This window comes from Bacillus sp. CBEL-1 (assembly GCF_004348885.1).
Classification (GTDB): domain Bacteria; phylum Bacillota; class Bacilli; order Bacillales; family Bacillaceae_H; genus Priestia; species Priestia aryabhattai_A.
Genome location: NZ_SBIM01000013.1, coordinates 228,046 through 343,388, shown reverse-complemented (window position 1 = coordinate 343,388; position 115,343 = coordinate 228,046). Strand labels below are relative to the sequence as shown.

Here is a 115,343-nt window from a genome sequence, read left to right as displayed (position 1 = left end):
TAACTAAGACTAATAGATGAAAAGGAGACATTTTGTTGAAGGTACTTTTATTTGAACAACAACAAGCAGCTCCAGTTACGCAATATGAATCTGAGCTGTCAAGTTATTTAAAGGTAGCTGCATTAGAAAATACTTCTATAGGGATAATGTACGTTGAACCAGATGGAGTTATAGGCCATCACGAAGCACCAAGTAAACAGCTGTTTCTGGTGATTGAAGGGGAAGGCTGGGTAACAGGTGATGATGAAGTAAGGAAACCAATCAAAAAAGGACAAGCAGCCTTTTGGGAAACAGGCGAATGGCACACGTCAGGAAGTGATGGAGGAATGACGGTGCTTATCATTCAATCAAATAGTATACATATAAACCCACTTCTTTAGCAAAGAAGTGGGTTTTATCTTGTAACAAGTAGCAAGGCTTTTTTATGAATAGGAGTTGGTAATGAGGAGAATCTAAGAATAGAAAAACCTTTGTATACATTAAAAAGGATGATGACTTTGAAAACATCAGAAAATAAATTACTAGTGGACAGCAAGCAGTTTCAACAGCAATTGGCTGAAGATTTAGGTGCGAATTCGGACTTAATTACTCGTGTTTTTACAATAGATGAAAAGTCAGAGTTAGTTATTGCCTATATTGAAAGTATTTGTGACATCCATGTTATTCAATCTGCAATTGTTAAGCCTATTAACGAACTATTTGAACATTCTTCAGTGGAAAATTTAAAACAACATCATGAACTGGTGCAACACTTAAGAAATTATTCTTTATCTGCGGCGAGAATACAAACAATAGACTCCTGGACAGGCGTTCTCGATGCTTTAGTATCAGGAAATACGGTTATATTTGTACCGAAAAGTCCGGAAGTAATTGTGGTTGGAACAAAGTCTATTGAATCAAGAAGCGTAACGGAACCAACGACTCAAGTGCTTGTTCGAGGTCCTAAAGATGGGTTTACTGAAATGCTTCAAACAAATATTGCGCTTATTCGTTCACGCATCCAGTCCTCCAAACTAAAGGTTGAGCTATCAAAATTAGGCACAACAACTCAAACTGATATAGCCGTTATGTATATTGATGGCGTAGCAGATCAATCAATTCTAGAGAGTGTAAAAAAAAAGCTAGCCGATATTAAAATAGATGGTGTGTTAGAGTCAAGATACTTAGAAAGCTTCTTAGAAGGAGAGGAGTATTCCCCATTTCCTTTAACGTGCACTACAGAGCGACCAGATGTAATTGTAGGAAACCTTCTTGAAGGGCGAATTGTTGTTTTAATCAACGGTACCCCTTTTGCCATCATATTACCAACATTATTTATGGATTTTTTTAAAACGGCTGAAGACTATTATGAAAAAGCCGATATCAGTTCAATGGTAAGGTTAATTCGAATCTTTGCTTTTGTGTTATCTCTTGTTACACCTGGTTTATATGTGGCTCTTGTTACCCATCATATTGGCATGATACCAACAGGTTTAGCTATTAGTATCGCTGCCCAGCGAGAAGGAGTACCGTTTCCGACAATTGTAGAAATCTTTTTGTTAGATATTACGTTTGAAATATTACGTGAAGCAGGCATACGAATTCCTCGGGCATCAGGGCAAGCTGCATCGATCGTTGGAGCGTTAATTATTGGACAAGGAGTCGTAGAAGCTGGGTTTGTATCCGCTATATCTACTATCATTGTAGCTTTGACAGCCATAAGTAGTTTTGCAGTTCCTCAATATGACATCGGTGGCTCAGCTCGAATGTTACGATTTGTCATGCTGGTGATGGGAGCTTTCATAGGGCTATATGGTATTATTCTCACTTTATTTGTTATTGTTTTTCATCTTGCAAAGCTCTCTTCCTTTGGTGTACCTTACTTTTCACCTATTTCTCCATTCAATGCAGCTGCTCAGCAAGATAACTTTATTCGTTTACCTTGGAAGATGATGAAAAGAAAGAGAAACGTCGTTAGGGATAAAAAGTAAGAAGAGGGTGATTGATGTGAAGCGTTATAGTCAAGCAATAAGCAAATGTGTACTAGTAGCTTTTGTTTTCACCTTATTGAGTGGATGCGCTGACTATCGTGAAATTAATGAGCTGAGCTTTGTTTTAGGCATTGCTTTAGATAAGGGAGAAAACAGTCCGTACAAAGCAACACTTCAAGTTGTTAACCCCTCAAATGTATCAACCGCTACTAGCTCAAGTGGAGGACCTAGCATTATTAATTTTGAAGGTGAAGGGAAAACGCCGGGAGAAGCTATTTGGCATAGTTTTAAAAAGACTTCCCGTTATGTTAGCTTTCCACATTTAGAGGTTTTAGTTATTAGTGAAGAGTTAGCGAAAGAGGGTATTTTGAACATATTGGAAGTATTTGAACGTGACTTTCAACTACGCTTATCTACCACGGTTTTGTTGAGTCATAATACATCAGCTGCTTCAATTTTAAAAGTGCTTACCCCCCTCAATAAAATAACGAGTGAAGCGTTAGTGACAAATGTGGAAAATATTCAAAAAGTTGTTGGGACTAATTCGAGATTAACCATTAGTAAAGTTATTCAATATACCAAAAATGCTGAAGAAGATATCACGATTTCAACAGTTACGTTAAAAAGGAAAAGTAAAAAAATGAGCGAGGTCGCGAATATCGAAAGGACTGATCCAATCAAGCCAGAAATTGACGGAACGGCTTTTTTTAAAGAAGATCGCTGGGTTGGATGGAAAGGTGGACAAAGTACCAGGGCTCTAGTAATTGCTTACAATGAAGGAGAAGTGATGTATATAACAGCTCCTTTTAACGAAGATGAATTTATCACGTTACGTCTTTTAGATATGAAATCTAAAAGATATGCAAAAATAAAAAATGGTAAGGCTCAATTAACAATGGATGTAAAAGGAAATGCTACAATTTCTGAAATTATCGGGCCTTACGAACTAGCTAATAACGAAGATTTAAAACCTTTAGAAAAAGTAATTGAGAAAAAACTTGAAGAAGAAATTCAACAAATGTTCAAGTTTTCACAGAAGCTGGGTGTAGATAGCTTTGGATACGGAGAACAATTAGCCATTCAACATCCTACACAATGGAGTAAGTTTAAAGATTCTTGGCGATCTATTTATAAGAATGCTGAAACAAATGTCCGAGTAGATATTTCAATTAAAACAGAGGGAGCTAGAAAAAATTCTATTAAGTTTTACGAAAGAGGAAGTGGTCATGATAACTAAAATAAGTAGTTTTCAATTCTTTTGCCTTATCGTACTATTTGAGCTGGGTAGTGCCCTTTTATTGGAGATAGGGAGCGCAGCAGGTAGACATGCATGGATTGCCATTCTAATGGGAGGGTTATTAGGCTGTGTACTTTACTTAGCTTATCTTAAGCTTTATCATTACTATCCAAACCTTACTCTTACTGAGTTAATTCAGTCAGTCTGGGGAAAATATGTTGGCTGGATAGTTGCGCTGATTTATGTACTTTATTTTATGTACATGGCAGCACGTATTCTTCGCGACTTTACAGACCTTTTAATCATCACTTCATATCGCAATACATCTTCAGTAGTAGTTGCTGCACTTATGGTTGCTGTTAGCATTTACGCAGTAAATCAAGGTATCCAGACAATTGGACGAGTTGCGCTTATGAGTATTGGGATGCTTGTTACTATTTTTTTTCTTTTGCACTTATTTGAAATTATTGGGGGGATTGAACAAATAGATAATATAAGGCCCATCTACCCGAGAGATTGGATGCCGATCTTCACAACCGTTTTTCCAAAGGTACTGACAATTCCGTTTGGAGAAATGATTACGTTTGTAATGCTGTTTCCTTTTGTTAGTAAACAAAGGAATCTCAAAAAGGTAGGAGTGTACGGAATTATTGTAAGTGCTAGTTATTTGGCCTTTTCATCCATAACGAATATCATGATTTTAGATGAAGAAACGGTTGCAGAATCGACCTTTCCTTTATTGTCAGCTATTTCTCTTATTAACATAGCCAACTTTATCACACGTTTAGAATCGTTAATTGTGATTACGTTGGTAACCCTTGGTTTATATAAGCTAATTATTTTTTTCTATTGTGCTGTTCGAGGAGCTACAGATCTTTTTAAAAAGAAAAAAATGAAGCATTTCATTTTGCCAATAGCCCTACTGATTTTAATTTTGTCTTTTGCTATTGCACCAAATCACATTGAACATTTGTATATAGGCCTAGAAATAGTTCCTTACTATGTACATTTGCCACTTCAGATTATTATTCCCATTCTCCTATTAGTGACTGCAATAATTAAAGCAAAGTACATAGTACATAAAAAGTAAAACAGCGTACGAGTTCAGTACGTACGCTGTTAGAATTATTGCGGCTCCTGATAATACATCAGCAAGAAAAAGCTTGCTTCTTTTTCCGTTCGGTTTATATAACTATGTGGTGAGGAGCCTGGAAACTGAAGTGCATCTCCAGATGTTAGCTCGTGTTCTTCTCCGTCTATTATAACAGACAGACCTCCGTCTTTTACCAGCAAGTATTCTTCTCCAAGGTGAGATTTTGCACCATGCGTACAGCCAGGAGCAAGCGTCACAATATATACTTCAAACTTTTTTTCAGGATGGTAAGGAAAGAATGGATAGACAACGTAGCTGCCTTCATTGTCTTTAATAGGTTTAAGGTCGCTTAGCTGAATTTTTTTCACCTCGGCCTTTTGGTCTTGAATAAACGATGAAAAAGATACTTGAAGGCCATTGGCAATCTTCCAGAGCGTCGTAACAGTTGGGCTGGATTTTCCGTTTTCAATTTGTGCGAGCATCGCTTTACTGACGCCTGTTAGCTCAGAAACTTGCGTGAGGGATAAATTTCTTTTTTTTCGAATGTTAATTAAGTTAGCCGCAATCGTTTGTTGAATATGGTCCATAGTAGATCTCCTTTAACATTTTTATACAAACAGTATAACATACGGTTGTTTGTTATAACAGTTAGTTGTATAATATAGTGAACGAAGGAGGGGTAATGTGATTACAGAAAGAGCATTTGTTCAAAGTGAAAGCGCAGTTCCAACTTTTTCACAAGGAATTAAAGATTGTATTCCCACGCTATTAGGATACATAAGTATTGGCATTGCTTGTGGAGTAGTAGGAGTAGCTTCAAAGCTTAGTGTTTTAGAAGTAGCACTATTGGCGATATTTGTTTATGCAGGAGCGGCTCAGTTTATTATTTGTGCGCTGCTTGTCGCTAATAGTCCAGTATCAGCCATTATCTTAACTATTTTCATTGTGAATTTAAGGCACCTTTTATTATGTGCAACGCTCGCTCCACACTTTACGCGCTATTCATTGATAAAGAATATAGGTATTGGAGCTCTTATTACAGACGAATCATTTGGAGTTGCCGCTAATAAAATCGCAAAGGGTGAACATGTAACGGATCGTTGGATGAATGGCTTAAACATCACGGCATACCTTTCGTGGATTTGTGCTTGTGTTGTGGGAGCGTTATTCGGAAACGTGATTGCAGACCCTGAAGATTTAGGACTTGATTTTGCTTTAATTGCTATGTTCGTTGCGCTTCTTGTTCTACAGCTGCAAAGTCTTGCTCCAAAAAAACTTAGACATTCTCTTACCCTAATCGCATACATGACTATTGCGATGATTACGCTATCGTTTTTTATGCCTTCGCACGTAGCCGTTATTGTGTCAACTATCATTGTTGCAACGATTGGAGTGATGACTGAAAAATGAGTCTGGATTTATCAACGCTACTGATTATTTTAGGATGTGCACTTGTAACGTTTATTCCACGGGTTGTACCATTTGCAATTGTTCGAAACATGACGTTGCCAGAACCGGTTCTTAAATGGCTTTCATATATTCCCGTTTGTATCTTAACCGCTTTGGTAGTAGAAAACTTCACCGTACAAACAGAAAATGCTCTTCAAATAAACTGGGAAGTTATCATTGTAATTATCCCAACAATTTTCATTGCGATTCGAAGCAAGAGCTTATCCGTTACGGTTTTAAGCGGAGTAGCCTTAATGGCCGCAGTTCGCTTCATTATGGGATAAATAAAAAACGACTAGCCAATTGGTTAGTCGTTTTTTAATTAATTTTGTTTTGAAAACGCAAGCTTAACTCCAAAGCCAATCAGTACTAAGCCAGTTGCCCTATCCATTGCGCGCTGCACCTTGGCCGATAACAGCCAGCTTCGCAAATAGTTAATGAAAAAGACATAAACAAAAAACCAAGAAATAGATAGAAACGTATATATAACACCCATCATTAGTAATTGCTGAATAGAGCTTGAACCTGGCGTGACGAATTGAGGTAAAAACGTCAGAAAAAACATCGCTACTTTTGGGTTTAATACGTTTGATAACAATCCCTGCTTAAATGCAGACTGACCAGGTTTTATTTGGTCTTTTAAATTCTCTTCTGTTTCTTGTTTTTTTCTTGTCATAAATGAAGAAACGCCGAGGTAAATCAAATAAATAGCTCCCACGTATTTTACAATTTCAAATGCTAAAGCAGACTGCATGAGAATGGCTGAAAGGCCAAATGCTGCGGCAAACGTATGGACTAATGAACCGGCAGTAATACCCATGGCCATTCGATAACCAGAGGTGCGCCCTTCACTAACGGTGCGTTTTGTAATAAGCGCAGTATCAACACCAGGACTCATGACAACAAAAGAAGATAGTAATAAAAACGTTAATAAGTCATTCAAAATGTTCACTCCTTTGTTAAAATAGAAGTTGTAAAATATAATTAAACTATATTAAATTAATATTAACATAAAGAATGAATTTTTATTTAATTTAATTAAATAAAATCAATTTATATTTAATAAGAGAGGTTTGTAAAGTGGAAGATATCAATATAGGTAAAAAAATTGAAAAAAGTAGAAAAGAAAAAGGTATGACAAGTCGTGAATTAGCCAAATTAGCAGCTATTACACCGTCCATGTTAAGTCAAATTGAACGTGGTACCGCTAATCCATCCATTCAAACGTTGAAGGTTCTGGCAAAGGTTTTAGGAGTGCCTACATTCAGCTTTTTATTAGAAGATACAAATACAAAAGATCTAGTTGTTAGGTCAAAAGAGCGGAAAAAAATGTTTATTGACAACTTATCATATGAGCTGCTTTCTCCAGGATTTACAGGAACGCTAGCTACCGCTATTATGATCGTGCCACCGCAGCAAAAATCGTCAGAAAAATTGTTAGATCATAAAGGGGAAGAAGTTGCATTCGTGTTGCAGGGGAAAATCATGCTATACCTGGAAGGAGAACGTTATGTTCTTGAAGAAGGAGACAGCGTTAAAATTCCTCCTTACATGAAGCATAAATGGGAAAACGACTTTAATGAAGACGCAAAGATCTTATTTTCTGTGACTCCTTCGATTTTTTAACAAAAAAGCAAATAGCTAGTGATACTATTTCTGAAATAACGGCAGTAGATAAGGTAGTATAATTTATAAAAAAAAGAGTCCAACTTATTGTAGGGCTCTTTTTTATGATTTTAACGATTTTGTAAACCGTCCGGCTCTGGGTGAATCATAATGTGAGCGTTCGGAAACTTTTCCAGAATTTTATTTTCAATGCGATCACATAAGTGGTGAATGCTTTTGATGCTATCTTCAGGCGATACGATAAGGTGAAAATCAATATGTTCGTGGGCACCAGCTCTTCTTGTTTTAAAAGACTGAATTTCAATATATTCACTTTGAAAAGTACGAATGGCCGCTAAAACCTCCTCTTCTTCGTTTTTGTTTAAACGAGCGTCAAGCAGTGGCGGGAATGCTTCTTTCATTAACTTCGTTGCTTCAATCATAATATAAAGCGCTAAAGCAATCCCAATAATAGGGTCTAGAAACGTCCAACCCGTTAAGGCAACTAAGATTAAGCTAAGTCCTACACCAAGCGATGTATACACATCTGTAAGAAGATGAAAGGCATTTGACTTCATTGCAACGGAGTTAATGCGAGTTGCTTCCTTATTGACAATTCTAGAAACTACAAAATTAATAAGAGCACCTAAAAGCATAACACCAATCGCTAGAAGCGGAAGTTTGATGGGTTCAGGTGAAATTAGTTTATGTACACATTCATAGATAATCCAAATACCTGCTACATAAATAAGCAACGTCTCAATTGTTCCTGAGATATTTTCGATTTTCCCATGACCGTAAGGATGGTCGTCATCTGCTGGCTTACCAGATACTTTAACAGAAACAAAAGCGATAAAAGAAGCTAATAAATCTAGAGCTGAATGAATAGCTTCGGACAACACAGCTACTGACCCCGTAAGGATGCCAACAATTACTTTCATAAGCACAACAAAGGAATTGCTAGCGACAGATAAAAAAGCAATGTTTGAAGATGAGCGCTTCATAGAAAAAACTCCTTTCCGTTAGATGACTTTCATCGTAACAGTGGACAACCAAGTGAATCTATAGCAACGTTTTCAGTAAGAAACACTGGTTTTCAAAGTCGATAAAAAAGTTGAATAAAGACAAATCTATTTTAGGGAAAACGACTGGTTTTTATTCCTTTTATAACAGTAGTTTGTGCACTTTAAAAACGCTTTACTTACAAAACTGTAAGCTAAATGTAAGATAGCGACATCGTTGCGGCTGAGAAAAGGTATTACAATTTAAAAGAAGGGAGGTTTTACCAATAGAAGTGAGAAAAAGCATCATTTTTTTTGACGGAGACTGTCATATGTGTAATCAAACTATTTTATTTATAATGAACCATGACCCAAAAGTTACGTTTTATTTTGCTTCTCTGCAATCATCTTTTGCTGAAAAGATGCGAACTAATCACAGAATTCCTCAAGAGTACAAGTCAATTGTCTTACTTCAAAGCGAGTTAATCTATACAAAGTCAACGGCAATATTACGTATTGTGAAAGAGCTGACAGGACCAATTAAATATGCATATGCCTTTATTCTTGTGCCTAGACGCCTTCGAGATAAAGTGTATGATTACGTAGCTAAACGCAGGTACAAACTGATGAAAAACAAAGCTTGCCGGCTGCCTACTGCAGAAGAAAAAAACCGATTTTTAACAGAAAAAGAGGTAAAGGAGTGGACAAATGAAAGATTCTAAATGGATTTCAATTTTTCGTCAATCAATTCCAGCAACGTTTCGGATTTTTTTAGGGATTGTGTTTCTTATTTACGGTTCTGTAAAGATTGTATTCGGTCAGTTTGGAGAGCCTACTCCTGAAGCACTTGCGCTAAATGGTGAAGGGTTTGTTATGGCATGGAGATTTTTTGGTTACTCCAAAGAATATGAAATTATAATTGGGATTGGAGAGGTAGTAGCTGCTATTCTCATTATGATTCCGCGTACTGCGTTATTTGGAGCAATCTGTTATTTCCCAATTGTTATAAATGTCATGATGATTAACTATTTCTTTGATATTGGCGTACAGGATTTAAGTACGGTACTAACACTAATGTGCCTAGCTCTTTTATTTTTTGAAAGAAAGAGGCTCATTCAAGCGCTATTTGTAAAGGAAGAAGGGAGAGTGTAAGATGACGCCGTTTATGATAAGAATGCTAGTGGGGATTTTTGTTGGAACTACTTTATACTACTGGTGGAAAGAAGTAAGAAAAAATGCAAAGCACAAGCAGAAGCATGAGTTTCCACTGAAGTAAGAATAATAAAAAACTGCAGCCATGCTTGGAAGAATTCCGCTCCAAGCATGGCTAGTATCAATATGTAATGATACTTACTAAAACGCATTAAAGAGATGCTTTATGCTTTTTATAAGTAATCGCACTGGCCAAAGTAAAAGCTGAGGAACCTCCAAGAGTAAATCAAAAAGAAAATCAAAAATATTATCTCGATTACCTAATTTTTTCTTTTTACGCATTTGTTTTCTTGGCATCAACTGAGCACCTACCATCTTTTGGTTATTTATTTTATTATATTGTTTTTTTGATGAAATGTATATTTTTTTCAAAGATAAGCAGATGTGGTAAAGTAGAAATAGAGGATAAAAAGGAGCATTGATAGTATGAACATCAGAAAAGCAAAAAAACAAGAAGCGGGCATTATAAGTGAACTTTTATATAGCATGCTTGGTCAAATTGCCAGAGACCATACTGCTAGTTCAACGGATGACGAAGCTCTTCGCGTGTTACAAACATATGTAGCGTCAGACTGCAGCCGATATAGCTATAAAAATATTACCGTTGCTGAGCTTAACGAGGTAATCGCGGGAGTAATGATTTGCTATGAGGGTGAACATATTGAAGCTTTTGATCAGCCGATGATTTCGTACGTTCGTGAAAAAACAGGAAACAGCACATGGCGTCCAGATAGGGAAACAGAAGCAGAAGACTTTTATCTTGATTCAATTGTTGTAAGTGAAAGTTATCAAGGTAAAGGCATTGGATCTAGGCTGCTGCAGAGTGCTTTTCAAGAAGCAGAAAGTAGAAAGCTTCCATTAACCCTAAATGTTGAATTTGAGAATGAAGGAGCTCGTGCCCTTTATGAAAAAATGGATTTTCATGTGACGGGTACACGCTATATTAGTGGAAAACCATTTTATTATATGAAGCGAAACGCATAGTGATGAAAACCTCTTTCTACACACGAAAGGGGTTTTCATATATATTGTATGTACTGAGACTTTAGGGTACAATTATATAAAATGGATATATAAGGAAGGGGTCTTTATGGATATAAAGCGTATTCCCTTTAATATGAATTATGGTTTTAGTCAGAAGCTCCGCGAAGTGCCTTTTAGTGAAGCGGATATCCGAAAAGGAATTGCTCATTTAAAAAAGAAAGCAATCTCAGAGGAAGATGAGAAAATAGCTGCGGGCATATACCGGATAATTGGTAAATATGAACGCATTGTAGGCGAATTAAAAAGCAGCGTAAGGCATTTGCAGCTATCCATTTATTTATATGAAAGGTATCAAGAGCACACGCAAGTATTTGAAAGCTCCATTTATTTAGGACAAACATTCCATTGGCAAAGCAATTGGTGTAAAGCAAATGAAATGTTTGAAACACTCCTCAATCAGCTTCACATAAATTCATCGCTACATACATACGCAGATTTTTTGTATCAACAGTACGGCAAGTGTTTATTAGATCAACAAAATCTTTCAAAAGCCCATCATTATTTTCAACAGTCGCTTGAAATTCGCTTGAAAACAGGAAATGATCAGCTTATCGAAGAGGCAAATGAATGCATAAAGCTTTGTTTAAGAAAGTTGAAAAACTCATAAATTTCAAAAGCTCCCATCTTTATTCTTACTAATACACTATGTATAATGAGATATAAAGAGGGGGTTATTTGTCATGGGGATTCCAAAACCACTTGTTCAATTCAATCAAGCTTTTATTGTCGTATGCGTAATATTATCATTTTTCACAACAACATGGATACTGCTTGCTCCATTTATTGTAGGAATCATTACTCTCTTAACAAAACAAAATCCCATTATGAAGATAGGAAAACACTTTCTTAGACAAGAAGCTTCATCCTATCCGTTAGAAGAGCGCGATCAGCAGCTTTTCAACCAATGGATTGCGACAATCTGTTTAGGATTATCACTGTTGTTTTTTATCACAAATCTACCGGTGATATCAGCAGCTTTTAGTATTATGGTGCTTATTGCAGCAGGAGTAGCTTTAATGGGATACTGCATCGGCTGTACGATACGCTATCGGTATATAATGTGGAAGTACAAGAGAAAGAAGCAAAAGCAAGCTGCATAAAGAAAAGGCGAAGCGCCTTTTCTTTTTTAATTGAGAAAAAGATTGACATAAATGTCTTAAATTCAGTAATATAAGGGTAGATAATCAATTGAGAATGATTATCGTAGAACAAATGTGAGGGTAATCATATGAGAGTGATATCATTTAAAAGCTACGAAGAATACCAGGAATTTATGTTTCAAAAGTTTATTCATAAAGCCAAGCGTAACGGAGCAAATTTTGAAAGCACAGAGTTTCAAGAGCGACTTGATGAACGCATGAAGCGAGTTGAAGAGTTTTGGAATGAGAGAGAATGTGAAAAGCAAATTGCTGATCGCGGAAGCGCGACGTTATCCGTACACCGAGGTATGTTTAAAGAAGACCAGCGGAAAGTTTCAAAGGATCTTGATAATGCAAAGCTTACTGAATCGATTCATGTACGTTTAGACGCCAATACATATGATAAACTTCTTACATTTTGTGAACAACACAACATGGATATTTCGCAAGCCGTGCGATTTTTAATTCAAAATAGCTAATACAAATCTATAGGTGAAAGGAACGATTAAAATGTCAGCATCCATTCGAGACGTAATAAGAGAAAGAAGAACCATTCGTACGTTTAACAATAATACAATTGAGAAAGAGACTATTATCCAACTTTTAGATGATGCATCATGGGCTCCAAACCATAAGCTACGTCAGCCGTGGCGACTTGTGATGTTCTACGGAAAAGGCAACAAATCACTAAGTGAGGGGATGAGAAACTTGTCCCAACAAGTTTCTGATGAAGGGGCAGCAAAAAAAATAGGAAAGATGGCAGAAAAGTTTTCTCAATCACAGGCCAATATTGTTGTTACAGTCCCTAAAGATGAAAATGAAATGAAGCAAGAAGAAGATTTCAGCGCTGTGTCTGCTTTTATCCAAAATTTTTTACTGTTAGCGTGGGAACAAGAAATTGGAGTTCTGTGGAAAACAGGAAAGCTTATTCATCAACCTGGATTTAGAAAAATAGTAGATGTAAAAGAAGATGAAGCCATTGTCGGTGTACTCATGTTAGGTAAATTTGATGACGTTCCGGCACCTAAGCCGCGTGAAGCAATTATGGAAAAGCTCACGCTGATTGAAGCGTAAGAAAAAGCTCTTGTTGTAAAACAAGGGCTTTTTTGTATACTTGTATAAAAGATTAGTGAAGTACATCCGCACAATTGCTTCAAAAGGAGAGGATTATTTGACAAATGTTCAAAAAGCATTTGGCTCAGCTTTTTTATATGCAATCATTACAGGGTTTGCACTCATGATTGTAAAAGTAGCGCTAAATTATGCAGGGGTCATTGACGTACTTGCTCACCGCTTTACGTTATCCTTTATAGTTGCTTCGCTGCTTCTGCTTGTAAACAAAAAGAAAATGAAGGTGAATAGGCACGATGTTCTTCGGATTTTGCCTTTAGGTCTTTTATTTCCAATATGTTATTTTGGCTTTCAAGCGCTTGGTCTTTTATATACCACATCCTCTGAAGCAAGCATTATTCAAGCGTCAGTTCCAATTTTTACTTTGCTCCTTGCTACTTATCTATTAAAAGAAACGTCAACACCTCGTCAAAAGTTTTCGATTCTATTATCCGTTTCTGGCATTGTATACATACTGGCAATGAAAGGCGTAAATTTCTCAGCCAGTGGAAGCTTAGGTGCTCTGTTTATTTTACTAGCAGCTTTATCAAATGCTTCTTACAACGTACTGGCTCGTAAACTGACACGTTCTTATTCTACCATTGAGCTTACATACGTTATGATGTTCGTTGGGTTTATTGGCTTTAACGGAGTGGCAGTTGTTCATCATAGCCTTAATGGCTCGCTGGCAACATTCTTTAAACCGCTGTTTCAACTGGGATTTTTGCTATCAGTAGCATATTTAGGTATATTTTCTTCTCTTATTACAGCTTTTTTATCCAACTATGCATTAAAAACTATTCAAGCAGCACAGATGAGCGTATTTACCAATTTAGCTACGCTAATTGGCGTAGTAGCAGGCGTAGCATTTTTACATGAGCACTTGTCTTATTTTCATTGGATTGGCGGTATAGCTATTATGATTGGTATTATTGGAACAACGTATCAAGAGCGCTCCCGAGTTCAAAAGTTAAGCAAAAAGCTAATTGACAAAAAGTTAGAAAACTCGTAAACTTTTGAAATTATGATTAGCATTATTTGCTAAGATACATACTTTGGAGGATTACGACATGAAAAGACAGATATGGAAAACAGCAATCATGATGGGAGTAGCGGTGTGCATGCTTACAGCTTGCTCTGGAAATCAAGCAAACAGCTCTGCAATTTCTAATTCCAATACGCTTACCTTTTTATCTAACTTTCCAACAGATACGCTAGACCCCCAGCTTAACTATACGCCGCTGCGAGCAGGCGTTGTGGAAACATTAGTAAAAACAACAGAAGATTCACACATTGAGCCTTGGTTAGCTGAAAGCTGGAAAGCGTTAGATAACGGAACAACTTGGGAGTTTATCATTCGAGATGGGGTTACGTTTCAAAATGGAAAAGCGTTGGACGCTAAAGCGGTAAAAGCATCGTTAGAACGTACGGTGAAGGTGAGTGAAGCAATGAAAGCTTCATTAAAAATAAAAGAAATGAAAGCAGATGGTCAAAAACTAATGATTTTAACACAAGAGCCTGTTGTTTCATTGCCGTCTGAACTTGTTCACCCAAATACTGCTATTATCGACGTAACAGAAAAGAATATTGAAGCACACCCAGTGGGAACGGGACCGTTTGAAGCGGTATCTTCTCAGCCAAACAGTAAACTAGAGCTAAAAAAGTATGATCAGTACTGGGACGGTGACCCCAAATTAGATCGCGTTACAATGTTATACAATGAAGATGCAAATGCACGGACAGCTGCTCTGCAATCTGGAGAAGCTGATATCGTGTATCGCCCTGAAATTGAAAGCTTAGAGCTACTAAAGAAAGATCCGTCACTTGTAGTCGACGTCGTTCCCAGTTTGCGCACGCAAATGCTTTTATACAACACGAACATCGAAGCGTTTAAAGACGTTAACGTGAGAAAAGCGTTTGATGTCCTTTTAAATCGTCAAGACGTTGTAGACTATACGCTTGCAGGACAAGGCGTAGCAGCAAACGGCCCATTTTTAAAGGAGTTTTCTTTTGCTTACGATGCTCCTAAAAAAGAATCTGGTCCAGATTCCGCTAAAGAATACTTAAAAAAAGCAGGCTACAAAGTTGAAAACAACCAAGCAGTCAAAGAAGGTAAGCAGCTATCGTTCACGATTTTAACATACCCATATCGCCCAGAACTGCCCTTAATGGCCCAGCTTATCCAATCGGAAGCGAAAAAAATTGGGGTCAAAGTTGACATACAGCAAGTTGAAAATATGGATGAATATATGACGACAAATTCTGATTGGGGGATAGCTACATACAGCTTAATTACAGCCCCACGCGGTGATTCTTCTTATTATTTAAATAGTGTTTATGGAAAAGATGGTTTTTATAACGTAGGTCATTATGATAATCAAGCGCTTAGTCGTTTAATTAAGCAGTTAAACGAAACTGTTGACGAGCAAAAGCGCGTGGGGTTAACAAGGCAAGCGGGTAAAATAATTAATGATGAAGCCTTACACTCCGCCATTGTCCATCCAAATAATTTTGTTGCATATAAGGAAAATGTGAAAGGGTGGCAAATGACGAAAAGTGAATACTATGTTATTACTAAAAATTTAGCCCTGGAAGAATAATAGAAAGAGGCTGGGGCATAAGTAATTCAGTCAACAAAAAACCTGAACGATTGAAAGTTCATAACTTTTAATCGTTCAGGTTTTTTGTTGGTGGGGAAAACAGTGTTTGAAACAGGGGGGGAATGGAGCATAGGGTACGGGACTCCTGCGGGAAAGAGAGGGAAAGCTGAGATCCCGCAGCGCAATGGAACGAACGTGTTCTGACAACGTAAGGGGATGAGAAAAGAGGTTATTCGTCTTTTTAAAAATCTGTTTTATTATGTCCATCCTCTTTTTTATAAAGTGATGGTAGAGAAGGTGACAAAAAATCATGTTATGTTTTCTTACATCTTTGCTGTTGGATTCATTTATTTAGTTTAATGTTAACATAACGTAACCAATTAAAGGATGATTATATGACAACACGGTGGATTACAAGCATTGGGCTTGATATTGGAACAAGTACCACAAAGCTGATTGTAAGTGAGCTTTTAGTCAATCAGGTCAACGGCGCCTTTTCGCTACCTAGCTGTGATATTGTGGATCGAAAGGTTACTTATCAAAGCGAGATTTACACAACGCCTTTAAAAACAGAGACTGAAATTGATGTTGAAGCACTCAGTGAATTGCTTCAGGTAGAGTATCAAAAAGTAAACGTAGCTCTTCAAGATGTGGAATCGGGTGCCGTCATAATTACAGGAGAAACGGCCAGAAAAGAAAATGCAGAAAAAATCTTACATTATTTAGCTAATCGAGCTGGAGATTTTGTCGTAGCAACAGCTGGTGCGGACTTAGAAGGGATGTTGGCAGCCAAAGGTTCCGGTGCGGTTGCGCTGTCCAAAGAAACAGAAGGAGTCATCGCTAATGTTGACGTCGGAGGAGGAACGGCTAACGTTGCTCTGTGTGAAGGTGGAAAGGTTATTGGCACATTTACATTTCACATCGGAGGACGGTTAGTCCGAATTCAAGAAAGTGGTCGTTTGGACTATATTTCACCGTTTTTAAATCCTTTTTTACAGGAACATCAATCTACTATGCAGGTTGGTAAAATGATAGATTTTAGACAAGCTGCGATGCTGAGTGACAGCTTAGCAGATGAACTTCTAAGTTTTCTAAGAGGGTGCGACCGGACATCTTCTGTGCTTCTTTTAGAACCTCTAAAGCAACCTTTACCAGCCGTTGAAAAAGTGCTTGTTTCAGGTGGAGTTGGAAAGATGATGAATGAACACTCGCCTACTACGCTGAAGGAAACTGCGACATTCGGTGACATTGGTCCACTTTTAGCAGCAAGCTTAAGAAAAAGAGGAGGAGAGGCAGCACCAGAAACAGCTCGAGCAACGGTCATTGGTGCAGGCATGCAAAATACGGAAGTAAGCGGAGCGACAGTATACATAGCAGAAGATTGTTTGCCTCTGAAAAACATTCCAATTGTTAAAGTAGACGTAGAGAAAAATGGAGTATGGAACGAACCGTCTTTTGTGAAAAGACTACAAAGTACGCTATCCCATGCGAACACCATATTTGATTGTGAAGGACAAGTAGCAGCTATTGCGCTGCAAGCTTTTACTACCTGCACGTACACTATGCTACAAGAGTTAGCAGAAGCTCTATACAAGAGCTATACGTACTTTTTCTCACAGGCACCTTGCCTCATCGTTTTATGTGAGCAAGATTTAGCAAAAGCGCTTGGACAAGCTATTCAAAAGCGTAACAAAGCATTGAAAGTTATAGTGCTTGATGGCATTGATTTTACGTATGGAGATTACATTGATATCGGCATGAAAACCGTTGGAGAAGCAGTCACTGTATCAGTAAAGACATTAGCTTTTTAAAAGGGGATGAAACGATGATTAAGTCGTGTACAGTATTAGGAGAACAGTTTGTATTTAGAAGCTTAAAGGAAATTATGGCAAAGGCAAACGAAGCGCGCTCGGGAGATGAATTAGCAAGAATTGCAGCAAGCTCGATGAAAGAGCGAATGGCAGCTAAGCAAGTATTAGCAAACTTGACACTAAAAGAAATTCGAGAATACCCAGTTTTAAGTCCTGAACAAGACGATGTATCAGCACTTATTGAAGAACAGGTACATGAAGGAATTTTTAAAGTCATTCAAAATTGGACGGTGGCGGATCTTCGCGAGTATGTACTAGAAGATCAGCATGAAGGGGGAGACTTACTTTATATCGCCAAAGGACTAACAAGTGAAATGATTGCAGCAGTCACTAAAATTATGTCGAACCTAGATTTAATTCAAGCCGTTTCTAAAATCGAAGTGAAGACAACTTGTCAGACAACTATTGGTATGAAAGGAGTACTCGCATCTCGAGCGCAGCCAAATCATCCCTCAGATAATTTGGCCGGAATGCGTGCGTCTTTATATGAAGCACTCAGCTATGGTATTGGCGATGCGGTTATCGGTATTAATCCTGTTATTGATACAACTGAAAATATTTATGCGCTATTAAATGAAACAAAGTCAATTATTCATGAATTTCAAATTCCTACCCAAAACTGCGTTCTTGCACATGTGACCACTCAAATGCGTGCGATTGAAAAAGGCGCTTCAGCAGATTTAATCTTTCAAAGCTTAGCGGGAACCCAAGCAGGAAACGAATCGTTTGGTATTTCGCTTTCGATGTTAAAAGAAGCAACTGCATTGATTAATGAAAAAGGTACCGCGGTAGGGCCAAATCGCTGGTATTTCGAAACTGGTCAAGGATCTGAGCTTTCTGCCGAAGCTCATTATGATATTGATCAAGTCACGCTTGAAGCAAGGTGTTACGGATTGGCGCGTCAGTTTAACCCTTTTTTAGTCAACACGGTTGTTGGGTTTATCGGTCCAGAGTATTTATACGACAGTAAGCAAGTAACAAGAGCAGGTATAGAAGATCATTTTATGGGAAAAATGCACGGCTTACCAATGGGAGTGGACGTGTGCTATACGAATCATATGAACGTTGACCAAAATGATATGGATAACTTAAGTATGCTGCTTGGCACAGCGGGCGTAAACTTTGTAATCGGTGTACCGATGGCTGATGACTGCATGCTAAACTATCAATCGCTAAGCTATCATGATATCGCGACGGTTCGACGGATTTTAAACCAGAGCCCGACCCCTATCTTTAAGCAGTGGTTAGAAGAGTATGGCATTATGGAAAACAATCGATTTACGTCCAAAGCGGGTGACCCAACCATTTTTATGAACGGTGTGTTAGGAGGGATGAAATGATGACAAATGAAAAAGAACAGCTGCTAGCTCGCTTAAAAGGTTTTACGCCAGCCCGAATCGGTGTAGGACGAACAGGGACAAGGCCACTAACTGCTGATGTATTAGCCTTTCGAACAGATCATGCAGCTGCTGTCGATGCGGTGTACAGTGAAGTGGATCATAAATTATTGGAATATTTAGAATTGTTTTCGGTTGATACAAAGAGTACGTCAAAAGAACATTATCTAAAATTCCCTGACCAAGGAAGGTTGCTGTCAGAGATCGCAAAAGAACAGTTAAAGTGTAACTGTCGAAAGCAGCCAGACGTTCAAATCGTTGTTTCTGACGGATTGAGCGCAAATGCAATCGAAGCAAATATTCGCGATGTTTATCCAGCTTTGGTTGATTCATTGGGTTCGTATGATCTCAGTGTTGGTACTTCTTTCTTTGTAAAAGGAGGGAGGGTTGCATGCATGGATGATATCGGTGATATTTTAGCTCCAAAAGCACTCGTTTTACTTATTGGAGAACGGCCTGGACTTGTCAGCGCAGAGTCGATGAGTGCATACATGTGCTATCAGCCACAAAAAGGGAAAAAAGAGTCCGACCGCATGGTGATTTCTAATATTCATCGCGGCGGTACTCCTCCGTTAGAAGCAGCTGCGCATATCGGTACAGTTATTCATCAAATGATTCAGCAGCAAACAAGCGGTGTTCACCTCGTTATTTAATCGTTTTTATCAGTCAACATAACACAGATAAAAGGAGGAGTTAGAATGGCGTTACAAAAACATCTAAAACCCATTCACCTTTGGGCTATTTCAGTAGGGATGGTTATTTCAGGACAATATTTTGGGTGGAACTATGGATTTGAAGCAGGGGGAATCTTAGGCCTTGCAGTTGCCACCTTAATCGTAACGATTTTCTATACAACTTTTATGTTTAGCTATGCCGAACTATCAACGTCAATTCCGCAAGCAGGTGGACCGTCAGCTTACGCAAGGAGAGCAATGGGCTCGTTTGGAGGATTTATAGCTGGAATTGCCTGTTTACTTGAATTTGTGTTTGCACCGCCCGCTATTGCCGTGTCAACAGGTGCGTATCTGAATTTTTTAATTCCATCGATTAATCCCGTATATGCAACCGTTGGTGTCTTTATCTTTTTTATTCTCGTTAATTTAATCGGTGTTAAGGAAGTGGCTTTAATCGAGCTAAGCGCTACGATTCTAGCACTTATTGGCTTAGCAATCTTCTATGTGAGCGGACTGCCGCATATCGAAACAAGCAATCTATTTAATGAACAATCGTTCTTAAACGGGCCTTCGGGTATTTTAGCTGCTATTCCCTTTGCTGTTTGGTTTTACTTGGCGATTGAAGGTGGAGCTATGGCGGCAGAAGAAGTTGAGAATCCACAAAAGAACATTCCTAAAGGGTTTATTGCTGCCATTATTACACTAGCAACGGCTACTATTTTCACGCTATTTGTGACAGCAGGATTAGGGGGAGGAAGCGGCACAGGAGCTTCGGCAGATTATCCACTTCCACAGGCATTAGCGCTTGTCTATGATGGTAATGCACTTTCTATTACAATTGCAATCATTGGATTATTCGGGCTCATTGCAAGCTTAAATGGAATTATTATGGGGTTCTCTCGTCAAACGTATGCGCTAGCGCGAGAAGGCTACTTTCCAAAATTTCTTGCAAAAACCAATAAGAAGGGTGTGCCAGTAGGAGGACTGCTTATTCCAGGGGCAGTCGGTGTGATTTGTGCAGGGTCCGCGACGTTTGCAAATGCACTTATCATTCTAGCCGTGTTTGGTGCAATGACGATGTACTGCATTAGCTTAGTGTCCCTCTTTGTTTTACGAAAGAAAGAGCCAAACTTAGTAAGACCGTTTAAGGTCAACTATCCTGCTGTTCCAATCATTGCACTTTCGTTAGGCGTACTATGTTTATTTAGCATCGTGAAATACAGCGTTCTGACAACAGATTTAATACTTTTTAAGCGTGCGATTCCGCTCATTTATATTATTGTAGGAATCTTTGCTGCTTCAATTGTTTATTATTTTGCATACCCAGCCAGGTTATTTAAAAAGGATCTGGGTGAAGTATATGGTGAAGAGGGAATTAAAGCAAAGTAATAAAAGAGAGATTAATTGCTAAAAAGATATCAATAGAAAAGCTGAGAATAGATATTCTCAGCTTTTTTTGCTGTAGTTTATTAGTATGTATACTGATAAAATAAGAAAGCGCTTTATTTACAGGTTGATAAACTCTTGTATTGATAAAATCAAAAAATGTGGAGGAAATTATGAATCAGGTTGTTCGAGACGTAGCCAGCTTAATTAAGGGTAAGAATGAAAAGATGATAATTGGAATCTCAGGTCACGGTGCATCTGGAAAAACAACATTTGCTCAAAGTCTCATAAATGTGCTTGGAAAAGAAAAAACCAACTATATTAATACGGATCCTTATATTGTTGACTCTGAACTTAGGAAAAACACTCTAATGAGCTATGAATATAATGGGAGATTACATGAGAGCAAGGTGACGGCTTGTCATCCTGCAGCTCATAATCGCTATGCTTTAGAAAGAGATATTCAAATGATAAAAAAATCTTTAGACTTTTATACAATCGGAACGAGCTATTCAAAGAGTATCCTAATTTCTTCGAAAAAACAGGTGAATATTATAGAAGGAATGAGCGTAGCTTTTACCGATTTGAGTTTGTACGATTTGAAAATTTATTTATATACTGATGGAGAAACTGAGCTAGTGAGGAGAAGTGAACGCGATGTGTTCGAAAGAGGAATGGATCTCAATTATTTAAGGAGGACCCATCAAGAACGTAGAATTCAATATAATGTATTTATGCATGAGCTTCATAAGGACTTTGATATTGTTATTAAAAATTCAAATGACAACTATATGCTTAAAAAAGGTAAATAAAAACGAAAGAAGCACTGGGTTATTCCAGTGCTTCTTTCAGCTTCTATTTAATACATTTCAATACCCCGAAAGCATGTTTGTCATCCATGTTTAAAACAATTCAATCTATATTTTTCGTTATTCCGTATGGTAAAGTCAGCATTTACTTTTGGTGGAGTTGAATTTCAAAGGTTGGCTCTTCTGGAACAAAGTCGTTTAACCTTGCATCGTATAGCTGAGCCTGCACAGCCTTCATGAACGTTTCATTTACGTCATATCATTTCATAATGGCTAATGGAACGATGGATCTTTTAGTCAAGCCAACTTGTAAAATGAGCTCTTTATTTTTACCTCTGTTTCAACATACCAGGAAAAACATAGATAAATTTTACAAAATAAGAAACTTTTTAAAGTTGTTATTCGTATTACTAAGTAAGGAAGAAAAAGATAAACAATGTGTGTTGAAAAGGGGAATAATGTAATGAAACCAAAACATACCAAAACAAAATTTCAAATCGAAGAGTTTGCTGAGTTTTTTTTAGCTGGTGAGTTTGCCGTTATTTATCATCAATTAAGCGAAGAATTTCAGTCAGAAATACCGTTTGCAGACTTTTTACATATGAGCGAAGAGTTCAATCAAGGAGTTGAGAAATATAGTTTAGAAACGCTTCTTTCCATCACGTCGTCTGTTCAACAATATATCTGGGTTGATGGTAAGAGACATAAAGGAATTAGCTTATTTGTTGAAAGTGATGGAACAATTGTTGGTTTAGAGCTTCAGCTACTTGAACAGCAAGAGAACATATGCAAAACATCGCGTACATATAGAATGCCTATTAACAAAGAGTGGTTTGTGCTATGGGGAGGTACGAACGCGCTGTTAAACTATCATTATCCAGTTCTCTCACAGCGCTATGCTTATGATTTAGTTATTCAGCGTGATGAAAGCACGTACAAAGAGTATGGTGATGAACTAGAAGACTATTATGCATTTAACCAAAAGGTAGTGGCGTCGGCTGAAGGAAAAGTCGTTGCCATAGTAGATGGATTAAAAGATAATCCAATCGGCGATGTGGATACCGAACACCCAGCAGGGAACTATGTGATAATTGATCATGGAAACGGCGAATATAGTTTATTAGCCCACTTTAAGCAAGGAAGCATTTTAGTAAAAGAAGGAGATTTTGTTTATGAAGGGAAGTGGATTGGAAGCTGTGGAAACTCAGGTAATTCAACAGAGCCTCATATTCACTTTCAGGTTATGAATGATCATCATCTCTTTACAAGTGAGTCGCTGCAAATTCAGTTTAAAAACGGTATAGAACCAATTCGTGGCGACTACGTCATTCCAACTTTCAGCTGAAAGTGAACAGAACAATCGAACGTGTTTATTTATAATAATTGTTTGGAAAAGCCGTTATGCTATAACGGCTTTTTTGTACAATTATTGAACCCGAACACGCCTTCAGCAAAGTCATCATGTACATTAAATTTAGCAGTTCTTTTGTTGAAAATACACAAATAAAAAACTGAAAATTCATTCTTTTTCTGATGAATTAACACTAAGCATCCTGTAAACTAAAAAAAACTAAATGTTATGTTTTATAACATGAAGAGTTAGGTTTAGGGGGATGAGTAACAAATGGAACAAAACGCTGATTTGCGTCCGATTGCGCATGAGAAATATCGAATTTTAGGTCCAAAAGCATATGTAGCAATGTGGTGGGGAGATGCCGTAATGGTTGGTTCATTTATGTTAGGGTCAAGTTTAATTCCACCTTTTGGAAAGTTGAATTTAACTCAAGCTTTTATCGCTTTAATTTTAGCGAATATTCTCGCTGCTTTGTTATTTGCGTTAAATGGACGCGTAGGATGGAAACATGGGATTCCTATGGTTGTTCAGCTGAGGTCTTCTTTTGGTCCGGTAGGCTCTCGAATTCCAGCTTTAATGCGAGCGGTTCCTGCGTTATTCTGGTATGGAGTCCAATCCTGGCTGGGAGCGCAAGCGCTGAATCAAGTGTTTATGGGACTGATCGGTTTTGATAACGTTTGGGTTTGGTTTTTTGCATTTCAAGCGCTCCAAATTTTTCTATCAGCAAAAGGCATTCAATCGATTAAGTGGATTGAAATTGTAGGGTCTGTCATTATTATGCTGGGCATTGTATACCTGATTTTTCTCTTTTTATCAACCTTTGGATTCGAAGTTGAGAAGGTTGCTAACACTGAAGGCTCCTGGGGAATTCCATTTTGGCTGGCGATGACAGTGTTAATTGGTCAATTTGCTGCATTGCTCATTAATATTTCAGATTACACTCGCTACTTTCCGCGTAAATCTACAGCGGGTACGTTTGTAGGAGCCCATGTTGTTGGAATCGTTCCACCTATGATTTTACTCCCGTTCGTTGGAATTTTAGGAGCAGCGGCCGTTGGCGTCTGGAATCCTGTTGATATTATCTCAAATCATATTTCGAATGTAGCAGCCAGTATAATTGTGTTAATCTTTATTGCTCTAGCTCAAGTCACTACAAACTTAGTAGCTAATATTATGCCTCCAGTACTTGTGGCAATGGATATATTTAAAATTTCATGGGAAAAAGCATGCGTGATTGTTGGAATACTAGGCGTAGTAACATGTCCATGGTTTATCATGACTGATTCATTATTCTTAACATTTATCGCAGTGGTTTCTGCTTTCTTAGGTCCGATTTTTGCGATTATGGTAGCGGATTTTTACTTGATTCATAAAGGTAATTACAATGTCGCTCCTCTATATGAAGGCAAGCTATTTGCAGCATTTAAAGGATGGAACCCTGCTGCCATCATCGCCACCATTGTTGGCACATCTCTTGCATTTATTAACGTAGATCTTTCGTGGTTTTTAGGATTAATCCCTGCAGCCCTTGTGTATGTTGTGTTAATGAAAACATGGATTATGAAACATGAGCAGTACGTAAAAGACGGGTTGAATCAAACATTCCGTCAATCAGCACCATTAAAACGTGAAGAAGCAAGCTAGAAATTAATGGAACAAATGAATGGGCGCAAGATTCCGCTAAAGGTGACGGTACCTACAAAATTAGTAATTCGAGATAGCAGTAGTTTAACAATGAATCGAATGGCTAGCGGTGCATAAACAGTATAATCGAAAGAAAAAAGCATAAAAAAGAGATTAAAAAACCTGGAGCGCATGCTTCCGTTGTACTGCAGATAATGTATTAAACACAGGTGGTCTAATTAGCAACTTGCCGCAAAAAGCGTGCGTAGAAGTCCTATGCATTGTTGATTGCAGCGCATTGTTCCAGGTTATACCTGAGATCTATCAGAGCAGTTAGCAGCTCTTAACAATTGAAGAGCACGGTGATTGGCTACCATAGCTTTCAAGAAAAGTGTATTATTCGATTTAATAATAAACGAGTAGGGAATTCCCTACTCGTTTTCTTCTTGTTCCAAACGTTTGTAGTGTGTTTTGCCCATCTGATAGACGAAAAATAAAAAGATAGGCAAGAGAATGATAAGGGAGGACATGCGAATCAACGTATCCACAATAGCTCCTTTAGTAATAATTAAGTTCACAATAAACATTAAAACAAAAATTACAACACCTACAGTTTTTAGCGTTTTTTTCAACTTTTCTACTTTCACTTTTATCACCTAATGTTAAAAGTAACGGATAAAGCGTTGAAAATCAACTCTTTCGGTGAAAAGAGAGCAAAGAGGTTTACAGGATAGAAAATGTGTTGTACGATAAAAAAAGTTTAATTCTTACTAAATCTATAAGATATGAGGTGTATATCGTGACATCAACAACTGTGCAAACTTCTAAGCATACTAATTCAGCTCGCACAACGGTTGTTACGGAGCTTAGTCCAATGCAAAAGCCGTTAGTTATTGTCGGAATTTTAATTTCGGTAATATTACTAACAGCGATTGTCAATACAACAAATTGGACGCAAGGTGTATTATTTATTATCGGTCTCGCTCTTGGCGCGACGTTACTATATGCACGATTCGGTTTTACTTCAGCGTTTAGACGATTAATGTCGGTCGGAAATGTACAAGGCCTACAGGCACATATGCTTATGCTAGCAGTAGCTTCAACGCTATTTGCTATCATTTTAAGCACTGGATTTAGCTTTACAGGTACAACACCAGCAGGTTATGTGTCACCAGTAGGCGTGAGTGTGGTTGTAGGAGCATTCTTATTCGGAATTGGAATGCAGTTAGGAAACGGATGTGCATCCGGTACCCTCTATAACCTCGGTGGCGGTTCGTCTTCTATGATCATTACACTCGTTTCATTTATTGCAGGTTCATTGCTTGCAGCGTATCACTTCACGTTTTGGATGGAGGACATGCCGTCATTCCAACCAATTTCGTTAGCTGAATCAACTAATCTTGGTTATTTCGGCGCGTGGGCTGTTCAAATGGTAGCATTTGCAGTTATTTACTGGATTACAGTTCAAATTGCTAAAAAGAAAAATCCGCCAATGATGAAACAGCTTCCGACAACAACAGGATGGAAAAAAGTTATTCGTGGTTCTTGGCCATTATTTGCGGCAGCAATCGTTTTAGCGCTTTTAAATGCTCTAACGCTAACAGTACGCGGTAATCCTTGGGGCATTACGTCAGCATTTGCTTTATGGGGTGGTAAAGCGTTAATGGCAACAGGGATTGATGTTTCGACTTGGGGTTATTTCCAAGGAGCAAATGGTCAAGCATTAACGCAAACGGTTCTTGCCGATTCAACAAGCGTAATGAACTTTGGCATTATTTTAGGTGCGTTTATCTCAGCAGCGGCTCAAGGAACGTTTAAGCCTGGTAAAATTAAGCCAGGAGTTGCAGGAGCAGCAGTTGTAGGTGGCCTATTAATGGGCTATGGTTCTCGCTTAGCATTTGGTTGCAACATTGGTGCTTATTTTGGCGGAATTGCATCGTTTAGCTTACACGGCTGGGTATGGATGGTTATGGCAATGCTAGGAACAACGCTAGCTCTGTTTATCCGACCATTGTTCGGATTAAAAAATCCAAAACCAAATGATTCGATTTGTTGAGAGGAAACCTGCTTGCTTATTTCAGCGAGTGGGTTTTTTCTTGTACTTATATGAGAAGTGCGATAGAATGATAAAATAGAAAAACTAAAAATGTTTTATGAGTTTATCACGAGGAGGACTGATAATGAAAGATCGAATTATGCAGGCATTTATCGAAGAAATTCATCATAAAGGAATGAAATTTACAATGGATGACTTAGCCAAAAGGCTGGGTATTAGTAAACGGACGCTGTACGAACATTTCTCGTCCAAAGTAGAGATTCTAGATACCATTATCACTCAAACGCTACAGGATTTTGATCAGAAAACCGAAGCGATTATGAATAATGAAAATCTATCTTTGGTAGACAAGATCAAGCGAGTGATTACCGTTATTCCAGAGTATAATGACTTCTATGACTTGCGTATCATTGAGCAAATGAAGCGCTACTACCCGGCACAGTGGGAACAGTTAAACATGGCTTTGAACCAGTGGGACTCACTGAGAGAGCTGATGAAGCAAGGGATAGAAGAAGGAATTATTGTGAATCGCAACCTTGATTTAATGATGAAAGTAATCATTGATGCTGTAAATTCGACCTTAGATCGAAGTTTCTTTTTAGAAAATCGACTAACCGTATCAGATGCGCTCGATACGATTGTTGATATGTTATTGCACGGCCTTTTAACAAGTAAGGTCAAATCAACATTTTAAATAGAGCGCATGTGACAGAGTCTGACAGACCTTTTATTTTGTGAAGTCAGTCTCTTTTATCGGCTGAAAAAACTAAAAAAACAAAAATAGTTTTCGTGTTTTATAGAGAACACAAGAGAAAGTTGGAGGGTTATTTATGTCATTACTGTTAAGAAATAAAGGGGCTATGCTACTCTTAATGCTTAACATCTTTTTGGTGTTTATGGGAATAGGTCTTGTGATTCCTATTATGCCAACCTATATGATTGAGCTACAAATTAGCGGAAGTATTGTCGGAATGCTTGTCGCTGCATTTTCGTTAACACAGCTTATCTTCTCACCTGTTGCAGGTAGATTATCCGATTCTTTTGGTCGTAAAAAAATGATTGTGATCGGCATGGTAATCTTTGCTGTGTCAGAGTGGCTATTTGGAATTGCAAATGCACCTGCACTATTGTTTGGCGCTCGTATGCTGGGGGGGATTAGCGCTGCATTAATTATGCCAGCTGTTATGGCGTATACAGCTGATATTACAACTCCAAAAGAGCGGGCAACAGGAATGGGATACATCAATGCAGCCATCACAACCGGCTTCATCATTGGCCCTGGAATCGGTGGATTCATTGCTGAATTTGGTATGCGAGTACCGTTTTATTCAGCGGCGGTGGCGGGGGCTTTCGCAGCTTTACTTACACTATTTGTTCTCCCTGAATCACCGATGGAAGAACGCGTAAAGGCTGATCCACTTCAAACGGAAAAACAGAGCTTATTTACACAGTTACGCAACTCTTATAAGGAACCGTACTTTTTAAGCTTAATTATTGTATTTGTTGCATCGTTTGGCTTAGCGAATTATGAGACGGTGTTTGGCTTGTTTGTAGATCAGAAATTTGGGTTTACGCCAAAAGATATAGCATTTATTATCACATTTGGCTCCATTGCAGGAGCAGTTGTTCAGCTCACTATCTTTGGTTGGATTATTAATAAATTTGGCGAGAAAAAGGTTATTTCAACCTGTCTGTTCGTAGCGGGCTTATTCGTACTTTTAACTTTGTTCACGCATGCATACTGGCTAATTGTTGTCGTAACGTTTACGCTGTTTTTAGCAATCGATATTTTGCGACCAGCTATTAGTACACAAATGTCAAAACTTGCTCAAGAACAGCAGGGCTACGTAGCCGGCTTAAATTCTGCTTACACCAGCTTAGGAAACATCGCGGGGCCTCTTGTTGCTGGGATTTTATTTGATATTGATATCAACTTTCCATATGCAGCAGCGGCTATCGTTTTATTCGTTTGTTTCGTCTTATCGTTAACGGTAGGAAAGCGAGTAGTCCAGCCAAATCCAGTTGTTGAGAAGTAAAAAGGGATGAAAAACGTTCTATTCCTGGTGGATAGGACGTTTTTCATTGACTTTTGACAGGTTGTTTCATACACTTTTAGTAAATTATTGTTGCTACTTACTAAAAGTAGAGAAGATACATAAGGAAGGAACGAATATATGAATGAAACCTCATCTGTAAAGTCGATGGGCTATTTAATTAGCCGTAAGCTTATTGCAGGGTTAATTATGATTGTTGCCATCAGTGTTTTAGCGTTTGTAACAGCGATCATGCCTGCGGATAAACCAGCTGACTTTACTATCCTTAATTTTATTCGAGAGTTTAAGAAAGAAGGTAGTTTTTTAGCACTTGGGTACTACTTTTTTATTGTAGGCTCAGCCGTTATTTTAACCTCTTTTGTGGTAGAGCTAATTGCGCAAACGATTACAAATCGTTGGGAAGGCAAGTACAAGTGGTGGATTACGGGTGTTTTACACTTTGTTTTATCACTTTTTTTCATTCCAATGCTGCTTTTTTTCTTTATCGTGGATCGCTTGTTAGCATTAAAAAAGACTCCATATCATTGGAAGCACGTACTTGGTTTTTTTGTAGCTCCAATTGTCGTGTTTAGTTTGTTTGTTGCTATCGTTTAAAACCTCTCTGTTTCAGAGAGGTTTTTTTATGGAAACGTTAGGGGGGATTTTGTTGAATAAGATGCCTTGGTACTTACAAAATAAATGTTTAATGATCATCTGTTTTATTACTCCGCCCATTGGATACATCATAATTGTAACGAACAAGAAAAAGTTGAGCCGGGAAAAATGGCTTGAGTACTTAACGGTTTCGACAGTTATGGCCAGCATCTGGATGCTGAAATTTTTACCGGACTTGCTCGGGCTATCAATTCTAGTCGGAATTTTTGTAGCCTATTTAGCTTATAAAGTGCTAAAAGGAAGAAAATAACGAATCTTATAAAAATAATGATATACTGAATTTATTAGTACTGTAGGGGGTTATTGTATGAAAGGGTATTTTAAGCCATTTGCGATTATAATAGGTGCGCTTTTAATTTTTCTAGGAGGGTATGTATTTGGAAAGTCGACGTCTGATCAAGTCACGCGGGAAATTTGGGTTGGTGAAGGGAAAAACGGAGAAGCAGAAGTCCAAAAGGTCATTACAGACTTAGAAAATCAGGCTGCTGTCGATAACTTATCAATGATTTACGCTCACAGAGAAAGCATTGATACCGCGAATGTAGATATAAATAATCCGGATCTTTACGTAGCATTTAATAGTCCGAAGCAATCAGCATTATTAGTTGAATCTCGCCTTTGGTTAAACCATAAGGGAGCTGTTATAGCGGAACGTACGGGTGAGACGTGGGATGAAGTTGACTATTCTACAATTCCTGTGGAAGATGCTTCTTATATTCAAAACTTGTTGAAGAACAGTAGTGAAGAATAAATTACTTTATTTTCCACGAAATGAACCTTTTTGAATGTTCGTTCGTAATAGAAATAAAGGGGAGGCGATATTCATTGAAAAATTACATAGTCTTTATTGCTAGCTTTGTCGTCTTAATGCTTGTATTTCAAGTAGGTAGTGGTATGTTGCTAACCATGCTGTACAATCCAGAGGTGGCAGAAAAAGTTGGAACGTTAGGAAGTACTGTTACCTTTGGTGATAGTGCCTACATGTTTCCGCTTGTAGTCGCAATGCTAGCAGCAACAATTTCCTTTTTTATTTCAAAACGACTTTCATAACGTAGCGGAAAACTAGGCATATACGGTGCTTAGTTTTTTCGTTATATTTTAATAACAGAACGTGTGTGTTTGTTTCGTCAATAGCATAATAGAGAAAATATACCATTTATGACGATTCGCTTTACTACAACTTATTTCCACTCTTTAGTATAATTAGTCATATTATTAAGGGAAAAGGAGCCGATCCAATGCCTATTTATAATAAGCTAGTCCGTGATTATATTCCGCAGATTATCGAACAAAGTGGAAAGAGATATACAACAAGCAACTTAACTATTGATGAATACAAAAAGGAATTAAAGAAAAAAGCTGAAGAAGAATGGGGCGAATATATAGAAGCGAAAACGGAGCACGAGGCTGTAGAAGAGCTTGCGGACTTACTAGAAGTTGTTTATGCGCTTGCTGCGTTAAATGGCGCAACTCCTGAGCAGTTGGAACATGTGCGTCAGCAAAAAGCGGATGAGAAAGGCGGCTTTAATAATAGAGTTTTTTTAGTAGAAGTGGAAGATCAATAACTCTTACTATACAAACCTTTTTAAGCACAACTAACCTCAAGTTGTGCTTTTTTATGGTACACTAAAACTAAGAAAAGAGATCTACATCAGGGGGCACAATTGTGATTACAGATTTACAGTTTGGTGAGGCTTTTGTACGAGGAAAGCGATATCGCCGCAAGCAAATTCATGATCTTTATAAAGGGCAGGAGCAAAGTGAAATTTCAACGCCAAAAGAGCACCCATATATCTTTATTTTTACAAAGATGAGTGGTGAAGAATACGGTACTTCTCATGGGTGGAACGATGATCAAACAACCTTTTTTTACACTGGAGAAGGACAGCGCGGTACGATGCAGCTAATTAAAGGAAATAAAGCCGTGATGGAACACGCAGCGAACGGCGAAACCATCTATTTATTTCAGTACGTAGAGCCTGGGATTGTCGAGTTTTTAGACGAGATGACGTATGCAAACCATCAGCTTGAGTTGATGTGGGATGCAGACGGAAGCTTTCGGGAAGCGATTATGTTTGAACTAAAACGCAACCATATATTAGAAGAGAAAGCGAACGCAGTTAACATTGACTCAACGGTAAAAGAAGAGTTATTAGAACGGTTCTATGAGGAAAAGAGCTTAACGAAAAAGATAGCACTCCTTAATCATTATGTGAAAGTGCGAGCGAACGGAAAGTGTGAATCATGCGGAGCACCAGCATCATTTAAAGATAAAAAAGGAATGCCGTATTTAGAGATTCACCACATCAACCACTTAACTGACAGCGGGTTAAACAAAGTGGATCAAGTTGCGGCACTTTGTCCCATTTGCCATAGTCACATTCACCACGGACAGGGTGGAGAAAATTACAATGCAAGGTTGGGTATACTAATTAAAGAAAAAGAATTAGAAGCAGTTCAGTAATGGAACGAATAGAAAGGCGTGAAAGTAATGGAACTACTAGGTCTGCATCACGTTTCAATTTTAACGGGAAAAGCCGAAAAAAATTATGACTTCTTTACCAATGTACTGGGGATGCGTCTTGTAAAAAAGACGGTTAATCAAGATAATCCGCAATCCTATCATCTTTTTTATGCAGATGCAGAAGGGACACCGGGAACGGAAGTCACTTATTTTGATATTCCTGGTCTTGGTAGAACCTATCCTGGAACAACAGATATTTCAACCGTATCCTTGCGTGTGCCCACGACGGAGTCGCTTTACTATTGGAAACAGCGCTTTGAAGAGCTACAAATCGATCACGATGAGCTGACAACTCAAGCAGGTCGCAACGCACTTGCGTTTCGTGATTACGAAGGCACACGCCTCATGCTTGTTGCAGATGACGGAGAAAAAGGTGTACGTGCCGGTGTTCCTTGGAAGCGAGAAGATATTGAGGAGAATCATGCGATTATTGGCTTAGGCCCTGTTACCTTAACAGTTGCAGAAGCGAAGCTAACAGCAGATATCTTAACAAACGTTATGGGCTTTCGTCATGTAAGATCTTATGATTCAATGGAAGTGTATGCAACAGGAGAAGGGGGAAGCGGAGCTGAAGTACATATTGTAGAAGAACCTGGTGTGCCAAAAGCAAGGCTAGGAAGAGGTGGCGTTCATCACGTTGCGTTTCGTGTTCCAAATGAGCAAGAATACCGCTACTGGCTTGAGCGCTTAAAGCAGGCTCGTATTCCTCATTCAGGCGAAGTCGAACGCTACTATTTTAAAGCGATTTACTTTAGAGAGCCAAACGGCATTTTGTTTGAACTTTCAACCGATACGCCTGGCTTTGCAACCGACGAACCAAAAGAAACGATGGGAGAGAAGCTCGCTCTACCACCATTTTTAGAACCGCGTCGAGCAGAAATTGAGGCGAATTTGCGTCCACTAGATATATAGAAAGCACAGCTGCTTTTATGGCTATGCTTTTTTGTATTTCGTTGTGTGTTTTTTAAGGTCGAAAATGCCCATAGTGACGCATGTTAGCCCTACAATTACGCCAAGAATCGTCCAAAACCAGTTGCTGCCCCAGTTCGAATAGGTAGTTACTAAGCTGCTGCATCCGATAGTTATTGTTCCGTATTTAGCACGCCATTTGTCTAACTTTGATTCTTTATTCGTAGATATCGTCCTTAACTCCTTCCATAAACAATATGAAAAAAAGGTTTAACGTTCATCGAGGCTCCATCTAATGATATGACCTGCATGAGTTAGTCCTCCTCCAAACCCATACAGAAGTACAAGATGATTTTTCTGCAACTTACCCTCTTTTAAGGCAAGCTGTAAAGCGAGAGGAATGGAAACAGCTGATGTATTGCCGTAATACTCGACGCTTGTTAATAGTTTTTCGCGGGGGAATTCAGCTTTTTCACAAATGGATTCAATCATACGCAAGTTTGCGCTGTGCGGGACGAACCAATCAATGTTTTCTTTTTGAAGATTGGTTTGTTGTAAAAGCGAATCAATACCTGCTGGAACGGTTCTGGTAGCCCATTTATACACTTCACGTCCATTTTGAACCATTTTCCCAGGGGTTTTAAGCTGTTCTCCGTTCATCGTTACAGATAAGTTTGTTCGATACACATGCTTACCACCGCTGCCCTTTGATCCCATATGAGTTGCTATAAAGCTTGGACTTTCAAAATCTTGTTCAACTAATACAGCTGCTGCTCCGTCGCCAAATAAGATGCAGGTAGAGCGGTCTTTATAATCCGTTACTTTTGATAGCGTCTCTGCTGTAACGACTAAGACTTTTTGGTGTAATCCAGATGTGATAAAGCTATTAGCGATATGTAATCCGTAAGTAAAGCCAGCGCACGTTGCGTTAAAATCGAATGTTCCTGCACTATTAATCTCAAAGTAATCTTGAATTTGACAAGCTACGCTCGGAAAGGCATAGTCAGGTGTCGTAGTGGCAACGATAATACAGTCGACGTCATGGATATTTTTGTGATAGCTTGCTACTAAGTTTTCAATTGCTTTAAACGCTAGATGAGAAGAGTACTCCTCACTGCTTGCAATTCTTCTTTCTTTCATACCTGTCCTTTGTACAATCCATTCATCGCTAGTATCAACAAGTTGTTCAAGTTGGTCATTAGTTAGTTTATTTTCAGGAACATAGGTCCCAATAGCGGTAATACGTGCTGAAGAATTCATTTTAAAACACCTTTCTCTATGACTAGGTTATATTATTAAATGTTAGTACTAGATTACAAAATTGTCAATCATTGTATATTTAATATTCTTATCATTAAAAAGCTTTTACATAAATTAAGGTAGGATTTTGTCGAAAAATAGATGTAGAAATTAATAGTTTTATTAGAAAAATAGTAGTATTATAGTCGTGAGTAAAAAGTAACCAAATGGGGTTTAGGGGGATTTTTGATGAGTAAGAAGAAGGTTGTTACAGCATTAACTGCAGGATTATTGGTTTCTTCGTTATCAATGGGGACAGGTTACGCACAAGAGAATAATTACGATGTATCAAAAAAAGCAATCGAAGAGCAAGCAGAAGCGAGCAAAAAACTAGAAAAAAACATTGTGAAGCCAGACGTGATGAACGCAGTAAAGTCAGATGTTTTGAAGTCGTTAAATATGCCAGTACCATTTTCGAATAGATCAGCAAAAAGCCTTCAGCGATCAAGTGCAAGTTTTGACAATGAAGAAATTGTTTTTGAATCAGAGCCAAATGATGATTTTCATACAGCAAATACAATGTCTTATGGTAACACATTAATCGGACAGCTTTTACCCCTTTACGATTTGGACATGTATAAAGTGAATGTTCCTACAGCTGGCGCATTTATTATAGCAGGGGGGGCTTCTTCACCTGCAATTGAATTAGGCTTTACGGTTACGGAAAAAGATTATAAAGATAATAATGTAAGCTACTTAGGAAGCGAGTTTGACGAAGAAATTGAAACGCAGGTTTATCAAGTAAGCAAAGCTGGTACTTATTATGTTCCAGTCATTGACTTTGATAATATTGATGACCTTGATGATAATACGGAAGAAGATATTTATATTTTGTCAGCCGCGTTTTTTGATAATGTTGCTCCAGCAAAGCCTGTAGTGAATCAAGTTACGAACAATGATAAAGTAATCACTGGAAAAGCAGAAGCAAACTCAACAGTAACGGTGAATGTTGGTAAAAATCGAATTGGCTATGCGAAAGCAAATGCGAGCGGAACGTTCTCCGTTGCAATTCCATCACAAAAAGTCGGAACAACGTTAAACGTAACGGCAAAAGACGCAGCTGGAAACGTGAGCAGTTTAGCATATGTAAAAGTAGCAAGCGTTGACGTGACCCCACCTGCGAAGCCAATCGTTAATCAAGTTGATGATAACGATAAGGTCATTACAGGAAAAGCAGAAGCAAACTCAACGGTAACGGTAAACGTTGGTAAAAATCGGATTGGCTATGTAAAAGCCAGCTCAAACGGATCATTTTCTGTTAGTATTCCTGTTCAAAAAGCAGGAACAACGCTAAACGTAACGGCAAAAGACGCAGCTGGAAACGTGAGCAGCTTATCCTATGTCAAAGTTGTAAAAGCTGATGTGACGCCACCCGCAAAACCAACGGTTAATAAAGTAAAAGAAACTGATAAAGTAGTGACGGGTAAAGCGGAAGCAAATTCAACGGTAACGGTGAATGTTGGTAAAAACAGATTGGGGTATGCAAAAGCGAACTCTAAAGGCGTGTATTCAGTAAAAATTGCGGAACAGAAAAAAGGAACTCTTCTAAACGTAACGGCAAAAGACGCAGCTGGAAATGTGAGTAAGCTTTCGTATGTAACGGTTGTAAAGCGCTAATAAACATAAAAAATGCACTTCAGAATTTTAGCTGAGGTGCATTTTCTATGAGAGCTCATTGTAAATAACAAGGGGTATCGGCTTTTGGGTGGTTAATCTCCTGAAAAAGATCCTGTTGAGTTCCTGTGTCACTAGGTGGCGTGTTCTCTAATTGCTGGGCTAAGTGAGGAAAATAAAGATTCATTAAGTTTTTAAATTCTCCTACCAGCTATCCTCAATAAAAAGATGCCTGCTAGGATTAAAATAAGCGATTGCCATATAAAATTCATCTTCACATCCTTTCCTATTTCTTCCTAAACTTTAGGTTGGTTAAAAAGGAGATTTTTTATGTATAAGTAAAAGATGAAAAATTTCATATGGTAAAATATACGCAGGATATAAACTTAAATAGTATCAATGGAGGAACCAATGAACGAGCTCATTAGAAGTTATTTCAAAAACTTAGACGCACCTGATAAGCGTATTCAATATGAAGCTTTTCAAAGTATTATAAACGCAACTTCTGAACAGGTAGATTGGGCCTATGAAGTGTGGGATGAGTTAGTAAGCTGGTTAGGAGATGCTGATAACCATAAAAGAGCAAGAGGTGCTCAAATTCTTGCAGGTCTTGCAAAAAGCGATCAAGAAAAACGAATACTGACTGATTTTGTTTCCTTGTGGAACGTAACCAAGGATGAAAAATTTGTCACGGCGCGTCACGCTCTACAGGCAATCTGGAAAGTAGGGTTAGCAGGAGACCAACAAAAGATGTTAGTTTTCCATCATTTAGTTAATCGCTTTCATACATGCAAAGACGAAAAAAATGCTACTCTTATTCGTTATGACGTCCTTCAAAGCTTACGAAATCTATATGATGAAACAAATGATGAGAAGTTAAAGCAACAAGCACTAACGCTAATAGAAGCAGAAACAGATCCAAAGTATCAAAAGAAATACCTTAAACTATGGAAGTGAGGACCCTTTTTGTTTTGAATGGACCTATGCGAGTAGTTAGGTTATTACTGCGCAGCTCTATAAGTGTATTTTGATACCAACTAGCTTAGGATATGGTAAAAGTTATAAAAATGAGTATATGGAGGAGGTTGTTACGTAGAGATGATTCAAATTTGTGGAGAAAAAACTGTACTAACTGAACTAAGCGATAGTGATTTAGACGAATATTATTATTGGAAATTCGAAGAAGAGCAAAAAGAAGCTAAAAAATGGAACGGACCGTATATTCCGGAACCTTGGAAGTCAAAAGAAGAGTTTAAACAGCTATGGGTTCAAGCAAATGAGCTGTTACCAGGCGTTCCGAGAGAGTTAGCTATTAAAGGTAAAGGAAGCAGTAAATTTATTGGAACGGTAGGTACCTATTGGGTTGACCGGAATACCAACTGGGCAGAAACGGGAATCGTTATTTATAATCCTGACTATTGGAGTGGTGGGTATGGAACGGATGCTTATCGACTTTGGATTGATTTTTTATTCGAGAATACAAATTTACACCGTTTAGGTATGTCAACTTGGTCTGGAAATCATCGAATGCTCAAGGTCGCCAATAAAATTGGAATGAAAGAAGAAGCGAGAATTCGAGATGCTAGAATGGTAGATGGAAAATATTATGATGCAGTGAAAATGGGCATTTTAAAAACCGAGTGGGACGCTTTTGCATAATTAAAAGTAGCTCTCAATGAAAGGAAACCAGCATATGCTTACAGGACCTACACTAACACCCGAGCTATCAGTTTCAAATATAGAGAAAAGCTTGGACTTTTACATCAACTTATTAACATTCAAGGTGAAATATGAACGAAAAGAGGACAAGTTTGCCATGTTAATCTTAGGTGGATGTGAAATTATGATTGAACAAGTAAACGGATATTGGAGCACAGGTGAGTTAGCTTATCCATATGGACGTGGTATTAATTTTCAAATTATGGTGGAGGATGTTGAGGTTATCTACAGGCGGTTAAAAGCTCACGCTTATCCTATTAAGTATGAACTTACAGAAAGCTGGTATCGGGTTGATGATAAACTTTATGGACAACAAGAATTTTTAGTTATGGATCCAGACGGTTATTTGCTACGGCTAGCTGAGGATATAGGAGAGAAAGCAGTATGAACACGCTAGAGTTACACTATCATATTTATCAAAATAATGTAAGCGTTGCTGATCATTACTTGCCATGGGCTTTTTCGATGATAGAGAGTGACTGTGAATCTGCATCTTTATATATTCTTGCGGCGCTTCAAGAACCTTATAATATTTTTGAAGCGGAACACTATTTTCGAAGAGCTGTGGAAGAGCTTGAACTAAAAGTACCAACTGAACAAGAATGCACTACATATGTCGTATATAAAAGGCTTGAAGAACTAATGAATCAGCCAGATGATCTTTTCAATAAGGTATATGATTTGTCTACCCTCATCATATATGAGTTAGATTCTCCAAAACAACTAGCATCATTTGTAGAGGTTAGTGATTTAATTGATGACTTTTTATACGGTGATAATTATTTAAAGTTGACAGAATGTACGTTAAAAAAAGAGGTGTTAACGCGAGTTGAAGAGGTGTTGCAAAGTTCGAAGAAAGCAGGGGAAGAAGGCGAATAGTTTCCAAATATACAATGGTGAAATTTTTACTAAAAAGATGCATTTAAAATGAATATTATATTCCAAAAAAAGGCACTCAATATGAGTGCTTTTACAGGAGGGGGTATTTAATTCTATTTATTTTATTGATGATTTTAAAAAACAAAAGCCGTTTGTTCTTTAAATATCCCAATCTTCTCTTATTTGATTAAATAAAAGCTTTGCACCTACGGGGCTTAAAATGAGACCTTCTGCATAACGCTTATTTTGTGGCGTTACTTCTCCGGTTACGAGACATCTATTATCCTGTTCAAACCTTTTTAATGTAATCTCTCCGTCTTTCACGAAAATTTCCAGAGGATCTTTTATATTAATTCCTAAAACTCTTCTCATTTCAACTGGAATGACAACGCGACCTAATTCATCTACTTTTCGTACAATTCCTAGATTTTTCATATATTCCTCCTCAAGGTGTTTCGAATGAACAGGATTGTTTTTAATCCTACACTTAAATTATGTGAAAAGGTAGTAATAAATGTTTAAATTTTAATGATATGAATAGTAATTAGTAAAAAAAATCACTTGTAAAAGAATGTAAAATAATTTTTGGGATTCACATGCATAGAATGAATAACTAAACGAAACCAATCCATAAATAAAGGAATTACTTCTTGAAATACCTATTTTGTATCGTAAACTATTGGAATAACTGTAATAACTAAACTTGGAGAGGGTGGGCGCTTGTAATTGTTTGTACTGAAGAAAAAGTAGTATTTTAAATGAATTTGTCGATTGTTCTGAATATCTGTTGCTAGATATGTATATTAGGATAGTTTTTTTACTGAAAGAATTTACACTATGCATGGAGATTGGTATAAAGGAGAGCTAATTGCAAGCTTTGCATTTTGAGGTTTTGTCGCAGTGGTAGCGAGTTATTTATAAAAAGCAAAAAGCTGTTAAGTTTAACAGCTTTTTGTTTTTACTGATTATTTTGCTCGTACAGGTATTGGTCTTGATGGAGAGCTTTCATTATGAGTACGATCTAGTGCTGTGATTACATATGTATACTCCTGTCCTTTGACAGCGGTTTTGTCAAGGTAAGTTTGATCGGAGTGCTCTAACCGTACGGTATCTAAGAGGTTATTAGAGTCATTAATGTCGCCGGCTTTTTTGCCATCAAAACGATAAATTGCATAATAAGATGCGTCATCGTGCTTAGATTCTTTTACTTTAAATTCAATGCCTTCTTGTTTTTGCTTTACATTAATTGCTTTTGGTGATGCTGGTGGCGTATCGTCAATCCATGGCATAGAGGGAACAATCGCTGGCTGTTTATAAAGTTCATTGGAAAGGCGATCTGCAATGCCAAGTGGATTTTTTCTTAAGTCTTTCGCACTAAAATGCATGCTTCCTTTAAAAGCTTCGTACGTACGATTAAGTTTAATTTGGTTTGGCATTTCTTCTGGATTAAACCAATTTTGAACACCATTTGATTCTGTATTAATTTTATAAGTAGCTTGTCCAATATAGAGCTGAACATCTTTGCCTTCTACTTCTTTTGACCACCAGTCTAAGAGCTTAGCATAATCCGCTACAGGAAGTCCGATGTTCCAGTATAATTGAGGAGCAATGTAGTCAATATCTCCATTGTTAATCCACGTTCGCGTATCTGCGTACAAATCATCATAATTTGTTTGTCCCGCAGCTGTATCTGAGCCTGTAGGATCTACGTTTTTATTTCTCCACACTCCAAATGGGCTAATACCGAACTTCACATAGGACTTTTCAGCTTTTATTGCTTCGTTGATATCTTTTACGAGATTGTTAACATTATCACGACGCCAGTCTGCTATATTACTAAATTGATTTTTTCCGTATTGTTCATAGGTGTTTTGATCAGGAAACTCTTTTCCAGCAATTTTGTATGGGTAAAAGTAGTCATCCATATGAACGGCATCGATGTCATAGTTTTTTACGACTTCCATGATTCCATCAATGACAAATTTCTGTACTTCTGGTACTCCAGGGTTAAAATATAGCTGCTGTCCATAAGGAACTACCCATTCAGGGTGCTGACGAGCAGGGTGGTTTTCAGGCAGTTTTTGAAGGTCTGAGAGGTTAGCTTCTTTTCCAAGAGACATTGTGATTCGATAAGGGTTAAACCATGCGTGAAATTCCATGTTTCGCTTGTGAGCTTCTTCAACCATAAATGCTAAAGGATCATATCCAGGGTCTTTCCCTTGCGTTCCTGTTAAATATTCGGACCATAATCCGTATTTAGAGGGGTAAAACGCATCGGCAGTCGGCTTTATTTGCATAACAACTGCATTCATCCCCATCTGTTTTTGTTCATCTAGGTATTGAATGAACTCAGCTTTTTGTTGAGGGATTGATAAACCAGGTTTTGATGGCCAATCAATATTTAATACGCTAGCCATCCATGCTGCTCTTAGTTCGTGTTTTACATATTTAGGTTGATTTGCCCCTTGAGATGGTATTGTATCTGCGTATCCAATCGTAGCAGATGGTAATAACACGGAGCTACCTATAACTGACGCGATTAATAAACTTCTAAATTTTTTCTTCTTAATCATCTTATAACCTCATTTCTATAAAGTTGTTAGCGTTTTCAATAGATATTATACTTTACAAGTTACTAGATTGATAGACTAATTAAAATTTATTTTTAAAAAATATAAAATACATTGATAATTAATTTTAAAAATGATATATTTTCAATTAAAGATAAAAGTTAGCAATATCTCTTTGAACTAGCGATGCCTGTTGCTACATCATTTGGTGGAGGTGAATGATAGGGGTTGATTCCACATTACAGCATAGAAAGCATCTAGTTAACGTTTTAAGATAAGCTGCGCTACAAAGAGTTAAGAAAGAGTAAAGTTATTGCTAGATTTATCATGAATATCTCAGGGTTTTAACAATTCTGATAAAAGTATTGGGGAGGAATTAAGAATGAAAGTATTGTTTGTATGTGCAGGTGGAATGTCCAGTGCAATTGTTGTAAACGCTTTAAAAAATGAAGGTAAAAAACATAATATTGATTTAGAAGTTCTAGCAGTAGGCACTCAAGAGTTTGATGCAGAGGTTCGTAACGGGTGGGATGTTTCAATGGTAGCACCTCAAGTGAGACATCGTTTTGATACATTTAAGCAGTCTGCTGATGAAGCTGGAGTTCCTTGTCAGGTTATTCCGCCACAAGCATACAGTCCGCTTGGAGGACCTACTCTATTAAAGCTAGTTAACGAGCTTGTAAGCAAATAAATGTATGTAACTATTAATTAAACAAAGGGGAAAATAATACATGAACAAGTTTGTTGCTTTTTTAGAGAATAATTTATCAACGCCTATGGCTAAATTATCTGAACAAAAGCACTTGCGAGCGATAAGGGATGGGGTAGTTTCGGCTTTACCGTTTATCATTTTTGGAAGCTTGTTTCTTATCATCGCATTTCCACCAGTTGCAGCTGATTCAGCATTAGGGGAATGGGCAGCTAAACACGCAGCGGAAATCTTAATTCCATATCGCTTAACGATGTTTATCATGACGCTATACATAACGTTTGGAATTGGGTATAGCCTTTCGCAAAGCTATAAACTAGATCCGCTATCTGGCGGTCTTTTATCAGTAGCATCTTTCCTATTCACAATAGGTATTGAAACAGTGGAAAACATTGGGTTCGTATTGCCAATGACAAATCTAGGAGGACACGGTTTGTTCGTTGGAATGCTTGTTTCAATCTTTTCTGTTGAAGTATTGAGGTTCTGTAAAGCAAAAAATGTCACGATTAAAATGCCTGATTCAGTACCTACATCAGTAGCACGTTCATTTGAAGCTTTAATACCAGTAACCATTGTACTGGTTATCATGACGATTATTACGGTTACGTTTAACATTGACATGCATTCGCTGGTAGATAAAGCAGTAGCACCGCTCATTAAAGCGGGAGATACACTTCCTGGCGTATTGATTCCAGTATTTTTAATTACGTTCTTCTGGTCATTTGGTATTCATGGCGTATCGGTTGTAGGTGCAGTAGCTAGACCGGTATGGGAAGTTTATCTAGCGAACAATTCTGCAGCAGTAGCAGCTGGAAAAGCGATTCCTCACGTAGCACCTGAAACATTTTTCCAATGGTTTATTTGGATTGGAGGATCTGGTGCAACGATTGGCTTAGTATTAGCAATGCTAATTGCGGCGAAATCAAAATACAGTAAGACTTTAGGAAGAGCAACGATCATTCCTAGTATTTTTAACATTAACGAACCGGTTATTTTCGGAACACCAATCGTATTAAACCCAATTTTAATTATCCCATTTATTGTTACGCCTTTAGTTGGCGCAACAGTAGCTTACGTTGCCACGGCTATGGGTCTGGTAAATCCAACGTATGTAATGGTGCCTTGGACGTTACCAGCTCCAATTGGTGCGTACTTGTCAACGGGAGGAGATTGGCGAGCGATTGTTTTATGCTTAACTAATATTGCAATTTCGTTCTTTATCTATCTTCCGTTCTTTAAAATGTATGATAGAAAATTAGTTGAACAAGAAGGAACGATTGAGACGTCGAAAGAAAATAATATTGCTTTATAAATGAAACGATAGGAAGTATGAGTGTTTACTTCATACTTCCTACGTTGAATTTAGGGGAGGAAACGGTGAACAATACATCTGGGATTCATTTTTTTAGCTATAGAAGCGCATTTTTATTCTTTGGTTTTATTCTTATCTTTAATCTTATTTTTAACTATGTGATGAGCGCGCTGGGTGTTGGGTATAATCATGCTCTTTATATTGGTAACATGTTCGCCATTAGCGGTAGTTTAACGTTCATTCTTAGTGTTGTTGAAGGTAAGATCAAAGGTAAGAAGCAATGTTATACCTTATTTTTCTCACTGCTGTTTTTAAGTGCAATCGCTGGTTATTTTATTGTTTATAAATGAAAAACAAGGGGTGTCAAGGATGGAGAAAGGACTTAAAGTCGTTACCATTGGAGGAGGCTCTAGCTATACGCCAGAGCTAGTAGAGGGATTCATTAAACGATATCATGAGCTGCCAATCAAAGAATTATGGCTAGTAGATATTGAAGCGGGAAAAGAAAAGCTTGAAATTGTAGGGGAATTAGCAAAGAGAATGGTAAAGAAAGCGGGCGTTCCTATTGATGTACATATTACGCTAGATCGCCGTCAAGCGCTAAAGAATGCAGATTTTGTCACAACTCAAATGAGGGTTGGTTTACTGGATGCACGAATAAAAGACGAGCGCATTCCGCTTGAGATGGGAATGATTGGTCAAGAAACAAACGGTGCTGGTGGGTTGTTTAAAGGATTGAGAACAATTCCTATACTTCTAGAAATTACGGAAGAAATGCAGGAACTTTGTCCAGATGCCTGGCTTATTAATTTTACAAATCCAGCCGGAATGGTAACGGAAGCTCTTTTACGCTATAGCGCTCACAAGAAAGTTATTGGCGTATGCAACGTCCCGTTTAATATGCACCTATCTATTTCTAAAATGCTAGATGTTGAGATGGAGCGTGTCTATATTGAATTTGCCGGCTTAAACCATATGCTTTTTGGATTACATGTCTACTTAGATGACCAAGATGTTACAGAAAAAGTTCTTGAGATGCTCGGGGACCCAGCTATTCAATTAAGCATGAAAAATATTGCTCCGCTTCCATGGAATCAGCAGTTCTTAAAAGCATTGGGAGCTGTACCATGTCCATATCACCGCTACTACTACAAAACTAAGGATATATTGGATGAAGAATTGGAAGCGTTTAAGAATGGTAAAACAAGAGCAGAAGTTGTGAAAAAATTAGAAGAAGAATTGTTTGAGCTTTATAAAGATCCTACCTTAACCATCAAGCCTCCACAGTTAGAGCAGCGTGGTGGTGCTTACTATAGCGATGCAGCTTGTAACGTTATCTCTTCTATTTATAATGATAAAAAAGATGTTCAAGTATTAAACGTGCAAAATAAAGGTGCGATTCAACAGATTGACTATTTATCAGCAGTAGAAGTTAACTGCATTGTGACAAAAAATGGTCCAATTCCTATTACGGTTGGAGAATTGCCTGTACACCTTCAAGGTCTTGTACAGCAAATTAAATCATTTGAGAGACTCGGTGCAGAAGCAGCCGTTACCGGCTCGTATGAAAAGGCATTGCTAGCATTAACAATCAATCCATTAATTCCAAGTGATGAGATGGCTGAGCGCGTGCTTCAGTCTCTTTTAGAAGCACATGAACCGTATTTACCAGCCTTTTTTAATCAATCAAAAGAGCATGTTAAACAACACTAATAGCTCCTAACTTGATTAGGTTTTTCACTCATACTATTAAAATGATAACTTTAGGGGGATTCACCAATGACAACAGAATTAAGCCATAACAACGAAATGGAAATCTTCGAGATTATCTCACACGCAGGAAACGCACGAAGCTTAGCGTATGAAGCGCTTGAAGCGGCTGAAGAGCTAAAGTTTGAAGATGCAGAACGTTTGATTAAAGAAGCGTCAGATGAACTAGGATTAGCGCATAAAACGCAAACAAAGCTTATTCAAGCAGAGCTTAATGGGAACCCTGCAGATAAAACGCTGCTCATGATTCACGCTCAAGATCACTTAATGACGGCTATCAGTGAACAAAAGTTAATTGAACATATGATTCGAATCGTCAAAAAAGTATCTCGTACATAAGAAAAAGCATATCAGGAGAGGCGGAATCTGCAATGAAAAAACTAGGTATTTCCATTTATCCGGAACATTCAACGGTAGAAAAAGATAAAGCGTACATTGCTTTGGCACATCAGTACGGATTTAAAAAAATCTTCACTTGTTTACTTTCAGTAGAAGGGGATAAAGAGAAAGTCATGAAGAGCTTTAAAGAAAGCATTGATTATGCTAACGAGCTGGGGATGGAAGTGATGGTGGACATTGCTCCTCGTATTTTTAATCAGCTTGGCATTTCTTACAATGACTTGTCCTTCTTTCACGAGTTAGGTGTTTGGGGCTTGCGCTTAGACATGGGTTTTACAGGAAATGAAGAATCTATGATGACGTATAATCCCTATGATTTGAAAATTGAAATTCCTATGAGCAATGCTACAAGCTATTTGGATAACATTATGGCCTACAAGCCAAAAGTAAGCAACTTAGTGGGCTCGCATAACTTTTATCCACACCGCTATGCAGGGTTAAGCTATAAACACTTTGTCAAATGTAGCAAACAGTTTAAGGAACATAATATTCCTACCGCTGCTTTTATTAGTTCGCATGATGCTACTTTCGGTCCTTGGCCAGTGACAGAAGGGTTATGCACGGTGGAGATGCACCGAGAACTGCCGATTGTTACGCAAGCAAAGCACTTATATGCTACTGGTCTCATCGATGAAGTGATCATTGCCAATGCTTATGCTTCTGAAGAAGAGTTACAGGCTCTGAGTGAAATCAACAAAGAAAAGCTAACTTTTGCTATCCAGTTGCATGAAACGATTACGGACTTAGAGAAAAAAATCGTTTTAGAAGAGCCGCATTTTTACCGTGGCGACGTGTCTGATTATCTTATTCGCTCTACTCAGTCACGCGTGAAATATAAAGCAGAAGAGTTCAAACCTACTTATACACCTCCTATTAAGCGAGGCGATATACTAATCGAAAACGAGCTTTACGGCCAGTATAAAGGTGAGTTGCAGATCGCACTACAGGACATGGAGAACTCTGGGAAAACAAATGTTGTGGGTCGCATAGTGGAAGAGGAAATCTTTTTGCTTGATTATTTAGAGCCTTGGGGGAAGTTTGCATTCTCAATCAGATAGAATCAAATGTGTTTCACTGTGATGATGCGGAGGGGAAAATAAAGATTTCCTTCCGCTTTTCATTATATAAAAGGAGAAGATAACGTGGACTTTATTATTGGGGTTGATGGTGGAGGCACAAAAACAGAGGCGGTTGCTTACACCTTAGATGGAAAGGTACTTAGCCAGGGAGAAGCTGGGTATGGAAATTTATTAATCAATGAGGAACAAGCTACTTCTAATATTATTGCTGCTGTAAACAAATGTTTGTCGGTACTACCTCACGGCAACTGCGCTTTTATTTATATGGGCCTTGCTGGGTATGAAGGCTTTAAACATAAGGAAAAGATAAAGGAAACCTTAAAAGGAGTGTTTAAAGTTCCTCTAGAAATCGTAAACGATGGGGTAATTGCACATGCTGCACTCCTAAAAGGCGAAGATGGAATTTTAACTATTTCAGGTACGGGATCTGTAAGTGTAGGTATTCATCAGGGCTCTCGATATCTCTCAGGTGGTTGGGGACATATTCTTGGAGATGAAGGTAGTGGTTATTGGATTGCCTTACAAGCATTTATTCAGATGACTAGAGAATATGATGAAGGTTTGCCTGTAAGCTTGTTAAGCAAAGATATCTTAACTCAATTGAAATATGAGAATATTGCTGACATAAAAAAATTTATCTATAGTGCGTCAAAAGCAGAAATTGCAGCTTTTGTTCCGTTAATTGTACAGCATGCACAAAATGGAAATCACTTTGCACAAACGTTACTGTTAAAGGCAGGAGAACATTTAGCTAAAGTAACGCTTTCTGTTTACCGAAAATGCGGTTTTCATGATAGTATAAAAATTGCTATTAAAGGAAGTATTTTAACTAAAATCTCTATGGTTCAAGAGGCATTTATAAAAGAGATTCAAAGCCATCAGTTGGATATAGGATTTGTATTAGAAGACCAATCATCGACGTTAGGCGGTTATTACTTAGCGCGTAGCAAGATTAAAAGAGAAAGCTAAGGAAGTGATTTGTAGTGAATGTTGTAAATGTTTTATTAAGAATTGAGAGCTCATTATACGAGCTCCCGAAATCAGAACGGAAGGTTGCACAATATATTTTAGATCATCCAGAACAAGTCGTTCGAATGACAATTCACGAGTTGGCAGCACAGGCTGATGCAAGTAGCTCAGCAGTAACAAGACTTTGTCGCTCTATTGAAATTGGAAGTTTTGCCGAATTAAAAGTATCATTATCTTCCCATATCTCCACGGATAAAAAAACAGGCTTTTATGATATAGAACCAAATGAAACGATTGATTCCATAAAAGATAAAATTGTGTCCAATTCCATACAAGTCATTCAAGAAACGGCTCTAAACTTACAGGAAAAAACTGTTTTAGAACTTATCAAAACCATTAAAGAAGCGCAGGTTATTTACGTATATGGTGTAGGAGCCTCGTGGTTAGTTGCTGAGGATATTTCTCACAAGTGGCTACGTGTTGGAAAGGTCATCAGTGCTCATCAAGACTCTCACATTACAGCAACAGCTCTTGCTTCATCCAACAAAAATGCGCTATTCTTTTGCGTATCAAATAGCGGTGAGACAAGAGAAGTTCTCCAGCTTGTAGACATTGCGAAAGAGTCGGGGATTACGACAGTGGGACTTTCACGATTTGGTCATAATACACTATCCAATAAGGTTGATATTTCACTGCACCACGTTCGGGCACCAGAAGCAAAAAATAGAAGCGCAGCCACAACGTCGTTGATTGCGCAATTCTTAACAATTGATATCTTGTTTTATGCATACGTATCGAATTACTTTGAAGATACAATTGAAGAAATACACCAGTCTAGAGATGCGGTTGCTAAATTGACGGAAAAACATAAAAAGTAAAAAAGAGTACGTTGACAATGTTGAAATCAACATTTCACAACATTACTACGTAACAAAAGGAGAGTTTCAAATGATTAATAAAAGCTCTTCTATTCCTCTCTATTATCAAATTAAAGAAATTATAAAAGAAAAAATTATTTCAAAAGAATGGAAAACAGGAAATGCTATCCCCTCTGAGAAAAAGCTTTGTGAGTTATTTTCAGTAAGTCGATTAACCGTAAGGCAAGGAATTCAAGAATTAGTGGATGAAGGGTACTTGGCAAAAGAAAGAGGAGTAGGAACATTTGTATTAGATAAAAAAATTGAACAAAAATTAGTCACGGCTACTAGCTTTACATCATTGATGCAGCAGCAAGGAAAAGTTCCTAGCAGTAATATTTTATCGATTGAGCAAATGATTCCTTCAAAATCAGTTAAGCGTAATTTAGCGCTGGGTGAGGATTCACAAGTGATATCAATTAAGCGAATACGCTACGGAGACGACGTGCCAGTAGCCCTTGAAACAGTCTTTTTACCCGTTGACTATAAGGACTACACGCTCGAAGCGAATATTAAAGATTCACTCCATAACTTTATTGAAAAAAATTTCAACGTAAAGATTGGTAATGTGAAACAAACCGTCGAAGCTACGCTTGCAAACGAGCAGGAAGCAAATTATCTAAATTTGAAAGAGAATGCACCGTTACTGCTGATTAAAACGGTTACGTATCTTACAAACAATAAGCCTTTCGAGTACGTTATCTCTGTTTATGCTGGTGAAAGATTTAAGATATCATCACAAATAGGAGAGTTACACACGGATCGGGTTATTTAAAAAGGAGAGATTAATGTGTATATTGTTGGTCTGATGTCTGGAACATCCTTAGATGGAATTGACGCAGCGCTTATTCATGTAGAAGGCAGCGGCATGAATACAGAATTAACTATTATTGACTTTGTCACATACCCTTTTTCGAAAGAGCTTGAACGCGAGATTAAAGCTGCTTTGTCAGTTGAAAAATCAAATGTGCAGTTAATTTGTAGCCTAAATTTTAAGCTAGGGTATGCATTTGCTGAAGCGGTAAAAAAAGTGTGTGATAAAGCAAACTTTCCTCTAGAAAAACTAGATTTAATCGGTTCACACGGCCAAACCATTTATCATCAACCTTTTAGTGAAGACAATTTGGTAGCTTCAACGCTTCAAATAGGAGAGCCTGCTATAATTGCTTATGAGACGAAGACAGCAGTTATATCTAATTTCCGTACCATGGATATGGCAGCTGGGGGACAAGGAGCTCCGCTTGTTCCATACACAGAGTACATTTTATATAGAGATAAGCAAAAAGGCAGGTTGCTTCAAAATATCGGCGGAATTGGGAACGTAACGGTTTTACCTCAAAACGCCCTGTTTGATGATATGTATGCTTTTGATACGGGACCAGGAAATATGATCATTGATGAGCTATGCCAACAGCTCTTTACTATTCCTTATGATCAAGAAGGAAAAATCGCAGCGAGCGGTAAAGTGAACGAAAAAATGTTGCGCTACTGCTTAGAGCATGATTACATGAACGTCTCTCCTCCGAAATCAACTGGTAGAGAGTTGTTTGGTAAAGAATACGTAGATAAACTGCTGGCTACATTCTCTGATGTACCACGTGAAGATATCATCGCAACTGCAACAATGTTTACAGCAAGGTCAATTGTTGACCATTATCAACGTTTTATTTTACCAAATCATGATATTGATGAAATCATTATTGGAGGTGGAGGAAGCTATAACCTTACCCTGATGAAGATGATTAAGAGTTTAGTTGGTGAAAGCATTGCCGTTTTAACACAAGAGGAAATCGGTTATTCATCCGAAGCAAAAGAAGCGGTGGCTTTTGCGCTGCTAGCGAACGAAACGTACCATAAGAATCCAAGTAATTCACCAAAAGCAACTGGCGCAAATTATCCAGTTGTACTAGGCAACATTACGCCGGTACCTTTTGTTGATTGATCAATTATGCTAATAGAAAAGCAGCTGAATCATTCAGCTGCTTTTTTGTTTATCGCTTTCCTGCATAGGAGAAAATGGGATTGCGAAGCTCGAATTTATACGTTTGACCGTCTACAATTCCAACGATTTTATCTCCATCGTATAGATTTAACAAGAAGCCTGCCATTTCTTTTGCCGTGTGGTACTGAGGCACATTTCCCCTGTAGTCAAATCCTTTAGTCCCGCGAGCACGATCGGCAAACTCTGTTTCAGTAGCGGCTGGTGCTAATACCTTTGCCTGCATTTTTGCACCTTTTCCTTGAAGTTCTTGGCCAAGGCCTTCTGTAAATGCGCTTACGTAGAACTTTGTTGCACAATACGTTACGGCGTTTGGCACAATGTTATATCCACCAGCTGATGAAATGTTGAGTAGCTGTGCGCCTTCTACATTTTCATAATCGCGAACGTACAGTGAAGATAAAATGGTCAATGCTTCAATGTTTAAATGAAGCATTTTACCGATTTTGTTTAAGTCCTGCTCACCAACCGATGCAAAATTACCAAAGCCAGCGTTATTAATCCATGTTTCAATCTCGTACTTTTTCAAGTCTTCGTATAGCGTATACGCATTTTCTGCTGTGGCTAGGTCTGCTGTATAAATCACAACGTCAGCTTCTGCGTTTATATCCTTCACTGCGGTTTTTAATTCTTCAAGCTTGTCTTGGCGACGTGCAATGATAATTAAATGCTTCCCTCTTTTTGCAAATTCAAGCGCAGCTTCGTAACCAATTCCTGAGCTTGCGCCCGTAATCACTGTATATTTCATAAAAATCCTCCTTGAGATAACTAGTTTTTTAATGATAAAAAGAGTATACTGCTTAGAGTTAACTCTAAGTCAACCCGTAAATATACTTTTTTTGAGGAGCGGATATATGTACACAATTAGCCAAGTATCGGAAGAATTAAACATCAGCGCGCACACTTTACGGTATTATGAGAAAGAATCAATTATTACGCCTGATCGAAGTCCAAACGGAGAGCGGTTATATACAGCAGATCACGTAGCGTGGCTAAAGTTTGTGATCAAGCTTAAAGAGACGAAAATGCCGCTTTCCAAAATAAGACAGTACGCGGAGCTTTTTAAAGAAGGAGAGAAGACGGCTCAGGCTCGCCTTGAACTTTTAGAGAATCATCACCTCTCGATCCAAGAGCAGCTCCAAACCTTAATCGATACAGAAGAGATGTTAACTCATAAGATATCAACTTATAAAAAGATGCTAGCAAAGCAAAACGTGTAGAGACGTCTCTACACGTTTTCTAGCATGTATATTCGTTGTTTTTCAATGGAGATTAGTTAAGAATAATTGCGGCTATAAAGGATCCAATAAACAAACTAAGGAGTAGAGTTCCTGTGCTTTTTCAATCAGTGCCTACAGCTCCGGTTTCTGCACGGTGCATAGCGTCTCGCAGGTTTCCAGTCGGATTCTGCTTTATTTCAGTTTGACGCATCCTTTCTTGGTCATCTTCGGGAGTTTTATTACGAGTCTCTATGTATACACCTCCATTATATATCTTTTTACTATATGAAAAGCTTCATCCTAATTATCTAATATCTAGCTGAGTAAGAAGAGGTTACCCTTTATTAGCTATGCTTTTTTATCATCTTTTTCGCCAAATAAGTGCGCTAATCAGAAAAAGAACGCCCATACTAAATGCTAAGAGTGAATCCAACAGCACTTCGTTCGTTTTTGCGTAGCGAATTATTAACGTACCGCCAAATATCAGCATAATCATGAAGGAACCCCTTATTAAATACGTATTGATACTCATTAACTTCACACCTTTTTATAGACTATTTTAACACAATAGGTAAAAAATAGTAAAAAACCATTCCCTAGCCGAATGAATGCAGGGAATGGTTCTCTTGGTTATGGTGTTACCTCTACTAAAATCGCATCTCCATTTTTTCCAACCTTGATTTTAGCATGTTTTGCTTCTTGTTCTACTCTTTGACCGGTTCCTTCTGGAATAAAGTAATGCTCAATGCCATACTGAATTCCCCAGCTGTAGTACGTACCTGTTATGAGAACATCATCTTTCTTTTCTTGATAAGGAGAATTCCATTTGTCATGAGTTTTATAATGCTCTGCATACTGAAAGATCCCTTGTTCATTTTTGCGAAGTACAAGCTGTATCCGTTCACCGTCTTTCACATCATCTAATTCAATTTCTGAAATCTCATAGTTCAATTCCACATAATCTCCTTGCAAAAGTGAACGCGGATCTAATGGCGCTAGCTCAAGCTTCACTTCTTTTCCACTTTGGAGAAGTAGTTCATTTTTCATAAACAATCCCCCAAGAATCACAAGCTGTAAAGCAATGATAAATAAGATTCTTTTTTTATGTTGATCGATAAAAGAAGGCTGTTGCTTTTCCACAGAGTCAAACTTATAGCTAAATGCAACAAATAATGCACCTAATAGTAAAAGCGCGAACGATTTATCAAGAAGGTCCCAGAGGTAATCATAATACTTTGTTCCTAAAAAGATAAACCAAAAAACCATCGAAACCGTAAACTCAAATTTTTTACCGCTGCGCACGCTTTTAAAGAGAAATACCGTAGAAAACACAAAGAACAAGATGCTGTAGGTTATGTTTAAAGTAGGTGAATTCACGCTTCCAATAAGGGAAAGTGAAAAGATAAACGTAAGCAAAAGCGAGCTTCTTTTAAAAGATAAGGAAGCTGTCAAACAATACACGATGACATTTAACAGAATAAGCGCAATTAAAACGTAATCAAATTGAATGGCTTCGTAATAAGTTGTTGGTAGTTTAATAAGTATCAACAGCTGAGCAAGCGTGTAGATGGCTACGCGCAAGGATGTTTGTTTAGCAAACCACATAAGTGAAACAAAGAGTGCTAGATAGATAAAAAACAGCGCATCGTATACAAAGAATGCGGACACCCCACTTATTAAAAAACCTGTCATAAAAAGGGTATATTTAACGGTTGGAATAGCTGCTTTAATAAAGAAAAACGAAAGCATAATGGCTGTTCCAATCAGCATCATGAAGTTTTGTGAATACTCTCCGCTAAAGAGCGTTACAAGCCCACCGATAGATATGCTACCTAAAATAGAAGCGATTGCCGTAATTCCTATGATAATAATTTGTTTAATTACACGCAGCGATCTTTGCTGAGCATTGGTGTGGTGAGAAAGCCAGTTAATGAACCAAACGCTAGCTGCAACAAATAAAAACACAAATCCAAGTACCAAAAATAAGGTGAGTTCACTGTAGTTGTCAAACAGATACCACAAAACTTGCTGAACAACGAGCAGCGCAGCAGCAACGATTGAAATTCCTAGCAATCCTTTATGTGATTGCACTTTTGAAAAATAAAACAGTGACACAATTAATAGAACGATGTAAGCAATCAAAACGCTTACGCTTAACACAGTATAATTTGGCTGTGAAATGCTTAAGAAGATAAAGTGAATGATAGTAAAAGCAGCGTACATTACAATAGTTGACTTTAAATATTGCTTTTTTACGAATAGAAAGATAAGTGCGTTCACAAATGCCATTGTAAGGTAAAGAAAAATCTCTTCATTTTCTGTTCGCTGGAAAACGGCAGTAGGTGAAATATAAAAGTACATGGTGAGCTGAAGTAAAAGAAACGAAAGAACATAAAATGGCTGATATTTTGTAAGTAAACTAAATAGGACAGTCGGTAAAAACCAAATAAAAAATAACCAATAAGCGTCTGCATGCGTGTTATAGATTTGGCCGACGAGCGCAGTACTTAAACCGAATGAAATAGAACCAGCAACAAGTAGCCAATGACTAAGAAACGCTTGATGAGGTAACAGCATTCTACCAACAAAACCACTTCCATAAAATAACAGCATCATGGCTATGCTCAAGGCGATTTTTGTATAGCGGTCAAACCCTTGCCAGTTTGATGCAAAGAAATACAGTATTCCTGCCAACAGTAACGAAATACCTAGTAAATAACCAAGCTTTACAAGGTTTTGTCTCATAAAATCTCCCCTTTTTTTCGCCTATATTACTATATACTAGCGCGGTAAGAAAAATTTGACAACAAGCGAGAAATTTTTCTGCTATTGTATAATATAGGTAGTTAAATGAAAGGAGAGATTTTCATGAATGAAGCTTACATATGCAGTGATTGTCATCAGACGTACCCCGTAAAGGACATGCCATGGAAGTGCAAGTGTGGGGGAGTGTTGGATTTGCTAAAAGAAAAGGTAGCCTTTCAAAATAAAAACATTCATCACCAGTTGCCAACCATGTGGCGCTATGTTGATGCACTGCCTTTTTCAAAAGTAGCAGACAGCTGGAAGCAAGTAACGATGGGAGAAGGGAATACGCCGCTTATCTCCTTGGAACCAAATACATCCAATACGTATGTAAAAGTTGACTATATGATGCCTACACTCTCTTTTAAAGATCGCGGAGCAGCCGTATTGATTGCAAAAGCAAAGGAGCTAAAGGTAGAAAGTATCATCGCTGATAGCAGCGGAAATGCTGGAACAGCCATTGCAGCCTACGCCAAAAGAGCCGGCATTGCCTGTGATATTTTTCTTTCAAGTAGTACGTCTCCAAAAAAGGTGGCGCAAATAAAAGCTCACGGAGCACGTATACGTGAAGTAAGCGGAACGAGAGAAGACGTTGCTGCAGCTGCTCAGCAGGCAGTTCACGATGAAGGGAAATTCTACGCAAGCCATGTGTATAATCCCTATTTCTATGAAGGTACTAAAACATATGCGTACGAAATTTGGGAGCAGCTAAACGGAGCGCCAGACACACTCATTGTGCCGGTTGGAAACGGAACGCTGCTTCTAGGTGCATACTATGGGTTTAATGAGCTAAAAGACAACGGATTAATAGAAAAAGTACCTAAAATTGTCGCTGTACAAGCCAAAAACTGTTCTCCAATTCACCAAGCATTTAACAGAGGAGAAAAAGCAGCCACTCCAATCTCAGGACAGTCTACTTTAGCAGAAGGAATCGCTATTGCTGCTCCTGCTCGCTCTAAGCAAATTTTATCAGCTATTCGAGATACAGGTGGGGACGTTATTAGTGTAAGTGAAAAAGATATTCAAAAAGCAAGAACGTTGCTTGCTGAAAAAGGATTTTACGTTGAGCCAACGACAGCTGCGAATTATGCTGGGTATTTGCGATATGATTGTGAATCAGCAGAGAAAGTCGTGATTCCGCTTTGCGGAGCGGGGATTAAAGTGACGTAAGGAATAAAAGATTTTAAGCTGAATAGAAAAAAGAACAAACTCTAGAACGAGATTGAAAGAATTGGAGGAAGACAGATGATTTTAGTCAGCTCATGCCTAGCAGGAATGCCGGTGCGGTATAACGGTACGTCTTGTGAACAGTCAGTCATACAATCGTTGATTCACGCGAAAAAAGCCGTTCCTGTCTGTCCAGAGCTTTTAGGAGGTTTTACCACGCCGCGCGAACCAGCTGAAATTGTTGGAGGAAGCGGTGAAGGTGTGTTAGACGGAACGGCGAGCGTAATTGAAAAGTCGGGTAGGGACGTGACAAGTTTATACATAAAAGGAGCTTACCAAACACTTAAAATAGTAAAAGAGCTAAACGCAACTGTCGTGGTGTTAAAAGAAAGCAGCCCTTCATGTGGAAGTTCGATGATCTACAACGGCCCGTTTCAAGGGACACAAGTTGTAGGAATGGGAGTGACAACAGCTCTGTTAAGAAGACATTCCATTGAAGTGTTTTCAGAAGAGGAGTATAAAGTACTACTTGGCACCAGTTCAAGTTAAATATGCATGAAAAGTGAGGAGTCCATGTGCGCAAAAGTAAAAAATTCTATACAGTAGCCATCATGATTTTTGGAGTTTTCGTAATAGCAGTTACTTTAAATTTTCAATCATTTATACATGCAAAAAATATGTGTATCCAAGATGATAAAGAGCCGCTAGCAGAGAAAACATTTTTGGCATTCAATTGGTCCGTAGCTTGCCAAGAGTAGAATGATATGTAAATTACAAAAAAGCCCAGTAACAATAAACTGGGCTTTTTACCATAATGATGTTTCACGAGTACTTATGCTTCAATTCGCTTTCTAAGCGTCCAAATTTGATAAATCATATAAAGGGATTGATAAATAGTTAGGTAGGTTAATAAAATCCATCCATTCATTAAATATGGATAGATTGATTGTTGTACAGGTGTTGATGTAAGAAAATCTCTAAAATAGATACATAACATTACAACAAATGCTATAAATAGGCATAAACTTAGTAAGCCTTGTGTTAACTTACTTTTCGTTTCCCCGTTTTCAGCAGCATACTGGTTTGCCCAGCCGTCTTTTTTAGTTGCTGCAAGGCGTTCTATCCATACTTGATTAAAGGTAACGAGATTGACCCAAAGATAAATTTCAGGGCTGATTAATAAGCCAGATAAAATAACGTCAATGGGTCGATGCATTGGGGTTTTCAGAGCTAAAATAACATTTAAAATAGAAGCTAGACCAATAGGAATAGCCCATATCCAAGTCCAATAAAATTGGTCTGTTGTCAGCGCTACCGCCAGCAAAAGTACAAATAAAAGGCGAATGAGCAAATCACTAAGCGTTTTTAGCTGTGAGCGCCATAGCTTACCTTTATGTCGTGTTTTAACACCTAAGTTAGAATTAGTAAGCAAATCAACGGTTCCTGACTTCCATTTGTTTCGCTGTTCACGAAACGTATGGTAGGAGCGCATGGAGTCAACAAAGCATCTGGCAGAAGGGCTAATTAACGTTTTCCAATTTGCTTTTTGAAGCTGCCAAGTTAACAGCATATCTTCAACATCACTATCATTTTGCCAAGGACCATCGAGGTTATTTTGTTCAACAACTGTTTGTAAAGCTTCAGGTCGAAATAATGTTGCTTGTCCTCCCAATACGTACGTACTTCCACCATGATATTGCAAATCTAAAAGTCAGCTAGCCATGTCCTGCTTTTGTTGATGGGTCCACCAACGAGTAAGTGGGCCACCGTATTCACCACTTGCTAACTTTTGCTCATATTGAACATCGTCTTTAGACAGCTGGCTTTTCTTTTTCAGCATGCGCATCGTATATTTTGCCATTACACCACCAATATTTCGAGATGTCATCAAATCTTCCCAGAGGTTAATAAGGGCTTGCGGAGCCAGACGACTGTCTGCATCCATCCCTAATATCGCTTTAATGGATTCTTTATACAGCTGTTGATAAGTTGTGAGAGTTTTAGAATACAAGTCAAGCGTATCACCGTAAATACGTTTCCAAGCTGTGTTCAGTGCACCAACTTTGCGTTGTTTATTATTTTCCGTAATAAGAACTTTAACGTTTAAATTAAAGTCTTTAGCAGCTTGTTCTGCACGTTCTTTTGTGCGGTCGGTGCAGTTATCAGCAATTACAAATACATCCAAGTCTACTCGATTAGGTAAAAGTTGATCTCCTAATCCTTCCAAACAATCTCGGATTGACTTTTCTTCATTGTGAGCTGGAATAAAAGCTACAATTCGAGGCTTCATGTACTAAGCGCCAATACTTCCTGTACGCATGCTTTCGCTGTTCATCGTTAATACCCCTCCAACGGTATCAGGAAACCCAGCCATCATAGCTATTAAGCGTTAGATCTGAGGTTTTGCGTCCTAACCTTTCGATTAGTTTGCCTTTGGCTGAAAAATAAAAGTTTGTTTTCTTTCAAGAACAAAAATGAAGATTAAGTACCTATATAAAGAATACTTTTTCTAGATTCTATCATAAAAATAGGTAAATATACCTTATGTTAATTCGACAAATCATGCTATATTTCCCGAAATTATATGGTAGAATATTCAATATAATGAAAAAGTAGGTGTTTCTCTATGTATACAAGTGAACAGCACGCTTCTCACATCCAGCGTGAGCTTGAAAAGTATTCACAGTCAGTTGTGAATGAGCTAAGGAAGGTGACTCAATTTACCTTCCATTCAGAAATCGATCTGCTCGATTTTACTGCTTTTCCACAGGTATTGGATTTGTCCATTACGATGTTTTCGATGGACCGTGATGCAAATGAAGTGTTTGGAGAAGAGTGCAGAAGCGATGAGTTTGCTGGAAGCTTTACGATTAGTGAAGAAGTAAACTACAATTATCTATCGGAAGAGGAAGAAGACGCATTTTGGGAGTTTTATGAGGAGAACGAAAAGGTTGAAGAAGCAGAACATAAGGCTATTGCAAGCTGGTTTTATAGCTGTTGGTTAGAAGCGGGTGGTTCTTCTATTAAGCTTCCAAGTTACTTTAGCTTCCACGACCACGACCTTTGCTTGGACTTGCATCAAAACAAGTGGATTTCCGACGGTGATAAGTGGTTTGAGTAAAGAGGAAAAATCTGCTGCTTTATTGCATAAAAAGTGATTATGAAATCGTTCGATGCTTTTATTATCTGAGGTGTGAAGCGGAAAAGAAGGTGTATTTATCTTGAAAAAATGGTTGGTTGTTAGTATAGGATTAATTGGAATAGTTATGCTAGCACTTGTGTTACCAAGACTTATAGGAAGCGGCGTTCATTCACTAAACTCTTCAGCAGAACAAAAAGTCGTAGATACGTTGGAAAAGAACCTGCGTGTAAATGCTTTTCGAACAATAGATCGAGTGATGGTACAAGGATATGAAATCAAGCCAAATGGTCATCAATTAAACAATATGTCTACTCACTCAATCAAAAATTATCAAGTAAGGTACTACACATTCTTTGGACTTCCTTATGGTAAAGCTGAAATGAGTAAAGAAGGTAGTCACTTTACAAAGTACTAAGCTTTCTCAAAGAAATCTAACTTTCTTATATGAAACTATAGCAAACGAAAAAAGCTCTGTGAATGACTCTCACAGAGCTTTTTACTGTTTATAGCACCTTCTCTAATAGCTTTCATTTGCTTTTACAAGCACAGACGATTTGACGTTTACTTTTGATAAGCAAGCGGTTAATAGTCCGGCAGTTAGTATAAATCCGCCAATCATTCCGATGACGCCGTGCCAGCCGTAGTGGGACCAGAATATTCCGCCTAAGGTCCCGCCAACGCTTGACCCCGTATAGTATAAAAATAAATATAGAGATGAGGCTTGTGCTTTGTTGCGCAGGGCTCGCTGTCCTACCCAGCTGCTAGCGATGGAATGAGCGCCGAAAAAGCCAAAAGTAAAGAGGCCGATACCGATAATTTTTAATAGTAAGTGGCTCTCTAAAGTAAAGCAGACACCTGCAAACGCAACGAGTAGATTAATCAGCAGAATTGGCTGTTTACCGTGGTGATCAATGAGCTTTCCGTTCCAAATTGAACTGAATGTTCCAATCATCATGATAATAAAAATCCAGCTGATAACGGATTCGCTGAGTCCGTAAGGCTTAGCGGTTAGCACGTAGCCAATGTAATTGAACAAAGCAACATTGCTTCCTAATAGTAAAAAGCCAATGCAAAATAAAAAGAGTAAGCCAGGGTCTTTTAAATGGTCAATTAGTGACTTTCCTAAGCTGACGACATTGAGGCTACGCGGTGTAAAGTGTGTAGAATGAGGGAGGCTGCGCCAAAAAAGAACCGTAGCAATTAAGCTAATAATGCCAATTAATCCAATGGAGAAATGCCAGCCTGCTGCGTCGTTGACAACTCCTGAAATGACACGCCCCGCTACGGCTCCAATGGCGTTTCCGCTAATGTATAAGCCCATGGCTGCACCTAAGCTTTTTCTTTCAATCTCTTCGCCAAGATAAGCCATTGCAACGGCCGGTAAGCCTGCTAAAGCAATTCCAACGAGTGCACGAAATACTAGTAACACATAAAAATTAGGACTAAAAGCTGTTAAAATGCAAAGCGCAGAAGCAGCAAACATTGAATAAACCATCACAGATTTTCGGCCCCATACTTCAGAAAGAGAACCAAAGACAAGCATACTGATGGCGAGGGTAATAGTTGTGATGGATAGCGACAAGCTTGCGATAGTCGGTGAAATATCAAATTCGTTTGTAAACGTTACCATTAAGGGCTGAGCGCAATAAAGAATGGCAAAAGTATTGAAGCCTGCTGCAAAAAATGCAAAGCTCGTTTTGCGAAACGTTTTTGTTCCCTGCTTAATATAGCTCATACTGTCATCACTTGTTCATCATGATCATATTCTCCACACATATTTTATCCATCCTTTTGATTATTAATTTCGTTTCTATAGCTATAGGAGAATTTCTCTCCTGTATATCCTATCACTTCTGATATATAATGTATAATGCATAGTTATCATGATTTTGATGCATTTATGTAATGAGTGGGAGAGGTGGCAAACGAGTTGGAATGGCAGCAGTTTGAATATTTCCAGACTTTAGCACGCTTACAGCATATGACAAAAGCAGCGAAGGAGCTTTCGATTACACAACCTGCTTTAAGCAGGTCGCTAGCTCGGTTTGAAGAAGAAATCGGTGTTTCGCTCTTTGAACGACAAGGGCGATCTATTCGCTTAAATCAGTACGGTGAAATTCTATTAAAAAGCGTTACAAATATGATGAACGAGTTTGAGAAAGGAAAGCAAGAAATTCAGCATTTACTTGACCCTGAACAAGGACAGGTTTCCTTAGGTTTTCTACATACGCTGAGTATCAACCTTATCCCCGATTTGCTTGTGGAGTTCCGAAGGAAGTATCCCAAAGTCAACTTTTTACTTCGACAGAGCCCAACGCACATTCTACTAGAACAGCTGGAGAAAGGAGAGTTAGACATTTGCTTAATCTCTCCCATGGGTATTAAAGAACCCGTAGTGTGGAAAGAGCTTTGGAGAGAAGAGTTATTTGCGATTGTGCCGACGAACCATGCTTTTGCTAAAAAAGAAGCTATTACGATTGAAGAGCTAGTAGAAGAGCCGTTTATTCATTTGAAAAAAGGATTTAGTCTACGCGTCACGGTTGAACAGTTTCTACATGAAGTGGGCGTGAATCCTCATGTAACTTTTGAAGGAGAAGAAGCTGACACGGTTGCGGGTCTTGTTGCTGCGGGTCTTGGCGTATCAATTTTGCCAGATTTAAAAGGAGTAGATCAAAGTCATATCGTGAAAATTCCTATTCGCTATTCAAAATGTGAACGTCTTATCGGTCTAGCTTGGGTTGAAGGAAGATATATTTCACCAGCCGTGCAGAACTTTAAAGAGTTTATATTAAAAACGTTTTAGCCGTCTATCAATAAATAAAATCCCTTCTTTACGCATATACATGGGTATTAAAAGAGTGTGCCAAGCTATAAAGGAGGGATTTTACATGTCAACAGTTCCAATACCTCTTTATAAAAAATGGTGGTTTCTTGCGCTGATGCTTGCGCTAACGATTGTCTTTTTATTTTGTTCTGCACTTATTATTACGAGTTATCAAAAAATTTCACTGCTAGAAGAAGAGGTTACTGAGCTGACAGAAGAAAAGAAAGAAGTCCTCGCAGAAAAAAATCAGGCTGTAAAACAGCTTGAACATGTAAAAATGAAGCTGTCTGAACTTGAGGATAAGCTCGTAGGTCAAACAGAAACTAGTCAGAATACGCCAACTGCTTTTTCAGCTACGCTTATGAATCCGATTGTTTCGCTAGATGAAAAAGAAGTCGAGCAAGCGGTTTATCAAGCTGCCCAAGAGAAATACCCTAAGAACAAAGTGATGCAGGAGCACGCGGTTAAAGAACAGCTTGAAAGCTATGAGTATTTAAAAGAATACGAAATTACTTCACAGTTTGAGCTAAACCACCTGCATGATGCGATGAAGGCCCATCCAGATGATTTTACCGCGATGCAAATGGTATTTGAAGAAGAGTTAAAAGCTTATGAATATTAATGTCGAGATGCTATGCGGATTATCGTATAGCTATTTTTGTCTGGAAATCTCGTGAAATTCCTGTATAGTGATAGTAGAAAATATTGAATTAACAGGTGAATAACTACATGAGCACAATGAAATGGAACGAAGCAGCTTATGAGATGCTGCAAAAATGGCTGAATTTATATAACGAAAAAGAACCGCTGCGTTCACGCCATTTACATAATGTAAAGGACAAGCTTCATCAACTGACGGAAGAAGCGTTTATATTAGAGGTTTCAAAAGAGCTGAACGCGGTTTACAAAGTAGTAAAAGCAGAGCGCAAGCAGTATGACATGACTAACTTAGAGTTCTTAGTGACGACTTTGCTTTCAACAGAGTATCCAGCTTTTCTGGAAGCGCGCAGTCAAAACTTGCGCCGAGTAGAGAAGTTAAACCAACTGCAAACAGAGATACTAACTCTGTTTGAAACAAACATTAACACATCGTCTGACATGACCAGCTTGTTCAATCGTTATTTCGATGTTATGTCAGCATATGGTCAAACAAACAAGCTAGCGAATCTTGAAGCGAAGTGCGCAGAATATTTGCCAGCGTTTATGGCTTTTTATCAAAAGCGTGAAGGGTTAAAAGAAAATGCTTTAACTGTTCAAAAGCAAGAAAGTGAACTGCTTGAAGAATGGAATCAGCTCCGAAAAAAGCAGTACGTGACAAAGCAAACAGCAACTGGTTTTCGTACGAAGCAGCACGAGTACAATGAAAGTCTTCGTCGTCTTATCGTCGCAAATAAACAGCTCATAGAAATCGACTTACCTGGTTTGAAGAACAGTTTTGCGAATCTTGAAGCTGATATGAAAGCATACGCTATCGAGGCGCTGCGGGCTATTGAAAAAGAAATTAATGAAATAATAGACGATAGCGAGCGTTCTCAACAACAGCTACAAAAACAAATCGAGAGAGTAACCTACGTCGAAGAAATGGATTCTCACTATAAATGGTTATCATCATTTATGGACGCTTCGCGAACGTTTTTTCACGGAAAAGAAATTGAAGCATTCGACCAAGTAGCAGATCTTTACCGAAGCTCAGCTATTGCTGAATTTATTGAAGTTGCTAAAGAAGTACAAATGCTTACCGGGCCGGAACCTATGTCAGCTGCTTCTCTTCCTTCTTATTTTGCTAGTTTGCAAGTGAAAGAAGAAAAGCTAAGCGTTCCAGCTACAGCCGACTATCCGGTTCTGGAAAAGCAGCAAAAAACAAAGCGAACGTTTCCCTTTTTCGTAGGGGCAGTTCTTGCAATTGTGCTCATTTTTATTGTGTATATGAATTTTGGCCGCGGGGTTACGGATGATAACACTGCACCAGCTATGACAGAAAAAGCAGAGGCAAAAGATAAGCAATCAGCAGAAAATGAACCAAAGCCTGTAAAAGACGTGAGTGAAACAGAGATTCACAACTTTGTAGGGTCTTATAAAGCCGCTTATTTTTCAAGCTTAAACAGCGGCGACTTTAGCGGAATGGCACCTTATATCGATGAAGATGCGCAAGTGTATAGTGATTTAGAAGCGTATATTACGTCTTTAGCTGGAAAAAACGTGTCGTTTGCCAATGATCAACTGCTTGTTAGTAAAGTTGAAAAGACGGGTGAAGGTAAGTATTCGGTGTATGCAACAGAAGAGTACACGTTTACTGATTCGTATGATGCCAGTACGAAGTTTGTAAAGAATCGAATCTATCGCGTGGAGCTAAAAGGTGAAGATAAGCTTAAAATTAAAAGTATTGAAACCACCAAAGACGTTCAAACACCAGTTGAATAAACTATAGAGAAAGATCCTCCTCTCATCATTTAAGAGATTTTGAGAGGGGGATTTTCTTGTTCAAGCGTTTTTGCTTTAGGAGCTTTTTGAAGCGTAAGTAAAAAAACAACGCCAAAGATACAAGCAGCTCCCAGCCACTGAAAGAACCCAAACGGCTGCTGAAGCCAAAAGACCGTTGTCAATACAGCAGCAAGAGGCTCCAGACTTCCTAGCAAACTTGTTTCTTTTGGAGGGAGGCTATCTAAGCTTTTAATATACAGCCAAAACGCCAGCATCGTTCCAAAGATGATGACAAAGAGCAAGTAGCCGTACGCAGCAAACGTAAATGTATCAAAATGAGCTTCCCAAGGCGCTCGAATAAAGCTAAGCGCAACTCCGCCAACCACCATTGACCATCCAACAACAACCAAAGAGTCAAATCGTTTAAGAAGCCGAACTGCATACAGCGTATAAAAAGCGGAGCATACCGCAGAAAGCAGTCCCCATACGATGGCTAGATAGGGCACAGAAAGCGTTGAGAGCGACCCGTTTGTAAGAAGGAAGAAGCATCCGGTTAAAGCTAATAAAAGGATCGTTCCGTCTTGTCTAGTAAAACGCATTTGTCTTCGAAACAGCAAGTATACAATAATAATGACGGGTGCTAAATATTGAAGCAGCGTTGCGACGGCTGCATTTCCATGATGAATAGCTGCCATATACGTATACTGCACGCCAAGCATGCCCAATATGCTATAAGTGACGAGCTGAAGAGCCGTCTGCTTTTCTTTCCAAATGAAAAGGACTTCCCGGCGGTTTTTACCAAAGCAGCTTAAAAGTAAAAGCAGCAATCCGGCTAGTAATAAACGCGTGGTCACCAGCCAGTTGACGTCAATTTCATAGTCTTGAAACAGCTTTTTTGTTACTGTTCCTCCAATTCCCCAAAACGTTGCGCCCACAATCACGAATAATAAGCCAGCACGTCGATTAGATTTCATTTGATTTCCTACCTTTACAAAATATCATGATAGTATAATCATAAAGAGAAAAAACGCGTATTTATATTCAAATCGAGCTTAAAAATATAAAAATATTGAGGTGGGCTATGAAGTTTAAGCAGTTTTTAATCAATGAACAAAACTTAAAAGAGCTAACGAAGCACTACACGGGAGCGCTGCCGATTGCTTGCTATGAGACGACAATACTAGAACACGCCAGCGGTTACATTCCGCTTCACTGGCACGATGAAATTCAGCTCATCTACGTTTTAAAAGGAGAAGCGATTTTTCAAGTGAACGAAGAAAAAATTAAGCTGCGTAGCGGGGATGGACTCTTTATTAACAGCGGCTGCTTGCATATGGCAGAAGATCTCAAGAAAACGGGCTGCGTGTATATTTGTTTAAACGTGCTTCCGCATCTTTTTTTACCTCAAGAGCTCTATACAACTTACGTTTTGCCTTACGTTCAATCCACCAATTTATCGTATGTATTGATTGATGGAAGCAAAGAGTGGAGCAGAGCTATTCAACAAGCTTTATTTGTCATTCGCAAGCTTGTGCAAACGAAAGAACCGCTGTTTGAAATTGAGATTACGGCTAATCTTATTAAGGTTTGGAAACAGCTCTTGGTTCACGCTTTTCAGAAGCAGTACGTGTACACAGAAGAAGTGAAAAATCAGCGCATAAAAGCTATGTTGACGTGGGTGCATATGAACTATAGCGAAAAAATTACTCTCGATGATATTGCAGCATCCGGTCAAATAAGCCGATCTGAGTGCTGCCGCTATTTTAAACGGATGCTAGACGTTACGCCGCTTCAGTACGTGATGAAGTATCGCATTCAAAAAAGTATTCTGCTCTTAAAGCAAGAGGAAAAAAGCATTACGGACGTAGCCTTTGAAGTGGGATTTAACAGCACCAGCTACTTTATTGATCAGTTTAAAAAAATGATGGGAATGACGCCACTTGCTTATCGGAAAGGGAAGCTCTAAAAGTGTTTGTGGAAAATAATTGTAAAAAATGCGTTTCTCCCTTATCATAGTGGGTAAATCTACCAAACTATGGAATAGGATAAGGAGAATCAAATGAAATCAAGAATAAATGAACTCATTCAACATACAAAAGAAAAATTGGGCTTGCAAGACTACTATTTATATCGTTCAGACGTTAGGCGCAGTGCTACTATTCTAGGAGACACCATCTATACACTTTCAATGGAATGGTTTCCGAATTATGAAAAAGACTTGTTAGATGAAGACCTTAATCCTGACGGGACAGCTGTTGTCGAAGTCAACCTTCATACAGGCCAGTTTACAAGCGTCATTTTTGTTAGCGGGATTTCTTATGCTGAAGGTGTCAAGCTTTCGATTGAAGACTCGAATGCTGTTGTTCGTTGGATTGAGAGCGAAACGGGACTTCAAGAAGGCACTCATTTTGTATTTCATAAGCGTGAGGACAAGAGAATGTCCTTTAGAAAAATCCTAAACGGTGTTTCCGTATCGCCATCTGGATCTATTGAAGTTGAAGTGGATGAAGCGGGGAATTTAACGTTTTTCTCAATCTACGGAGACTTTTCAAAGAAAGAGACGTTTAACAGAGAAAAGTATGAGCTTACTCTACCGCAAGTGAAGCACATTGTGGCTGAGCAGCTAAAGTTAGCTGAATTTCCAAATATGGAGACGGAAAAAATGACGCCTGCTTATGCAATTGAAGAAGTATACATACGAAATCGCGATTTGTCGCTGATACCGTTTCAATTAGTCGAAGATGAAAGATCACATGTTGACGTTCATAAAATAATTGAATGGAGCCACGCTATTGATAAAGCGTTTCAGCGTAAAGAAATAAACGCAACAGAGAGTCTTTCACAGAATCAAATAGAAAATCAAGAACCGCATCCTGATTTAAGAAAAATAACGGAGAAAGAGATTAAAAATAGTGTGGTAGCGGTTCAGCAATTTTTGGCACAAGTATATAGCAGCGATTCTGGGAAATGGGTTTTACAATCTCTAAGCCGCTCTGAGGGCTATTTGCTTGCAAAACTACAAGCAAAGCATGAAGCTGAACAGGTGTTTAAAAGACAACTTAAACTATTTATTCATTCCAATACATATGAAGTCTTAAACTATATGGACAATAAGTCTTTTATTGACTTGTATTTAGCATTTAGAGCAGCGGATAAAGTAATAATAACGAAACAAGAAGCCTTAAAGAGGCTTCGCGACTTCATGATACTGACGCCATGTTATGTTTATGACCGCAAACAAGGAAGGTACGTTCTTTGCGGAAAGCTAGACTGCCATTACGCTGTAAATGCTATAACTGGAGAAGTCGTTTCACTTGATGATCTGTAACAACAGGAGGTAAGGGTATACAATGCGTTTAAATTTAAAAAGATTCACGGCTTTACTGATAGTAACGTTGAGCCTCACAGCTTGTCAAAGCGTAAACGAACAGGAAGAAACGCAACCGGAAGCGACAACAGAAGAACAAATAAAAGCAAGAGCACTCCAAGATGAATTTACGCGCAGCATGCTGAAATCCGCACAGGAAACGGAAAAAGGATACTATACGCTTGAATCCAAAACGGGGGAGTATGAGATGTTGTTTCCGGCTGATGGGGAAATTAGTAGCGGCAGTTATACTAACAATCAAGGTGTAAATGAAGCTTTTATGGCTGGAGTGTTATATGAAGATAAAACTCAGGCAAGAATCAAAGTACAATTTAATCAAAAACAATCTAACGACGAAACGGGCATTCAATATGCACAGAAATTTCTTAAGAAAAATTTAGGTATTGAAGATGAATTTAAAAATATTGAGAAAAATGGTAATACGTTCTATTTAGCTCCTTTTCAATCAGAAAATGGTTATTATGGATATGGCGCATACATATACGACACGAGTAGAGATGTGGGAGGAATTGAATTTATCTACACAACAGAGTGTAGAGAGTCTTTCAGTCCCTGTAGCCCTAGCAATCAAGAAGTCATGAAGAAAGTTGAAAAAGTACTTTCATCTGTGGAATTTAAGAAGTAGGCATAAAAACAAGGCTTTCACGTTCTGTCACTTCTAATGATGATTTATACAAAAGTAAGGGGAGCGAAGATCCTTGTAAAGAACGTGTTAATATACCAAAAGGGATTTTTGCTTTATCAGGAGCAATCGCAAAATCAGATGTCTATTTATTAGCACCCAAGATTGAAATGCCCGTTTTTATCATACATGGAGCGGATGACTATTCAACAAGTTATCAAGAAGCCAAACGATTTTATGAAAAACTAGACGCTTCTTCAAAAAAAGCTATTCTCTTTTAACACCTGTGCATACTGTCCCTTTATAGAAGACCCCAATGCATTTAGAAACATTTTGTAAGCTGAAGTTTTAGGATAATTCCTTCAAACAGAACGATAAAGACTGCTAAGATGTAGACCAATCATATCCAAAGCAGCTCATTTACAATGTAAATGGGCTTATTTTCATGTAAAAAAATTAAGAAAATAATCACTGTAATCCCCCTTACCCAAGTAGTTCTAAAAGACTGAAAAAATCCATTTTTAAGTAAAAAGCCTAATGTAAAAACTAACCAAGTTTTTCTATAATAGAACAATGTATGTATGGAACGAAAAAAAGGAGGCACCAAATGTTCATAAAAGGAAAAGGAATTGTAGCCTTACTTCTCAGTAGCCTATTCGTAGGCGGCTGTCAAATGAGTGACGAACAATCAAGGAAAACAAAGCCGCTAGACCAAAAGCCAAGCGAAGTGGCGATAGAGGAATTGCCAAATGCCAGAGCCCTTCAAGATGAATTTACGCGAGATATGATCAAGTCGACAAAAGAAACGGAAAAAGGATACTATACGCTTGAATCCAAAACGGGTGAGTATGAGATGTTGTTTCCGGCTGGTGGGGGAATTTCTGAGACGCTTTATTCATATACAGAAAACCAAATTGAATCCTATGTAATAGGTGCAGTATACGATGATCAAGTAGAAGCGCAAATCCGTATTAACTATAACCAAGAGCTTTATAACGATAAAAAAGGAGTAAGTTATTCTATTGATTTTTTGACGAATAATTTAGGGATCTCATCAGCTTTTGAAAAAGTAGACTTGAAAAATCGAACATTGTATATAGCACCATTCAAGGTGGACGAAGACGCAGTTGGTTATGCGGCATATGTTCATCCAAAAAGTCAAAAAGGTGGAGTAAAAGTAGTATATTCAGTAGGGTGTAATCAGCTTCAGGTCCAGTGTGAACCATCAAATGAAAAAATAAAAGATCGAGCACACAAGGTAATGTCATCAATTACCTTTAAGTGAAATCGAAAACAGCTTATATAGAAATAGAAGAATTCCAAAAGGTAGGAGTTCTTTTTCTCTATAAGCCTTTTAACGTCTTCTCTGGCTATATGCTATAGTTGTTTTATGAATTTTTCTTGTGGAAAGAGATGAGATTAAGTGGATAATAAAATAGTAAGGCAGTAGAAGTTAGAACAAAACTTAAAAGACCTTAAAATAAACACGAAAGGTAGTGACCATCAATTATTTGATGAATGTATTGAAACGCTTGGAGAAAATACAGTAATCCTTTCGAACGAAAAGAGTCAAGCAATTACTAATTTAATAGAAGAAAAGTTGATTGGAGCAATATAGAAAATCATTTGCTTATTCAGAACAGGGAAGAGTTACTTCCACGCATTAAGCAAAGAGTAAAGGACTTTGAAGACAGAGTTTATCTGGTTCTGGTGCAAATACTGAAGAAAGATGTAAAGAGGTGAAAAGCTCCCTAGTAGAATCTAGTCTTAAGTAGCAATTCCAAATAGTTCATGGATGAACTCCACTTGATGTTGGGCAGACTTGTCTCGTGAAATAAGTTGCCCTTTTTTTATCATATGCATCGCTTCTATTCCACAAATAATAATAGATGTAGCTGTACGAAAAGATTTTAACCCTAACATAGAGCACACTCGTTTTTTAATAAATCGATGATCCTGTTCTACGATGTTATTCAGATATTTTACTTGCCGTATTTGGATGCCTACCGGCATCTTTTTCTTTTTCTTCAACTCTTCAATCGCCATAGGATAGGCTGGGTTCTTGTCTAGTATGATCATACGGGGCTTGGAAACATGAAAAGAGCGCAAAGCTTTCTTGAAAAAGCGTTTTGCAGCCTTATGATCTCTTGTTTTGTTTAAATAAAAATCAATCGTATTTCCTTCTGAATCAACGGCACGATAGAGGTACATCCATTGACCTTTGACTTTCACATACGTCTCATCGACTCGCCAAGAATCATTGGTTGGCTTAAGATGACGACGTACTCGCTTATCTAATTCAGGACCATACTGATGAACCCAGCGCATGATGGTTGTATGAGCAATCGATAGTCCGCGTTCTTCCATCATTTCGACTACATTACGAAAACTGAGATTGTACCGTAGGTACTATCTTACGGTTAATAAAATAATATCTGGCTGATACTGTTTCCATTTGAATAGATTTTCCTTTTTCATACTAATCACATCCTTCGTTTTAGAGTACTAGTATCAGTTTGTCCAAGATTTAGAGGTTATTTACAGGTGGTTTTAGTTTTTTGCACCAGAACCAGTTGATTTCCTCAGTGAAGTTTTTAAATGAAAATTAGACTAAGAAATAAGTAGTATTAATCATTAGTTTAGTGATACAAAGTGAAGTAGTAACCTTATCATATATACATAGCTAGTAGTAGGAGGCATCATATGTTTATAAAAAGAAAAGGCATTGTAGCCTTAGTGCTCAGTAGCCTATTCGTAGGTGGCTGTCAAATGAGTGACGAACAATCAAACGAAACAAAACCAGTAGAAAAGAAGCCAAGCGAAGTGGCCGTGGAGGAATTGCCAAATACAAGAGCCCTTCAAGATGAATTTACGCGAGAAATGATCAAGTCGACAAAAGAAACGGAAAAAGGATACTATACGCTTGAATCCAAAACCGGTGTGTATGAAATGTTGTTTCCAACTGGTGGAGAGATCGATGGGATTGGTTATACACGAGATGGTGACAATGGTGAATCTTTTCTAGTAGGTCTTCTGTATGATGATAAAGCGGAAGCGCAGCTTAGCATTCAGTATACAAAAAATCTACTCAATGATGAAACGGGAATTGAATACGCTAAAGAGTTCTTAACAAATAACATAGGTGAAGAGATGAAGTTTGACCGAATTGATGGCAAAGGAAAAGTGACGTACGTAGCTCCATTTACGAAGAAAAATGGTGTTTTATATGGTTACGGTGCCTACATCCATCCTAAGGAAGGCTGGGGGGGAGTAGAGATTATTTATACTGGAAGCTGTATGGATAATCCAAAGTCATGTGGTCCTGAAGAGGAAGAGTTTAAAAAGCGTGCGTACAAGTTAATTTCATCGGTGAAGTTTTAAACAAAAATGAGGTTAAACAATAAATGATAGTACTTGAACTAGCACAATCCAATCAAAATGCAGATGAGTAAGAACCAAATAAAAAGAAAATTAGTTAGAATACATAAGTAAATTTACTCTGTAAGAATTAAACGATGACAGTTCCAAAAACCTACAAAAATCCATTTTTAAGTAAAAAGCCTAATGTAAAAACTAACCAATTTTTTCTATAATAGAACAATGTATGTATGAAACGAAAAAAAGGAGGCACCAAATGTTCATAAAACGAAAAGGAATCATACTCATATTTCTCAGTAGCCTATTCGTAGGCGGCTGTCAAATGAGTGACGAACAATCAATTGAAACAAAGTCCCTAGACCAAAAGCCAAGCGAAGTGGCGACAGAGGAATTGCCAAATACAAGAGCCCTTCAAGATGAATTTACGCGAGAAATGATCAAGTCGACAAAAGAAACGGAAAAAGGATATTACACGCTTGAATCCAAAACGGGTGTGTATGAAATGTTGTTTCCAGCTGGAGGAGGAATTGATGGGATTGGTTATAAGCAAAATGGTGAAAGTAGTGAGTCATTCTTAGCTGGTATTTTGTATGAGGATAAATCGTCAGCAGAACTTAGAATTAATTATAATACAATTCTATCAAATGACGAAACAGATATTGAATACGCCAAAAGATTCTTAACAAAAAACATAGGTGAAGACATGACGTTTGAACGAATTGATGTAAAAGGAAAGGTAATGTACATAGCGCCTTTTAAGATGAAGGAAACTGGTTCGTATGGTTATGGTGCATACGTTCATCCTGATAAAGGTTGGAGGGGATTGGAAATTATTTACTCAACAAGTTGTACAGACAAGACAAAGCCATGTGATCCACAAGAAGAAACGTTTAAAAAGCGTGCGTACAAGTTGATTTCCTCAGTAAAATTCTTAAACAAAAATGAGGCTGAAAAATAAGTGTTACACGTTATTACACAAACATAAAATCAGGAGGCACCAAATGCTCATAAAACGAAAACGAATCATACTCGTACTTCTCAGTAGTCTTGTCGTAGGCGGCTGTCAAATGAGTGACGAACAATCAATTGAAACAAAGTCCCTAGACCAAAAGCCAAGCGAAGTGGCGACAGAGGAATTGCCAAATACTAGAGCCCTTCAAGATGAATTTACACGAGAAATGATTAAATCGACAAAAGAAACGGAAAAAGGATATTACACGCTTGAATCCAAAACCGGTGTGTATGAAATGTTGTTTCCAACTGGTGGAGGAATTGATGGCATTGGTTATACGAGAGATGGTGAGAATGGTGAGTCTTTTCTAGCTGGTATTCTGTACGATGATAAAGCGGAAGCGGAGCTTAGCGTTAGGTATACGACACTACTATCAAATGATGAAAAGGACATTGAATACGCCAAAAGGTTTTTAACGAATAATGTAGGTGAAGACATGACGTTTAACCAAATTGATGGAAAAGGAAAAGTTACGTATGTAGCGCCGTTTAAGACGAAGGAGTTTGGTACATATGGTTATGGAGCCTATATTCATCCTGATAAAGGTTGGGGAGGATTGGAAATTATTTACTCAACACGTTGTGCAGACAAGACAAAGCCATGTGATCCACAAGAAGAAGCATTTAAAAAGCGTGCGTATAAGTTAATTTCCTCGGTTGAATTCTTAAACAAAAATGAGGTTAAACAATAAATGATAGTACTCGAACTAGCACAATCCAATCAAAATGAAGATGAGTAACAACCAAATAAACAGAAAATTAGTTAGAATACATAAGTAAATTTACTCTGTAAGAATTAAACGATGATAGTTCCAAAAACCTACAAAAATCCATTTTTAAGTAAAAAGCCCAATGTAAAAACTAACCAAGTTTTTCTATAATAGAAGAATGTATACATAGAAAGAAAGTAGGAGGCACCAGATGTTCATAAACCGAAAAGGAATTGTAGCCTTACTTCTCAGTAGCTTTGTCATAGGAGGGTGTCAAATGAGTGACGAACAATCAAACGAAACAAAACCAGTAGAACAGAAGCCGAGCGAAGTGGCTGTGGAGGACTTGCCAAATACAAGAGCCCTTCAAGATGAATTTACGCGAGAAATGATCAAGTCGACAAAAGAAACGGAAAAAGGATATTATACGCTTGAATCCAAAACCGGTGTGTATGAAATGTTGTTTCCAACTGGTGGAGAGATCGATGGCATTGGTTATACGCGAAAAGGTGAAAGCAGTGAGGCATTTTTAGCTGGTATTCTGTATAATGACAAAACGGAAGCGTTGCTTAGAATTAAATATACAAATGCTCTATCTAATGATGAAACTGGAATTGGATATGCAAAAGAACTCTTAACGAATAGTATAGGTGAAGATATGGAGTTTGACCGAATTGATGGAAAAGGAAAAGTAACGTACGTAGCACCGTTCACGATGGACGAAGGTTTATATGGCTATGCTGCCTATATCCATCCTGACAAAGGTTGGGGAGGAGTAGAGATTGTATATTCTGGAAGTTGTGTGGATAATCCAAAGTTGTGTAACCCGCAAGATGCCAAATTTAAAAAGCGTGCATATAAATCAATATCATCGGTTGAATTTTTAAAGAAGAAAGAAAGTGAATAATAAATGAGCGATAAACAACTTGTAGAAACGAAGGAACTGTGGTTAAGAATCACAGATTTAGGATACAAAGATATAAGTAAAAAAGAGTTTGCGCAAGAAATACAGCGAATTTATATAGAAGAAACAGGTCAGCCTTTAAAAGGAGAAATAAGCGTTGTGCGTTCTTCTGAAATTGATCAAATAGTGAAAGATGAGAATTCTTCTTATGACGGAACAGCTATACATATCTATTCAAAAGAGCAGGACGTAAACGAAATGTACGTAATATCTCAAGGTACAACAGACGCTAATGATTGGCTGTATAATATACGAGCAATGCAGGCTGGGGTAGATACTGCCCAAGCAGATAGTACAAACATTTTTGTGAAGGAAGCTCAGAAAGAGTTTAAAGAGAGAGCATCAGTAAAAGAGATTTCTAGTACCATTGGATTGTCACATTCGTTAGCTCATAATAATAATACCGTTTCACAATTGCTAAATGGAAACTTTGACGAAGTTTACAGTGTAAATGGTGCGCAGTCAACATACTTTCAACTCTATCAAAAAGACCATGAATTTTTAGGCGCAGTGAACAAAAAGTTCAACATAAGCATTGGGGACTACAAAGCCATCTACTCTCTGCCTCAAGACGAACTTAAAACTTTCGCAGAAGCGTATTATAAAGAAAAAGGTACGGTGATTCACCAGGTTATTTCTTCTGATGATCCATTGAACGCCCTGGCAAATATTCGAGGGTTTTTCACATTGGGTGATGTCACCATGATTGATACGAATCCTGACAAGCCAGGTCTAAAAGCCATTATTGACAAAATTCCAGATTCAGAGGTTAAAAGCTTACAAGATTTTGCATTAGTTTATGCAGAAGGGTTTCAGAACGGTGGAAACAATCAAGGGATTGAAGACTTAACGGGTGTGAATATGGACGTCGTTGATAAAATTATGAACGACGGAGTAGGAGCTGCTGTTGGCACGTATTTCAGCAAAGACCTTGATGACATGATTTCAGACGTCAATAAAAAAGTGCCGCCTTTGCTTGAAAAGGTTACGAACATCACGTCGAATGCAGATGTGATTTTTGGTGAATTGAAAAACGCAGGCTATATTACAAACGCACAGAAGCAAGTCGCAGTGGAAGAGCTTGCGAACATTGAAAAGTCATTAAAAATCATTAAAGAAAAAATTAATAGCATCGACGAGAACCGCAAGATGTCAGAAGAAATGATGAAAGGTACGAAGTACAGTCCATATGCGGGGCAAGCAGCTATGGCCAGCGGGTTTAACGTAATGGCTGGTGATGTGGATGCCGCTATTGCCATTTATCATGAAGTGCAAAATATGCAAGCGAGCGCTAAGCGATTACATGAAGAGTTAGGTTCAGTTATGGAAGAAATTATTGCAAGTCACGGAATCGTCGAGATGTTAAATGCGCTAGGTGCTTCTAAAAACCAAGGATATTTAGGTAATGATTTGGTGCTGATGACTGGTGGAAACCAAGAAATTAAAGTTAATATTTCGGCTGCGGTGCGCATGTACCAAGAAGGACAGCAGGAACTTCAGAAAAAGAAAACGTATATCACTAAAATTGCTGAAAGGTTTCAAGAGCATATTATTGATGATTATGAAAACCAAAAGCAAAAGGTGCTAAGCGATATCCGTAATATTGAAACGAACCCGTGCGGTCAGCTTCCGCTTTTACGAAAGCACGTGTTTTTACCTTACTTTTCACCTGTGCAAATTGATAAAGTAGAAGTAACTGAACAGTTTAACGGTTTAAGCGGCATGGATATTTCTCACTTGATGGAAGGTTTAACTAAAAGCTTGACGGATAACGAAGACTTTTTAGAGTCAGCAAAGTCCAATATCGAACAGCTTTTCAGCAAGGACCGAGATCTTAGTATTCTATTTAACTATGTGCCTGGAGGATAACAGATGGAAGGAACTGAAAGCAAAACAGCGTTTATGTTTGAGCGCGTCTCGCCGCAAGAAGACTTGACGGATAGAACCCAACAATTTACAGAGCTCACGGATAAAATTGCCGCTATTGACGACGCATTGGAAAAGAAAATCCAGAAAATTGTAGTGGAAGACGATAGCAAAGGTAAAGTAATAAACGCGATTGTAGAAGAAGCAAAGGAACAAAAAACAAAAAGCATTGCGCTTTTAGAAACGGTAGAAGAAGAAATTGAAAAGCTTGTTTCATCTTACAATGAACAAGTCGATGCAATAAAAAGCCAAAGCATGATGATTACATACAGAGAAATGATGTATTCTACTTCACCTTTTGGGAACGTGCCGAAAGGTCCACCTTATAAGTAATGAAGAGTAGTAGAGAAGTTGAAAATCCCGTTATTAACATAAAGTTGATAGCGGGATTTTTATGGTAAACATAAGTATTAAACTTTCTCTTCACTTCCAATTAATGATGTTCCGTATGAGTTATCAATGATGCATAGCCAGTTACATCTTGATTTTTTTGGAACAATTGTATGGTTGCAGTGCTGAGCAATTTTAATGAACGCCCGCTTAATTCCCTCTTTTCCACGAGCTGTCTTTCCCGGCTTGATTGCTAAAATAGTATTCTCAGTATAGTACTCCATTAATTCATCAAAGCGTTCAGCTTTAACTAACAAATTACATTCTTTAATAATTTCTTTTAACTCATGTTCCCTCTTAATCATTCCATTTTATTAAAATACCGGTAAGTTTATCACCTGCTAAATGCTTTTATCACACCAGAAATAAGTATTAGTTTTTTTTTGATTAAAATGTAATATTTGCTAAATCAAGTGGTAAAAAAGTATTGAAAAAGGTCCGATATAATTAAAAACGGATATGAAATACGTTACCTCATACGTGAAATATAGTAAAGAAGTCGTGAGTGAAATCAGTATATTCCGTATATTGGATAGTAAGTGAATAAATAGATAAAAAGTTAGGTAGGAGAATATCAATGAAAGAGACAAAAAGCGAGCGCTTCATCCGCGTAGCAGAAGCTAGAACAAACAAAATTATTGCTTTAATGGAGCTGCTTGGAAACTGTGCAAACAGAAATAACTATGAATACACGGACCAAGAAGTTGCGACCATTATGAAAACATTAGATACGGAGCTTGCAGCGCTGAAGGCAAAGTTTGATCAGCAGAGTGGGAAGAAGAGAGAACGGTTTACGATTAAGGGAGATTGAAATATCTGCCTTTTTTTATTAATAGAAAAAAGAATTGGATAATATTAAGGGGTTTATTCTTATTCCAGAAATGTTCCTTTTTTCCTAGGATCGTGTAAAAAGATAAGTTATAATATTAGTAGTGAAATAGTCTACAGAGTGTAGATTAGTATATATTGCTTAGTTTTAAAGGTGGTCATGAATTGGAAACAAATAACTTTGTATTTCTGGCAGATAAATTTCCTAAGTTAGCAAACATCTGTGAAGAAATTGAAAATATATTTTATCAAGATCCTCAAGCTGTATTGATGAAAGGTCGAGTGTTTTCTGAAGAACTGTTAGAAGAGATAGGTAATCAACACGATGACATAAATAGTATGAAGCATTTAAGGTTAGTGGATCGAATTCAATACTTAGAAAAAGAAGAGGTTTTAACTAAAGATATTGCTCGGTCTTTTGATGCAATAAGGCATTTAGGAAATAAAGCATCACATGCTTATATTGAATATGATTTAGAAAAAGCATTTAAAATGCATAGAAGGCTATTTGATGTATCCGTTTGGTTTATGGAAGTTTATGGTGACTATTCATTTCGTGCACCTAAATATAAAATTCCACAACCGCAAGCTAAAGCAAATGACGACATTGTACATAAATTAGAAGAGAGATTAACATCTAGTTTAGAAGAGAAATTTTCATCATGGTTTGAAACACAAAAGGCTACTGCTGCAGCTGTAGAAACTCCTGAAAAAGTAGAGATTAATCAAAAGATTTCTAAAATAGAAGCAGAAAATAAAAGTAGTACATTAGACTTTGATTTTACTCTTGAAGAAGGAGAAAGTTACCTTCTAACTCAGCTCTCAAAGTTACAAGAATCTTCTCAAGAGGCTATTGAAAATTCCAATCAATTTAGCACGTTTAAAGAATATTTACATGTTAAGCGTTCTATTGAAGATGACTTAGAAAAAGTGTTACGTTCCTCTGGTGAAACTAGTCAATCAAAGTTAATTTTTTTATGTGGTAGTGTTGGAGATGGCAAGTCGCATTTACTAGCTTATATGAAACATAAACACCCTGAATTACTGAGCAAATTCATTATTCATAATGATGCGACTGAGAGTTTTGACCCTGAGAAAAATTCATTGGACACATTAGCTGAAGTTTTAAAGCCTTTTAACGATGAGAATATAAATGGTTCACAAGAAAATCTTGTCTTAGCAATTAATCTAGGTGTACTTCATAACTTTATTGAGTCAAAATATGCAAAAGAAAACTTTAATAAGCTATCTCAATTTATTCATGATTGTAAAGTTTTTGAAGACTCTATATTAACAGAGAACCGAAATCACGAATATTTTGAGTTAATAAGTTTTAGTGATTATCAACCATTTGAACTAACTGAAAAAGGTCCTGTATCATCTTATTACTCAGCACTATTAGAAAGAATTGTGAGGAATTCTGACGATAATCCATTTTATCAAGCATATAAAAAAGATAAGCAAAATAAAATAAGTGGATTTTTTATTGATAATTATGAGCTGCTTATGAATTCTAAAGTACGTGAACGTATTGTTAGCCTTCTAATAGAAGTAATTATTAAACAAAAGATAATTATTTCAACTCGTGCCTTGCTTAACTTTGTTCATGATATTTTAGTTCCAGCAGATAAAAATACGGATTATTTTAATGCTGATACTCTTGAGAAGACAGAAAGATTATTACCGAACTTAATTTTCGACGGTAAAGATCGTTCAACGTTGTTAGCGGCTATTACTCAACTTGATCCTATCCATAAACGTTTAAATACGTTTGATCAAATCTTAATAGAATTAAATAATTCAATGAATATTAAAGAGACTTTTAACGAATATCTAGATTTAACAGAAGTAGCAGCATGGAATGAAGAGGCTGGGGTTTTAGGAAGTTTTCAAGAGTTAAGTAATGCTTCAGCACAGTTGCTTAACCGGACTTTAATTAGATTTTTATTGTTTGTACCTAAAAATCAAGAATTAACGCCAAAGGATTCGAACTACACAAGCTATCTGGTATTTCTATATTATTTTAATAAAGGAAATCGCAGTGGACTAAGAGAGTTGTATGACTTATTAAAAGATTCTATTTTCTTATGGAATGGGAAGCCTAAAGATGGTTATGTTTATATTGATAAATCTAATCAAAATATACAGGTTGCTCAAAAGTTAAAGATTCATCCTCATTTTAAACACTTAAAAGTAAATAATGAAGAAGTGTTAAGTCGCTTTTATTTAACAATGTTGTTAGCTTATGGTGATCAAAACAAAGAGAACCCTATTTTTATAGAAGTTGACTACCCGTTATATCAAATGATGGTGAATTTATCTAAAGGCTATCGACCTAATAAAAAAGATAAAGAAGATTGTATTCAATTTGTTGAATTCATTGAAAAAGTAATGCAGCATGGCGAGAGAAAGAATGAATTAATGTTTGTTAGTGCACAAGAAGGCCTGCAATTTAAATTAAGTTATGATGAAGATTATGAGGAATTCACATTTAGAAGGGAATAAAAAATGGTTGAACAAAGTAACTTACAAGAGTTGAAAAATTCATTATCTATAAAAGAGGAAAAAATCGGTTTAAAACATACAATTAATCGAAAAGCTAAGCTGTTTCCTTTTGTAACAAGAGGAACAGAAAGGCCAAAGTTTAGAAGAGGTTTTGAAGGAGTATTGGGAGAGTTTACGCGCAATATATGTGAAAATACTTTTGAAGGAAGCTTGGAAATAGATGATTTAATCGATGAAATAAGCAACATGGTGAATGTAAATAAAGAAGATCAAGCATATCTCGTCCAAATTTTAAATATGGTCTTGCAGCATAAGAATGGAAAGATAAAAGTGTTTCACCCTCATTTATTTCAGTATTTATCATTAAGTGATGGACCTGAAATGAAAGGTGAACAAGAGATTGGTAAGTTTTTAGCAGATGTGTTAATCGAAGATAGTACAGAATTTCAAAAAATCTTTGAAAAGCAGTTATCACATGATTTAATTTCAAAGCTTATTTTAGATAAATTAAATGGCTTAAGCCAAATAGATGTACAAAAAAAATACGGAAGTAAGCTTCCTTATTTATCTAGATACTTTCAAGATGATTTTTTATTTTTATCTAGATACGAAGATTACTTTAAAACACATTACGAATTACTCTTAAGCTATTACTATTTTATTTATATTTCTCAATTATCAATAAAGTTAGCTCAGCAAAGTAAGGCTAACTTTACCAATAACAATGAAGTATATTTTACTTTAGATTGGGAAGCTACTAGCAAAAGTAGAAAAGGCTATGGGTACGGTTATCAGTTAGTCAAGGACGCTGCCCGTAATCTATTGATTCACGTCAATACATTAGAACATTTAAACACGCTCATGGGGCTGGAAGATTCTACAGTGTACCCAGAACTATTAGATAAGCATGAGGCGTTATCAGAAGAAGAGAGTCAGAGTTTTCTAGAATTGTTAAAACAGTGGATTATAGAATATCGAGTTCACTCTTCCCTACCAGAGATAGAAATATGTAGTGAAGGTACTTATTCTTCATTGGTTGATTTACTGTATTCTAGTATTGAAGAAGCATACCAAAAGCCAAGTATGCAAGGGCCTAGAAATCGCTATTCATTATCGATTGAAGAGATTGGGAAAAAATTCTTTTTGAAAACACGAGGCTCTTTAGGCTATATGCTAAATGTTTCGCAAGACTTGTTCTTATTATTAACGGCTGTTTGTTTGAAAAATGAAAGAAAGTCTTTAAATCAATTATTTATTGATTTAGAAAATAGAGGTATGTACTTTGACCGATACTCAAAAGAAGAGGCAGTCAAACTACTAGATAAACTTAATTTATTAGATAAAAAAAGTGATAGCGGTGATGCACAATATGTTAAACCAATTTTATAAATATCTTTCAGATGAATTAATTCAATACTTAAGGAATACGCCTTTTAAACGAGGAGATCGTTTTTACTTACAATTTGATAATACGAACCAAGTTCAAGAATTTTATAAAATATTAAGTGAAAGTGACTTCGCTCAGCAATTTCAATATAAACATGAGCAAGGTTCCCTCTATAATACTTTTTCAATTAAGCTTTCAGATGGAATGAATGTTGTAGTAGCAGCTACTACGGAGAAGGTTACTCCCGATTTTCTTGTAACTCTTAGAAATCAGGTAGGAGAACAAAAAGGTGTTTGGGCTAATACAGCTTTATTAAGTATTTGTCATGAAACTTTAGATAGTATTCGGGGCGGCAGTAGTGATTTACAAAAAGAAGGAATGCCGTTTAATGTAAAAACGATTTTAATGACTTTAAAAGAAAGAATAGAATCATCTAACGAATTAAAAAAAGTAGATAAAGAAGTGTTAAGCTTTCATCTATCAAAAAAGTTAGATGAAGCTTTTGTTCATTCATCTTTATGGGATTATGAAGAAGTTCTTGGGTTTCTAAATGAAGGTCATATTCAAGTTGATGAATACGCTCGTTTGGGACTATTTTATGATGCAACATTAGATCAATATACACCAAGTCAAATAAAAAAAAGACTTGAAGAAAATTATGGCTTATTTGAAAAAGTACAACATATTCATGAATATGAAAATTTAGATAGCCAATTAGAAAGAAATTTTTCTGAAAAAGGTGTACAGGCTTTAAAGAAAGATAATTGGCAAGAAGAAGAGTACGGAAAAGTGAAGTCGTGGAACGATGAAATTAAAGTACGAACATCTTTAATGTACATAGAGTCTTCTAAAAAGCAAACTAAAGAGCACTTAACATATTGGGAAAAGCCCCATAAGGAAACAAAAGCAGGAGAGAGAAAGCGACATATCATTATTTTCAACCCTAAAAGAGAAAGCCAAGTAAATTTAACATTTGAATTTAGTGATAGATTAAAAAAAGAATATATACATAAAAAATCAGAAAAATTCTGTAGTGTATCAGGAAAGAAACTAATGGTTGCACTACCTTCTGAAGAGAATTTGACTGATTTTTATCAAATAGTATATACACACAATAATGAATCTAGATCAAAGTATGAATTCAATATTACTATCGTAGATTGTGAGCCAAGTTTTCTGCATTCTATTCAAACAATCTATGAAGTGAACGTCCGATCTCAAGCATTAATTCTAAATAAAAAAGACGAAGATATTATTTTCGGTAATGAAAGCGATGAGATAGAAGAAATATTTGTTGAAGAAGAAAATGAGCATATTCAGCCTAAAACGAATACCTTTAAGATTTCATCTAGTTCTTTAGCTTGGGAGGATGATACGCTTAAATTTTCTATTCATACTCCTACAATAAATCTTCGAATCATTGTAAAAGAAGAAGGCATGAGAGTAACGCCAATTACAGGTAACAGAGTATGGAAATTAAAAAGAGAACATCAAGCATCTTTTGAATATAATTCAGAAACAAACAAGTTAAAGCAAAGTACTCGAGAATTCTCAGCGCGCGAAGATTTTAAGGACTTTCTACTAGATGAGATTGCATGGATAGAAAAAGGTTGTCTTTATGCTAAGAGAGAAGTTACTGGGTTAGAAAAGCAAAATTTAAAACTTCAGCAAGAAGTTCTAACAGCATACGAAAATTTGCTTAGTTACTATAAGTCTAAGAAACAGCTTCCAAGTTTATCACATATGGATTCTACACTGCATTCACTATCAGTTGAGTACGTAAGAGCATTTATTAGTGCAGTTGCTGAAATACCCGAAAATACTATTTTAGCAGAAGAGCAAAAAAGTATTTTTAAGCTAGGAAGTATTTATGAACAAAATAAAATTTTGTTTACACCATTGCACCCACTAAATGTTGCATATCAACTTCAAATCCAAGACGAACTGAAAAATCAGCAAGTAGATATGCATATATTAGACAGACTACACCCTAATAATCTTTTACCTTATATCTATGGTGAAGGCTCAGAGCTGTATCGACCGATTACACAAAAAGATGCACCTGAATGGATTATTTATGAACCGTATAATCAAGTAACAATTGGTGAATCTAATGCATTTTTATCAAATGTCATAGAAGAAAAGCTTACTCAGTTTATTGAACACTTTCAATATCTATTTATCAAGCAATCGAAGTCACCAATTCAAATTAATGTAATTAACGTTAACAATGATGAAGAAGTGGTAAAAGGTTTAATTAACTTTATTAAGAAGCAGCTTGATAAAAGAGGCCCTGCTGATATTGTACCAATTGAGGTTGCATTATATATGGAGCGTAACATCATAAGCTCGTTTGAGAGATTCTCTGATTTAGAAACGGTTGAGGAGTTTGAAGAAGTATTTGGTATTTCTTTAGCAACAAAAAAGCTGGATGCATCTGATGTGTTACGTTTTATACGTGAAAATATTTTGTATTATCGTCCATTAAAGCATTCAGAGTATGGGTATGCACACATTTCATTTTATAAAATGAAATCCAATGATCTTCCAGCTCGGAATGCGATGGAGGAAATTGAATCAGGAACTTCATTGGATGGCTTATTATCTTCTTTATCATTTCTTAAAACCACTAATGATTACCGTACAGGGTTTGGTTTAAAGGGTAAAAAAGATAACCAAAATTCCTTAATGCAAGTATCAAAATATTTAAATGAATTAGCTAGTAATTTAGAAAGTGGGGGAACGAATCCTTACCGAAAGAATGAAACGATTGTCACAAGAACGGCTAATTATGACGAACAAATACTTGAGAAGCTTTATGATGCTTCTTATTGGGTAACATTTATCGAGCCAAACGTTGATTTAAATTTCTTTCAAACTGCATCAAGAAATTTATTAGTCATTCATTATAGTGATCAATATTCATCTTCTACACAATATGATGCTATAACTGTTACAGATAAGTCATCTCAATATAAATTGATTATTGAACAGTACTTAGCAGGAAAAGAGCTTTCTATTAATGATAAACAAATTGAGACAGCTATTCATAGTTTTAACAGCTTAAATGGAGAATGGCTACTTCGAATCATTGGAAGTAAAGGTCAATTTTCTCGAGAAAAGTTAAGTATTATATCAGCTATCAAGTATATAATTAGTACACTCGATCACGAAAAAATCCTTTGGATTCCAATCTCTCTAGAAGAAATATTGCGAATAGCAGGGGTTGTTAAACTAACCAAAAGTGAAGGTGTCTTTTCTGCTAAAAACTTAAATGTTAAAGGAATGCATAGTGATGACTTATTGTTAATTGGAATAGAAACTGATAATAATGAAATATATGTTCACTATTATCCAGTTGAAGTAAAGATTGGTTATAATCAAGATTCAACTATTGCTAAAGCTAAAGAACAAATCAATAAAACACATAAACTCTTTAGTACGCAGCTTTCAAAAGTAGATGAAGATGGTGAATTTCTATTTAAAAACAAGTTTTTTAGAAACTTCTTTGTGCAATTATTAATTGCAAATGCTCAAAAATTTATTTCAAGCAAGATTTGGCCAGAGAAAAACTATGAAAAAGTAGAAGAGTTAAAAGAAAGACTTTTAAATGATAAATATGAATTTAGCAATGAAATTAACCATTGGATTGGTAAAGGTGCTGTATTGTCATTTAAAAAAGAGCAAACATGGAGATCTGTTAAGCTTGAAGAAGATATTTTACTTGTTGATCTCACTGAAGAAGATGGTTACCAAGGAGTAATGACAGAGATTCAAATATTAAAAGAAAATATTATAAATGGAAAAACAGACATTAGAGTGGAGAATTTACTAGCTTATAATTATAAGGCTTCTAAATCTGTTGTTAACTTTGAATACTCTAGTAATGTTAAACCACACATAATTGTAGCAGAAAAGAATGAATCAACAATAGCTGATAATAAAAGAGCTGTTTCTGTAATAGAGGATATAGATACTGAGGCGAAAATGGAAACGATTAATAGTGTTACAGAAACTAATAATAATCAAGTAGAAGATTTAACACCGGCTGTAAATGTACAAAAAGAGTTAAAAGATATTCGAGTTTTGCTAGGAACTGTTGAAGGTTCGACTAAAGATGTTTATTGGGAATACGGCCACACTGAATTAGCTAACCGTCATATTTTAATTTCAGGGAAATCTGGACAAGGAAAAAGTTATTTTATACAGTGTTTATTGCTAGAGCTCGCTCAGAGTGGTATTTCTAATATCATTTTTGATTACACAGATGGATTCAAAAACTCTAAGCTTGAACCAGAGTTTAAAGAAAAGTTAGGGGACAAACTAAAGCAGTTCTTCGTAGTTAGAGACGGCTTTCCAATTAATCCTTTTAAGCGTAATCAAAAAGAGTTAGATGAAGATCTTTATATTGATGAAGATAATACAGATATAGCAGAAAGAATTAAAGCGGTATTTTCATCTATTTATAGAGACTTAGGAATTCAGCAACAAAATGCCATTTATGAAGCTGTATTAAGTGGTTTAGATAAGTACCAAGACGAGATGAACCTAGAACGATTAATAACGGAACTAGAAGAAGACGGGTCAGGTCCTGCTAAAACTGCACGCTCTCAAATTAAACCTTTAATTGACAAAAATCCTTTTAATAGTAAGGAAACTTATAATTGGAGTGAGCTATTAGGTGATAAAGGGAAGGTATTTATTGTTCAATTAACAGGTTATAACAGAGAGGTACAAATGATGATTACAGAATTTATTCTATGGGATATGTGGAATCATCAACTAAATCATGGCGATAAAAGTAGACCATTACCTGTTATTTTAGACGAAGCTCAAAATTTAGATCATCGTGAATATTCGCCAAGTGCTAAAATATTAACAGAAGGGCGAAAGTTTGGTTGGTCTGGATGGTATGCTACCCAATCTCTAAGAGGTCAATTTAGTACAGACGAAATTTCAAGGTTGCAAAATGCAAGTCAAAAAATCTATTTTATGCCACCAGAAAACGAAATTAGTGCAATTGCATCAAATCTTTCTCAAGATAGTGCAGTTCGCAAAGAGTGGGAAAAGAAACTAGCCACCTTAAAAAAGGGGCAGTGTGTTGTATCCGGTCCTATGTTACAACCGGATGGCACGTTAAAACAAGCGCAGCCTGTAGTAATTAATATAAGTAGTTTAAACAGTAGGTTGAATTAATAAAAAGTAGCGGTGTATGAGCCGCTACTTTTTTAATATAAATCTTTAAGCAGAGAAGCAATATAAGTATCATTTAACCAATAGCATTGTTTTGTAATTTTTTGACCGTCCGGTAATGTTACTTTATCATTGCCATTTTGAGCTTTAGGGCGAATATGGCTTACACCGTTAAAGTCTTTTTTAGGGAAGTTATTATGTATTCTAGATGATTTACCGTAAGGCTTTTCTTGAATAACAACACCGTTTTGAAGAATGGTATTTACTTCTTGCCATAACTGTTTCATCTTAGTTTCAATTGTATTAACAGGCATATTCCAAAGTTTAATACCTTTAAAGTATGCTTCACGGTTTGGATTATCTTTTTCAGTTTCTTTATATTGAAATACAACGAATAAAAACTTCGTATCGTAGAAAGTCTGTCGAAGCTCACTTTCCTCCCAACTTTCTGTAGCCCAAGCATTGAAGTCTATATTTTTAAAAGACATACTTTCTTTAGGAACGCCAGTAGGTTTTAGTCTAACTGTTTTAAACTGAATATTTGCTTTTGAGAACTCTTCAACTCCATCTAATTTTGTTCCTTTAATACCCAGTAATGCACTAATGACTTGAGGGATAAAACTTTTAGCTCGAGGATTACAATTAACATTCAAACGTGCAGCTATTTCCTTGGGTGTTAGTCCCTTGTATGGTGCAAACCTATCAGCTAAAATTTCTTCTAATGATTTCTTTTTTAACTCGTTAGCCGAGGTAAAACTAACTAATTGATCGTTATGTAAATATTTTCTTACTAGAGCAGTCATATAAGATTGTTTTAAAGAAAAAGCTCGTTGCATAGCACGTAGAGAAGAGTTAGGTTGTTCCCGCAAAGAATTTTTATTAGCTCCTTTAGAGCAAGCACCGAGATAATTTGTATCTCCTTCAGATAGTTCATGAGCTTTTCCTGCCTTAACTTTATTAACTATCGTGTGCCAATCTTGTTTAATAATTTCTAAATCCGCTTCTGGAAAAGTAAATAAAATACTTTTAAACACCTTTAAATCTTCGCGTTCTATACCTGGAATCCATTCGTAAAACATTAGTAAAAGGTTTTGATTTTTTTTCCAAAAGCTTGATGTTTCAAACGTGTACTTAACTTCTTCCAAGTAATTAATAATATTAAGTACCAATCTTTCTTTTGCAGAGAATGTTTTATTTTTGTTTTTCTTAAAAGGGGTCACTTTAAGTTCTAAGTTTAAATGTTCAAAGTCTGGTCGAGCATCGGAATTAATCTTATAGCCAAATAGGCTCTCTTCAATAACTTGACCAAAGCTCCCCTTAGAATTTTTGTTAGAGAGTCGATTATAAGAGTCTATCTCTTTAAATGTTTTTCCTTCAGCTTCTTTTGCTTTCAACATTACTTCATCAGTTGTTAGATATTCCATTACTTAACTCCTTATATTATTTATGTTTTTACAATTAAAGGATATAGTGTAATTATAATATATCAAGGTATATATTGCTAGAATTGGTGAATAATATAAGAAAAAGGCTTCTACATTACCCGTAGAAGCCTTTTTCTTATAACATTGTTGGTTGTTCAAAACCTTGTTCGTGAAATTTTTCCATATCTAGATTGTAAACCTCTTTAATTCTTTCACCCATTAATGCTACTAGTCCTACAACTAAAGCATTTCCCATACAAAAATATCGAGTTCTTAAAGGCATCCCTGTTTCAGTCCACTTTGCAGGAAAGTCATTTAATCGTTCGCACTCTTCTGGCGATAAATAACGAAGGCGTTTAGTATAAGGATCTTGAATAACGTGTGAACTGCGGTTAGAAGTACCTTCACTAGTTAGCATTGTTCTTCCTGGCAGCGTAAGGGGGTCTGGAAAGGACATTCCACCTTCTGAATAAGTATATTTATGGCCTGTTTGTGCAATTCTCTCAATTTTTTTCGGACCTTTAAGGTATTTTAATTCTTCTAGTTCAGTGCGTCCTTTTTTATTAATCTTCGATTCATCAAGGTAAAATCTCTCATCTACTGGACCAAGTTCTTGATAAATTTCTTCAACTACTTCACCCAAAGTTTTTGACGATTTTGTCAGAGGAATTAGTTCAGCTGTATAAACTTTACCATCACGCATAATACCTGCATTTCGATAATTTTCGCTAAACTCATCCGAGACATCGACGATATCACGTGGTAACGTAACAAATTTATCTTTATGTTTTAGTGAAGGTTCTTTCTCAACTTTAAATGAAGGAGCAAAGAACCCCTTTTTATGAAGAATATCTTTTTCATCTAATTTAGCTTGCTGTGTAGCAAATTCAGTTTCAACTGTGTAAGCAAAGATAAAAACTCTGCGTCTACGCTGAGCAAAACCATAATCAGCTGCATTAATTACACGCCACTCAACGTAATAGCCAGCATCACGAAATGCTGTTAGCATTATAGAGAAGTCTCTTCCACGTTGTTTAGAGGGTGATTTTAACAATCTATCTACATTTTCTAAAAGAACGTATTTTGGCTTTTTATATTGGATGATGTTCATGATTTCCCAGAACAAAACCCCTTTTTTACCTTGAATACCTTTTTCACCAGATAAGGAACGTGCAACCGAATAGTCTTGACAAGGGAAACCACCAACTAGTAAATCGTGATCTGTGATGTCTTTCCATACTTGCGCGATGTCCTCATTTACATGAGATGAGTCATCTCCAAAGTTTTCTATATAGCAGTTAAACGCATGCTGACTTTTAGTGGATGGCTCCCATTGATTCATCCAACTAACATCAAAACCTCCTGCGTTTTCTAAGCCTAAACGAAATCCGCCAACACCGGCAAACAGTTCAGCTACTTTAATATCTTTCATTACCAAATAAGAACATCCTTTCGGTTTAGAATAAAACTTAACTTCTATTATAATAAAAATTGCTAGAAAGATCAATAGGAAAGAACCAATAGTATTAATTTTTTAATTATATAATATGGAAGAGAAAAGGAAATTAACTCAACTCAAGCTAATTTGAATTATTCTGTTAACCCTTTCCCAACCAATTCCCCATAATGCCCAACCTCAACCCCGTCAATTTCTCTCGCAACCACCGCAGCATCCGCCATCGACAGCTGCGCAGCATAAATTACGTGGTCTGGATACGCTTTTGTTAGCGCCGCTAAACCTTGAGACACAGCATCTAGATACTCTCGTTTTTTCCCGTTCATAATCAGATGAAAAGTATTAGGAAGTAGATGAGACTTAGCTTCTATAGAAGAGTCAAATTTAGCTAATGCTTGCATGGTACCGTCAACTGTTTGAGGATTAGTAAAGGCAAGAATAACAGGCTTTTTTTCAGCTTTTAGCTGTGAAAATAATAGTTCGTCAATTTTAATAATGGGAACTGAGAAATCCATTAGCGGTAGGTGGGCTGTGAAAAAGGTGCATGTGACTAAAATAGCATCCACGTGACAAGAAGAAATCCATCTCATTGTATTGGCGAGCTTACTTTGAATAAATTCTGGTTTAAAGTGAGCATCAGCTTTTTGTCGGTCGAATCCGGGTTCGACGAAATGAATGAGTTCAGCTTGATGGGAGCTAAGCATTTTTTCAATGACTTCGATGTTTGAGTGGTGTGCATGTAAGCAAGCGATTGTTTTGGGCATGGTATCAGTTCCTTTTTTCATTTACCCCATCATATCATGGATAAAAAAGGGCAGCTGCCTATTTACATGAAAAGACAAATATAATATGATAATAGCAACAATGAAAACGTCAATGAGACGAAGTCAAAACTAGACGAGGTGCTTTTATGAGCGGGGTAGTATCGAAATAGGATTAATTTAGCTAAATGAATACACTAGACGAAGGTGCGTTTTTAAAAGAAAAATGTGTAACCTTTAGTTTGTGTTGAATTCATTTAGACGCCTATGAAGATACCTACACCCCATACAAAGCGTATCCACCGCAAGCAATTGCGTTTGTTTGGTGATACATTTATGCCTTGTATACGTGCGAAAGCTGTGGGATCTAACTGATTCTGCAGCTTTTTTGTTTGTTTTTAGTATTATATGTTGCTCATTGGCTTCTCATTGAGTAGGTATCTTCATTATGAACACCATCATAGTGAGGAGTAAAAAAGATGAATGAAATGACATTTGAAACATTGCAATATCGTGAGTTAAAGGAACTTGTGAAATCTTATTGCGTTAGCGATTTAGGAAAGGATTTGCTTAATCGCTTACAGCCAAGCGCATCTCTTAACGTTGTCAAAACGCGCCTGCGCGAAACGACAGAAGCAAGAAGATTATTAGATGCAGAAAGCCACGTACCTTTAATGGGAATCTCAGCAATTAAGCATATTATGACAAAAGCTGAAAAAGGCATGCTTTTAGAAGCGAGTGATTTACTTGAGGTGTCTGACTTTTTACGAGGGTGTCGCCGAGTGAAGACGTTTATGCTTGAAAAAGAATTCTTTGCCCCGATGCTGTCGTCGTATGGGAAGTCCATGACGGAGTTTCGGACTATTGAAGAAGAAATTAACGCAGCGATTAAAGGCAATCGAGTGGATTCAGAAGCGAGTAAAGAGTTAAAGCGCATTCGTCGCCATATTGAATCAACAGAAGCAACCATTCAAGAACGCTTAGCGAAATTTTTGCGAAGCGGTGCGAACAAAGACTATATCCAAGAATTTTTTGTGAGTAAAAAAGATGATCGCTACACAATTCCTATAAAAGCTTCTTATAAAAAGCACGTGCAGGGAACAATTATTGAAGTCTCATCAAAAGGAACAACGGTGTTTATGGAGCCAACCGTCGTTGCAAAATTAAACAACGAGCTTGCGACGTTAAAGGTAGAGGAATCTGTAGAAGAGTACCAAGTGCTTGCGACGCTCTCAGGCCTGGTAATGGAACAGCTTCCTGCCATTAAAATCAACGTTGAGCTTATTGCGCAGTATGACATGGTATTCGCCAAAGGAAAGTATAGCCGCAGCATCAGCGGGATTGAGCCTGGATTAAATGATCATGGTTATATCAGCATAGTAGATGGAAAACATCCGCTTTTAAAAGGAAATGTTGTACCTTTGAACTTTACAATAGGTGAAGAATATCGAGGGCTCATTATTACAGGACCAAACGCCGGTGGGAAGACCGTTGTATTAAAAACGATTGGACTGCTTACGCTTGCTGCGATGTCAGGATTTCATATTGCGGTGGGAGAAGGAACAGAAGTTTCTTTATTTGAACGAATTTTTGTCGATATCGGTGACCACCAAAGTATTGAAAACGCGCTAAGTACATTTTCATCTCATATGAAAAACATGGCGGACATTTTAGCAAGTGCAAATCACCGGACGCTGCTTTTATTTGATGAAATTGGGAGCGGTACAGAACCAAACGAAGGTGCAGCTCTTGCCATTTCAATCATTGAAGAGTTTTACCATAAAGGATGCATGACCGTTGCAACGACGCACTACGGAGAGATTAAGCGATTCTCTGAAATGCATCCTGACTTTATGAACGCGGCCATGAAGTTTAACAGCGAAACGTTAGAGCCACTTTATCAGCTAGTCATTGGAGCGTCAGGTGAAAGCAATGCGCTTTGGATTTCGAAAAAAATGAATGTGAGTGACGCGGTTATTGAGCGAGCAAAAGCGTACATGGCACATAAAGAATACAACTTCACGCTTGTCGATGAAAACAAGAAACGAAAGCCAAAAGTAGTGGAACAACAGCAAGAAAAGCTGTATGACTATGAAATAGGTGATAAAGTAACGCTGTTAGATGAGAAAGAATCTGCTCTTATTTATAAAAAAAGAGATAGCTACAATAACGTGACCGTGTTCTATAATGGAGCGTTTAAAGAAATAAACACTAAACGCATTGAGCTCGAATTGCCAGCAAGCGAATTGTATCCACCTGGTTACGACCTAAACTCACTTTTTGTTTCGCATCAAGAGCGAAAGATGCAGCACGACTTTGAGCGTGGTTCGAAAAAGGCATTAAAGAAAGTTGAAAAGGAGATGCGAAAGCAAAAAGGAGAGAATTTTAACGATTAACCGCTGCGTCCAAATGCTTTAGAGCATGTAAGCGGAGTGGTGGAGTGTTCATAGGGAGTTAATCTCCCAAACATACAAAATCATATCGCCATATAGAATTAACTTGTAAAAAGAGATAATTTGTACAGGGTTAAAGCAATATGTATTACTAAGGAGGTGCTTAGCATTTATAAAATTTCTATCCTTGGAAATGCATGTGCTGGAAAAACGACGCTGAGTAAAAACCTTAGTAAGAAGCTAAATATTCCATTCTATAGTATTGACGAAGAGTTAAAGACTTTAAGAACAACACCTTTTCCAACGCGACAACAAATCAGACATTTTTCTCGAGAACTAGGTAAGTTAATGGGAAAAGACAGTTGGATTATAGAGGGATGGTGCCCTCGAGCTGTTTATGAGAGACGATTTCAAGAATCAAATATAATTATTTTTTTGGACGTTCCTCTGTCTGTTTGTATGGAGAGGATGCATAGCCGTTTACTAAACGGGAGCTTAACCAATGACATAAAACGAAAGATAGTAGATCGAGCAACAGATAAAATATGTACATTTGAACAACATGTTAAACCGGTTATTTTAAATCTCATGAATAACTATAGGAAGAAAGATCAATCAAAGACTATTATTCATCTTACTGAAAACAGTAACGAGGAGGAGTTGATAAGAAGTTTAAAAGAAACATACGCATAGTTAAACGAAATGAAAACCCGCTGCCCTTTGGAGCCGGGTTTTTTCTTTTCTAACTGATTGTTGACACAAAAAAGCGGTACTTAGCATGGATGCATGTAAAACATCTTCTAATCTCTGTAAAAAAGAACCTCGCTTTGCCAAACAGAAAGAATTTAACTTAACGGACTTTGTTAATGAACCTAAAACAACCAAAGAAACCCAAAAGAAATCCACCAAAAAACGAAAAAGCTAATTATTTGTTATTTTTTGAATTGGCATAATATTTGCATTATTTATTAATGAGCGCAAATCGACGTTCTTAAATATTAAAAATGTGGGGAGTGTAAAAGAAATGAAAAAATTAGTAAAGATGGTTACAACTGTTGGTCTTTCTATAGGGTTACTAGCTGGACATGCACCTGTTGAAGCGGCGGGAAAAAATTATACGTATTATAGTTATGGAGATACAGCAAATGTTACAAAATCAACCACGTACGGAGTTAATTTAATGGGAGGATCAACAGATGTAGATGAAGCAATGCTGTGGATGGCAAAGAAAGCCAACGGTGGAGATTTTGTGGTCTTAAGAACTTCTGGTAGTGATGGATACAATCAATATTTATACGATTTAGCAGCACAAAACGGTGCTGGCCTAAACTCAGTTGAAACCATTGTATTAAATAACCGTAATGCTGCTTCTGACTCATTTGTACTTGATAAGGTATCAAAAGCAGAAGCTGTTTTCTTCGCTGGTGGCGACCAGTCTTTATATGTAAACTACATAAAGGATACGCCGCTTGAAGACACACTCAACAATTTAATTTCTATTAATAAGGTTCCAATAGGCGGTACGAGTGCTGGACTTGCCATTCAAGGGCAGTTTGTCTACGATGCTGCAAACGGTTCGGTATACTCAGATGAAGCGTTAAGTAATCCAGGTAATCGGTACATGACATTTACGCGTAATTTTTTAAGTAACCCTTATTTAACAAGCACTATCACAGATTCACACTTTGAACAGCGTGATCGTATGGGGAGATTTGTTGGCTTTATGGCCCGTAATATAATGGATGGTTGGACAACCCAAGCAAAAGGAATTGCTGTTAATGAACAAACAGCTTTATTACTGGAAGCAGATGGCTCAGCAAAAGTTGTTTCTCAGCCTGGTAGTACAAATGCGGCCGTTTATGTTGGACGTACGACAAGTGCACCAACAAGCAGTTTAAGTTCACCATTAACAATGAAAGATATTGAAATGACGAAGTTAAAAACAGGTGATACCTTCTCTTTTTCTAACTGGTCAAGTAGTAATGGCTTTCAGTACAAACTCAATGCTCAAAATGGGGTTTTGACGTCAACAACAGGAAATATTTATGGAAACTAAAACAAGGCAATTTAAAAGTAAATTCGCACCGTTTTATTAGTAAGACAAGTAAGAAGTCACAAAAGCCCGCTCAGACTAGAGATCTGAGCGGTTTTCTTATGTCGTTCTTTTCTTAAACCGATCGCCTGTATTTAAATAAATAAGTGCAAACGCAATTGATACAACAAACACTATCATGCCGATAATGAACAGCAGCTGATTTGCTAGCACGTCGCTTAATCCCAGCAACAATATTCCAAACGAAATGGCATACATGATCTTGCCCATAAATTTACATAGAGCCACCTCATCGTATTCCGCTTTTTTCTCAGCGGGTAAGGTATTATAGCCGGCGATCAAAAAACCGCCTTTTCCTTTTGAAAGAACAAATGCGAGAATAAGAAAAGGAATCAAAATGATAAAAGGAACAATCGCTTCTTCGATAAGAATTCCTCCTTTTTTAGAGCTTTATACTAGACTATACGAAGAGAGAATTGAAAGGTTTCATGTATTTGGCAAAAAAACAACTTGTCTAGGCATACAGCATGGGCTAATAGAGAAAACGCTTACATAACTATGTAGTATATCCTAAAAAAGAGAGGTGTTTGTTATGTTAGGTTTTCTTCAAAAAATCGGTAAATCGTTGATGCTTCCGATTGCAATTATGCCTGCTGCTGCGCTTTTGCTCCGGCTAGGTCAAGATGATTTCTTAGGTATACCGTTTATATCGGCAGCGGGTGACGCTGTTTTCGGGCATTTGGCTTTATTGTTTGCGATAGGAGTTGCAATTGGGTTTTCAAAAGATGGCAGCGGAGCCGCTGCGTTAGCAGGTGCTGTCGGGTACTTTGTTTTGACAGAAGGAGCAGCAGCTATTAATGAAGAGATTAATATGGGTGTTCTAGGAGGAATTGTCGCTGGGGTCATTGCCGGTCTTCTGTATAACCGCTATCATACTATTAAATTACCAGACTGGCTTGGCTTCTTTGGCGGAAAGCGCTTTGTACCAATCGTTACATCACTTGTAATGCTTGTGTTGGCTTTTGTGTTTGGATATGTTTGGATTTTTGTTCAGCACTTTATTGATAATATTGGTGAGTGGATTATTGGAGCTGGTGCAGCGGGAGTAGGAGTATTTGGGTTTTTAAACCGCATGCTCATTCCGCTTGGATTGCATCATATTTTAAATACGCTCGTTTGGTTTGAGTTTGGAGAATTTACAAACGCTGCGGGTGAAGTTATAAAAGGAGACCTCTGGCGCTTCTTGGCAAAAGATCCTTCTGCGGGAATGTTTATGACGGGCTTTTTCCCTATCATGATGTTTGGTCTTCCAGCGGCTGCGTTTGCGATGGTTGCAGCTGCGAAAAAAGAGCGTCGAAAAGCAATGATGGGCGTATTTGTAGGTTTAGCACTTACCTCGTTCTTAACAGGGATTACGGAGCCAATTGAGTTTTTATTTATGTTTTTATCACCGGTGCTATACGTGATTCACGCTATTTTAACCGGTTCTGCTATGTCGATTACGTACCTGCTTGATATTCATCACGGCTTTGGGTTTTCAGCGGGGGCCATTGACTACTTCTTAAACTTTGGGATTGCACAGAAGCCGCTGCTTTTAGCCGGTGTTGGTCTCATTTATGCGTTGCTGTATTTTATGATTTTCTACTATTTAATTATTAAGCTTGATCTAAAAACACCGGGGCGTGAAGATGAAGTAGAAGGGGAATTTGAAGAAAGCGGAGCGTTAACAGGTAGTTACGGTGACCTTGCGAAAGCTTACGCAGAAGCACTTGGCGGAAGAGGAAACTTGCTTGAAGTGGATAATTGTGTGACGCGCCTTCGTTTAAAAGTCAAAGATACGAGTATCATAAATGAAGTTGAGCTAAAAAGGTTGGGAGCGAAAGGTGTACTAAAGCTAAGTGGCCAAGACCTTCAAATAGTTGTCGGCACAGACGTTGAGTTTTTAGCCAATGAGTTGAAAAAGATGTAAAGAGAAGGAGCTACTCGTAAGGAGTAGCTCCTTTTTTTTACTATTTATGCTAAAATAGTAAAATATAACATTTCGATAAGGAGAGATGTCATGAATTCAAATCTCCAAACGTCTAAACCAGTAAAAGTCGTAGTGAAAAAGAAGCTAACGATTAGAAGTGTTCTAAATCTGTACGGAATGATTGAACAGCTAGCAGGTAAAAAGAAGATACTGGACACTCTTGATCACTTTTACCTTCATTGTGCAGAGTGAAGAAGTACAAGCTTATAAATTAATAGAGCTCTTTCTATTAAAAGAAAGAGTTTTTTTATGGATTAGCACCATTAATAGAAAGAATATTCAGATTTATATCATGTGAGTATCATACATATCTCACATCGACTACTCCTAAGAAATGGTACCATAAAGCTATCAGTAAAATGACTAATTAGGGAAAGGTTGAATGATTATGATGCTAAAGAAGTGGATTTCTAATCGTTTGAAATTTAAAGCAGTCCCACCCGTTTTAATTTTTTCATGCGTATCGCTTATTGGCTTTTCTGGAGCAAATATCTCATCAGCTGAAATGAAACACGAGACTACAATTGAAAGAAAGCTTGCTAAGCTTGAGGATACATACGACGCTAAGCTTGGTGTCTATGCGCTTGATACAGGTACGAACAAAGTAATTTCATATCGTCCTGATGAACGATTTGGATATGCTTCAACTCACAAAGCTTTAGCTGTGGGAGTATTGCTACAGCAAAAAGATATTAAAGACCTTGATAAACGAATTACATATACGCGAGATGATTTAGTGAACTATAACCCCATTACAGAAAAATATGTTGATGCAGGAATGACGCTGAAAGAGCTATCTGATGCATCGCTTCGCTATAGTGATAATACAGCAGGAAACCTTATTCTTGAAGAGATAGGTGGACCGATAGGATTTAAAAAAGCTCTTAGAGAACTAGGAGATGACGTGACAAATCCCGTGCGAATTGAGCCGGAGCTTAATGATGTACCGCCAGGCGAAATCGCTGATACGAGTACGGCGAAAGCGCTAGCTACGAGTCTTCAAGCTTTTACTTTAGGAGATGCACTTCCTGTTGAAAAACGTGAGCTTTTAATTGACTGGATGAAGCGAAATACTACAGGAGATGCATTAATTCGTTCAGGAGTACCAAAGAATTGGGAAGTAGCGGACAAAACAGGGGCAGGATTATATGGAACGCGTAATGACATTGCCGTTATTTGGCCAAAGAAAGGTGATCCTATTGTTCTTGCAGTGCTTTCAAGTCGTAATGAAAAAGATGCTTCGTATGACGACAAGCTTATTGCAGAAGCAACAAAAGAAGTAGTGAAAGCGCTGAAAGGTAAAAGCCAATAAATTTACAATTTCTAATAATCTTAAAAGAGTAAACCAAAAAGGGTTAGAGTATAAAGCTTATCAAGACCTAAGTTTAAAAAAGATAGATAAATTAAAGAAGATTACATATTTTATATGACTAATATGTAATCTTCTTTTTTTATGCCAAAATTGAGCTCATTTTTGGTATGGAATTACAAGGACACGTTAAACTAGGATTTCAGCGTTTCTGAACAAGTTTTTCATCGTAACATCATTTCAAAGTTGCAAAAATTGTTAATTATAATTAAATATATTTGGACTATTTTTATAAGAATTTAAAGATTTTAAGATATTAGTTTTAGCATAAACTGAATAGCCTATATTCCAGCGGTAGTAACTTCTTGAAATAATTGGTTTTACGAAACTCTCCATTTCAGATTTTCCAGTAATAGAAAATCCTTTTGCGAGTTTATCTTTTGTCATTTGTAAAAAGTATTTTTGTTCACTTTTTAGTTTTTTTAATAGATCTTTGGTTTTTTGAGTTGAAAATCTATTTTTTTGGAATAAAGGATAATATGTAAAATCATTTATTATATAAAAATAGCTACTGTCAATAAATCTTAAATCGTCTTTGGACTGTTGTGTTAATATACGGTCTATTTCTTTAGAAATTTTTTCAAAAATGATTTTATAACTTTTAAATAGTGTATATGGATGTTCTGAATCTAATATATAATTTGCTATTGTACAAAGTATAAAATAATTATTTTTAGAATTTTTTTGTTGTATAAAACTGCATAATAAGTTATTTGGTAACTTTATTGATAAATACTTAGCAGCAGTAATGAGTTCATAAATTTGGTCTAAAGAAAATTTATTTCTTTTTAAAAATTTTATAAGTCTATTGATATATTCAGTGTCGAATTCTTCTAAGTATTTATTTGATATATTAAAATGTTTATTAATGGCTTCTCGATAGTTAAATATTAGATTATTCATATTTTGTACTGAAAAGTGTTCAGGGCTATATGATAACACGAAAAAAGCTAAATCTAATATAAGCTGTCTATTAATACTGTTTAAATTTTGTGGAATTAATTCTGTGAATTTTTTTAATGTATAACGAGTTATAGAGACCTTTTTATTTGGATATATACTTATTAATTTAGCGAAGTTTATCATGAAAGTACTAGCTAAATTGTTTAGTTGGTCAAATTTAAAGTTTTTATTAAAATTGATAATAAATGAAGATAAGATGTTTTTCAGCTCAATTATTGAGGTGTCTTCATTAACTAATAGAGCGTGTTTTGCAATGAATTTTTCTGTATTTAATTGGAGTTTATATTGTGATAATACATTTATTATTGTATTTTTAATTAATTGTTCATTTTGTTCACTAGGATTATTGAAAAATATAGTGTAGTCGTCGATAAACCTATAAATTACATAATCTTTATTATATTTTAAGCCTTCTTCATTTAATTTCTTTGCTATTTGAAGATCTGTCCGTGTTAGTAAGATTTCTGAAATAATCCTAGAGAACTCAGGTCCAATAATTATACCGTTTGTTTCATTATAGTTAATGGTTTGACATATTTTATCGGTTATCTTTCTGAAAAAATCATAATCACCCTGTAATTCTTGTTTAGTTTTCTTAATATTATCGGTAATAGCCCATTCAAGTGAATGGGTATAAATACTTGAAAAAAAGTTCCTAATATCTAAATTCATATAGTTATCGAACCTAATTTTTGCTCTGTGGTATGAAATGGAATTCTTGAACTGTAAAATATTATTGAATTTTCTATAAGAAAAAAAACTCGTAAACTCAATTTTAAGGTCTGTTTCATTTATTTTTAAATCTGATGATTTTTCATCAAATAAAGAATTAAAAAATTTTATCTTATTTTTATAAATATCATCGTAATTAAAATTTAAGTTATTTAATTTTTGTGGAGAACGGATACTAAACGGAGAAAGTGAACAAAAATTCATGATGTTAAATTTATATGTATTAAGATAAGCCATCATTTGTACTTGTGCTATAGGGTGTGGAATAGATAAAGTGCGTTGTTCCAAACCATTAGTTTTTGGTACTTTAAAATTCAAAGGTATTGTGTAATTTTTATCTAAAGTTTTACTGTTAAAATTATCATGGTTAATAAGTTTTAAAAAACTATTAGAGAAATTCAAAGGTAATTCAACTGGTAAAACTTCTTTATAAATATATCGATTTTTTTTCACTATTTCCACCCTTTTTATGTAATATGTAGTATTATTATACATAAGGTGGGGAAAAAAGTAATCATTTGGTTACACTTTGAAAATTAATATCGATAAAGTAACACAGCTTACATAGGTTTTATTGATACATGATTTGATGAGTAACACACACATTGAGGTGATGGTAAAGTATAATCGTCACCATTATAAAGCTCCCAGTTGCTTCTATAGAACTAGTTAGCTTTGTAGATCATAATTAGGGCTCATCTGTCTTAATTATGATCCTCCACTGTAAATAAAAACGAGGTGGGAAATTGAAAATATCTCAGTATAAAAAAGTCACAGTAGGATCTAGAACTTTTTATATAGGATCAATCCATCAAAAAAAAATAGACAATGATATTCACAAATTGATAAAAAGTAGATACCAGAAAGTTAATAAAAATAGAAACTATATTATTGATAGTTTAATTAACCACATTACCTTTAATTCCAAATTACCAGAAAAATACTGTTATACAGTAATAAAAATTGATATTAAAAACTTCTTTGAAAGTATAAATACCCATAAGTTATATAAAAGAATTGTTCGTTCGAATATTTTAAATGAAGCTGCAATGGAAAAAATTAAACAAGTTGTTTTTTCAAAAAAAGTCAAAGGCCTACCGCAGGGAGTAAGCTTTTCATCATTATTAGCAGAAGTATATTTAGAAGATTTTGATTATAATTTAAAAATAGCATTTGATGAAATTTTGTTTTACTCTAGATATGTAGATGATATATTACTTATATTTAATGGGAATCATTTAAATCAAGTAGAAAATATTGTTGACTGCATTGAACACCTCTTGAAGCCATTAAATTTAACTTTAAATAGAGATAAAAAACTAGAGAAGTGTTTAATTGGTGCAGGAAATACTTTCGAATTCAGTTATCTAGGATATGAATTTTCAAACAAAATGAGTCCAAAATTATTAACTATCTCTGTTGCAGAAAATAAAATAAAAAAATATAAAGTACACATAGAAGATATTTTTAATAAATTTCATTTTAGTAACAGAAACGATAGTGATTTTTACAAATTATATTATTCTTTAAGAAATTTATTATGGATTACTATAACTAAAGACTTTATTAAAGACAAAGATTTAATATATGGTTTTTCTTATAATTATAAAAGAATAAATAGTTTTGAAGCAAAGGCGGAATTTAATGCTAAATTGAAATACCATATTCATCGTAATAATTACTTTACGAGAAAACAAAAAACACAAATTTATTCATTATTTTTTAAAGAATCCGTTAATTATAAATTTAATTATAATAAAATATCGAGAAAAAGAATGCTCTTGATGATGAATCAATTGAATATTACCCCTAAATATGCTCCTGGTAAAAATCCGAAAAATATTTGGATAGGACAAATTTTCAAAGAATTATATACATAGAAAAGATGTACTGTTCGGATTTGAACAGTACATCTTTTTGAATAGTATAGGCTATACTAAATTAGACAGATTAAATGAGAGGTTGCGTATTTATAATACAAAATAACACCTCTAAATATTATAAACGGAATGTCACCTTGATAACATTCTTCAATTTCCTATACATCTAATTAATACAGTTTTTAGTATCCTTAGTCTAATTACCTTTCTTCAAAATATTCTCTATATACTTTAACAGAAATACCTAATTTTCTTATTAAGTGTTATTCTACAAAATGGCCCGGTTTTTGAAGAATGAAACAACTTCCCATTTTCGTGAGTGATGTTTTTTTGCTTTGCTAATATATTTAATTCTTGAGTGAAAGGTTTTCCTTTCCATTGACCATTATAACGAATAAAGATATATCCTTCAGAAGTGTTGTCTTAATTACTAAGTTCTTTTGATTTCTCGATAAGAATCGCCAGAACATCTGTTAATTTTTCATCAATTTGGATTTGATGCTCTTCTACATATGTTTTTTAACATCTGTTTCAATAGATTATTGTCCATTAAGTTTTACTAAACAATCAGAGGTTAAACCTAATGCATCTAATATTTTATTATCCTGCCTTCGTTAACGTAAGAACATCATTTCACAAAATCCTCATTATTTATAATGTTAGTTTAGCATAAATATCTAATAAACTTCGTAATTACAGCGTAAATCACCTACTGAAGTAAAAAGAATTTATAAACCTCCAATCACATTATTTCATACTCTGTGAATTCAAGTGCGCTCTCTTGTGAGAACGCACTTTTGTATTTGGAAGGCCTATTTTCTGCTTTCATTAATCTTGAAATAAAATCCAAATTCAATCTAGACAGTTATATCACATTGTGATATATTTTATTTAGTTATATCGTAATGTGATATATCTTTAAGTGATATAAGAGGTGAGGATTTGGGAAAAACAGAGCAGTTAACAGATTCAATGTTTTACATAATGGCAGCTTTAACAAAGCCAAGACATGGCTATGCTATTATGAATTTAATCGAAGAAACATCAAAGGGCACCATTACAATAGGGCCCGCTTCCATGTATACCATTATTAAAAAGCTTTTAGAAAAAGAATGGATCTACTTGTACGATGCTTCAGATTCAAGACGTAAAACGTATTTCCTTACCGATGCAGGAAGAACTGTGCTTAAAGAAGATGTAACCCTTAGAAAAATGCTGATTGAACTAGCTGAAACGGGATTGGGGGAGGATGAAGAATGAAACAAACCAAGTACATCATGTCAGGTGGCCTTGCTTTTGCTGAAGAGAAGGATATGAAAAAATTACGCCGATTTTCTTTAAAAGGATGGCACGTTACTGGTTTTAAATTTTCGGGGTACACGCTTGAAAAAGGAGAAAGCTCAGACTATATCTACAGCGTAGACTACCGATCCCTTGAAGTAGGAGAAGAAGATGAATACTTTGATGTTTTTGCATCCGCCGGGTGGTCTCACGTAACTTCAGAAGGAGATATTCATTTGTTTCGAGCAGAGCCTGGTACAAAAGCGATTTATAGCGACTCTGAGACGTTAGTTGAAAAATATAAAAGCTTATCTAATTCCATGGGGTATATCGCAATTTCATTAGTAGCACTCACAGCGCTTGCGTGGTTGGGAACGATAATTAGCTTTGGTCCGTTAGATTCATTTATGGCAGTCATCGCCGTTATATTAACGATTATCGCTATTCCAGCGGTCATGACTGCTATCGCATCCTATAATAGGAAATGGGTCGTTCAAGAAAAAACGGGAATGGTTATTTTACTGAAAGCTACATTAGCTCTTCTACTCGTCACAGCTGTGCTTGCTCTACTATTTGGCGACTATGGGTCAGTTCGGTTATTAATTTATATGGTTACGGGAGCAATTGTATTTCCAACTATTATTTGGATCATTATGTCTCTTTTTCAAAAAATAAGAAAAGAAATTTAATAGTTAAAATTAGAAAGATAGACACTCAAAACCGCTTGGACACTAGAAAGTCTAAGCGGTTTTGGGTTTTAATACAGAACGTTAAAAGCGAGTATTGTAGTCGTCTTTCATAAATAAACTTTACCAGGCTAAACAGATAGGTTACTTACTAAACTCTTTACGTGCAGAAGGAGTCTTCCGGAGTATACCGCTATACATGAAAATCATACCAACAACGATGAGACTTAGAATGAGATAAATAGCCGTATAACCATGTGTTCCGTTAGTTTGATTAAGTGATGCTCCAATTAACGTAGTAGCAATTGAGCTGGCTACAAAATTGGTTAACATAAATAGTCCCATTCCAATTCCGATTTGATCTTTAGGAAGTGCTTGTGACACTGTGTTGGCCAGCGTCATTTGATAAAATGATTGGGCGATATACCCAAAAATAATAGCAATCATAATGAAATAAGGAGAGTGTCCAACAATGATACTTAAGCTGACAAAGCAGATTAAGTAAAAGCATAATGAAAGATAACCAAGAATGGCAGTACCTTTTTTATCAGCTAATTCTCCCGCTTTTTTCGCCAACAATGCTGTGATAGCTGCTCCTGGGAACATAAATAGTCCGCTCGTAAATGCATTTAAGTTATTCACATCAGCTAGTAGTAGAGGGGTTAGATAAGGTAACGAAAATCCAATACCTGAACTGAGTGCAAAAAGAAGTAAAAGTAAACAGTAACGTTTATTTTTAAATAATTCGGGTCGAATAAAAGGTTCTTCAACTGTTTTAATTCTCCAAATAAATAGTCCTAATAGTAGTATACTACATAAAAACCAATAGAGATTTTGCATAGAAATTCCTAATAAGAGAAACGTAATTGCTCCGGCTAATAAGCTAGCCCCTAGGTAATCCATCTTTGCAGAGTTTCCTTTCATGTCATCTAAATAAGAACGGAAAAATGGAATTGTAACAATTGGTAGAATAGATACCGCAAATAAATAGTGCCAGTCTAAGGACGACGTAATAAAACCGGCTATAATTGGCCCTATTGCAACGCCTAATGATAGGCCTGTTGAGGTGATTCCCAGCGCTTTACCTCTTGTTTCTGGTGAGAAATAGCGAGCCGGAATTAACATGGCCGAAGCAGGGAACACAGATGCTCCTACTGCTTGAAGTATTCTTGCTAAAACAATGAAAGAAAAACTTGTAGATAAAAAGCCAAGTAGCGAGCCAGCTGTAAAAAATGTAAGGCCTACTGTTAAAAGGTTCTTTAGCTTAAATTGATCAGCTAATTTTCCATAAGCAACTGACCCAATTGCGTAGATAATCATATAACTTGTAATAATCCAAGCGGCTTGAGAAGGTGTTAGCGATAATTCTTTTGTAATAGCAGGTAAAGCTAAGTTAAACATCGTTGCGCTCATAGACGAAAAAACCAATGTAAATGCTAACACAATAATTAGCTTTTTTTTAGTTTGTTCTGGAATTAACGTGTACGTATCCATTATCATATCTACTCCTTTTTTTCGGTGTTGAAAAGAGAAGCTGCTCTGCCTTTAGACAATGACAGAAGCAGCATGTAAGTGTTGTATGTTTTATTGAGATACTTTGTTAAATCTTCGTGCGGTCTTTTCATTTGCCGACATTTCAAAGATTGGATAGTTATGAAGTCGCATATTTTGTTCATACTGTGCAAGAGCTACATAAATATTTTTTTGCTCTTTATAAACGGTAATGAGTTGTTCAGCAAGAATGCGCGCATCTCGTAACGCCAAATTTGAACCAGCGCCAAAGCTTGGTGGCATTGCATGAATCGCATCCCCTATTAAGGTGACACGACTTGTTTCCCAAGGTTCTATCGGTTCTATCGTTCGAATTGGTAGAACCGATACAGTTTGAGGGTCAATTCGTTCCACTAGCCCTCGTAGAATTGGATGCCATCCTTCTGTCAGAGTAAGCATTAGCTGATGATGATCTTTAGGCTCTCCTTTACGAATGTCTTGATCTGACACTCTTAATTGATGTGACACATTCAGCGTAATCATGACATAGTCATCAACGGGCTCTATGTCGGCGTTGGGAGCTAGCTCTCTAGCAGCCTCACTAACTGGGCGTCTCGGTTCGTATGGGCCGATAGCCATATAGGTTCCGTTTTCGTCAATTGCGCTTGTAAATCCATCAAATAAAATATCAGGTAACTGCTTTCGGATTTCTTTTGTCAAAGGCGATTTTGAATAGATTGCTCTTGCTTTTGTATCCACAGGCTCAACATGTGGCATCAGTTGGCGACGAATAGCAGAGTTGATGCCGTCTGCTGCTACTAAAATATCACCTCTAGCAACGCTACCGTCTTCTAAAAATAGGGAAACACCTTTTTTATCTTGTTTAAAACCTGTAACTGTTGAGTTGAAACGAACATGATCCTCAACGCCACTTAATAAAATTTGACATAGCGTTCGTCTATTAACGGCTGTATGTGGGAATTCTAGATCGTTTGGTTCACCAATATGAGGTCGAATCCCTATCTCGTTTAGCTGTTCATCGATTAAAACGGCTAGTTCACGGCGAGGTTTTTTTCGTGATGTTTGTACATATAGGTCATAAAGATTCTGGGGAAGTGCTGTACGAAGAGATTCTCCACCATCCATATTCATATGCAATCGATAGCCTGATTTCGATACTTTATCTTCGCGTTCATATATAGTGAAGCTAATGCCGGCCTTTTTTAAATGTTGAGCTAAGCATAGTCCTCCAATTCCACCGCCTGCGATAAGTACATGTAAATTTGACATAAACTAAATTCCTCCTAAAAAAGATAAACAACACTTTGTATGTTAAGATTTAAAGTGTTGTTTTATATTTTACAGCTTTAATTGGTAACAACAACCATTAATTATCCTGAATTTGTATGTTAGGCAACATATAAACAAGTAGTGTTGCTTAAGAAGAAAAAATAATCCAAAAGTAGGGGAGGGCTACCAGTTGAAAAAGGTAGATCGTCGGGTTTTAAGAACGAGAAAGGCCATTGTGGCTGCGTATCTTTCTTTGTTAAAAGAAAAGAATATACATTCAATATCGGTTAGTGATATTACAGAGAGAGCAGATATTAACCGAGCGACTTTTTATGCACATTATGAAGATAAGCAGCACTTACAAGAACAAAGTATTAACCAAGTATTGGTTGATTTAGAGGATGCAATTGAAGTTGATCAATCTGGAGAAAGGTCAGCTGATTTTAATTTACAAATGCTTCATGAAGTTTTTGAGAGGCTGTTTGAGAACATTTATGCTCATAGAGAATTTTACAGCGTCATGCTTGGAGAACATGGGCCTTCTTTATTTGCTGAAGGGCTTCAAGAGGTTATACAAAAGTATACAAAAAAAGGCTTGAAGATGGCTCATACAGCTGAAATTACTCTAATTGTGGCAGAAGATATTTATTTAAGTTATATAACGTCTGCTCAACTGGGCGTAATTAACTATTGGAGAAAACATGACTTTCAACAATCACCCACTTTTATGGCAGAGCAACTATTAACTTTATATAAATTAGGTGGAGCAAAGATAGCAGATTACAAGAGGTAAAAGGCAGTAGAAAGAGGTAGTTTTTATAATTATATGATCAACATGTCCACATAAGGAAACTTTTCTTATTTTAAAACGTATATGTAAATAAATACTAAAAATGGATGTGTTAAACATGGATAATCAGCTTTTAGCTGGACTAGTTGTGTTACTTGTTATGTCTGTGGCTTTCAACATATATCAATTTATTCAACTGAAACGATATCAGCTACATAACCGTACCAAAGCATCTTGGCACGAGGCAATGAATCTAGGAAACCCAATCAGTTTATTTTTATGGTGGGGGCTATGTTCAGGAGCTGTGCTTGGTATATTGGTAGGAATTATAGAATTGTTTATATAAGGAGGATCCTATATGGTGAAGTTATTTCTAGTAATTGGTATAATCTCTATCATCATTTCTGGAATTTCGATTGGAGCTTGGGTCAATGGAGAGCAGCAAAGAGCGAACTTTCACTCTGAAACGGTTGAACACCGTACTGTTAAAACAAAAGTATCTATGGTGTTTGGTTTGGTAGGAATTGTGGCGTTAAGCGCTGCAGGGCTTGTGTATTTTCTGTAAGGCTCTGTTAATGATTAATGTTGATATTTGATACCTGTCCAAATTCTGGTTATAATTAATATAAGAACAAATGTTCGTATTGGTTATCAAGGTGAGCAAAGCGTTTAGCAACTTGTTAAAGTATTACCACATACCAAAAAAGAGCAAGTCTATCAGTGGGTAAAACGCTATGTTGAACCTTCCTCTAGTGCTGGTGGGCGTTTAATCAATGAAATGAAAGAAACTCGCTTTAAAGAAGGATTTGTGTGTCCTCACTGTTCATCAGAACACGTTGTTCGATTTAGAAAATTCAATTGTCGTCAACACTATCGTTGTAAATGTTGTGATAAAACCTTCACTGACACAACTAACACCGTTTTGTACCGCTCTCGAAAAGGTAACGAATGGATTATCTTTGTAGAATGTATGTTTAAGGGGTATTCATTGCGAAAGTCGGCTGAAATAGTAGGGGTTATTTGGGTTACACTTTTTTATTGGAGACACAAACTGTTAAACGCTTTGAAACAAATGGATGTTGAACATTTTGAAGGTATCGTTGAAATTGACGAGACCTATTTCCTTTACTCTCAAAAAGGACAACGTGGGATTACTGGCCGTAAACCTCGAAAACGTGGTGGTAAATCCAAGTATAGAGGAATAAGCCAGGAACAGATTTGTGTACTTGTTGCCAGAGACCGAACAAAAGCAACCGTCTCCAAAGTTGCTTGTATGGGGCGTATTGTAAAAACGAAAGTTGATACTTTAATTGGTTCTAAACTTTCCAACGAAAATGTTCTTGTCACAGATGCTTGGAGAGCCTATAAAACCTATGCAAAAGAAAAAGGTTTAGAGCATTACCGAATTAAATCAGACGATGGTAAACACGTTATTAAGGGCTTATACCATATTCAAAATGTCAATGGTCTCTATTCCTGTTTGAAACAATGGATAGACCGCTTTAAAGGCGTGACTGCAAAATATCTTGATAACTACTTTACTTGGTTCTTATTTGTGGATAGTCGTAGTAATGAAAGTACAAAACAGCATATTAAGGAATTTCTATTAACATGATTTGTATTTGAAATGACTGACACATATGACAGCTTACGCCTTTCCAGATTCCATGTTTAGATTTCCTTAAAATAAGAAAAAGGCAGTCAATTAAATATAAATTAAGAGATTGTTAGGAGGAAAAATGCAAAGTTTTACTTATAATCCACCAAAAGTTAAAAATTCAACTAAAATGGTTAGCGTAACAGATAGTAGTGGTGAATTCGTATGTAGCTTTAAACGAACATATAATAATATGTTTACAAGAATTGCAGATTTCTTTTTAAGCCATAATTTTTTTGTCCAGTTCGATGTATTTACAGAAAGTGGAGAAATAAAATATCAGGGAAATAAGAAGCCAAGATGGGGAAAAACACAATATAAAATAGTTAATTTAGATAATCAGGAAGAATATCTTGTATCGTATATTAGTTGGCAAACAATATCTCCCGAATTTCTAATTAAATGCACATCTGGTGACGAATTCACAGTAAAGAAAGATTTAATGGATTGGGCAAAAATTTATTATAACGGTAAGGAAGTTGCAAGGTGGAAAATGAAAACAACTGAACTCTTTAAAACTTATTTAGAAATTGAAGAGCATTCTCCTATAAAAGAACCTGAATTCTTCATATGTCTTTTCCAATGTATTTTTTATATCGGAGATTAAGGAACTTAATTCTTCAAAGTCTATGAATGCTTTTACTCAATAAATAGGGGAAATCTCTTTCGTTTTGATTTCCCTATATCTTATTGAAAAACAATATTTAAATTTAACAGAGCCTTCTGTAAAAGAAAAGCCTTACTAAAAAGTAAGGCTTTTTGCCATAATGAAGAGTTTTTTCACATGCTTTTATCTAGTAGTGAATGCTTATTGTAACTCTTTAATTCTCTTCGTTAGTTCCACAAACTTCAAATCCAATTCTGTATAATCCTTATGATTGGGTGTGAGAAAACTTAGCTTCCCAAGCACTTCCTGACGCTCGGTTTCAAGGGTTAAGCGAAGCTTTTCTTTATCATCGATGTTGCTTGGCTTATCGCCTGATGTTTGTAGCTGCTTGTTCATGCGTTCATTTTCAATAATTAGCTGTACAGTAGTAACCTTTTCAACGAAGTAGCGGTCATGGGAAACGACCAGCAACGTTCCGCTATACTGTTCTAGCGTTTTTTCAAGCTGTTCTCGAGAAGGTAAGTCAAGGTGATTGGTGGGTTCATCTAAAATTAGAACGTCTTTTTCTTCTAGAATGTACTTCATCAGTTTACACTTTACGCGTTCACCCATACTCATGTTCGCAATTGGCTCGTTCCACTGTGACGCGACAAAGCCTAAATGCTTCATTAAGTTTTGAACATGCCCTCGAGCTTCAAATGTTTCTCGATGAAAAAGCTCCTTTGGGGTTTGGTCAAGCGGAAGGTCAAATACTTCTTGCGTTAAGTACCCAATTTGAGCAGAAGGGGAAATCCATAGTTCGCCTTTTGTCGGCGCTTCGTTTTTCATTATCATTTGTAAAAGCGTCGTTTTCCCGCTGCCGTTAGGACCTATAATCGCTACTTTCTCACCGTGCTGAATCGTGAAGTTTGCTTCTTTAAATAAGACACGGTCTATAAATGATTTTTCCAGGTCTTTTACTTCCAAAAAGCGCTTGCCGTGCTTATGAGTTGAAGTAAATGAAAATTGTACCTGATACTCCTCAGCGGGAGCTTCTGTTTTAAACTTTTCCAGCTCTTTTTCAAGACGCTTTTGTTTTGACTTCACCTGTGAATCTAAACGCTTGGCTTTGACGCGGTGATATTCTTTAAAACCTTCTTCTTTTGTTGATCGTGCATGACCTGACTGTGACCAAGCGGTAAGCTGATTCATTTGATTGTTGATGCGCTCTTTCATTTTTTGCTGCTTTTCGTATTCTCGCTGTTGGGTGAGACGAACTTGTTCACGGTGTTTCATATAGTCGCTGTAGTTTCCGCTGTGCGCAATAACTTTTTGATTCTCAATAGACCAGATTTTTGTTGCGACCTGATCTAAAAAATAGCGGTCATGGGAAACCAAAAGGATCGTTCCTCGGTATTTCTTTATCTGTTTGATTAAAAGCGCCGTGCTGTCAGCATCTAGATGGTTTGTTGGTTCATCTAACAATAAAAGATCAGAATAGTTCGCTAAACCTCTTGCAAGGCGGGCTTTCAGCTTTTCACCACCGCTCAGCCGCTGAAAGTTGCCGGTTGGCACGTTCCATTTCCTTAAAAGCGTTTCTTCTGATGCCGACACGTCTTCAAATGAGTAAGAGCGAGCTTCTTGTTCGACCATAGAAATGGAAATGTTGGGCTGAAAGTGCTGAATTTTTCCGCCTGTCGGGTTTATATCTCCAGTTAGTACGCGAAGCAAAGTAGATTTGCCGGCACCGTTTTTACCAATAATACCGATAGTGTCACCTTGCTGGATACTTACATTTACATCTTTAAACAGCGTGTAGTCATTTAATTCAAGCTTCAATTCTTTTAATTGTAGTAGTTCTAACATCGAATCATCCCTTCGGTACAGGGAGAATAAAAAATCCTCCCAATTTCATTGGAAGGATTAGTCGAGTCCGCATTATTGTCCCGCATAAAGAAGCCTATAAGCAGAGAGCTTGTAGGGGTGGTTGAAAAATGGGCAGACTAATCCTAAGTTTTTAAGACTTGAAATTATGAAATTTCAAATGTAAAAAATTAGGTTAGTTATCCATTGTTCATCCATCATTCCTCTCGTATTTATTAGTGAAAATTGTAGCATGCTTAAAAACAATCGGCAACCCTATGTAGAAAATAAATCATTTTTTAGATTTACCAGTTCTATTTAGGATATTTATGGTAAAATAGATTCAATTTTATAGGAGGTGCAAGGAATGAATCACAATCAAGCATCTCTCAACTCTTCATCTGCTAAGCTGAAGATGATTGTATCCATGGTTATTTTTGGTTCAATCGGCTTCTTTTCAGAGCGCTCTAATCTACAGTCAGTGGAGCTTGTTTTTGTTAGGTGTGTGTGTGCGACTCTGTTTTTAAGCGCTTGCTGGATGTTAACTGGAAAGTATAAAGAAGAAAAGTGGAGTAAAAGAGATGTTATCCAGACGTTGATCTGCGGCGTTTTTCTTGTATTAAACTGGGTGTTTTTATTTAAAGCATTTGAACAAACGTCCGTTACGGTCGCTATTTCAATCTATCATTTGGCACCGGTGTTTGTTTTATTTTTAGGAGCTATCCTATATAAAGAAAAGCTAACCCCTATATCAGTTGTGTCACTGGCGATTTGTTTTATCGGTACTCTTTTGATTTCAGGTGTTAGTGCTGGTACATCAATGAACGATTTACTTTCTTCAGGGGTGGTTTGGGGACTCTTAGCTGCGCTCTTTTACGCATTCACTACCCTAGCAGGTAAAGGGATTAGAGAGCTAAGTCCCTATGCGACGACGTTTTTACAAACTCTAGTTGGAATCTTTATGCTGATGCCGCTCGTTACCTTTCATTCTTTTTTTGAACTATCTGCGATTAACTGGATGGTTGTAGCTACAACAGGCATCGTACATACTGGTATCGTCTATTTACTGTTTTTTGATAGTTTACGATCTTTATCATCAAACGTCATTTCAGTTCTCGTGTTTCTAGATCCTGCGGTAGCTATTTTATTAGATACGCTGTTAACAGGGTTTAGACCAGATATTCTACAAAGCGTTGGCATTGTCCTCATCTTTGGAGGCATGGGGTTGACGATGATGAAAGCGAAAAAGAAATCGGACTATTCATATCGTGAAAGGGAGAGTGTGAAATGATTGATATTAAAATTAGACCGGTACATCCAAGTGACGCAGAAGCTGTTCATGAAATTAGAATTCAGCCATCCGTTGCGCGCCATACGTTAGCGATACCTTCAGAGCGTGTGAAAAGTTCAAAGGATTTTATGGAAAGCATAAGTCAAGATGCGCATCTAATGGTAGCTATAGTTGAAGATAAACTCGTTGGGATAGCTGGCCTTCATATTAAACCAGGAAAACAGCGTCATATTGCTGTACTCGGTATCTCGATTCATGAGAAGTACCACGGAAAAGGTATTGGTGGTGCTCTTATCGATTCACTTTTAGATATTGCAGATAACTATTTAGGTCTCATTCGCATAGAACTAGAGGTGAATGTATCAAATGAAAAAGCCATGAAGCTGTATAAGAAAAAAGGGTTTCAAGTAGAGGGACAACTAAAAAAAGCGCACTTCTATGCAGGTGAATATCATGATGTGTTTATAATGGGAAGAGTGAAGTGAGGAGATTCAGTTGGCAAAGTTTGTAGAAAAAGGGTTTATATATGGCCTTGTTTTAGGCTTTTGTATAGGCGTATTTTTCGTACCTTATAAAGAAGTATTGGACTCAGGAGAAGGGTTCATCGAAACGTCTTACATGGAACTTATTGACGTGTTTATGGTTTTAATGAGAATATGTGCTGCCAGCGGCCTTATCGGAGCTGGAATCGGTTATTACTTACATGTTGATAAAGTGAAGCACTCTAAGTAGTGGAGTGTTGTACAGGTATTGATACATAAGTAGTTCAATCCCTACTATGCCTGAACGATTAAAAGTTCACAACTTTTAATCGTTCAGGCTTTTTGTTGATTAGGAAAAAACAGTTTAGAATGGAGCGTAGCGTGATGGAACGAACGTGTTCAAATAAACGAAAGAAATAGGAAGAACTGTTTTCATCTTTTAGAAGCAGCCGTTTTTCTATGTCTCAAACTCATTTTCATTAATCAATGAAGACTCTTATACTGTTTTCTATTTTTCTAGCGATAGATTTACTTTACAATAATTTGAAAATATATCAATAATTTCACTTTATCTTATTGAAACTATTGAAAAATCTGATTATAATGAGGTGTGTAAATTTTCCATTATTTGAATGAGCTGATACTTACGCCTGCTTTACGCGATTAGGCGAGTCACCCTTTATTGGCTATAAAGGGTTTATTCTTATGAAAAAATAGAGAAGTAAGATGATATAAAGGGGATTATAAATGAAGAAAGTACTACTCGTAGCTTTTGTTTTTATATGTATAGTAGGCTGTTCTTTTGGTGGGAAAACAGCAGTGGAAGGACATGCTGTTTTCTCTGATGAAGGAAAAGAGTGGAGTGCTGATTACATATATGACCACAAGCTTTATCAAGAGCGCAAGACAAATTGGGTAAGACTAGGGCCAAAATCGATTAAGATAACGCCAGAACAATTGAAATACATAACGGTTGAGCTTCAAACGGGTGAAGGTGATACGGTAACAGGAAATGTAAAAGCCATGGTGAATAAATTGGACGATAAAGATAATACCGTGTCTTTTTTAGTTGGTACGCTTAATGATCGAACATATAAAGAAGATGTATTTAAAATGAAAATTATCTATAAAAACGAAGAAGAGGTATTGAACTTAAAACTAGCAGAAAATTAGTAAAGTGGGGGGATTGTAGATGTCAAAAGAAGTCATGATGCAGGCAGTTATTCAACATGAGTTTGGACGTGCAGACGTTTTAAAATGCGAACAAATCCCAAGACCGAGCAGACAAGAAGGAGAAGTTCTTATTAAAGTCGCATATGCAAGCGTAAACTATGCAGACCTTAAAACACGAGTTGGTGGCAAGGGGGAAGCAGCGTTTCCCTTTACACTTGGTTTAGACGCAGCCGGTATGGTAGAAGAAGCCTCTGAAAGTTCAGTATTTTCACCAGGGGATCGAGTTATTGCTTTTCCAAAAAGCGGTTCATACGCTCAGTACGCTATTGCAAGCGAAGCCCTTGTTTTTAAAATTCCTGACGAGCTCTCGTTTGAACAGGCAGCAGCAATGCCAACAGTAGCTATTTTATCATATATGCTAATTCATGAAATTGGACGAGTGAAGGCTTCGGATACAGTGGTAATTCATAGCGCTGGAGGAGGAGTGGGTTCCATGCTTGTACAGCTAGCCAAGCAAGCTGGGGTTGAGAACGTGATGGGAACGGTGGGAAGCTTAGATAAAAAAGAATACGTTGAATCGCTTGGAGCAGATGCTGTTTTTACGTACGATACATTTTCTGAAGAAGTTCTCAAGCGGACAAAAGACCAAGGAGCAGATGTCATTTTTGACTCGATGGCAGGAGACGTTACGGAAAGAAGTTTAGCGTGTTTAGCACTTTATGGTACACTCGTTCAGTTTGGAAACAGCAGTGGAAAAGCAGGAAGCTTTAAAACAAGTGATGTTCACAGCAGTTGTCGTAGCGTAAAAGGTTTTAGTTTAGGAACGACTAGAAAGCATGCTCCAGAGAGGCTAGTTCCAGCTGCTGCAAAAGTGATTGACCTTTTTGCTAAAAGAGAAGTTAATCTTTCTATTCAACAGGTATTTGATTTAAAAAACGCAGCCGACGCTCATCGCTTAGTTGAAAGCCGGAACTACGAAGGCAAGATTCTTCTTAAAGTATTGTGAAAATAATAAAAACATTTCGAAATGTAATAATTCGTAGTATGATGTTGAATGTACATACAGCATGAAAGAGGTATAGAGATGGTTTTATTAGGAACGCTTGCAAATGGGTTAGGCATTGTTGTCGGAACGCTTTTAGGGAGCTTATGTCGAAACATTCCCGAAAGCATGAAAACTACCGTTATGCAGGCAATCGGATTAGCAATTGCGGTTTTGGGAATTCAGATGGGTATGAAAAGCGAACAGTTTTTGCTCGTAATTTTAAGCCTTGTTATCGGTACAGTAGCGGGTGAAGCATTGAAGTTAGAAGAGAAGCTTTCGTCAATTGGCTCATGGATCGAAAGCAAGGTCGGAAGTGGTCAAGGCAGTGTTGCTGAAGGCTTTGTAACAGCAACATTAATCTTCGTTGTTGGAGCAATGGCCATTATCGGTGCTCTTGATAGTGGCATTCGCGGCAATCATGACGTATTGTATACAAAAGCCGTGATGGACGGATTTATCTCTCTGTTACTAAGTACAACGCTTGGGATTGGCGTTATTTTCTCAGCCATAGCTGTTGTTTTATATCAGGGATTAATAGCTGTTTTTGCTGCACAGATTGATCGAATAGTTCCAGATGCACTGATGGATCAGCTTATTATCGAAATGACGGCAACCGGTGGTATTATGATTCTAGCAATTGGCTTAAATTTAATTGGCATTACCAAAGTCAAGGTGGCGAATTTGCTGCCTGCAATTGTTGTTGTCATTTTGTTAGTGACGGGAATGTATGCTTGGATGTAGTAGACCTTTTAACAGAAGGT

The 115,343-nt window shown here is 36.9% G+C and carries 115 protein-coding genes, 4 pseudogenes and 1 riboswitch; of the genes and pseudogenes, 92 read left to right on the top strand and 27 right to left on the bottom strand.

Annotation, left to right across the window (positions count from 1 at the left end; all coding sequences use genetic code 11):
• The first annotated feature begins 35 nt into the window (after nt 1-35).
• The 4 genes from EPL02_RS11845 (at nt 36) to EPL02_RS11830 (ending at nt 4,297) form a co-directional block, all read left to right on the top strand.
• Nucleotides 36-380 carry a cupin domain-containing protein gene (locus EPL02_RS11845; RefSeq protein WP_094910294.1) on the top strand — a complete coding sequence of 115 codons (345 nt, stop codon included), beginning with the start codon at nt 36-38 and terminating at the stop codon, nt 378-380.
• A 117-nt stretch (nt 381-497) separates the two neighbouring features.
• A complete protein-coding gene (locus EPL02_RS11840) occupies nt 498-1,970 on the top strand; it encodes a spore germination protein (RefSeq protein WP_165932561.1) in 1,473 nt (490 codons plus the stop codon).
• 7 nt (nt 1,971-1,977) lie between these two features.
• A complete protein-coding gene (locus EPL02_RS11835; RefSeq protein ID WP_165932560.1) occupies nt 1,978-3,207 on the top strand; it encodes a Ger(x)C family spore germination protein in 1,230 nt (409 codons plus the stop codon).
• A complete protein-coding gene (locus tag EPL02_RS11830) occupies nt 3,197-4,297 on the top strand; it encodes a GerAB/ArcD/ProY family transporter (RefSeq protein ID WP_131887814.1) in 1,101 nt (366 codons plus the stop codon). Before EPL02_RS11835 ends, EPL02_RS11830 begins: the two co-directional genes overlap by 11 nt.
• Nucleotides 4,298-4,332: 35 nt before the next feature.
• Here EPL02_RS11830 and EPL02_RS11825 read toward each other — a convergent pair whose 3' ends face one another.
• Nucleotides 4,333-4,887 (bottom strand): helix-turn-helix domain-containing protein, encoded by a 555-nt coding sequence (locus EPL02_RS11825; protein ID WP_131887813.1) that lies wholly within the window; start codon nt 4,885-4,887, stop codon nt 4,333-4,335.
• Between the two features lie 97 nt (nt 4,888-4,984).
• Between EPL02_RS11825 and EPL02_RS11820 the strand changes: the two genes are divergently transcribed.
• Both EPL02_RS11820 and EPL02_RS11815 read left to right on the top strand, forming a co-directional pair.
• Nucleotides 4,985-5,710, top strand: coding sequence for an AzlC family ABC transporter permease (locus EPL02_RS11820; protein ID WP_131887812.1), 726 nt, complete (start codon nt 4,985-4,987; stop codon nt 5,708-5,710).
• Complete coding sequence (locus tag EPL02_RS11815; RefSeq protein ID WP_131887811.1) at nt 5,707-6,033, top strand: AzlD domain-containing protein; 327 nt, start codon at nt 5,707-5,709, stop codon at nt 6,031-6,033. Before EPL02_RS11820 ends, EPL02_RS11815 begins: the two co-directional genes overlap by 4 nt.
• 38 nt (nt 6,034-6,071) lie before the next feature.
• Here the strand turns inward: EPL02_RS11815 and EPL02_RS11810 are convergent, their stop codons facing one another.
• Entirely contained in the window at nt 6,072-6,692 is a 621-nt protein-coding gene (locus EPL02_RS11810; RefSeq protein WP_131887810.1) for a LysE family translocator, read from the bottom strand.
• A 137-nt stretch (nt 6,693-6,829) separates the two neighbouring features.
• Here EPL02_RS11810 and EPL02_RS11805 point away from each other — a divergent pair, with 137 nt between their 5' ends.
• Complete coding sequence (locus tag EPL02_RS11805) at nt 6,830-7,375, top strand: cupin domain-containing protein (protein WP_131887809.1); 546 nt, start codon at nt 6,830-6,832, stop codon at nt 7,373-7,375.
• Nucleotides 7,376-7,485: 110 nt separating this feature from the next.
• On the opposite strand, the gene EPL02_RS11800 is transcribed toward EPL02_RS11805, so the two are convergent.
• On the bottom strand, nt 7,486-8,358 hold the full coding sequence (locus EPL02_RS11800) for a cation diffusion facilitator family transporter (RefSeq protein WP_131887808.1): 873 nt from the start codon (nt 8,356-8,358) through the stop codon (nt 7,486-7,488).
• Nucleotides 8,359-8,648: 290 nt separating this feature from the next.
• Here EPL02_RS11800 and EPL02_RS11795 point away from each other — a divergent pair, with 290 nt between their 5' ends.
• From EPL02_RS11795 to EPL02_RS21190, 3 genes are read left to right on the top strand one after another with little or no spacing between them, the layout of a single operon-like run.
• Nucleotides 8,649-9,077: a thiol-disulfide oxidoreductase DCC family protein gene (locus tag EPL02_RS11795; protein WP_286175418.1), complete on the top strand. Its 429-nt coding sequence runs from the start codon at nt 8,649-8,651 to the stop codon at nt 9,075-9,077.
• Nucleotides 9,064-9,507: a hypothetical protein gene (locus EPL02_RS11790; protein ID WP_094910283.1), complete on the top strand. Its 444-nt coding sequence runs from the start codon at nt 9,064-9,066 to the stop codon at nt 9,505-9,507. Before EPL02_RS11795 ends, EPL02_RS11790 begins: the two co-directional genes overlap by 14 nt.
• Before the next feature lies 1 nt (nt 9,508).
• The gene (locus EPL02_RS21190; protein WP_256993280.1) at nt 9,509-9,631 is read left to right on the top strand and encodes a hypothetical protein; all 123 of its coding nucleotides are present in this window, start codon (nt 9,509-9,511) and stop codon (nt 9,629-9,631) included.
• A gap of 77 nt (nt 9,632-9,708) precedes the next feature.
• Here the strand turns inward: EPL02_RS21190 and EPL02_RS20900 are convergent, their stop codons facing one another.
• The gene (locus EPL02_RS20900) at nt 9,709-9,864 is read right to left on the bottom strand and encodes a hypothetical protein (protein ID WP_165932559.1); all 156 of its coding nucleotides are present in this window, start codon (nt 9,862-9,864) and stop codon (nt 9,709-9,711) included.
• A gap of 129 nt (nt 9,865-9,993) precedes the next feature.
• Between EPL02_RS20900 and EPL02_RS11785 the strand changes: the two genes are divergently transcribed.
• The 15 genes and pseudogenes from EPL02_RS11785 to EPL02_RS11715 form a co-directional block, all read left to right on the top strand.
• On the top strand, nt 9,994-10,551 hold the full coding sequence (locus tag EPL02_RS11785; RefSeq protein ID WP_131887806.1) for a GNAT family N-acetyltransferase: 558 nt from the start codon (nt 9,994-9,996) through the stop codon (nt 10,549-10,551).
• Nucleotides 10,552-10,657: 106 nt separating this feature from the next.
• Nucleotides 10,658-11,218 carry a hypothetical protein gene (locus tag EPL02_RS11780; protein ID WP_094910281.1) on the top strand — a complete coding sequence of 187 codons (561 nt, stop codon included), beginning with the start codon at nt 10,658-10,660 and terminating at the stop codon, nt 11,216-11,218.
• Nucleotides 11,219-11,291: 73 nt separating this feature from the next.
• The gene (locus EPL02_RS11775) at nt 11,292-11,711 is read left to right on the top strand and encodes a DUF4395 domain-containing protein (protein WP_131887805.1); all 420 of its coding nucleotides are present in this window, start codon (nt 11,292-11,294) and stop codon (nt 11,709-11,711) included.
• A 128-nt stretch (nt 11,712-11,839) separates the two neighbouring features.
• A complete protein-coding gene (locus EPL02_RS11770; RefSeq protein WP_131887804.1) occupies nt 11,840-12,229 on the top strand; it encodes a hypothetical protein in 390 nt (129 codons plus the stop codon).
• 31 nt (nt 12,230-12,260) lie between these two features.
• A complete protein-coding gene (locus tag EPL02_RS11765) occupies nt 12,261-12,824 on the top strand; it encodes a nitroreductase family protein (protein ID WP_131887803.1) in 564 nt (187 codons plus the stop codon).
• Between the two features lie 97 nt (nt 12,825-12,921).
• Entirely contained in the window at nt 12,922-13,872 is a 951-nt protein-coding gene (locus tag EPL02_RS11760; RefSeq protein ID WP_205687716.1) for a DMT family transporter, read from the top strand.
• A gap of 58 nt (nt 13,873-13,930) precedes the next feature.
• Entirely contained in the window at nt 13,931-15,460 is a 1,530-nt protein-coding gene (gene nikA, locus EPL02_RS11755; RefSeq protein WP_131887802.1) for a nickel ABC transporter substrate-binding protein, read from the top strand.
• Between the two features lie 395 nt (nt 15,461-15,855).
• Entirely contained in the window at nt 15,856-17,271 is a 1,416-nt protein-coding gene (locus tag EPL02_RS11750; RefSeq protein ID WP_094910276.1) for an ethanolamine ammonia-lyase reactivating factor EutA, read from the top strand.
• Nucleotides 17,272-17,285: 14 nt separating this feature from the next.
• Entirely contained in the window at nt 17,286-18,671 is a 1,386-nt protein-coding gene (locus EPL02_RS11745) for an ethanolamine ammonia-lyase subunit EutB (RefSeq protein ID WP_094910275.1), read from the top strand.
• Entirely contained in the window at nt 18,668-19,381 is a 714-nt protein-coding gene (eutC, locus tag EPL02_RS11740) for an ethanolamine ammonia-lyase subunit EutC (RefSeq protein WP_094910274.1), read from the top strand. The genes EPL02_RS11745 and eutC overlap by 4 nt, the downstream gene beginning before the upstream one ends.
• A 45-nt stretch (nt 19,382-19,426) precedes the next feature.
• Nucleotides 19,427-20,791: an ethanolamine permease gene (eat, locus tag EPL02_RS11735; RefSeq protein WP_131887801.1), complete on the top strand. Its 1,365-nt coding sequence runs from the start codon at nt 19,427-19,429 to the stop codon at nt 20,789-20,791.
• A 170-nt stretch (nt 20,792-20,961) separates the two neighbouring features.
• Nucleotides 20,962-21,600: a uridine kinase family protein gene (locus EPL02_RS11730; protein WP_131887800.1), complete on the top strand. Its 639-nt coding sequence runs from the start codon at nt 20,962-20,964 to the stop codon at nt 21,598-21,600.
• A 460-nt stretch (nt 21,601-22,060) separates the two neighbouring features.
• A complete protein-coding gene (locus EPL02_RS11725) occupies nt 22,061-22,942 on the top strand; it encodes a M23 family metallopeptidase (protein ID WP_165932558.1) in 882 nt (293 codons plus the stop codon).
• 279 nt (nt 22,943-23,221) lie between these two features.
• Nucleotides 23,222-24,595: an NCS1 family transporter gene (locus tag EPL02_RS11720; protein ID WP_094910271.1), complete on the top strand. Its 1,374-nt coding sequence runs from the start codon at nt 23,222-23,224 to the stop codon at nt 24,593-24,595.
• A 193-nt stretch (nt 24,596-24,788) separates the two neighbouring features.
• Nucleotides 24,789-24,922, top strand: a pseudogene (locus EPL02_RS11715) (family 4 glycosyl hydrolase); the annotation flags it as partial.
• Between the two features lie 83 nt (nt 24,923-25,005).
• Here the strand turns inward: EPL02_RS11715 and EPL02_RS11710 are convergent.
• Entirely contained in the window at nt 25,006-25,221 is a 216-nt protein-coding gene (locus EPL02_RS11710) for a hypothetical protein (protein WP_094910270.1), read from the bottom strand.
• A 227-nt stretch (nt 25,222-25,448) separates the two neighbouring features.
• On the opposite strand from EPL02_RS11710, the gene EPL02_RS11705 reads away from it, so the two are divergent.
• The 10 genes from EPL02_RS11705 to EPL02_RS11660 all read left to right on the top strand — a co-directional run bounded on the left by EPL02_RS11705 (nt 25,449) and on the right by EPL02_RS11660 (nt 32,774).
• Entirely contained in the window at nt 25,449-26,630 is a 1,182-nt protein-coding gene (locus tag EPL02_RS11705; RefSeq protein WP_094910550.1) for a YeeE/YedE family protein, read from the top strand.
• A 124-nt stretch (nt 26,631-26,754) separates the two neighbouring features.
• Nucleotides 26,755-27,324: a TetR/AcrR family transcriptional regulator gene (locus EPL02_RS11700; protein WP_094910269.1), complete on the top strand. Its 570-nt coding sequence runs from the start codon at nt 26,755-26,757 to the stop codon at nt 27,322-27,324.
• Between the two features lie 136 nt (nt 27,325-27,460).
• Complete coding sequence (locus EPL02_RS11695; protein WP_131887798.1) at nt 27,461-28,666, top strand: MFS transporter; 1,206 nt, start codon at nt 27,461-27,463, stop codon at nt 28,664-28,666.
• Between the two features lie 138 nt (nt 28,667-28,804).
• Nucleotides 28,805-29,278 carry a hypothetical protein gene (locus tag EPL02_RS11690; RefSeq protein ID WP_094910267.1) on the top strand — a complete coding sequence of 158 codons (474 nt, stop codon included), beginning with the start codon at nt 28,805-28,807 and terminating at the stop codon, nt 29,276-29,278.
• 61 nt (nt 29,279-29,339) lie between these two features.
• Nucleotides 29,340-29,588, top strand: a complete 249-nt coding sequence (locus EPL02_RS11685) for a hypothetical protein (protein WP_286175486.1) — start codon at nt 29,340-29,342, stop codon at nt 29,586-29,588.
• A 57-nt stretch (nt 29,589-29,645) separates the two neighbouring features.
• Complete coding sequence (locus EPL02_RS11680) at nt 29,646-30,089, top strand: hypothetical protein (protein WP_094910265.1); 444 nt, start codon at nt 29,646-29,648, stop codon at nt 30,087-30,089.
• A gap of 74 nt (nt 30,090-30,163) precedes the next feature.
• A complete protein-coding gene (locus tag EPL02_RS11675) occupies nt 30,164-30,388 on the top strand; it encodes a hypothetical protein (RefSeq protein WP_076513485.1) in 225 nt (74 codons plus the stop codon).
• A 188-nt stretch (nt 30,389-30,576) separates the two neighbouring features.
• Nucleotides 30,577-30,903, top strand: a complete 327-nt coding sequence (locus tag EPL02_RS11670; RefSeq protein WP_078989660.1) for a nucleoside triphosphate pyrophosphohydrolase — start codon at nt 30,577-30,579, stop codon at nt 30,901-30,903.
• Between the two features lie 101 nt (nt 30,904-31,004).
• Complete coding sequence (locus tag EPL02_RS11665; protein WP_076513481.1) at nt 31,005-31,802, top strand: HNH endonuclease signature motif containing protein; 798 nt, start codon at nt 31,005-31,007, stop codon at nt 31,800-31,802.
• A 27-nt stretch (nt 31,803-31,829) separates the two neighbouring features.
• Nucleotides 31,830-32,774, top strand: a complete 945-nt coding sequence (locus EPL02_RS11660) for a ring-cleaving dioxygenase (RefSeq protein WP_078989661.1) — start codon at nt 31,830-31,832, stop codon at nt 32,772-32,774.
• 267 nt (nt 32,775-33,041) lie between these two features.
• On the opposite strand, the gene EPL02_RS11650 is transcribed toward EPL02_RS11660, so the two are convergent.
• Nucleotides 33,042-34,031, bottom strand: a complete 990-nt coding sequence (locus EPL02_RS11650) for a ketoacyl-ACP synthase III (RefSeq protein WP_076513478.1) — start codon at nt 34,029-34,031, stop codon at nt 33,042-33,044.
• Nucleotides 34,032-34,259: 228 nt separating this feature from the next.
• Here EPL02_RS11650 and EPL02_RS11645 point away from each other — a divergent pair, with 228 nt between their 5' ends.
• The 5 genes from EPL02_RS11645 to EPL02_RS11620 all read left to right on the top strand — a co-directional run bounded on the left by EPL02_RS11645 (nt 34,260) and on the right by EPL02_RS11620 (nt 38,282).
• Nucleotides 34,260-35,687 (top strand): Ig-like domain-containing protein, encoded by a 1,428-nt coding sequence (locus tag EPL02_RS11645; protein ID WP_131887797.1) that lies wholly within the window; start codon nt 34,260-34,262, stop codon nt 35,685-35,687.
• 408 nt (nt 35,688-36,095) lie between these two features.
• Nucleotides 36,096-36,641, top strand: coding sequence for a hypothetical protein (locus tag EPL02_RS11635; protein ID WP_131887796.1), 546 nt, complete (start codon nt 36,096-36,098; stop codon nt 36,639-36,641).
• 141 nt (nt 36,642-36,782) lie between these two features.
• Nucleotides 36,783-37,343, top strand: a complete 561-nt coding sequence (locus tag EPL02_RS11630; RefSeq protein ID WP_131887795.1) for a GNAT family N-acetyltransferase — start codon at nt 36,783-36,785, stop codon at nt 37,341-37,343.
• 34 nt (nt 37,344-37,377) lie between these two features.
• Nucleotides 37,378-37,791, top strand: a complete 414-nt coding sequence (locus EPL02_RS11625) for a bleomycin resistance protein (protein WP_131887794.1) — start codon at nt 37,378-37,380, stop codon at nt 37,789-37,791.
• Nucleotides 37,788-38,282 (top strand): hypothetical protein, encoded by a 495-nt coding sequence (locus EPL02_RS11620; RefSeq protein WP_094910259.1) that lies wholly within the window; start codon nt 37,788-37,790, stop codon nt 38,280-38,282. The genes EPL02_RS11625 and EPL02_RS11620 overlap by 4 nt, the downstream gene beginning before the upstream one ends.
• Nucleotides 38,283-38,441: 159 nt before the next feature.
• Here EPL02_RS11620 and EPL02_RS11615 read toward each other — a convergent pair whose 3' ends face one another.
• A complete protein-coding gene (locus EPL02_RS11615; RefSeq protein ID WP_094910258.1) occupies nt 38,442-38,717 on the bottom strand; it encodes an AbrB/MazE/SpoVT family DNA-binding domain-containing protein in 276 nt (91 codons plus the stop codon).
• Between the two features lie 530 nt (nt 38,718-39,247).
• Nucleotides 39,248-40,855 (bottom strand): glycoside hydrolase family 10-like protein, encoded by a 1,608-nt coding sequence (locus EPL02_RS11610; RefSeq protein WP_131887793.1) that lies wholly within the window; start codon nt 40,853-40,855, stop codon nt 39,248-39,250.
• A 379-nt stretch (nt 40,856-41,234) separates the two neighbouring features.
• Here EPL02_RS11610 and EPL02_RS11605 point away from each other — a divergent pair, with 379 nt between their 5' ends.
• The 10 genes from EPL02_RS11605 to anmK all read left to right on the top strand — a co-directional run bounded on the left by EPL02_RS11605 (nt 41,235) and on the right by anmK (nt 49,949).
• A complete protein-coding gene (locus EPL02_RS11605; protein WP_094910256.1) occupies nt 41,235-41,543 on the top strand; it encodes a PTS sugar transporter subunit IIB in 309 nt (102 codons plus the stop codon).
• 40 nt (nt 41,544-41,583) lie between these two features.
• Nucleotides 41,584-42,873, top strand: a complete 1,290-nt coding sequence (locus EPL02_RS11600; protein WP_094910255.1) for a PTS sugar transporter subunit IIC — start codon at nt 41,584-41,586, stop codon at nt 42,871-42,873.
• A 65-nt stretch (nt 42,874-42,938) separates the two neighbouring features.
• On the top strand, nt 42,939-43,223 hold the full coding sequence (locus EPL02_RS11595; protein ID WP_131887792.1) for a hypothetical protein: 285 nt from the start codon (nt 42,939-42,941) through the stop codon (nt 43,221-43,223).
• Nucleotides 43,224-43,242: 19 nt separating this feature from the next.
• Entirely contained in the window at nt 43,243-44,586 is a 1,344-nt protein-coding gene (locus EPL02_RS11590) for a 6-phospho-beta-glucosidase (protein ID WP_131887791.1), read from the top strand.
• Nucleotides 44,587-44,652: 66 nt separating this feature from the next.
• Nucleotides 44,653-44,982, top strand: a complete 330-nt coding sequence (locus EPL02_RS11585; protein WP_094910252.1) for a PTS lactose/cellobiose transporter subunit IIA — start codon at nt 44,653-44,655, stop codon at nt 44,980-44,982.
• Between the two features lie 32 nt (nt 44,983-45,014).
• Nucleotides 45,015-46,100 carry a DUF871 domain-containing protein gene (locus EPL02_RS11580; RefSeq protein WP_094910251.1) on the top strand — a complete coding sequence of 362 codons (1,086 nt, stop codon included), beginning with the start codon at nt 45,015-45,017 and terminating at the stop codon, nt 46,098-46,100.
• Between the two features lie 84 nt (nt 46,101-46,184).
• Nucleotides 46,185-47,090 carry an N-acetylglucosamine kinase gene (locus tag EPL02_RS11575; RefSeq protein ID WP_094910250.1) on the top strand — a complete coding sequence of 302 codons (906 nt, stop codon included), beginning with the start codon at nt 46,185-46,187 and terminating at the stop codon, nt 47,088-47,090.
• A gap of 14 nt (nt 47,091-47,104) precedes the next feature.
• Nucleotides 47,105-47,968 (top strand): MurR/RpiR family transcriptional regulator, encoded by an 864-nt coding sequence (locus EPL02_RS11570; RefSeq protein ID WP_094910249.1) that lies wholly within the window; start codon nt 47,105-47,107, stop codon nt 47,966-47,968.
• A 70-nt stretch (nt 47,969-48,038) separates the two neighbouring features.
• Nucleotides 48,039-48,782: a GntR family transcriptional regulator gene (locus EPL02_RS11565; RefSeq protein ID WP_094910248.1), complete on the top strand. Its 744-nt coding sequence runs from the start codon at nt 48,039-48,041 to the stop codon at nt 48,780-48,782.
• 15 nt (nt 48,783-48,797) lie between these two features.
• Entirely contained in the window at nt 48,798-49,949 is a 1,152-nt protein-coding gene (gene anmK, locus EPL02_RS11560; RefSeq protein ID WP_131887790.1) for an anhydro-N-acetylmuramic acid kinase AnmK, read from the top strand.
• Nucleotides 49,950-49,998: 49 nt separating this feature from the next.
• Here anmK and EPL02_RS11555 read toward each other — a convergent pair whose 3' ends face one another.
• Entirely contained in the window at nt 49,999-50,754 is a 756-nt protein-coding gene (locus EPL02_RS11555; RefSeq protein ID WP_131887789.1) for an SDR family NAD(P)-dependent oxidoreductase, read from the bottom strand.
• A gap of 106 nt (nt 50,755-50,860) precedes the next feature.
• Here EPL02_RS11555 and EPL02_RS11550 point away from each other — a divergent pair, with 106 nt between their 5' ends.
• Nucleotides 50,861-51,226 carry a MerR family transcriptional regulator gene (locus EPL02_RS11550; protein WP_131887788.1) on the top strand — a complete coding sequence of 122 codons (366 nt, stop codon included), beginning with the start codon at nt 50,861-50,863 and terminating at the stop codon, nt 51,224-51,226.
• Nucleotides 51,227-51,347: 121 nt separating this feature from the next.
• Here EPL02_RS11550 and EPL02_RS21185 read toward each other — a convergent pair whose 3' ends face one another.
• The 3 genes from EPL02_RS21185 to EPL02_RS11545 form a co-directional block, all read right to left on the bottom strand.
• On the bottom strand, nt 51,348-51,479 hold the full coding sequence (locus EPL02_RS21185) for a DUF6366 family protein (RefSeq protein WP_286175485.1): 132 nt from the start codon (nt 51,477-51,479) through the stop codon (nt 51,348-51,350).
• Nucleotides 51,480-51,587: 108 nt separating this feature from the next.
• On the bottom strand, nt 51,588-51,722 hold the full coding sequence (locus tag EPL02_RS21180; protein WP_256993274.1) for a hypothetical protein: 135 nt from the start codon (nt 51,720-51,722) through the stop codon (nt 51,588-51,590).
• A gap of 134 nt (nt 51,723-51,856) precedes the next feature.
• The gene (locus tag EPL02_RS11545; protein WP_131887787.1) at nt 51,857-53,971 is read right to left on the bottom strand and encodes a GDYXXLXY domain-containing protein; all 2,115 of its coding nucleotides are present in this window, start codon (nt 53,969-53,971) and stop codon (nt 51,857-51,859) included.
• 123 nt (nt 53,972-54,094) lie between these two features.
• On the opposite strand from EPL02_RS11545, the gene thrC reads away from it, so the two are divergent.
• From thrC to EPL02_RS11530, 3 genes are all read left to right on the top strand, one after another.
• Nucleotides 54,095-55,201: a threonine synthase gene (gene thrC, locus EPL02_RS11540; RefSeq protein ID WP_131887786.1), complete on the top strand. Its 1,107-nt coding sequence runs from the start codon at nt 54,095-54,097 to the stop codon at nt 55,199-55,201.
• Between the two features lie 75 nt (nt 55,202-55,276).
• Nucleotides 55,277-55,747 (top strand): 2-thiouracil desulfurase family protein, encoded by a 471-nt coding sequence (locus EPL02_RS11535; RefSeq protein WP_131887785.1) that lies wholly within the window; start codon nt 55,277-55,279, stop codon nt 55,745-55,747.
• Between the two features lie 26 nt (nt 55,748-55,773).
• Nucleotides 55,774-55,956, top strand: a complete 183-nt coding sequence (locus tag EPL02_RS11530; protein ID WP_076513469.1) for a hypothetical protein — start codon at nt 55,774-55,776, stop codon at nt 55,954-55,956.
• A gap of 74 nt (nt 55,957-56,030) precedes the next feature.
• Here EPL02_RS11530 and EPL02_RS21295 read toward each other — a convergent pair whose 3' ends face one another.
• Nucleotides 56,031-56,900: a glycosyltransferase family 2 protein gene (locus EPL02_RS21295; RefSeq protein WP_353653413.1), complete on the bottom strand. Its 870-nt coding sequence runs from the start codon at nt 56,898-56,900 to the stop codon at nt 56,031-56,033.
• 9 nt (nt 56,901-56,909) lie between these two features.
• Nucleotides 56,910-57,488, bottom strand: coding sequence for a glycosyltransferase family 2 protein (locus EPL02_RS21290; RefSeq protein WP_309599062.1), 579 nt, complete (start codon nt 57,486-57,488; stop codon nt 56,910-56,912).
• 67 nt (nt 57,489-57,555) lie between these two features.
• Nucleotides 57,556-57,640, bottom strand: a riboswitch (cyclic di-GMP riboswitch).
• 184 nt (nt 57,641-57,824) lie between these two features.
• Between EPL02_RS21290 and EPL02_RS11520 the strand changes: the two genes are divergently transcribed.
• On the top strand, nt 57,825-58,319 hold the full coding sequence (locus EPL02_RS11520) for a hypothetical protein (protein ID WP_076513770.1): 495 nt from the start codon (nt 57,825-57,827) through the stop codon (nt 58,317-58,319).
• A gap of 100 nt (nt 58,320-58,419) precedes the next feature.
• A complete protein-coding gene (locus tag EPL02_RS11515) occupies nt 58,420-58,755 on the top strand; it encodes a hypothetical protein (RefSeq protein WP_094910241.1) in 336 nt (111 codons plus the stop codon).
• Between the two features lie 102 nt (nt 58,756-58,857).
• Here EPL02_RS11515 and EPL02_RS11510 read toward each other — a convergent pair whose 3' ends face one another.
• Nucleotides 58,858-60,075, bottom strand: coding sequence for an MFS transporter (locus EPL02_RS11510; RefSeq protein ID WP_131887784.1), 1,218 nt, complete (start codon nt 60,073-60,075; stop codon nt 58,858-58,860).
• Between the two features lie 195 nt (nt 60,076-60,270).
• On the opposite strand from EPL02_RS11510, the gene EPL02_RS11505 reads away from it, so the two are divergent.
• The 3 genes from EPL02_RS11505 to EPL02_RS11495 all read left to right on the top strand — a co-directional run bounded on the left by EPL02_RS11505 (nt 60,271) and on the right by EPL02_RS11495 (nt 63,585).
• Nucleotides 60,271-61,143, top strand: coding sequence for a LysR family transcriptional regulator (locus EPL02_RS11505; RefSeq protein WP_131888461.1), 873 nt, complete (start codon nt 60,271-60,273; stop codon nt 61,141-61,143).
• Nucleotides 61,144-61,228: 85 nt separating this feature from the next.
• Complete coding sequence (locus EPL02_RS11500; RefSeq protein ID WP_131887783.1) at nt 61,229-61,786, top strand: hypothetical protein; 558 nt, start codon at nt 61,229-61,231, stop codon at nt 61,784-61,786.
• Between the two features lie 107 nt (nt 61,787-61,893).
• Nucleotides 61,894-63,585, top strand: coding sequence for a TcaA NTF2-like domain-containing protein (locus tag EPL02_RS11495; RefSeq protein ID WP_131887782.1), 1,692 nt, complete (start codon nt 61,894-61,896; stop codon nt 63,583-63,585).
• 29 nt (nt 63,586-63,614) lie between these two features.
• On the opposite strand, the gene EPL02_RS11490 is transcribed toward EPL02_RS11495, so the two are convergent.
• Nucleotides 63,615-64,559 (bottom strand): EamA family transporter, encoded by a 945-nt coding sequence (locus EPL02_RS11490; protein WP_131887781.1) that lies wholly within the window; start codon nt 64,557-64,559, stop codon nt 63,615-63,617.
• Between the two features lie 107 nt (nt 64,560-64,666).
• Here EPL02_RS11490 and EPL02_RS11485 point away from each other — a divergent pair, with 107 nt between their 5' ends.
• From EPL02_RS11485 to EPL02_RS11470, 4 genes are all read left to right on the top strand, one after another.
• Nucleotides 64,667-65,551: an AraC family transcriptional regulator gene (locus EPL02_RS11485; RefSeq protein WP_061784949.1), complete on the top strand. Its 885-nt coding sequence runs from the start codon at nt 64,667-64,669 to the stop codon at nt 65,549-65,551.
• A 93-nt stretch (nt 65,552-65,644) separates the two neighbouring features.
• Nucleotides 65,645-66,913: a hypothetical protein gene (locus EPL02_RS11480; protein WP_131887780.1), complete on the top strand. Its 1,269-nt coding sequence runs from the start codon at nt 65,645-65,647 to the stop codon at nt 66,911-66,913.
• Nucleotides 66,914-66,935: 22 nt separating this feature from the next.
• Nucleotides 66,936-67,598: a hypothetical protein gene (locus EPL02_RS11475; protein WP_094910233.1), complete on the top strand. Its 663-nt coding sequence runs from the start codon at nt 66,936-66,938 to the stop codon at nt 67,596-67,598.
• Nucleotides 67,599-68,202: 604 nt separating this feature from the next.
• Nucleotides 68,203-68,880: a hypothetical protein gene (locus EPL02_RS11470; protein ID WP_131887779.1), complete on the top strand. Its 678-nt coding sequence runs from the start codon at nt 68,203-68,205 to the stop codon at nt 68,878-68,880.
• A gap of 482 nt (nt 68,881-69,362) precedes the next feature.
• Here EPL02_RS11470 and EPL02_RS11465 read toward each other — a convergent pair.
• A pseudogene (locus EPL02_RS11465) lies at nt 69,363-70,073 on the bottom strand (IS6 family transposase).
• 225 nt (nt 70,074-70,298) lie between these two features.
• Between EPL02_RS11465 and EPL02_RS11460 the strand changes: the two are divergent.
• The 6 genes from EPL02_RS11460 to EPL02_RS11435 all read left to right on the top strand — a co-directional run bounded on the left by EPL02_RS11460 (nt 70,299) and on the right by EPL02_RS11435 (nt 75,917).
• The gene (locus EPL02_RS11460; protein WP_131887778.1) at nt 70,299-70,976 is read left to right on the top strand and encodes a hypothetical protein; all 678 of its coding nucleotides are present in this window, start codon (nt 70,299-70,301) and stop codon (nt 70,974-70,976) included.
• Between the two features lie 319 nt (nt 70,977-71,295).
• Nucleotides 71,296-71,931, top strand: a complete 636-nt coding sequence (locus EPL02_RS11455) for a hypothetical protein (RefSeq protein WP_131887777.1) — start codon at nt 71,296-71,298, stop codon at nt 71,929-71,931.
• A gap of 43 nt (nt 71,932-71,974) precedes the next feature.
• On the top strand, nt 71,975-72,676 hold the full coding sequence (locus EPL02_RS11450) for a hypothetical protein (protein ID WP_131887776.1): 702 nt from the start codon (nt 71,975-71,977) through the stop codon (nt 72,674-72,676).
• A 295-nt stretch (nt 72,677-72,971) separates the two neighbouring features.
• Nucleotides 72,972-73,601, top strand: coding sequence for a hypothetical protein (locus tag EPL02_RS11445; protein ID WP_131887775.1), 630 nt, complete (start codon nt 72,972-72,974; stop codon nt 73,599-73,601).
• A gap of 3 nt (nt 73,602-73,604) precedes the next feature.
• Nucleotides 73,605-75,527 carry a DUF6792 domain-containing protein gene (locus EPL02_RS11440; RefSeq protein WP_131887774.1) on the top strand — a complete coding sequence of 641 codons (1,923 nt, stop codon included), beginning with the start codon at nt 73,605-73,607 and terminating at the stop codon, nt 75,525-75,527.
• Between the two features lie 3 nt (nt 75,528-75,530).
• Nucleotides 75,531-75,917 carry a hypothetical protein gene (locus EPL02_RS11435; protein WP_062687202.1) on the top strand — a complete coding sequence of 129 codons (387 nt, stop codon included), beginning with the start codon at nt 75,531-75,533 and terminating at the stop codon, nt 75,915-75,917.
• A 77-nt stretch (nt 75,918-75,994) separates the two neighbouring features.
• Here EPL02_RS11435 and EPL02_RS11430 read toward each other — a convergent pair whose 3' ends face one another.
• On the bottom strand, nt 75,995-76,279 hold the full coding sequence (locus tag EPL02_RS11430; RefSeq protein WP_131887773.1) for a hypothetical protein: 285 nt from the start codon (nt 76,277-76,279) through the stop codon (nt 75,995-75,997).
• A 272-nt stretch (nt 76,280-76,551) separates the two neighbouring features.
• Here EPL02_RS11430 and EPL02_RS11425 point away from each other — a divergent pair, with 272 nt between their 5' ends.
• The 4 genes from EPL02_RS11425 (at nt 76,552) to dptH (ending at nt 85,890) form a co-directional block, all read left to right on the top strand.
• Complete coding sequence (locus EPL02_RS11425) at nt 76,552-76,785, top strand: hypothetical protein (RefSeq protein ID WP_205687715.1); 234 nt, start codon at nt 76,552-76,554, stop codon at nt 76,783-76,785.
• A 182-nt stretch (nt 76,786-76,967) separates the two neighbouring features.
• Nucleotides 76,968-79,307 (top strand): DNA phosphorothioation-dependent restriction protein DptF, encoded by a 2,340-nt coding sequence (gene dptF / locus EPL02_RS11420; RefSeq protein WP_131887772.1) that lies wholly within the window; start codon nt 76,968-76,970, stop codon nt 79,305-79,307.
• Between the two features lie 3 nt (nt 79,308-79,310).
• Nucleotides 79,311-80,696, top strand: a complete 1,386-nt coding sequence (gene dptG, locus EPL02_RS11415; protein WP_094910226.1) for a DNA phosphorothioation-dependent restriction protein DptG — start codon at nt 79,311-79,313, stop codon at nt 80,694-80,696.
• Nucleotides 80,677-85,890: a DNA phosphorothioation-dependent restriction protein DptH gene (gene dptH, locus EPL02_RS11410; protein ID WP_131887771.1), complete on the top strand. Its 5,214-nt coding sequence runs from the start codon at nt 80,677-80,679 to the stop codon at nt 85,888-85,890. Before dptG ends, dptH begins: the two co-directional genes overlap by 20 nt.
• Before the next feature lie 32 nt (nt 85,891-85,922).
• Here dptH and EPL02_RS11405 read toward each other — a convergent pair whose 3' ends face one another.
• The 3 genes from EPL02_RS11405 to EPL02_RS11395 form a co-directional block, all read right to left on the bottom strand.
• The gene (locus tag EPL02_RS11405) at nt 85,923-87,311 is read right to left on the bottom strand and encodes a Sau3AI family type II restriction endonuclease (protein ID WP_094910224.1); all 1,389 of its coding nucleotides are present in this window, start codon (nt 87,309-87,311) and stop codon (nt 85,923-85,925) included.
• A gap of 136 nt (nt 87,312-87,447) precedes the next feature.
• Nucleotides 87,448-88,743 carry a DNA (cytosine-5-)-methyltransferase gene (dcm, locus tag EPL02_RS11400; RefSeq protein WP_094910548.1) on the bottom strand — a complete coding sequence of 432 codons (1,296 nt, stop codon included), beginning with the start codon at nt 88,741-88,743 and terminating at the stop codon, nt 87,448-87,450.
• Nucleotides 88,744-88,901: 158 nt separating this feature from the next.
• Nucleotides 88,902-89,531, bottom strand: coding sequence for a hypothetical protein (locus EPL02_RS11395; RefSeq protein WP_165932557.1), 630 nt, complete (start codon nt 89,529-89,531; stop codon nt 88,902-88,904).
• Between the two features lie 476 nt (nt 89,532-90,007).
• Here EPL02_RS11395 and EPL02_RS11390 point away from each other — a divergent pair, with 476 nt between their 5' ends.
• A complete protein-coding gene (locus tag EPL02_RS11390; RefSeq protein WP_131887769.1) occupies nt 90,008-91,924 on the top strand; it encodes an endonuclease MutS2 in 1,917 nt (638 codons plus the stop codon).
• 1,021 nt (nt 91,925-92,945) lie between these two features.
• Nucleotides 92,946-93,977, top strand: a complete 1,032-nt coding sequence (locus EPL02_RS11385) for a cyanophycinase (protein ID WP_131887768.1) — start codon at nt 92,946-92,948, stop codon at nt 93,975-93,977.
• Between the two features lie 96 nt (nt 93,978-94,073).
• On the opposite strand, the gene EPL02_RS11380 is transcribed toward EPL02_RS11385, so the two are convergent.
• A complete protein-coding gene (locus EPL02_RS11380) occupies nt 94,074-94,370 on the bottom strand; it encodes a DUF3784 domain-containing protein (RefSeq protein WP_240046452.1) in 297 nt (98 codons plus the stop codon).
• Between the two features lie 196 nt (nt 94,371-94,566).
• Between EPL02_RS11380 and nagE the strand changes: the two genes are divergently transcribed.
• From nagE to bla, 3 genes are all read left to right on the top strand, one after another.
• The gene (gene nagE, locus EPL02_RS11375; RefSeq protein ID WP_131887766.1) at nt 94,567-95,943 is read left to right on the top strand and encodes an N-acetylglucosamine-specific PTS transporter subunit IIBC; all 1,377 of its coding nucleotides are present in this window, start codon (nt 94,567-94,569) and stop codon (nt 95,941-95,943) included.
• Between the two features lie 90 nt (nt 95,944-96,033).
• Nucleotides 96,034-96,195 (top strand): hypothetical protein, encoded by a 162-nt coding sequence (locus EPL02_RS20895; protein WP_165932556.1) that lies wholly within the window; start codon nt 96,034-96,036, stop codon nt 96,193-96,195.
• A gap of 190 nt (nt 96,196-96,385) precedes the next feature.
• Nucleotides 96,386-97,315, top strand: coding sequence for a class A beta-lactamase (bla, locus tag EPL02_RS11370; protein WP_205687714.1), 930 nt, complete (start codon nt 96,386-96,388; stop codon nt 97,313-97,315).
• A gap of 255 nt (nt 97,316-97,570) precedes the next feature.
• Here the strand turns inward: bla and EPL02_RS11365 are convergent, their stop codons facing one another.
• Nucleotides 97,571-99,520, bottom strand: coding sequence for an RNA-directed DNA polymerase (locus tag EPL02_RS11365; protein WP_131887765.1), 1,950 nt, complete (start codon nt 99,518-99,520; stop codon nt 97,571-97,573).
• A gap of 293 nt (nt 99,521-99,813) precedes the next feature.
• On the opposite strand from EPL02_RS11365, the gene EPL02_RS11360 reads away from it, so the two are divergent.
• Nucleotides 99,814-100,947, top strand: coding sequence for an RNA-directed DNA polymerase (locus tag EPL02_RS11360; protein ID WP_131887764.1), 1,134 nt, complete (start codon nt 99,814-99,816; stop codon nt 100,945-100,947).
• Between the two features lie 294 nt (nt 100,948-101,241).
• Here the strand turns inward: EPL02_RS11360 and EPL02_RS21175 are convergent.
• Nucleotides 101,242-101,546 (bottom strand): annotated as a pseudogene (locus tag EPL02_RS21175) (tyrosine-type recombinase/integrase); the annotation flags it as partial.
• 343 nt (nt 101,547-101,889) lie between these two features.
• On the opposite strand from EPL02_RS21175, the gene EPL02_RS11350 reads away from it, so the two are divergent.
• Complete coding sequence (locus EPL02_RS11350) at nt 101,890-102,207, top strand: PadR family transcriptional regulator (RefSeq protein ID WP_131887763.1); 318 nt, start codon at nt 101,890-101,892, stop codon at nt 102,205-102,207.
• Complete coding sequence (locus tag EPL02_RS11345) at nt 102,204-102,917, top strand: DUF2812 domain-containing protein (protein WP_131887762.1); 714 nt, start codon at nt 102,204-102,206, stop codon at nt 102,915-102,917. The genes EPL02_RS11350 and EPL02_RS11345 overlap by 4 nt, the downstream gene beginning before the upstream one ends.
• Nucleotides 102,918-103,058: 141 nt before the next feature.
• Here EPL02_RS11345 and EPL02_RS11340 read toward each other — a convergent pair whose 3' ends face one another.
• Nucleotides 103,059-104,408, bottom strand: a complete 1,350-nt coding sequence (locus EPL02_RS11340) for an MFS transporter (RefSeq protein WP_165932555.1) — start codon at nt 104,406-104,408, stop codon at nt 103,059-103,061.
• A gap of 90 nt (nt 104,409-104,498) precedes the next feature.
• A complete protein-coding gene (locus tag EPL02_RS11335) occupies nt 104,499-105,695 on the bottom strand; it encodes an FAD-dependent oxidoreductase (protein WP_131887761.1) in 1,197 nt (398 codons plus the stop codon).
• A gap of 190 nt (nt 105,696-105,885) precedes the next feature.
• Here EPL02_RS11335 and EPL02_RS11330 point away from each other — a divergent pair, with 190 nt between their 5' ends.
• The 5 genes and pseudogenes from EPL02_RS11330 (at nt 105,886) to EPL02_RS11310 (ending at nt 108,749) form a co-directional block, all read left to right on the top strand.
• Nucleotides 105,886-106,488: a TetR/AcrR family transcriptional regulator gene (locus EPL02_RS11330; protein WP_131887760.1), complete on the top strand. Its 603-nt coding sequence runs from the start codon at nt 105,886-105,888 to the stop codon at nt 106,486-106,488.
• A gap of 115 nt (nt 106,489-106,603) precedes the next feature.
• Nucleotides 106,604-106,831, top strand: coding sequence for a hypothetical protein (locus EPL02_RS11325; protein WP_131887759.1), 228 nt, complete (start codon nt 106,604-106,606; stop codon nt 106,829-106,831).
• 12 nt (nt 106,832-106,843) lie between these two features.
• The gene (locus tag EPL02_RS11320; RefSeq protein ID WP_131887758.1) at nt 106,844-107,050 is read left to right on the top strand and encodes a DUF5316 family protein; all 207 of its coding nucleotides are present in this window, start codon (nt 106,844-106,846) and stop codon (nt 107,048-107,050) included.
• A 91-nt stretch (nt 107,051-107,141) separates the two neighbouring features.
• Nucleotides 107,142-108,100: pseudogene (locus tag EPL02_RS11315) on the top strand (IS1595 family transposase).
• Between the two features lie 124 nt (nt 108,101-108,224).
• Nucleotides 108,225-108,749, top strand: coding sequence for a tubby C-terminal domain-like protein (locus EPL02_RS11310; RefSeq protein WP_131887757.1), 525 nt, complete (start codon nt 108,225-108,227; stop codon nt 108,747-108,749).
• A gap of 201 nt (nt 108,750-108,950) precedes the next feature.
• Here the strand turns inward: EPL02_RS11310 and abc-f are convergent, their stop codons facing one another.
• The gene (gene abc-f, locus EPL02_RS11305; RefSeq protein ID WP_131887756.1) at nt 108,951-110,594 is read right to left on the bottom strand and encodes a ribosomal protection-like ABC-F family protein; all 1,644 of its coding nucleotides are present in this window, start codon (nt 110,592-110,594) and stop codon (nt 108,951-108,953) included.
• 364 nt (nt 110,595-110,958) lie between these two features.
• On the opposite strand from abc-f, the gene EPL02_RS11300 reads away from it, so the two are divergent.
• The 6 genes from EPL02_RS11300 to EPL02_RS11275 all read left to right on the top strand — a co-directional run bounded on the left by EPL02_RS11300 (nt 110,959) and on the right by EPL02_RS11275 (nt 115,323).
• Nucleotides 110,959-111,882, top strand: coding sequence for a DMT family transporter (locus EPL02_RS11300; protein WP_131887755.1), 924 nt, complete (start codon nt 110,959-110,961; stop codon nt 111,880-111,882).
• Nucleotides 111,879-112,367 (top strand): GNAT family N-acetyltransferase, encoded by a 489-nt coding sequence (locus EPL02_RS11295; RefSeq protein WP_131887754.1) that lies wholly within the window; start codon nt 111,879-111,881, stop codon nt 112,365-112,367. The genes EPL02_RS11300 and EPL02_RS11295 overlap by 4 nt, the downstream gene beginning before the upstream one ends.
• Nucleotides 112,368-112,377: 10 nt before the next feature.
• On the top strand, nt 112,378-112,614 hold the full coding sequence (locus EPL02_RS11290; RefSeq protein WP_094910210.1) for a hypothetical protein: 237 nt from the start codon (nt 112,378-112,380) through the stop codon (nt 112,612-112,614).
• A 497-nt stretch (nt 112,615-113,111) separates the two neighbouring features.
• Nucleotides 113,112-113,537 carry a hypothetical protein gene (locus EPL02_RS11285; protein WP_131887753.1) on the top strand — a complete coding sequence of 142 codons (426 nt, stop codon included), beginning with the start codon at nt 113,112-113,114 and terminating at the stop codon, nt 113,535-113,537.
• Between the two features lie 19 nt (nt 113,538-113,556).
• Complete coding sequence (locus EPL02_RS11280; RefSeq protein WP_350019387.1) at nt 113,557-114,543, top strand: quinone oxidoreductase family protein; 987 nt, start codon at nt 113,557-113,559, stop codon at nt 114,541-114,543.
• 78 nt (nt 114,544-114,621) lie between these two features.
• Nucleotides 114,622-115,323, top strand: a complete 702-nt coding sequence (locus EPL02_RS11275; protein ID WP_131887752.1) for a DUF554 domain-containing protein — start codon at nt 114,622-114,624, stop codon at nt 115,321-115,323.
• Nucleotides 115,324-115,343 lie beyond the last annotated feature (20 nt).

Bases quoted from the DNA above. Each gene is read 5' to 3' on its own strand.
- EPL02_RS11450 (WP_131887776.1), top strand. From the start codon at position 71,975: ATGCTCATAAAACGAAAACGAATCATACTCGTACTTCTCAGTAGTCTT.
- EPL02_RS11660 (WP_078989661.1), top strand. From the start codon at position 31,830: ATGGAACTACTAGGTCTGCATCACGTTTCAATTTTAACGGGAAAAGCC.
- EPL02_RS11310 (WP_131887757.1), top strand. From the start codon at position 108,225: ATGCAAAGTTTTACTTATAATCCACCAAAAGTTAAAAATTCAACTAAA.
- EPL02_RS11555 (WP_131887789.1), bottom strand. From the start codon at position 50,754: ATGAAATATACAGTGATTACGGGCGCAAGCTCAGGAATTGGTTACGAA.
- EPL02_RS11750 (WP_094910276.1), top strand. From the start codon at position 15,856: ATGACAACACGGTGGATTACAAGCATTGGGCTTGATATTGGAACAAGT.
- EPL02_RS11630 (WP_131887795.1), top strand. From the start codon at position 36,783: ATGATTCAAATTTGTGGAGAAAAAACTGTACTAACTGAACTAAGCGAT.
- EPL02_RS11500 (WP_131887783.1), top strand. From the start codon at position 61,229: ATGTCAACAGTTCCAATACCTCTTTATAAAAAATGGTGGTTTCTTGCG.
- eat (WP_131887801.1), top strand. From the start codon at position 19,427: ATGGCGTTACAAAAACATCTAAAACCCATTCACCTTTGGGCTATTTCA.
- EPL02_RS11610 (WP_131887793.1), bottom strand. From the start codon at position 40,855: ATGATTAAGAAGAAAAAATTTAGAAGTTTATTAATCGCGTCAGTTATA.
- EPL02_RS11445 (WP_131887775.1), top strand. From the start codon at position 72,972: ATGAGTGACGAACAATCAAACGAAACAAAACCAGTAGAACAGAAGCCG.
- EPL02_RS11815 (WP_131887811.1), top strand. From the start codon at position 5,707: ATGAGTCTGGATTTATCAACGCTACTGATTATTTTAGGATGTGCACTT.
- EPL02_RS11705 (WP_094910550.1), top strand. From the start codon at position 25,449: ATGCAAAAGCCGTTAGTTATTGTCGGAATTTTAATTTCGGTAATATTA.
- EPL02_RS11470 (WP_131887779.1), top strand. From the start codon at position 68,203: ATGTTCATAAAAGGAAAAGGAATTGTAGCCTTACTTCTCAGTAGCCTA.
- EPL02_RS11765 (WP_131887803.1), top strand. From the start codon at position 12,261: ATGTCAGCATCCATTCGAGACGTAATAAGAGAAAGAAGAACCATTCGT.
- EPL02_RS11320 (WP_131887758.1), top strand. From the start codon at position 106,844: ATGGTGAAGTTATTTCTAGTAATTGGTATAATCTCTATCATCATTTCT.
- EPL02_RS11695 (WP_131887798.1), top strand. From the start codon at position 27,461: ATGTCATTACTGTTAAGAAATAAAGGGGCTATGCTACTCTTAATGCTT.
- EPL02_RS11635 (WP_131887796.1), top strand. From the start codon at position 36,096: ATGAACGAGCTCATTAGAAGTTATTTCAAAAACTTAGACGCACCTGAT.
- EPL02_RS11395 (WP_165932557.1), bottom strand. From the start codon at position 89,531: ATGCCCAAAACAATCGCTTGCTTACATGCACACCACTCAAACATCGAA.
- EPL02_RS11690 (WP_094910267.1), top strand. From the start codon at position 28,805: ATGAATGAAACCTCATCTGTAAAGTCGATGGGCTATTTAATTAGCCGT.
- EPL02_RS21290 (WP_309599062.1), bottom strand. From the start codon at position 57,488: ATGAAGCCTCGAATTGTAGCTTTTATTCCAGCTCACAATGAAGAAAAG.
- EPL02_RS11800 (WP_131887808.1), bottom strand. From the start codon at position 8,358: ATGAAGCGCTCATCTTCAAACATTGCTTTTTTATCTGTCGCTAGCAAT.
- EPL02_RS11700 (WP_094910269.1), top strand. From the start codon at position 26,755: ATGAAAGATCGAATTATGCAGGCATTTATCGAAGAAATTCATCATAAA.
- EPL02_RS11585 (WP_094910252.1), top strand. From the start codon at position 44,653: ATGACAACAGAATTAAGCCATAACAACGAAATGGAAATCTTCGAGATT.
- EPL02_RS11685 (WP_286175486.1), top strand. From the start codon at position 29,340: ATGCCTTGGTACTTACAAAATAAATGTTTAATGATCATCTGTTTTATT.
- EPL02_RS11535 (WP_131887785.1), top strand. From the start codon at position 55,277: ATGATTTTAGTCAGCTCATGCCTAGCAGGAATGCCGGTGCGGTATAAC.
- dcm (WP_094910548.1), bottom strand. From the start codon at position 88,743: ATGAAAGATATTAAAGTAGCTGAACTGTTTGCCGGTGTTGGCGGATTT.
- EPL02_RS11680 (WP_094910265.1), top strand. From the start codon at position 29,646: ATGAAAGGGTATTTTAAGCCATTTGCGATTATAATAGGTGCGCTTTTA.
- EPL02_RS11650 (WP_076513478.1), bottom strand. From the start codon at position 34,031: ATGAATTCTTCAGCACGTATTACCGCTATTGGGACCTATGTTCCTGAA.
- EPL02_RS21180 (WP_256993274.1), bottom strand. From the start codon at position 51,722: ATGATTATGCTGATATTTGGCGGTACGTTAATAATTCGCTACGCAAAA.
- EPL02_RS11335 (WP_131887761.1), bottom strand. From the start codon at position 105,695: ATGTCAAATTTACATGTACTTATCGCAGGCGGTGGAATTGGAGGACTA.
- nagE (WP_131887766.1), top strand. From the start codon at position 94,567: ATGTTAGGTTTTCTTCAAAAAATCGGTAAATCGTTGATGCTTCCGATT.
- EPL02_RS20895 (WP_165932556.1), top strand. From the start codon at position 96,034: ATGAATTCAAATCTCCAAACGTCTAAACCAGTAAAAGTCGTAGTGAAA.
- EPL02_RS11300 (WP_131887755.1), top strand. From the start codon at position 110,959: ATGAATCACAATCAAGCATCTCTCAACTCTTCATCTGCTAAGCTGAAG.
- EPL02_RS11785 (WP_131887806.1), top strand. From the start codon at position 9,994: ATGAACATCAGAAAAGCAAAAAAACAAGAAGCGGGCATTATAAGTGAA.
- EPL02_RS11745 (WP_094910275.1), top strand. From the start codon at position 17,286: ATGATTAAGTCGTGTACAGTATTAGGAGAACAGTTTGTATTTAGAAGC.
- EPL02_RS11275 (WP_131887752.1), top strand. From the start codon at position 114,622: ATGGTTTTATTAGGAACGCTTGCAAATGGGTTAGGCATTGTTGTCGGA.
- EPL02_RS11390 (WP_131887769.1), top strand. From the start codon at position 90,008: ATGAATGAAATGACATTTGAAACATTGCAATATCGTGAGTTAAAGGAA.
- EPL02_RS11425 (WP_205687715.1), top strand. From the start codon at position 76,552: ATGAAAGAGACAAAAAGCGAGCGCTTCATCCGCGTAGCAGAAGCTAGA.
- EPL02_RS11485 (WP_061784949.1), top strand. From the start codon at position 64,667: ATGAAGTTTAAGCAGTTTTTAATCAATGAACAAAACTTAAAAGAGCTA.
- EPL02_RS11385 (WP_131887768.1), top strand. From the start codon at position 92,946: ATGAAAAAATTAGTAAAGATGGTTACAACTGTTGGTCTTTCTATAGGG.
- EPL02_RS11615 (WP_094910258.1), bottom strand. From the start codon at position 38,717: ATGAAAAATCTAGGAATTGTACGAAAAGTAGATGAATTAGGTCGCGTT.
- EPL02_RS11520 (WP_076513770.1), top strand. From the start codon at position 57,825: ATGTATACAAGTGAACAGCACGCTTCTCACATCCAGCGTGAGCTTGAA.
- nikA (WP_131887802.1), top strand. From the start codon at position 13,931: ATGAAAAGACAGATATGGAAAACAGCAATCATGATGGGAGTAGCGGTG.
- dptH (WP_131887771.1), top strand. From the start codon at position 80,677: ATGTTAAACCAATTTTATAAATATCTTTCAGATGAATTAATTCAATAC.
- EPL02_RS11605 (WP_094910256.1), top strand. From the start codon at position 41,235: ATGAAAGTATTGTTTGTATGTGCAGGTGGAATGTCCAGTGCAATTGTT.
- EPL02_RS11510 (WP_131887784.1), bottom strand. From the start codon at position 60,075: ATGAGCTATATTAAGCAGGGAACAAAAACGTTTCGCAAAACGAGCTTT.
- EPL02_RS11770 (WP_131887804.1), top strand. From the start codon at position 11,840: ATGAGAGTGATATCATTTAAAAGCTACGAAGAATACCAGGAATTTATG.
- EPL02_RS11460 (WP_131887778.1), top strand. From the start codon at position 70,299: ATGTTTATAAAAAGAAAAGGCATTGTAGCCTTAGTGCTCAGTAGCCTA.
- bla (WP_205687714.1), top strand. From the start codon at position 96,386: ATGATTATGATGCTAAAGAAGTGGATTTCTAATCGTTTGAAATTTAAA.
- EPL02_RS11790 (WP_094910283.1), top strand. From the start codon at position 9,064: ATGAAAGATTCTAAATGGATTTCAATTTTTCGTCAATCAATTCCAGCA.
- EPL02_RS21190 (WP_256993280.1), top strand. From the start codon at position 9,509: ATGACGCCGTTTATGATAAGAATGCTAGTGGGGATTTTTGTTGGAACT.
- EPL02_RS11620 (WP_094910259.1), top strand. From the start codon at position 37,788: ATGAACACGCTAGAGTTACACTATCATATTTATCAAAATAATGTAAGC.
- EPL02_RS11645 (WP_131887797.1), top strand. From the start codon at position 34,260: ATGAGTAAGAAGAAGGTTGTTACAGCATTAACTGCAGGATTATTGGTT.
- thrC (WP_131887786.1), top strand. From the start codon at position 54,095: ATGAATGAAGCTTACATATGCAGTGATTGTCATCAGACGTACCCCGTA.
- EPL02_RS11495 (WP_131887782.1), top strand. From the start codon at position 61,894: ATGAGCACAATGAAATGGAACGAAGCAGCTTATGAGATGCTGCAAAAA.
- EPL02_RS11600 (WP_094910255.1), top strand. From the start codon at position 41,584: ATGAACAAGTTTGTTGCTTTTTTAGAGAATAATTTATCAACGCCTATG.
- EPL02_RS11405 (WP_094910224.1), bottom strand. From the start codon at position 87,311: ATGGAATATCTAACAACTGATGAAGTAATGTTGAAAGCAAAAGAAGCT.
- EPL02_RS11670 (WP_078989660.1), top strand. From the start codon at position 30,577: ATGCCTATTTATAATAAGCTAGTCCGTGATTATATTCCGCAGATTATC.
- EPL02_RS11730 (WP_131887800.1), top strand. From the start codon at position 20,962: ATGAATCAGGTTGTTCGAGACGTAGCCAGCTTAATTAAGGGTAAGAAT.
- EPL02_RS11345 (WP_131887762.1), top strand. From the start codon at position 102,204: ATGAAACAAACCAAGTACATCATGTCAGGTGGCCTTGCTTTTGCTGAA.
- EPL02_RS11280 (WP_350019387.1), top strand. From the start codon at position 113,557: ATGTCAAAAGAAGTCATGATGCAGGCAGTTATTCAACATGAGTTTGGA.
- EPL02_RS11625 (WP_131887794.1), top strand. From the start codon at position 37,378: ATGCTTACAGGACCTACACTAACACCCGAGCTATCAGTTTCAAATATA.
- eutC (WP_094910274.1), top strand. From the start codon at position 18,668: ATGATGACAAATGAAAAAGAACAGCTGCTAGCTCGCTTAAAAGGTTTT.
- EPL02_RS11430 (WP_131887773.1), bottom strand. From the start codon at position 76,279: ATGATTAAGAGGGAACATGAGTTAAAAGAAATTATTAAAGAATGTAAT.
- EPL02_RS11830 (WP_131887814.1), top strand. From the start codon at position 3,197: ATGATAACTAAAATAAGTAGTTTTCAATTCTTTTGCCTTATCGTACTA.
- EPL02_RS11455 (WP_131887777.1), top strand. From the start codon at position 71,296: ATGAGTGACGAACAATCAATTGAAACAAAGTCCCTAGACCAAAAGCCA.
- EPL02_RS11340 (WP_165932555.1), bottom strand. From the start codon at position 104,408: ATGGATACGTACACGTTAATTCCAGAACAAACTAAAAAAAAGCTAATT.
- EPL02_RS20900 (WP_165932559.1), bottom strand. From the start codon at position 9,864: ATGCCAAGAAAACAAATGCGTAAAAAGAAAAAATTAGGTAATCGAGAT.
- EPL02_RS11775 (WP_131887805.1), top strand. From the start codon at position 11,292: ATGGGGATTCCAAAACCACTTGTTCAATTCAATCAAGCTTTTATTGTC.
- EPL02_RS11440 (WP_131887774.1), top strand. From the start codon at position 73,605: ATGAGCGATAAACAACTTGTAGAAACGAAGGAACTGTGGTTAAGAATC.
- EPL02_RS11490 (WP_131887781.1), bottom strand. From the start codon at position 64,559: ATGAAATCTAATCGACGTGCTGGCTTATTATTCGTGATTGTGGGCGCA.
- EPL02_RS11590 (WP_131887791.1), top strand. From the start codon at position 43,243: ATGGAGAAAGGACTTAAAGTCGTTACCATTGGAGGAGGCTCTAGCTAT.
- EPL02_RS11475 (WP_094910233.1), top strand. From the start codon at position 66,936: ATGCGTTTAAATTTAAAAAGATTCACGGCTTTACTGATAGTAACGTTG.
- EPL02_RS11825 (WP_131887813.1), bottom strand. From the start codon at position 4,887: ATGGACCATATTCAACAAACGATTGCGGCTAACTTAATTAACATTCGA.
- EPL02_RS11780 (WP_094910281.1), top strand. From the start codon at position 10,658: ATGGATATAAAGCGTATTCCCTTTAATATGAATTATGGTTTTAGTCAG.
- EPL02_RS11545 (WP_131887787.1), bottom strand. From the start codon at position 53,971: ATGAGACAAAACCTTGTAAAGCTTGGTTATTTACTAGGTATTTCGTTA.
- EPL02_RS11580 (WP_094910251.1), top strand. From the start codon at position 45,015: ATGAAAAAACTAGGTATTTCCATTTATCCGGAACATTCAACGGTAGAA.
- EPL02_RS11480 (WP_131887780.1), top strand. From the start codon at position 65,645: ATGAAATCAAGAATAAATGAACTCATTCAACATACAAAAGAAAAATTG.
- EPL02_RS11325 (WP_131887759.1), top strand. From the start codon at position 106,604: ATGGATAATCAGCTTTTAGCTGGACTAGTTGTGTTACTTGTTATGTCT.
- EPL02_RS11725 (WP_165932558.1), top strand. From the start codon at position 22,061: ATGAAACCAAAACATACCAAAACAAAATTTCAAATCGAAGAGTTTGCT.
- EPL02_RS11565 (WP_094910248.1), top strand. From the start codon at position 48,039: ATGATTAATAAAAGCTCTTCTATTCCTCTCTATTATCAAATTAAAGAA.
- abc-f (WP_131887756.1), bottom strand. From the start codon at position 110,594: ATGTTAGAACTACTACAATTAAAAGAATTGAAGCTTGAATTAAATGAC.
- dptG (WP_094910226.1), top strand. From the start codon at position 79,311: ATGGTTGAACAAAGTAACTTACAAGAGTTGAAAAATTCATTATCTATA.
- EPL02_RS11435 (WP_062687202.1), top strand. From the start codon at position 75,531: ATGGAAGGAACTGAAAGCAAAACAGCGTTTATGTTTGAGCGCGTCTCG.
- EPL02_RS11720 (WP_094910271.1), top strand. From the start codon at position 23,222: ATGGAACAAAACGCTGATTTGCGTCCGATTGCGCATGAGAAATATCGA.
- EPL02_RS11550 (WP_131887788.1), top strand. From the start codon at position 50,861: ATGTACACAATTAGCCAAGTATCGGAAGAATTAAACATCAGCGCGCAC.
- EPL02_RS11285 (WP_131887753.1), top strand. From the start codon at position 113,112: ATGAAGAAAGTACTACTCGTAGCTTTTGTTTTTATATGTATAGTAGGC.
- EPL02_RS11295 (WP_131887754.1), top strand. From the start codon at position 111,879: ATGATTGATATTAAAATTAGACCGGTACATCCAAGTGACGCAGAAGCT.